Origin of the sequence: Marinobacter sp. MMG032 (assembly GCF_040112695.1) — a bacterium.
Lineage (GTDB): Bacteria > Pseudomonadota > Gammaproteobacteria > Pseudomonadales > Oleiphilaceae > Marinobacter > Marinobacter salsuginis.
In genome coordinates this window covers 921,348-1,036,690 of record NZ_CP157802.1, presented here as the reverse complement: position 1 = coordinate 1,036,690, position 115,343 = coordinate 921,348, and the positions used below count along the sequence as shown (strand labels likewise).

Here is a 115,343-nt window from a genome sequence, read left to right as displayed (position 1 = left end):
ACTACCAGCTTCAGGACGAGGAGGGAGAACCCTACTCGCCGGTTAGCGGAAAGACTGAGAGCTACTAGACTGCGCCGCTTCAGGGTCTAGTCCGGTGATCCGTCGCTGGGCGCTGCCCAGCTGGTATAGCCAAGGTCCATAACGCGGGCGACTTCCTCATCCGGTATGGCCGAAAGGTCGCCAAGCTCCAGTGGGTCGAAGTGGAAGGCATAGAGGCGGGAAGTGAACTCTGCAATAGGCAGGGACGCTTCGCCTCGAAATTCGCCGTTGCCGTGGGTTGAGCAGGTAATGCCCTGGCCCCAGTTCTGGCCGCTGTCGTTGTTTGGGTTGAAGAAATAGACCCGCATTTCGTTTTTTGGGCTCAGGGCAACCCGCAGTATGTTAATGGCGTGGCGGCCGACGAATCGGGCGGCGCTGTCGGTAACAGCAATGCCGGCGGGCTGGGCGTGAATCACCGGGATGTTGCCGTTGTAGAAAGGGTGATAACTGGCGTAAAAATGCCGGATAAAACCTTCATAGTCGTGCACCTCACCGGTTTTTACATCGGTGACCGCGCGGAAACCATGGCTCACCCACCAGCCGTAGAATTCCGGGTTGATCCAGCGGTGGGCATCCTTATCCCGGTTCTCACAGCGGCGCCACATTTCGCCGTAAAGGCGGTCCAGATGGGGGATGAGAACCAGCGAAACCGGGTCGACATCCACGGGCGTTCCTTTGACAAGCCCCGGCTCCAGATCCCGGGATGATACCTCCTGGCCCTCGAATCGACTGAGTACCTCATTGTCCCGCGCCGCCCAGGCCAGAACCTGCAGCAGGTAATCCGCCTCGTTCGATGCCCACATGGAAAGGCCAATGGCAGACTGGCAGGTGGGGTTGTTGCCCTGGCCAACACCCAGTGGCTGTCCCAGAAGATTGATAACACCGGCGAGCAGGAAAACCCGCGGCGGCCGCGCATCGCCGAATGTCTCTGCCAGGGCCTGGTTGGTTTCGGCAGACGGCTGGAGCTTGATTTGCCGCCATAACGCCTGGGCCACGGAGGGGGTAAACAGCGACCCGCGCTCCAGCATCATGGTCAGGCCATACACGGCCTGGCAGGTTTCGGGGTAAATGGCCTCGTCAATCAGTGCATGGACCAGTTCGGTGTAGCAGTAGAGATCGTCCAGGCCGGTCATGGTCAGGCCCAGGGTGTTGGGGATCAGTTCGTCCTGGCCGGTATCGCGGAGAAACCTGAGCATCACCGCATGGTAGGGGGAGGCCAGGCCTGTATCGAACATGCTGCGGGCAAAACTGCTGGCTTCGGAGGACAGCGCCAGGTCATCCATATCTTTCAGGCGTTGCTCGTAAACCGCAAGGCCCGGGTCCTCCGCACTGGCGGGGGTAGGGGCAAACAGTGCTTTCACCAGCCGGGTGGCGTCGGAATTTCCCCGGGTTTTCATCTCGGGGTCATACAGGCACTTGGCAATCTGCCCGATCATCTCGCAGATGCTGTCCACTTGCACTGGCCCCTGGTCCAGCAAGCGCCACACTTCATCCACCAGGCTGTCCAGAAGGCTTTCGTAGCCGAGGTGAGAGACCAGATAGCGATAGAGTTCGAGGACGATGGTGCCGAGTTGCTTCGGACGTTCCCGATCGGCTTCGGTGAGTTGGCCAGACAGCAGATCCAGGTTCAGGGCCATCACCTGGGTGAGGAAGTGCCTCGCCTGCTCCGCAGAGATGCCGGGATGGAAATAGTCGCCCCGGGTAACGGCCAGCATGCGCAGCTCGCTGAGCGCCTCCACGATGGTGGTGACCGCACCGGCCGCCCGAAGCGAATGTTTTGCCAGGGCGGGTTGCAACAGGGCTGGCCGGGCCCAGTCACTGGTTCCGAAAATACCGGCCGATTCCAGTGAGCGAACCCTGCGGTACAGGGCGTCGAACCCGCCGGGCAGGGTCATCAGCAGTCTGGAACGCTCCAGTACGCCAAGACTGGACGCCTTCGGATCGGCGCGGCGGGCGCGGGCAAACTCTGCCAGCGCCATATCAAACTGCATCAGTGCCGGCTTGAGCGCAGGATCTGGGTCTTGGCGCTCCATAGCGTTGGCTCCCTTGCGGTTTTATCCGCCCTGACGAAAGCGTTGGATAAAGGCTTCAGACTCCGCGATTGACTGTTCCATATTGCGAATCAGGGAATCCACATCCTGCCGGATACTCACCAGTTCGTTTTCCAGTGAGCCGATCGCCTGGGCGTTCAGGTTGTGTTTAAGATACAGCACCTGGTCTTCAAATGCCTGTAACACCGGCTCCATACGATCCTCGGCATCGTGCATTCGGCTGATCAGCTGGCTGTACTGAACACGGGTATCCTTCAGTTGTTGCTCACTGCTGCGGCGCAGTGAGGCGCTCTCGTAGAGGCTGAGCTCGTCTTCCCACTCATCAAACAGGTCCTCGGCGACTTCTTCCACCTTGTCGATCCGGTCTCTAACCTCTTCGGCACTCGCCAGGCTGTCTTCGTAGGCATCGCTGATTTCGGCATATTGTTCCTTGAGCTCGGTGTCAGGCGTGTCCACCACACTCTGGAAACGCTCAAGCGAAGAACGGAAGGTTTCCTGGGCGTCGTTCTGGCTGTCCCGGGCATCTTCGACCCGATCTACCAGTATGTCCCGCTTTTCATACCCGAATTTTTCCATGGTTTTGTAGTACACCGTGGAACACCCGCCCAGCAGCACAGTGGCAAACAATAACAACCAGAAACGCTGGATGCTGGTTTGTGTCTTCGGGAAGTCGGTAGCGGGTCTGGGCATAGAGGCGTCTCCGGTTGCATGCTAATCAGAGAAGTGAAGCATGGCGATGGAGCGCTGACAAGCACGGATTCGGCCCGCTTTTGCTGGTGCTGTTAACAACAAACCCCGGCGCGGAGCCGGGGTCTGTGAATTCAACCAGGAAGAAAGGCTGATTATTTCTTCAGTCCCATTTCCTCGATCGAGATCTCGCGCATCTTGAACTTCTGGATCTTCCCGGTGACGGTCATCGGGAATTCGTCCACGAACTTGTAGTTCTTGGGGATCTTGAAGTGGGCAATCTTGCCTTTGCAGAAGGCCTGCAGGTCCTCTGCGGTGACGGGCGCCGCTTCCGGTGCCAGCTTCACCCAGGCAATCAGCTCTTCGCCGTATTTGTCATCGGGAATGCCGGTTACCTGCACTTCTTCGATGGCCGGATGGGTGTAGAGGAACTCTTCGATTTCTTTCGGGTAGATGTTCTCACCACCGCGGATGACCATGTCCTTGATGCGGCCAACGATCTGGATGTAGCCCTCTTCGTCCATGGTGGCCAGGTCGCCGGTGTGCATCCAGCCGGCATCGTCGATGGCTTCGCGGGTTTTCTCTTCGTTGTTCCAGTACTTCAGCATCACGCTGTAGCCACGGGTGCACAGCTCACCGATCTCACCGCGCGGGACCACGTTGCCGGTGCCCGGATCCACAATCTTGGTTTCCAGGTGCGGCTGGGTGCGGCCCACGGTGGTGACCTGCTTCTCGAACGGGTCGAGGGAGCTGGTCTGGGTGGAAACCGGGCTGGTTTCGGTCATGCCGTAGGCAATCTGAACCTCTTTCATGTTCATCTTGCCGTTGACCTTCTTCATCACCTCGGCCGGGCAGATGGAGCCGGCCATGATGCCGGTGCGCAGGGTGGAGAGATCGTAGGTCTCGAACTCGGGCTCGGCCAGTTCGGCGATGAACATGGTGGGTACACCGTACAGCGCGGTAGCCTTTTCCCGGTGCACGGCCTGCAGCACGGACTTGGGCTCGAAGCCTTCGCCCGGATAGATCATGGTGGAGCCGTGGGTGATGCAGCCCAGGTTGCCCATGACCATACCGAAGCAGTGGTACAGGGGCACCGGAATCACCAGGCGATCTTTCTCGGTGAACAGCTGGCTTTCGGCCACGAAATACCCGTTGTTCAGGATGTTGTGATGGGTGAGGGTGGCGCCTTTCGGGTTACCGGTGGTGCCGGAGGTGAACTGGATATTGATGGGATCATCGAATTGCAGTTCGCCCTGGCGCTTCACCAGATCTTCCTGGGAGACTTCGCTTGCGAAGCCGAGGAATTCTTTCCAGGTCCACATGCCATCGTGTTTGTCTTCGTGAACGTTGATCACGGCACGCAGTTCCGGAACGTGGTCGGCTTTGAGTTTGCCCGGGGCGCTACGCTTCAGTTCCGGGGCCAGCTCGTAGATCATTTCACGGTAGTTGGAGGCCTTGAAGCTGTCAGCGGTGACCAGCACGGTGATTCCGGCCAGGTTCAGGGCGTATTGCAGTTCGTGCACGCCGTAAGCCGGGTTGATGTTTACCAGGATGGCGCCGACTTTGGCAGTAGCGAACTGGGTAACGGTCCACTCGTAGCGGTTGGGGGACCAGATGCCCACTCGGTCGCCGCGTTTTACGCCAATGGCCATGAAGGCGCGGGCGGCTTCGTCGACCTTTTCAACAAACTCTTTGTAGGTCCAGCGAATGTTCTGGTGCAGGCACACCAGGGCTTCGTTGTCCGGGTACTTTTCGGCGGTGCGGTCGAGCATTTCACCGATGGTCATGCCCAGCAGGGGCACTTCCGCGGTTCCGCTGGTATAGCTTGGTAGAGTCTTGCTCATATCTCTGCCTCCATTGTTTTTGTATTCGAGGGCGAGCAGGGTGGCGTACCTGCTAGCGACTCTGACTGTGATATTCGGGGTTAGGTTGCATATCGCTGGCAATCGCCACGCGGTTCGACATGTTGTAGAAACCGATCAGGTTACTGAGATCCCAGATGCCGCGGTCGCTTAGACCGGCATCCCGCAGGGCCTGGATGTCGTCCTCGCTAACAGTGGCCGGCGAGCGGGTCAGGTGGGACGCAAAATCCAGCATGGCCCGCTGGCGCTTGTCGAGTTTGGCGCTGCGGTAGTTCATCACCATGTGCTCGCCCAACTGTGGATCACCGCTCAGGACGCGCACAGCGGCGCCGTGAGCTACCAGGCAGTAGAAGCATTTGTTCTCGGAAGAGACCACGACCGCGACCATCTCCCGTTCCAGCTTGGAGAGCTCGCCTTCGCCGAGCATAAGCTCGTTGTACAGGCGGGTGAAGCCCTCAAGCTGTTTGAGGTTCTGGCTGTAGGCGGTGAGTACGTTCGGGATCATGCCCAGCTTTTCTTGGCAGATCTGGAAGTACTTCTGGGTGTCTTCCGGCATGTCGCTGATCTCGGGAATCGGCAGATCCAGTGCGACCACATTCTTGTTGCTCATGACTACTCCTGGTTTTAACAGTTACCGCCCAGTGCCTGGCCGACCTTGGAACCGTTGTGGCGGTTCAGTTGGCCGCAGATCCAGTCGCCGGTGGCGACCAGTTTGTCCAGATCGACACCCGTTTCGATGCCCAGACCGTTCAGCAGGTATAGCACGTCTTCGGTAGCGACGTTGCCCGATGCGCCTTTGGCATAGGGGCAGCCGCCGAGGCCAGCGACGGAGGCATCGATCACTGATACACCTTCTTCGAGCACCGCGTAGAGGTTGGCCAGCGCTTGGCCGTAGGTGTCGTGGAAGTGGGCGGCCAGTTTTTCCATGGGTACGTGGGCGGCGACGGCTTCGAGCATGCGCTTGGCTTTCAGCGGCGTGCCGACGCCGATGGTGTCGCCCAGGGAGATTTCGTGGCAGCCCATGTCGTAAAGGGCTTTGGCCACGGTGGCCACCTGTTCGGGTGCGATGTCGCCTTCGTACGGGCAACCCATCACGGTGGAAACGTAACCGCGCACGGGGATGCCGTGTTTGCGGGCTTCTTCCAGCACCGGGGCGAAGCGCTCAAGGCTTTCGGCGATGGTGCAGTTAATGTTCTTTTTGGTGAAGGATTCGGACGCGGCGCCGAAGACGGCGACCTCGTCAGCCTTCGCCGCCAGTGCGCCTTCGAACCCTTTCAGGTTCGGGGTCAGGGCAGAGTAGCGAACGCCGGCCTTGCGGTTGATGCTGGCCATTACTTCGGCGGCATCGCCCATCTGTGGCACCCATTTCGGGGACACGAAGCTGGCGGCCTCGATGTGGCTCAGGCCGCTGTCTGCCAGGCGGTCGATCAGCCCGGTTTTGATGGCTGTGGCGATCACCGGGCCGGGCTCGTTCTGGAGTCCGTCCCGGGGGCTCATCTCAACCAGGCGAACCTGTTTGGGAAAGGCCATCAGCCTGCCTCCTCTTCATCTACTTCAATGGCAATCAGTTCGGCACCTTCGGACACCTGGTCGCCTTCGGCGAAGAAGATGTCGGTAACCACGCCGTCGGCCGGGGCCTTGATGGCGTGTTCCATCTTCATGGCTTCCATGATCACCAGGCTCTGACCGGCGGTGACCTTGTCACCCACCTTGGCCTGCACGGCCACGATGGCGCCGTTCATGGGTGCGGCCAGGCTGCCTTCGCCGGCCATTTCCTCGAAGCCGTAGCTTTCCTTGTACACGGTGCAGTTGAAGGTGTCGCCTTCGTAGAACAGCACCAGCTGGTCGTTGTGCAGGTTGCCGTGGATGCTGATGCGGTGGCCGTTGATGACGGCCTGCAGGTAGTCATCGTCCAGTCGGGCAGTAAGGTTGTATACGCTGTCGCCCACGAACACCTGATAGCGGTCGTCGCGTTCCAGGACCTTCAGGTCGTGAATCTCTTCACCCACCTGCAGCTGCAATGGCTGGGCGAACTCGGAGTTCATGCGCCAGCTGTTCTGGCGGCCGAACGGCGACCAGGGGTCGGTGCTGACCACTTCCCGGGATTTGCGCTGTTCCAGAACAAAACCGGCGGCCAGTACCAGGGCCTTGTGGGTATCCAGCTTGGATTTCGGGAACAGCAGTTCCCGGTGATCCTCAATGAAGCCGGTGGTCAGGTCGGCTTCCCGGAACGGCTGGGCGTCGGCCAGGGCGTGCAGGAACCGGATATTGGTCTTCACGCCGGCGATGCGGTAGTGCTCCAGGGCCTGGACCATGCGGTTGATTGCCTGGTCGCGGGTTTCGTCCCACACGATCAGTTTGGCGATCATGGGGTCGTAGTGGATGCTGATGTCGTCGCCTTCGGTCACACCGGTATCCACCCGCACATGGGCGCTTTCGTCCGGGGTGCTCAGGTAGCGCAGGTTGCCGGTGGCCGGCAGGAAATCCTGGTCCGGGTCTTCGGCGTAGATCCGTGCTTCCAGGGCATGACCACGGGTTTTCACCTGGGACTGCTCCAGCGGCAGGGGCTCGCCCCAGGCCACTTTCAGCTGCCATTCCACCAGATCCTGGCCGGTGACCATTTCGGTAACCGGGTGCTCGACCTGCAGGCGGGTGTTCATTTCCATGAAGAAGAAGGAACCGTCGACGTCGTACAGGAACTCGACGGTGCCGGCACCCACATAGTTGATGGCCTGGGCAGCGCGCACGGCCGCTTCACCCATGGCCTTGCGGGTGTCTTCGCTCAGGCCGGGAGCCGGAGCTTCTTCCAGGACTTTCTGGTGGCGGCGCTGCACGGAGCAGTCACGCTCGGCCAGATACACGCCCTTGCCATCCTTATCGCAGAAAACCTGAATCTCCACATGCCGGGGCTGGGTCAGGTAGCGTTCGATCAGCATGTCCGGGTTGCCGAAGGCGTTCTGTGCTTCCCGCTTGGCGGCAGCCAGGGCATCGTCGAATTCGGCCATGCTGTTGACTACGCGCATGCCTTTACCACCGCCGCCGGCAACGGCCTTGAGCAGCAGCGGGAAGCCGCATTTCTCGGCTTCGGCCCGCAGGGTTTCCACCGACTGGTCGTCGCCATGGTAACCGGGCACCAGGGGAACACCGGCTTCTTCCATGATGGCCTTGGCTGCAGACTTGGAGCCCATGGCGGCAATGGCTGAAGAGGGCGGGCCGATGAAGACAATGTTGTTGGCTTCGCAGGCTTCGGCGAACGCGGTGTTTTCCGAGAGGAAACCGTAGCCCGGGTGAACGGCCTGGGCACCACTCTTCTTTGCAATCTCGATGATCTTTTCGGCGCGCAGGTAGCTCTCGGAGCTGGGTGCGGGCCCGATGTGGAAGGCTTCGTCGGCCATGGCCACGTGCCGGGCATTGGCGTCGGCGTCGGAATAGACGGCGACGACCCGAATGCCCATGCGGTGGGCGGTTTGTATGATCCGGCAGGCGATTTCGCCCCGGTTGGCGATCAGAATCTTGCTGAACATTGTTATTCTTCCTCCGGAACCCAGTTGGCCTTTCGCTTGTTCAGGAAGGCGCTGAGCCCTTCCTGCCCTTCTTCACCCACCCGGATATCCGCGATGCGGTGTGCGGTGTCATCAATCACTTCGTCTTTGATCGGTTTGTGGCTGACGGCGAATACCAGGTCCTTGGCGGCTTTCATCGCTTCGGGCCCGTTCATGGCCAGTTGCTGGAGCATCTCGTTGCAGCGGGCTTCCATGGCTTCGACATCGTCACAGACGATGTGGACAAGGCCGTATTCCTGAGCCTGCTTTGCGGTAAACACTTCGGCAGAGATGAAATACCGCCGGGCCTGGCGCTCGCCGATGGCGCGCACCACGTAGGGGCTGATCACCGCCGGAATCAGGCCAAGCTTCACTTCGCTGAGACAGAAGCTGGATTTCTCGGTAGCGATCACGATATCGCAGCAGGCGGCAAGGCCCACCGCGCCACCGAAGGCCGCACCCTGTACCAGGCCAATAACCGGCTTGGACAGGTGGTTGAGTACGTTCATCAGCCGCGCCAGTTCCCGCGAATCGTCCAGGTTTTCCTGGCGGGTGTTCTCGGCCATACGGCGCATCCAGCCCAGGTCGGCGCCGGCGGAGAAGTGTTTGCCTTCGGAGCGCAGGATGACCACTTTCACGCTTTCGTCGGCGTTCACCTCGGTGAGGGTGCTGATCAACTGCTGAATGATCACATCGTCAAAGGCGTTGCGCTTGTCAGGGCGGTTGAGAACCACCTCGGCAATGCCTTCGTCGCGACGTTTGAGCAGAACTGCAGATTCGTTGTCTGTCATGTCAGTCTCCCCGATTACATCCGGAACACGCCAAAGCGTGTCGGCTTGGCGGGTCGGTTAAGGGTGGCAGACAGGCTCAGGGCAACCACTTCCCGGGTCTGGGCCGGGTCGATCACGCCGTCGTCCCACAGGCGGGCACTGGCGTAGTAGGGGTGGCCCTGCTCTTCGTATTTGTCGATGACCGGTTTCTTGAACTGGGCTTCTTCCTCGGCGCTCCATTCCTGGCCTTTGCGCTCCATGCCTTCGCGCTTTACCTGGGCCAGTACGCCGGCAGCCTGCTCGCCGCCCATGACCGAGATTCGGGCGTTCGGCCACATCCAGAGGAAATCCGGGCTGTAGGCACGGCCACACATGCCGTAGTTGCCCGCACCAAAGGAACCGCCGATCAGCACGGTAATCTTGGGTACGTTGGCACAAGCCACGGCCATCACCATCTTGGCGCCGTGTTTGGCGATGCCTTCGGATTCGTATTTCTGGCCGACCATGAAGCCGGTAATGTTCTGCAGGAACAGCAGCGGGATGTTGCGCTGACAGCACAATTCAACGAAATGGGCGCCTTTCTGAGCCGCTTCGCTGAACAGGATGCCGTTGTTGGCGATGATGCCCACGGGATAGCCGTGAATGTGGGCGAAGCCGGTGACCAGGGTCTGACCGTAGTAGCGTTTGAATTCGTCAAACTCGGAACCGTCTACGGTGCGGGCGATCACGTCGCGCACGTCGAACTGTTTGCGCAGGTCGGTGCCGACAATGCCGTAGATTTCTTCAGCGTCATACAGCGGCGCCTTCGGCTTGCGGATTTCCACATCCGTTGGCTTGCGACGGTTCAGGTTGGAGACGCTGCGCCGGGCGATTTCCAGGGCGTGGGCGTCGTTCTCCGCGTAGTGGTCTGCCACACCGGAGATTTTACAGTGGACGTCGGCGCCACCGAGGTCTTCGGCGCTGACCACTTCGCCGGTGGCCGCTTTTACCAGCGGCGGCCCGGCCAGGAAGATGGTGCCTTGGTTGCGGACGATAATGGATTCGTCGGCCATGGCGGGCACGTAGGCGCCACCGGCGGTGCACAGGCCCATGACGACGGCGATCTGTGGGATGTCGTCGGCGGACATGCGGGCCTGGTTGTAGAAGATGCGGCCGAAGTGGTCGCGATCCGGGAAAACTTCGTCCTGGCGGGGCAAGTTTGCACCGCCGGAGTCGACCAGGTAGATGCACGGCAGGCGGTTCTGCAGGGCAATTTCCTGGGCGCGCAGGTGTTTCTTGACCGTCAGCGGGTAGTAGCTTCCGCCTTTTACGGTGGCGTCGTTGGCGATAATCATGCATTCGGTGCCGGAGACGCGGCCCACGCCGGCGATGACGCCTGCTGCGGGGACTTCTTCATCGTAGACGTTGTAAGCGGCGAACTGGCCGATTTCCAGGAACGGGGAGCCGTCGTCCAGGAGGCGGTTGATGCGCTCTCTTGGGAGTAGTTTGCCACGGGCGATGTGGCGCTCCTGGTAGGAGGGGCCGCCGCCTTGCTGGATGGTGGCGACTTTGTCGCGCAGGTCGGCGACGGCCTTGGCCATGGATTCCTGGTTGGCCTGGAACTCTTCGGACCGCGGATTGATCTTGCTTTGGAGTATGGTCATTTTCCCTGCCTTCTTATTCGGGGGCATCCGGGTGTGGCGGGTGTTCCTCCCGGGAACCGCTACGAGCACATCCATATGCGCTTGACTGCGGCCATCCTTGGCCGCAGACATTCCCGGGAGGAACACCCACCACACCCTCGGCGTACCGAGGGAGTTATCTTCCGTAAATCGATGTGATCAGCGGCTGTTTACTTGTTCAGGTACAGCTCACGACCGATCAGCATCCGACGAATCTCGGACGTACCGGCACCGATCTCATACAGTTTGGCGTCGCGCAGCAGGCGGCCTGTCGGGTATTCGTTGATGTAGCCGTTACCGCCGAGCAGCTGGATGGCATCCAGGGCGATTTTGGTGGCCATTTCGGCGGAGTAGAGGATCGCGCCGGCGGCGTCTTTCCGGGTGGTTTCAGCGCCGCGGTCGGCGGACATGGCAACCATATAGACGTAGGATTTGGCGGTGTTCATCCAGGTGTACATGTCGGCAACTTTGCCCTGTACCAGTTCGAATTCGCCGATGGCCTGGCCGAACTGTTTGCGCTCGCGGATGTAGGGGACGACAACGTCCATAGCCGCCTGCATGATGCCCAGCGGGCCGCCGGAAAGAACGAGACGCTCGTAGTCGAGGCCACTCATCAGAACCCGTGCGCCGTTGCCTTCGCCGCCCAGTACGTTTTCCTTGGGTACTTTGCAGTCTTCGAACACCAGTTCGCAGGTGTTGGAGCCACGCATGCCGAGCTTGTCGAGTTTCTGGTGGCGGCTGAAGCCCGGGTAGTCTCGCTCTACGATGAAGGCGGTCACGCCGCGTGAGCCGGCCTGAGTGTCGGTCTTGGCGTAGATTACGTAGGTGTGGGCGTCCGGACCGTTGGTGATCCACATTTTGTTGCCGTTGAGAACGTAGTGGTCACCGGCGTCTTTGGCGCTCAGTTTCATGGAGATAACGTCGGAGCCGGCGTTGGGCTCAGACATGGCCAGGGCGCCGATGTGCTCGCCGCTCACCAGTTTTGGCAGGTATTTCTGTTTCTGTTCTTCGGTGCCGTTGCGGTGAATCTGGTTCACACACAGGTTGGAGTGGGCACCGTAGGAGAGGCCAACGGAGGCGGAAGCACGGCTGATTTCTTCCATGGCGATCACGTGGGCCAGGTAGCCCATGTCGGAGCCGCCGTACTCTTCTTTCACGGTGATACCCAGCAGGCCCATGTCGCCCATTTTCCGCCACAGGTCCATGGGGAATTCGTTGTTACGATCGATTTCCTCGGCGCGTGGCGCGATTTCTGCAGCGGCAAAGCCGTTGACCTGCTCGCGGAGCATATCGAGGGTTTCGCCGAGGCCGAAGTTGAGCTCTGAGTACTGTGATTTCATCGTTGGCTACCTTTGATTTCTGTCGATCATTAGTTTTCAGCGGTCTGCCTGGCCTCGTCGTTGGCCGGCGCCTGCTGTTTCTTTTTCTTTTGTAGCTCCGCCAGGGCTTCTCGGCACCGGGCTTCCGCTGTGTCTATTTCCATCTCTGCCTGGGCAATGTCGTTCTTCTGCTGTTCCAGCATGGCTTTGCGACCGTCCAGGATCTCCAGCATTTTCAAGAGCTGTTTTTCGTTACCGGTGAGGGTTTCATCCCACAAGTCAAACAGCTCCCGGGTTTCCGCCAGGGTGAAGCCCATGCGCTTGCCGCGAAGGATCAGTTTCAGACGCACCCGATCCTTGGTGCTGAAAATACGGGTCTGTCCGCGTCGGCGCGGCTTCAGCAGCCCCTGATCCTCATAGAAGCGGATGCTTCGCGTTGTGACATCGAACTCCTGTGAGAGCTCGCTGATGCTGAACGTTCTTTTTTCGACCATTGCGATTTCCTTTTTCGACTTAGGTTAGATAAAGTTTACGTAAACGTAAAGCAGTTTTCTGGTCCGATTTTAAACAAACAGAATTCCGAAAAGGGGAGTGAACGATGGATTTCAAAAATGTACCGGCCATTGTAACAGGCGGCGCTTCCGGGCTGGGCGAGGGTGCAGCCCGCGCGCTGGCAGCTTCCGGATGCAAGGTGGCAATCCTGGATCTGCAGAAAGAGCAGGGCCGCAAAGTGGCCGAGGACATCGGCGGGATTTTCCTCGAGTGTGATGTGAGCTCCCCCGATAGCGCGGAAGCTGCCATCAGTGCTGCCCGCGAGGCCCATGGTCCCTGCGGCATTGCCGTGAATTGTGCCGGTATTGCCACGGCTTCCAAGATTCTGGGCCGCGAAGGTGTGATGCCGCTGGAGAACTTCAGCAAGGTTATTCAGGTCAACCTGATTGGTACCTTTAACATTCTGCGTCTGGCCGCGGCGGATATGGCCCAGCGTGAACCCAATGCCGATGGTGAGCGTGGCGTAATCATCAACACGGCTTCCGTGGCGGCTTATGAAGGTCAGATTGGCCAGGCGGCCTACAGTGCCTCGAAGGGCGGTGTGGTATCGCTTACGCTTCAGTCAGCCCGTGAGCTGGCTCGCGAGGGCATCCGTGTAAATACGATTGCACCTGGCCTGTTCATGACACCCATGATGGCGGGTATGCCTGAGGAAGTTCAGGAAAGCCTGGCAGCCACGCTGCCGTTCCCGAAGCGTCTCGGCAAGCCGGAAGAGTTCGGCATGATGGTTGACCAGATGGTGCGCAACCCGATTCTCAACGGCGAAGTGATTCGCCTGGACTGCGCGCTCCGCATGGCGCCCAAGTGAAGCATTCAATTGCAGGAGACATACATGACCGTGTCTGTTGATAAAGAAGAACTGGCGATGTTCCGGGATTCCGTAATCAAGGTCCTGGAAAAAGAAGTGACGCCGCACTACGAAGCCTGGGAAAAATCCGGTCTGGTGCCCCGCGAACTCTGGAACACCCTGGGCAACGCCGGCATGCTTTGTGTGGATGTGCCTGAAGAGTGGGGCGGCATTGGTGCCCCCTTCCAGTTCTCCGTCGTTGTGGGCGAAGAACTGGCCCGCATGGGATTCGGCGCACTGTCCACCAACGTGATGGTGCATTCCGACATAGTGGCGCCTTACCTGAGCCACATGGGCAATGAAGAACAGCGTCAGCAATGGCTGCCAAAACTGGTCTCCGGCGAAGCCGTGGGTGCCATCGCCATGACCGAACCCGGTGCCGGCAGCGACCTGCAAGCGATTCGCACCAGCGCCGTGAAAGATGGCGACGAGTACATTCTGAACGGCTCCAAGACCTTCATCACTAACGGCCAGCACGCCGATATGGTGATCGTTGCCGCGAAAACCGACCCGAAGGCCGGCGCCCGCGGCATCAGCCTGTTTCTGGTAGACACTTCTTTGCCGGGCTTCAGCAAAGGCCGCAACCTCGACAAGATCGGCCAGCACTCCGGGGATACCTCCGAGCTGTTCTTCTCCGATATGCGCATCCCGGCCTCCGCTCTTCTCGGTGAAGAAGGGCAGGGCTTTGTGTATCTGATGAAGGAACTGCCCCGGGAACGCCTGGTGATCGGTGCTCTCGGCGTAGCCGCCGCCCGTGGTTCCCTGGACCTTACCATCGCCTACGCCCAGGAGCGGGAACTGTTCGGCCAGAAACTGGCCCAACTGCAAAACACCCGCTTTGAAATCGCTCGCATGGAAACCGACTACCGGGTCAACAAGGCCTTCGTGGACCAGTGCATCGACCAGTACGACCTGGGCGAACTGGACGCGCCTACCGCCTCCATGGCCAAGTACAGCGCCACTGAAATGCAGTGCCGCGTGGCCGATGGCTGCCTGCAGCTGTTTGGCGGTTACGGTTACACCACCGAATACCCGATTTCCCGGGCCTTTATCGACGCGCGGGTGCAGCGGATTTATGGCGGCACCTCGGAAGTCATGAAAGAAATTATTGCCCGGTCGGTACTGGGTAAAGCCTGATAAAGGCAGACGAACTCACAATCTGAAGGCCGGGTGCCAGATGCCTTTCAGGGACTGTCTGCAGCATGGATGCTGCAGTCAAGCGTACATGGACGTATTCACAGCGTGTCCCTGAAAGGCGTCTGGCACTTGGCCCAGCAGCAAATTAGAGGGCATTTAACATGAATGGTAACGACGTAGTAATCGCAGGCTCAGCAAGAACCCCGATGGGCGGCATGATGGGCTCCCTCAGCTCCGTGCGCTCTCCAGACCTGGGCGCCATCTCCATCAAGGCCGCCATCGAGCGCTCCGGCCTACAGCCTGCAGATGTGCAGGAAGTGATCATGGGTTGCGTACTGCCCGCAGGCCTCGGCCAGGCCCCGGCCCGCCAGGCCTCACGCGCCTCCGGCATTCCCGACAGCTCCGGCTGCACCACCATCAACAAGATGTGCGGCTCCGGCATGCAGGCCGTGATCATGGCTCACGACCAGATCAAAGCCGGTACCAACAACATCATGATCGCCGGCGGCATGGAAAACATGAGCCAGGCACCGTACCTGCTGCCCAAGGCCCGTGGTGGTATGCGCATGGGCCACGGCCAGGTGATGGACAGCATGTTCCTGGACGGACTTGAAGATGCCTACGAAGGCGGCCTGATGGGCGTCTTCGCCCAGCGCACTGCGGACAAGTACGACATCAGCCGCCAGGCCATGGACGAGTTTGCCATCGGCTCCCTGCAGAAATCCCTGGCCGCCATCGAAAACGGCTGGTTCCGTGACGAGATTGTTCCGGTAACCGTATCCGGCCGTGGCGGTGACACCGAAGTCGACACCGACGAGCAACCGGGCAACGCCAAGCCCGAGAAAATTCCCCACCTGAAGCCGGCCTTCGCCAAAGACGGCTCCGTGACTGCGGCCAACTCCAGCTCCATCAGCGACGGTGCCTCCGCCCTGGTACTGGCCTCCGCCGCCGAAGCTGACGCCCGCGGCCTCGTTCCCCAGGCCCGAATCGTGGCTCACGCCACCCACGCCCGCCTGCCAGCCGAGTTCACCCTGGCGCCCATCGGTTCCATCGAGAAGGTGCTGAAGAAAGCCGGCTGGAGCGTCGACGACGTGGACCTGTTCGAAATCAACGAAGCTTTCGCGGTGGTTACCCTGGCGGCCATGAACGAGCTGAAACTCCCGGCTGAAAAGGTCAACGTCCACGGTGGCGCCTGTGCCCTGGGGCACCCGATTGGCTCTTCCGGTTCGCGGATCATCGTTACACTGATCAATGCTCTGAAGCAGCGTGGGCTGAAGCGTGGTGTGGCTTCGCTGTGTATTGGTGGTGGCGAGGGCACTGCGGTTGCTATCGAGTTGATCTGATTTGGTGGAGTTGTCCTCGTTGTAGCCTGCCTGTTTAGGGGCGGGCTGCGGGGTGGCCGGTGAATTTTTCTTGGAAAAAGAACTCGCTTCGCTCAGACACCTTTTGCCGGCGAAAAATCCACCAGCCACCCCCACTGCCGGCCATCCCCCAAGGCAGAAGTCTCACCATCCCAGAAAGCCTGACTTGATATCAGTCATGCGGCCAATTCAATGATTTGCTAGCCTTCAATGCATTGAAATTCCCCGGCATTGGAGAAGGAAACCCCGTGCGAAAGCGCCACGAGTTTATCGAGGAATCCCGCAAACAGTGGAGTTCCGAGCCCGCGTTTGTGGCTTCCATGGCGGCCGCTGCCGTGGGGCTGGGGAACCTGTGGCGGTTCCCTTATATGGTGGGGGAGAACGGTGGTGGCGCTTTTGTGGTGGCTTACCTGCTGGCGCTGATTGTGGTGGTTCTGCCCATCATGATTCTGGAAGTGTCCGCCGGGCGGCTCTCCAAGGGCAGTACCGTTCAGACCTACCGGCAGGTGAACCGCTTTGGCGTGGTCTATGGCTGGTTTGTGGTTCTGATCACCATGGCCATTACCAGTTACTATCTGGTGATTACCGGCTGGACCCTGGGCTATGCAGTGGATGCCGCAACGGACGATCTCCGGGTGTTCGGGGATTTTACCGCCGGGTATAACTCGCTCTGGTACTTCTTCGCCGTGACCGTGCTGGGCGCCATCATCCTGGCCAAGGATGTGACAGCCATTGAGCTGATGTCGAAGATCCTGATGCCGGTATTGATCATTGTGATGATTGGGCTGGTGGTCTTCGCCAGCCGAACGCCTGGCTGGGAGCAGACCAAGGATTTCTTTTTTCAGGTGGACTGGAGCCGTCTGGCGGATGGGAAGCTTTGGGCATTCGCCTTCGGTCAGGCGTTCTACACGTTGGCGATTGGCCAGGGTTACCTGGTGACCTACGGGAGTTTCATCCCCCGACAGACCCACGTTCCCAGGGCCTGTCTGATTGTCGCAGGTACGGAGACCAGCGTGGCGTTGTTGGCAGGCTGGATGATCTTTCCGTTTGTGTTCAGCCTTGGCATGGAGCCCACGGAAGGCAGCCAACTTGCGTTCGTGACCATGCCCCGGGTGTTCGAGGACATGGTTGGTGGCTACTGTGTGGGCACGCTGTTTTTCAGCCTGTTCTTCATGGCGGCGTTCAGCTCCAGTCTGGCCGGTTTGAAGGTGATGATTGCTGCGGTGGCGGAAGAGTTCCGGCTGAGCAATGGCCGGGCGGTCAGTTTGGTTACCCTGGTCATGCTGGTGCTGGGTACAGCATCGGCGCTGAGTTTCACACCACTGGAGTGGAACATTTCCGGGGAGCCGGTCCTGGATGTGATCGACCGGGTGGCCGGCGGCAATGTGATTATCTTCTCCGGTGTCCTGGGCGCGGCCATGTTCTGCTGGTTTATACCACCGGAGAAGATCCGGACTGTGCTGGGTACGGAAAGCCGTTGGTGGGAATGGCGGATGTACCTGGTTGGCCGCTATCTGCCGCTGGTAATGGTGCTATGGATCGCGGTGACTTACGCTTTGAACCAGATGGGCATTACTCAGGCCTGACCTGAAATTCGCGGGGTTCGATCTTCAGTTTTTTAAGGCGCGAGGTCAGGGTGGTGGGTTTTATGCCCAGCATGGCCGCTGCGCCATCTTCGCCGAAGACCCGGCCACTGCTCATGGTGAGGGCCCGGGTCAGGTTCTGCTTCTCCAACTCCCGTAACTCCTGTTCAGTCATCAATTCGCCGCTGTAATGTCTCGCGGGGGGCGTTGTTGGGTTTATACGGGCGGTGGAATCCGGCCCGGGCAGGTCAAGGTCCAGCCGGCCGTCGGCGGTGATCACCTGGCGCTCGATCACGTTCTCCAGCTCCCGCACATTGCCCGGCCAATGATAGGCCTTCAGGGTTTCCACATCCCTCTCTCGCAGCGCCAGAGTGGGGCGGTTGAACTTCTGGCAGGCCCGGTTCAGAAACTCCTGGGCCAGGATGGGGATGTCTTCCAGACGCCGGCGCAAGGGAACGGACTCGATGGGAAACACGTTCAGACGGAAATACAGGTCCTCCCGGAAGGTTTTCTGCTGCACTTCGGCTTTCAGGTCGCGGTTGGTGGCGGCGATAACGCGCACGTCCACGGCCCGGGTGCGGTTTTCCCCCACCCGCTCGAATTGCTGATCCTGGAGCACCCGAAGTAGTTTGCCCTGCAGCTCCAAAGGGATTTCGCCGACTTCATCCAGGAACAGGGTGCCGCCGTCGGCCAGTTCAAATCGGCCGACGCGATCACTCACAGCGCCGGTGAAGGCTCCTTTGATGTGGCCGAAAAACTCGCTCTCGAACAGATCCTTGGGGATGGCTGCACAGTTCACCCGGATCAGGGGGCGATCCCGCCGGCTGCTGGATTGGTGAATGGCCCGTGCGATCAGTTCTTTGCCCGTGCCGGATTCACCGGTGATCAGCACGTTGGCATCGGTGGGCGCCACCATGCCAATCCGGCGTACGATGGCCTTGATGGCATCGCTTTGGCCGAAGATCTCGTGGAAGTGGTACTCGGCGCTTAATTCTTCCTGCAAATAGGCGTTTTCCATTTCCAGGCGGCGCTTGAGGGTCTCCACCTCTTCCAGTGCCTTGTGCAATTCGTTCTGGGCTTCCTGGCGGGCGGAGATATCCCGGAACACCACCACAGCACCCACCGGATGGCCGTTGTCGAGAATGGGTGTGCTGGTGTATTCCACCGGAAAGCCACTGCCATCCTTACGCCAGAACCAGTCCTCGCCAACGCGCTTCACGCTGGCATCGCGGAAGGCCGCGTATATCGGGCAGTCCTTCAGTGGGTACAGGCTGCCGTCCGCGTGGGAATGATGCACCACGCGGTGCAGGACCCGACCCATCAGTTCGTCAATTCGCCAACCCAGCATGCGCTCTGCTGCGGGGTTCGCGAAGGTGCCTCGACCCTCGGCATCCACCCCGTAGATGCCTTCCCCGACGGCATGCAGGATCAACTGGTTTTCTCTCTCCATGTCCTTGAACAGCTCCTCCACCCGTCGCCACTCGAGCAGGCCGCCCCGGTGGTAGTGGTTGGCATCGTGGCGTTCCCGGAGGGTGCGTAATTGGCGCCGGTCTCGAAGTAAAAGAAGTATGTTCTGGGATTCCGCCTCGCCGACCCGGGACGAGGAGATTTCGAGTTCCACAGTGTGGCCGTCCCGATGCTGCAGGAAGAAATCGCGGCTCCAGCCATGACTGCGAAACAGAGTCTCTTCGGTAAAGGCGATCAGTTGTGGGCGCTGGTCTGTGAACAGATGGGTGCAGGGTGTCCCCGTCAGCGATTGACGGTCCGTGCCGATCATCCGGCCCATGGCGCTGTTGGCAGACAGAATCAGATCCCGCGCAGCGTCCACCAGCAGGGCCGCTTCCGGGAGATGATCGATCCAGTTGCAGGTTATTTCAGAGCTGATGATTGCTTCGTTATTCATGGCGGCTTCCCGAGTCAGTCTGTCGGAGAAGAATCAATCCCCGTGCCAACTACGAATATTCGCAGTCGACGCTACGAAAAGTCGTTAATTACGAAATATCGTAGCTCGATTGTTTGCTGGCTTCTGAATATTGGGCATTTAAAAACAAAGGGTTAAAAAAATTTCTGCACTTGGCACAAACCCTGCGATACCTCCTTCAGAACGCGCAGCCGGCCTGCCCCTGTTTCGACCGTCGGGCCCGAGTCGCATCTTTGTTGCACCACAAGAGTGCAGAAATAACCAGTAAATCACGCTAAACGCAGGAGAGTGCCCCATGACCACGAAAAGCCTCGGAAATCCTTTTGATGGTGACAAATCCCTGATTCACGCAAAGACTTGCGGCTGCCCTGAGTGCAAGCCGGGTGACAGCGCCACGTCTATTTCCCTTGATCTCAAGCCTTCTGCCGGCCAGCAGGCAGTGGCGGACGAGCGTCTGGACTCAGAAGCGATGATGGACCGTGCCATTGAGGGCGCCGTCGTGCGCTCAGTGTTTGGTCACAACGAACACAGCCGGCGCAGCTTCATGAAGATGATGGGAGCGGGCACCGCAGCGGCCGTTCTGGGCAGTGTGTTCCCTATGGAAAAGGCCAAGGCCGCGGTGAAGGAGTCTCTCGGCAAGCTTGAGAAAACCAAGCTGAATGTCGGCTTTGTACCCATTACCTGCGCCACGCCAATCATTATGGCTCACCCCATGGGTTTCTATGAGCGTTACGGCCTGGATGTCACCGTGACCAAAACCGCCGGCTGGGCCGTGGCTCGCGACAAGTCACTGGCGGGCGAATACGACGCTTCCCACATGCTGACTCCCATGCCCCTGGCGATGACCATGGGCGCCGGCTCCACACCGGAGCCATATATCATGCCCGCGGTTGAAAACATCAACGGCCAGGCGATCGTCCTGCACGTGGACCACAAGGACAAGCGCGATCCCAAGCAGTGGAAGGGCTTTAAGTTCGGGGTGCCGTTCGAGTACTCCATGCACAACTTCCTGTTGCGCTACTACCTGGCCGAGAATGGCGTCGACCCGGACAAAGACGTGCAAATCCGTGTGGTACCGCCACCTGAGATGGTTGCTAACCTGCGCGCCGGTAACCTCGATGGTTACCTCTCCCCGGACCCGTTCAACCAGCGTGCCGTTTGGGAGAAGGTCGGCTTTATCCACATGCTGACCAAAGACATCTGGGAAGGTCACCCGTGCTGTGCCTTCGCCTGCAGCCAGCAGTTCGCCACCCAGAACCCGAACACCTACGGCGCCCTGTTGCGGGCAATTATCGATGCCACCCAGTACTCCAACAATCCGGATAACCGTAAGGAAATCTCCGAAGCCATTGCGCCCAAGAACTACCTGAACCAGCCGGTGCCGGTGATTCAGCAGGTGCTGACCGGCTACTACGCCGATGGCCTTGGCGAGGTGAAAGACGTTCCGGACCGCATTGATTTCGATCCGTTCCCCTGGCACTCCATGGGCGTCTGGATTCTCACCCAGATGAAGCGCTGGGGGTATATCGAAGGTGATGTGGACTACAAGGCCATCGCCGAACAGGTGTACCTGGCCAGCGAGACCGGAAAACTGATGGAAGAAATGGGTTACTCCGCACCGGATAAAACCTACAAGACCCACACCATCATGGGCAAGACGTTCGATCCGGATAGCGCCGAAGAGTATACCCGCAGCTTCGCAATCGGGAGGGTGTAATCATGGCTTCTCTGAACGTCCGGGCAGCACTGCTGTCGGTTTCGTTCCTGATTCTGGCCCTGGGGCTCTGGGAAATGGCAACCCAGCCCCCGGAGGCCCAGACAGGACTGACCGAGTACGAAATGCTGATGGGTGGTGTGGAGCAGGAATCCCGCGTGCCGCCACCCTCGGCGGTGATCAAGCTGGCCTGGGCGGAGCTGTCCAACCCGTTCTATGACGCCGGCGCCAACGACAAGGGTATCGGTATTCAGTTGGCCTACTCGGTATACCGGGTACTGACCGGGTATCTGGCGGCCATGGCCATCGCACTGCCTATCGGCTTCCTGATCGGTATGTCGCCGCTGATGTACAAGGCACTGAACCCCTACATTCAGGTGCTGCGACCGATCTCTCCTCTGGCCTGGATGCCGTTGGCTCTGTTCATCATCCAGGACTCCGACGCCTCGGCGATCTTTGTGATCTTTATCTGCTCGATCTGGCCGATGCTGCTGAACACGGCCTTCGGTGTGGCCAACGTACGGCAGGACTGGGTGAACGTGGCCCGTACCCACGAGCTCAGCCCGATCAAGACGGCACTTACGGTCATTCTGCCGGCCGCCGCTCCCACGATCCTGACCGGCATGCGCATCTCCATCGGCATCGCCTGGCTGGTCATTGTCGCCGCTGAAATGCTCGTGGGTGGTACTGGCATTGGTTACTACGTGTGGAACGAATGGAACAACCTGGATCTGGCCAGTGTGATCTTCTCCATCCTGATGATCGGGGTGGTGGGCATGCTGCTGGACCTGGCCCTGGGCAAGGCCCAGAAACTGGTGGAATACAAAGAATGAGCGGTCCGGCACCGGTTACCGGTGTCGGCCTCAACCCTCCGAATGGAGACCTGTTATGAGTAAATCATTCCTGGAAGTAGATGGCCTGTCCAAGGTGTATCCGGACGGCCAGGGCGGTGAGTTGACCGTCTTCGAGGATATCCGCTTCGCCCTGGAGAAAGGTGAGTTTGTTTGCATCATCGGCCACTCCGGCTGCGGCAAATCCACCATCCTGAACGTGCTGGCAGGCCTGGACGAAGCCAGTGCCGGCAACGTGGTAATGAGCGGCAAGGAAATCAAAGGCCCCGGTCTTGAACGCGGCGTGGTGTTCCAGAACTACAGTCTGCTGCCCTGGAAAACCACTCTGAACAACATCGTGTTCGCAGTGAAAGCCCGCTGGCCTGAGTGGTCAAAAGAGAAAGTGAAGGAACACAGCGAGCGCTACCTGAAAATGGTGGGCCTGGACCACGCCCTGAACCGCAAGCCGTCCCAGCTATCTGGCGGCATGCGTCAGCGGGTGAGTATCGCCCGGGCCTTCGCCACCCAGCCGGAACTCCTGCTGCTGGACGAGCCTTTCGGCGCGCTGGATGCGCTCACTCGTGCTGTGATCCAGGACGAACTGGTGAAAATCTGGGAAGAAACCCGCCAGACCGTGTTCATGATCACCCACGACGTGGACGAAGCCATTCTGCTTTCCGACCGCATCTTCCTGATGTCCAACGGCCCCAACGCCTGCATCGCCGAAAGCGTGAAAGTGGACATCCCACACCCACGGGCCCGGGCCACCATCTTCCAGAACCCGGCCTACCACAAGACCCGGGATTACCTGGTGGACTTCCTGGTCAACCGCAGCGGCTCGGCCCTGCCGGAAAAAGACGGCAGCCCGAAAGTTGCCGAGCCTGCCAAGGGCGTCAGTCAATCAACGCCCGAGGTGTCCAAAACCGAATCCGAAACCACCGCCCGCGCGGTAAATGCCTGACGTTACAACCCAAGAGAGGAAAACAGCCATGATGAACAAAGAACTGATGACCGCAAAAATCCTGGAAGCCAAAGTGTCCAAGGGCATGACCTGGGAAGCCATCGCCGAAGCCATCGGCATGTCCCCGGTGTTCACCACCTCGGCCGCCCTGGGCATGAACAGCCTCAGCGAAGACAAGGCTTTTGCCCTGTGCGAAACCCTGGGCCTGGAAAAGCCGGTGGCCGAAGCTCTGCAGGTGTGCCCGAAAAAAGCCTGGGATGGTGCCGTGCCCCAGGATCCGCTGATCTACCGTCTGTATGAAGTGGTGGGCGTTTACGGCGACACCATGAAGGAACTCATTCACGAGAAGTTCGGTGACGGTATCATGAGTGCCATCGATTTCACCATGGACATCGAGAAGGAGGAGAATCCGAAGGGCGACCGTGTTGTCGTGACTATGAACGGGAAGTTCCTGCCTTATAAGGCCTGGTAAACGTTCGAACGGAAGCTTCGGAGTGGGCCCGCCTTTGTAGCCTGTTGGTTGAGGGGCGGGCTTGCGGGGTGGCAGGTGGATTTCTCTTGGAAAAAGCAACTCGCTTCGCTCAGACATCTTTTTCCGGCGAAAAATCCACCTGTCACACCGCGCCGACGTGCAACACGGGTTCACCGGCTTAAAGACGTTGTGCTTTCTTCTTTCTCCAGAAATATCGTTGCTGCCCGTCGGTAGGGGGTGGGGGTATCTTTTCTGACAGGGAAAAGATGTCTGAGCGCAGCGAGTTGCTTTTCCCCGAAGAAAAGATACCCCCACCCCCGTACCTGCCCGCCAGACCTCAGGTTACGAAAAGAATATGCCCCCAGAGCCTTAGGCCGATCGAGACCGGGCCAAAGACCCAGCCGCCAGGGCAACCTCTGCAACCGTATGCAGTTTCTCCAGTTGCGACTGCAACATGGCAATCGGCCGCGTGCCCTCCAACGTCAACGCGATATCCAGATGCTCGCCGGCGGTTTCTACGGCCATGGTGGCGATCCGGAACCCGCGGATGCGGACCACCTGGCAGAGCCGCTCCAGGGCGGCGGCTTCGTGGGTCATTCGGCAGTTGATGGTGTAGCTGGGCGTAGATGGCTTGCTTTGCGGGTTCATGCAACTTGCTCCTTGCTGGCTTTGTCGGTTCGGGCGGTTTCGTCGATCATGTCGGTGTTGCTGGCGCCGGGTTTGACGATGGGCCAGACGTTTTCTTCCCGGCTGATGGCTACGTGCAGCAGCATCGGGCCGTTGTAGGCCAGGATGGTTTCGATGCCACGGCGGATCTGGTCCGTGCGTTCGATGTGCAGGGCCGGGATGTCGAAGGCGCGGGCCATGGCAACGAAGTCAGGATTGTCGTCCAGGTTTATCTGGCTTTCCCGGTTGTTGTAGAACAGCTCCTGCTGCTGGCGGACCATGCCAAGGCACTGGTTGTCCATCACGATCAGTTTTACCGGCAGGTTGTAGCGGCGGATGGTGGCGAGCTCCTGGGCGTTCATCATGAACGAGCCGTCGCCTGTGACGTTGATGACGGTGCTATTCCGATCCGCAAACTGCGCGCCGATGGCTGCGGGCAGGCCGAAGCCCATGGTGCCCAGGCCGCCGCTGGTGAGGTGGTGGCGTGGGTGATCGAAATCGTAGTGCTGGGCCACCCACATCTGGTGTTGGCCAACGTCGCAGGCAATTATGGTGTCGTCTGGAGCGATCCGGGAGAGCTGGCGAATGAAGGCCGGGCCGGTGATCGGGGCCAGGGGCTCTTCGTTGTCGGCGGCGTGGAAGCCACCGGTGGTGTACCAGGTGCGGCACTGTTTTCGCCACTCCTTGATGGCCAGTGGCTCTGCTTGCAATGCCTCAGTCAGTGACGTCAGGATTTCGTTCAGGTCGCCCCGGATGGCCAGATCGGCGTCGCGAAGTTTGTTGATCTCGGCGGCGTCGGCGTCGATGTGGATCAATTTGGCGTTGGGGGCAAAGCCGTCGAGTTTGCCGGTGGCGCGGTCGTCCAGGCGGGCACCGATGACCAGCAGCAGGTCGCACTCGTCGACGGCCTTGTTGGCGGCCCGGGAGCCGTGCATGCCCAGCATGCCGAGGTTGTAGGGGTTGTGTTTGCCGGGGTTGCCAATGCCCTTCAGCGTGACAACCGCCGGCAGGGCTGAGGATTCGGCAAAGGCCCGGAAGGTCTCCTCGGCATGGGCCAGGCTGATACCGCCACCACTGTAGAGCAGGGGCTTATGAGCGGCCCGCAACATCGCCAGGGCTTCCTTCAGGTCTGGCGAAGTTGGCTCACAGGACTGGGCCTGGGGGAAGGGGGCATCGGCAACGTTGCTCAGCAACAGGTCCTTGGGGATATCAATCCAGACCGGTCCGGGGCGGCCGCTCTGGGCCAGCTCGATCGCCTCTTCCATGATGGCGGGCAGGCTGTCGGCATCGTCGATCAGGTAGCTGTGTTTAACGATGCCCAGGGTCATGCCCAGTACGTCGGTTTCCTGGAAGGCGTCGGTGCCGATCAGGCCGGACGGCACCTGGCCGGTGATGACCAGCATGGGAATGGAATCCCGGTGGGCGTTGGCAACGCCGGTGATCAGGTTGGTGGCACCGGGGCCAGAGGTGGCAATGCAGACGCCCAGCTTGCCGCTGGCCCGGGCGTAGCCATCGGCCGCCAGGGCACAGCCCTGTTCGTGGCGGCACAGCACGTGTTCCACGCCCACATCGTCCACCAGCGCGTCGTATAGCGGCATGATGCAGCCGCCCGGATAGCCAAATACCGTGCTGATGTTGTGGCGGTGGAACGCTTCAAGAATGTGCTGTGCGCCGTTCATGGTCGTTTTTCCCTTTTCTTTTGCCGTAAAAAAAGAAACCCCCGGGACCTTTCGGTGCCGGGGGTTTCTGGTGTTTTGTCAGGTTTGTCGCTATCTCACCCGCTTGTCCACGCAGAAGCCCCCGGACGGTACCACGACCACCAGGACAAGCTTCACAAGGACAATCACTGCGTTGAGATTCATAAAATCGACAGTCTGCTCTGAATTCATAAAAAGATTCTGTGTAGAATCTACCCCACGTTTTTAGACGGATGCAACCGTTAATTGCCGGTTTTTTTCTGTCACCCTTCGAATCAGGAACAGTGAGCATTCAATGACGAAAGCAAAATGGGGTTCTCTCGGACTGTCACTTCTGATCGTAATCGCGTTGGTGGTCTGGATGGCGACCGGTGAGGTGAAGGTCGCCAGTGACGAGGCTCCGGAACGTCAGGATGGCGGCGATGGTCAGCTCACGACGGTTCAGGTGGAAACCCTGGCGGCGCGGCTTCATGAGCCGGGACTGATGCTGCAGGGCCAGTTGGAGCCCTGGAATTCGGTCACACTGAGTGCCCAGGTGCCAGGCCGGGTGGAATCCCTGGCGGTGGGTCTCGGTGAGCAGATTCGGCAGGGGCAGACGCTGCTGACGATATCGGATGAAGGGCGAAGTGCTGCAGTTTCGCGCTGGCAGTCGCGGGTTCGGGAGCTTGAAGCGGACCTTCTGGCCGCCCGTCGGCTGCGTGCCAACAACCTTGCTTCGGAGTCGCAGATCCTGAGTCTGGAAAGTGAGCTTGCGGGGGCGGAAGCGGAACTGACCAGTGCCCGTCAGGCGGTCAGTCACCTCACCCCCAAGGCACCATTTGACGGCACGATCAACAGCAAATCGGTGGATATAGGCGATCTGGTGCAGGTGGGGTCTCCGCTGTTTGAGCTGGTGCGCGTGGATCGACTGAAGGCCACCGCGCGGATCCCCCAGCAGTCTGTGGGTGATGTGGCGCCCGGCCAGGCGGTTCGTGTGGATTTGCTGGATGGCAGTCGTCTTTCTGGCGTGGTGACCTTTGTCGCCAGCGCCGCCTCCCCGGAAACCCGGAGTTTTGCTGTTGAAATCGCCGTTGAGAATCCGGATCGCAAGCGGGTTGCGGGTGGCAGTGCCAGCCTGCGGGTGGCGTTGCCGGAGGTGAAGGCCATGTTTATCTCGCCTGCTTACCTGTCCCTCGGTGACGATGGTCGCCCCGGTGTGAAGTACGTGAACGGCGAGAATCGCGTGGAGTTCGGTGAAGTGAAGCTGTTGAGCGTGTCCACCGAAGGCGCCTGGGTTACCGGTTTGCCGGATGAGATCCGGCTGATTACCCGCGGTGGCGGATTTGTCAGCATCGGCGAGCAGGTGGTGCCCGTTGATGCCGCCGAAAACAGGGGGTAGGGCAGATGCGCAGCCTGATCTTCGCCGCCATTGACCGCAGCCGGACCACCCTGCTCACGCTGCTGTTCCTGATTCTGGGCGGTATCGCCGCGTTCCAGACCATTCCCAAGGAAGCCAACCCCGACGTCACCATTCCGATGATCTATGTGTCCATGACCCTGGACGGTATCAGCCCGGAGGACGCTGAGCGTCTGTTGGTGCGCCCGATGGAGCAGGAGCTGCGTTCGCTGGAAGGTATCAAGGAAATGCGGGGAACGGCCTCGGAGGGCCATGCGTCGGTCATGCTGGAGTTCGATGCCGGGTTTGATCCGGACAAGGCGTTGCAGGATGTGCGGGAGAAGGTGGATACCGCCCGTACCAAACTGCCCCAGGAAGCGGATGAGCCCAGGGTGAACGAGATCAACGTGTCCCTGTTTCCGGTCCTGTCCGTGGGTCTCTCCGGCCCATTGTCGGAGCGCGAGCTGATCACCATTGCCCGCCGGTTCCAGGATGCCATCGAGTCCATTCCGGAAGTGCTGGAAGTGGAGATTGGTGGCGATCGCGAGGACCTGTTGGAAATTGTGGTCGATCCCCAGGTGCTGGAGAGCTACGGAATCGACTTCGATCAACTGGCTTCCCTGGTAACGCGCAACAACCAGCTGGTCGCTGCAGGCTCTCTGGATACCGGAAATGGCCGCATGGCGCTGAAGGTGCCCGGAGTGATCGAGACCATTGAGGATGTGATGTCCATGCCGGTCAAGGTGGACGGCGATACGGTAGTCACCTTTGGCGATGTCGCCATGCTCCAGCGCACCTTCAAGGACCCCACCGGCTTTGCCCGTATCAACGGCGAGCCGGCGCTGGTGCTGGAAGTGTCCAAACGCTCCGGTGCCAACATCATCGAGACCATTGCCCAGGTCCGTCAGTTGATCGAAGAAGCCAAACCGCAGTTGCCGGATTCCCTGGAAATTCGCTACATCATGGATCAGTCCGAAGAAGTGCGGGATATCCTCAGTGACCTGCTGAATAACGTGCTCACGGCCATCGTGCTGGTCCTGATCGTGGTTATCGCCGCCATGGGGCCCCGTTCAGCGGTGATGGTGGGACTGACCATCCCGGGCGCGTTCCTCACGGGTATCCTGGTGATCTGGAGTATGGGGCTCACACTCAATATCGTGGTGCTGTTCAGTCTGATCCTGGTGGCGGGCATGCTGGTGGATGGCGCCATCGTGGTGTCCGAGCTGGCGGATCGGAACCTGTCGGAAGGGCAGACGGTCAAGCACGCCTGGGCCGAGGCGGCGAGCCGCATGGCCTGGCCCATTATTGCGTCGACCGCAACCACCTTGGCCGTGTTTGTACCGCTGCTATTTTGGCCGGGCGTGGTGGGAGAATTCATGAAATTCCTGCCGCTGACGGTGATCATCTGCCTGATCGCTTCCCTGGCCATGGCGCTGGTGTTCCTGCCCGTGCTGGGTAGCACCAGTGGAGGCCGGCGCGCGCGCCAGGGAAACTTGCAGGGGCGCCTGATGCAGGGCTACCGGCAGCTGCTGGCACTGCTGCTCAAGTCACCAGGGCTGACGCTGATAGGCGTGCTTTGTGTGATCGCCGTGATCTATGCGGCCTATGCCCGCTTCAACCACGGGGTGGAGTTCTTCCCCAGTGTGGAGCCGGATTCCGCCCAGGTGCAGGTGAGGGCGCGAGGCGATCTCTCGGTGTGGGAGCGGGATGCCATTGTGCGGGAAGTGGAGCAGCGGCTGCGGGGTATGCCTGAGGTAAAGGCCCTTTACGCCCGCTCGATGGTCCAGACCAGCTCACAGTTGGCGCCGGATGTTATCGGCGTTCTGCAGTTCCAGTTTACTGACTGGTTCACCCGGCGACCGGCCAGTGAGATTCTCGAGGACTTCCGGGAATTGACCTCCGATATTCCTGGCATTGAACTGGAATTCCGCAAGCAGGAGGGTGGTCCTGCAGAAGGCAAGCCGATAGAGCTTCAGGTGAGCAGCCGGGAGGCGAACAGCCTCAATGGCTACGTGGACGAAATCAAAGATCGAATGCGCGAACTCGGTGGCTTCGTGGATATTGAAGACGACCGGAGCCTGCCCGGTATCGAGTGGCGACTGCAGGTAGACCGGGAAGCCGCTGCTCGGTTTGGCACCGATGTCCTGGGTATCGGAAGTGCCGTGCGCCTGGTTACCAACGGATTGAAACTGGCGACCTATCGCCCGGAAGACGTGCGGGACGAAGTGGACATTGTGGTGCGCGTGCCCAACAACTGGCGGGAACTGGACCACCTGCAACGCCAGACCATCCATACCTCACGGGGCCAGGTGCCGCTTTCAGAATTCGTGGATCTTCGCCCGGGTGACAAGACCAACAGTATTGTCCGGGTGGATGGCCAGCGGACCGTGACGATCAAATCTGATCTGGCACCGGGCCGTCGTGTGGACGAGCTGCTGCGGGCCCTGCAGGCGGAGATGCCAGAACCACCCGAGGGTGTTTCGGTGAAGTTTGCCGGCGAGAACGAGGATCAGCAACAGGCCTCCAACTTCCTGGCGACGGCCTTCCTGGTGGCTATCGGGTTGATGCTGTTGATACTGGTGACACAGTTCAATTCGATGTACCAGACCTTCCTGATTCTGTCGGCGATCGTACTGTCGACGGCGGGCGTGCTGTTGGGCCTGCTGTTCACGGGCCAGTCGTTTGGCATTGTGATGGTGGGAATGGGCACGATTGCACTGGCGGGCATCGTAGTAAACAACAACATCATTCTGATCGATACCTATAACCAGATGCGCAAGGACGGCATGGAGGCCTATGAGGCCGCCCTGGAAACCGGTTGCCTGCGTCTGCGGCCGGTTCTGCTTACCGCGATCACCACCGTGCTGGGGCTCATGCCCATGGTTCTGGGCGTCAACGTGGATTTGATTACGCCGTCCCTCGGTCTGGGCGCGCCTTCTACCCAGTGGTGGACCCAGCTTTCCAGTGCCATCGCCGGCGGACTGGCATTTGCAACGGTGCTGACGCTGTTGCTCACGCCGTCGTTGCTGGTATTGGGCAACCGGGCTGGCCAGGCCTTTGGTAGTCTCACCAGCCGGTACAGAAGCGTTTGATGCCCATGCAGAATCCGCTGAGTGTTCTTTATCGGGATGAGTATCTTCTGATTGTCCACAAGCCAGCTGGCTTGCTGGTGCATCGAAGCCCCATCGACAGACACGAAACCGAGTTTGCCCTGCAATATGCCAGGGCGCTGAATGATGGCGAGCATGTCTACCCGGTACATCGACTGGACCGGCCCACCTCGGGCATCCTGGTGTTTGCCAGGGACAGCGATACCGCTCGCACGCTCGGTATGGCAATGATGGCCGGGGACGTGGCGAAAACCTATCTGGCCATGGTGCGTGGCTGGCCTCCGGAGCATGGAGAGATCGATTATCCCCTGAGGGAAGAGCCAGAAGACCGGCGCCTGAAAGGGATGGAGCAGCCGGTCCGGAATGCGCTTACCCATTACCGCACGTTGGCGACCACCGAGATACCGGTGGAAATCGAGAAATACCCGACCAGTCGTTACGCGGTGGTAGAACTGTGCCCAAAAACAGGCCGGAAGCATCAGTTGCGAAGGCACATGAAGCATATCAATCACCCGATGATTGGCGACGCAAATCACGGCCGGGGCCGACACAACCGTTATTTTGCCGAGCGTTTCGGTGAGGGGCGTCTGATGCTGGCGGCGACGATGATGGCCTTTCGCCATCCTGTTTATGGTGAACCCCTGACGGTTAGTGCCGCGCCCGAGGCAAGCTTCCTTGAGGTGTTATCAATATTTCCCGGGTTTGATGCGCGCAATCACCTGGAACAATAACGACTGATGAAGTCGGAATAGGGAAGCGGTTTGCTGTAACGGTAGCCCTGGAGGTAGTCGCAGCCTTTCTCGAACAACCAGGCTTCATGAGCTTCGCTTTCTACCCCTTCGGCGACCACCGAAAGCCCGAGCCCCCTGGCCAACCCGATGATCGACAGGGTGATTGCGCAATCGTTGTCGTCATCAGGGAGGTTGTTGATAAACGATCGGTCGATCTTGATGCGGGAGAAGGGCAGGGTTTTTAACCGTGACAGCGATGAATAACCGGTGCCGAAATCATCAATGGCAAGCTCCGCACCCGCCTCTACCAGCTGCTCCAGAATACGACCTATCCCACCGAAATCGCCCTGGATCGAATCCTCGGTCACTTCAAACTGAAGGGCACTGACTGGCATATCCTGGTTCTTGCAGATTTCCCTCACCAAATCCGGTAATTCCGGCACCAGTACCTGCTCGGCGGAGAGATTGACGGATATGGTGGGTAAGGGAGTGTTCTGTTCTTTCGCCTGACGCCAGTGGGCGCAGACGTTCTTGAGTACACAGGCGCCGAGTTCGTACATCAGCCCGGCACTGCGCGCTACGTCGAGAAACTCGATCGGTGACAGCCAGCCCCGCTGTGGATGCTTCCAGCGAACCAGCGCCTCGGCACTTTCCAGCTGTGTTCCCGTGCGGTCCATGATTGGCTGGTAGAATACATCGAGGCCGTTGGTTTTGAGCGTTTCCCGCAATTCGCTTTCCAGCGCAAATCGGGAGCGTGCTGTCATCTGGATTTCCGAGTCGAACAGCGTGGATCGGTCCCGGCCCTGCCTTTTGGCATGATACATGGCCGCTTCGGCGCCGCGGAGAAGCTCCTCGGGTTCACGACAGTCGCCCGGGAAATGACAGATACCCACGCTGGCACTCACGTTCAGGTCCTGGTCGGACACCCGGATTGGCTGGCGGATCCGGGTCTGGATCTCTTGGGTGACTTCATCAAGAAACCCGGGCAGGGTGTAGTTGCGGATGACGAGGGCAAACTCGTCCCCGCCAATTCGGGCCAGGAAGTCCTTGCCTGCCAACTGGATGTCTTTAAGGCGCATACCGATGTCGGCGATCACCTGATCGCCCGCCTGGGGGCCCAGTCCATCGTTGATGGTCTTGAGGCGGTCAACATCGATCCAGAGCAGCGCCAGGCTGCCGGTACCTCGACGTTTGATCTTGCGCACCAGGTGGCTCAACCGGTCGCGCAGCGAATCTATGTTGGCGAGGCCGGTGAGAGAATCGTAACGGCTGACGTAATCGAGGGCACGCTTGGACCTAAGCCACGCTTCGTGGGTGTTCATGAGGCTTATGGTGTCAGCAATGGCCGCTGACAAAGAGATGTCAGGGACCGACCAGTCACGTCGTTCACTTGACTCAAGGCAGATCACCCCGCTGAGGTGCTCGCCGTCGAATATGGGTGCATCCAGCATGGATTGGATGTTCTGGATTGACAGATAATCCTGGTCGAATGACCGAGTGCGGATGTCATTGCGGGCATCCTCCACGGCAATGACCCGTTCTTCGGTGATGGCGCGGAAGTATTCCGGGTGGTCTGAGCGAAACAGGTTGAACTCCGAGCCATTCTGCGCGGTGCAGCTATTGCGGCCGGGCAGCTCTTTGTCATGAAGCCACTCGCAGGTGATACGGTCCCGCTCCGGCGGAAACAGCCATACACTTGCCCGTTTTACACCCAGCAAGCGGGTGCACAGCTCCATGAGGGCTGCCAGCTTCCGGGGCCGGGGCATTTCGATAAACCTGATGTTATGGCTCAGTTCCATCAGTGACCTGTGATGGGTCACCAGGACTTCACTGTCACGCATGGCAGGGCTCAATATGGTGTGCCTTTACTGGAAATACGAACGGTCCTCGGTGTCGGTTCGGCCCAGAGGTCAGGTTGTTTCTGAGCTTCCTAAAGAATATGGCAGCTGTTGTTATGGGTGTCCACTTTTACAGGGTATCGGCCAGAGAGTCCCTGGCGTTACGGTCTTCGTTGGTTAAATCTTGCTGTTTGAGCTCGTAGAGCTGTGGCCAAGGATGGTTAGCCTCCAGCGTGTAGGCGATATCAAGAAGCGTAGATTCGCCCCCATGACGGCCCATAAATTGAACGGATACCGGCAGATGATCGGGGGTTCGCCCCGCGGGTATGGAGATTGCCGGTGCGCCCGTGGCGTTGGCCAGTGGGGTGAAGCTGACAAACTGGCGCAGCCGCTCGAACAGGGTATCGAAAGGTACGTCGGGGCTCAGGTGACCAAGGGTGGGCGTTGTGTGGCCGAGCACCGGCGTGAGCACGGCATCGAAACCTGCCATGGCATGGGCGTAGTCGTGCCAGGAGCGCCTGAGCCGCCAGAGTGCGGCGGGGAGGCGCCAGAACTGTCGTCTGAACATTCTGTCCAGCCCGTTGGTTAGCCCATCCGTTCTGCGTTTGTCGAAGTCCGGGTGAAGTATTTTCCGGCCGTTGGTCCTCACACCGAAAGCAAGCAGGGCCCAGTAGAGAGCAAAATCTTCAGGAAAGGCGCTGTGCACGGGTACGGGGACAGGTTCAATCCGGTGCCCGAGCCTTTCCAGTCTGAGAGCGGTTTCTTCGACGGTCTGGCGAGTGATGTTGTCGGTTTTATGGCCATTGATGGAGTCCAGCACCAGGCCTATCCTCAGGGGCCGACCTGAAGGCCCTTGAATGTTACCCACTGCTGGCAGCTTCGGGTTCCGGTAATAGCTTTGTGCCTGGTCGAGAAAATTGGCCGTATCCCGCACCGAACGGGTCACCACGCCTTCGCTGATTATGTTGATGGGCAGGGAAGCGGCCGCCTCGTTATCGATCAATCGTCCTCGTGTGGGTTTGAGGCCGACCAGGCCGCAGCAAGCGGCCGGAATGCGGATGGAGCCTCCGCCGTCATTGGCATGGGCAACGGGCACCACGCCGGCGGCCACCAGGGCTGCTGAACCGCCGGATGACGCGCCAGATGAATAGGCGAGATTCCAGGGGTTTCTTGTGGCCGGTCCATGGGCAGGCTCGGTGGAGGCGTTGAAGCCGAATTCAGGCAGCGTGCTTTTGCCAAGGCACAGGAAACCCTGGCCAAGCAGTTGTCGGGCAAATGGGCTGGTATCGGAAACCGGTGTTCCAGGCACGGCCAGAGAGCCCTGGCGTGTGGCCAGTCCTGTCACGTTGGTGTTGTCTTTGATAAAGGTCGGAACGCCCCGGAACAAGCTCTGGGCACCCGCCTTGCCCTCTGCGTCGCATCTTGAGGCGGTTTGGAGTGCCTCGTCGTAGTTCGCCAAAGCCACGCCATGGATCAGCGGGTCGGCTGCCTGGGCCCGGGCGATGGCAGCGCGGGTGAGTTCTGTGACCGAAATCTCCCGGTTGCGGATTCTCTCTGCCAGGGCTGTTGCGTCATCGCGCCCCATCACGTCGTTGCAGAATGCATGGCAAGACTCAGGGATTTCGGGGGCACGCATAACAGAATTCTCCGGCAAATGACTGATCCACTCTAATGCATTTAAAAACGTGATGACATGTCATTTTAGGAAGGGTTGGCCCCAGAGTGACCTGACTCCCACCCCAAACCCTTTTCACAGACGCCTACAGATAATAAGCTGTCGGCCTCAACCCGTTGTAAGCGATCCTGATGGAAGTTATTGAACCCCTCGTACGCCACTTTCTTGGCATTTTCTTTCTGATGATCGGTCTGCAGTTTGCTGGCCGGAGCCTCGGCTTGTATCAGCGTATGCACTTTTCGCACATTAACTATGGTGAGCGAGGGACTGCGCCCTGGTGGCATCGACAGATTTTCAATGTCTTTCGTGCGCTCATTCTGGGTGTTTGCGTGGTGCGCATTTTTGTCGATGTTGACGGCTGGCTGGGCGTTTTCGGCCCGCTCTACGGCTCGCCCGTTTTGCTGGCCGGCATGCTGCTGTTGATCGGCTCATATACGGCCGTAAACTATCTGCAGGCCTACATGCACGAAGACTGGCGCTCTGGGATTGATCCGCGCAAGGATCAGCGCAAACTGCTGACAGGCGGTCCGTTTGGTCGCTCGCGGAACCCTCTGTTTATGGCTGTGATGGCGGGACAGCTCGGTTTTTTCCTGGCGCTGCCCAGTGTGTTTTCCCTGGTGTGCCTGGTGGCCGGTGTGCTGGTGATTACCCGCCAGGCCCGCGAGGAGGAGAAGGCGCTGGCGGACAAGTTCGGCGAAGATTACGAGCGTTACCGGGTGCGCGTACCTCGTTGGTTCTGACCCGATAACCGGAAATGGCACTACGCGGATTTTTTCCGCGCTTCCTTGATCACATCGTAGGCATGACTGATTTCGCGGGTGCGTTCCTCCGCCATCTCCCGCATGCTTTCCGGCAATCCCCGGCCCGCGAGTTTATCCGGGTGGTTCTCGCTCATCAGCTTCCGGTAGGCCTTCTTGAGTTCTTCATCACTGGCCGACGAGGACACCCCCAGAACCTTGTAAGCATCGCTGATCTGATCCGCTGACGAAGGCTGGCCGGCGCCGGCCCGGTGGGTGTGGGCGCCCCGAAGCATGGCTTCAAGTTGATCCACCTGGCTCTCTGGCAATCCCAGCCCACGGGCTATCCGCACCAGCATTTCGTGTTCGGCCGGATGTATCTTGCCATCCGCAGCCACCGCCGATACCTGAACCTGCAGAAACATCTGCAGGAAGGCCGGCTGCCGCCCGCTGGCCTGGAGAAAGCGGTTCAGCTCGGCATCCAGATCAAAGTCCGGCTCCTTGCCCCGGTTGAAGGCGGCTTTGGCCTTTTCCTTCTGGTCTTCATTCAGGCGGAAGCGCACGAACATGGCTTCGGCCATCTGGATTTCATCCCTGGATATTACGCCGTCCGCCTTGCACAGGGCGCCCATTACCGCGAAGACGGATTCAATAAAGCCGGACTGGATGCTCTGGAGCTTGCCAATCAGCCGGCGTTTGAGAAGGTTCAAGAGAAAGGCGCCAATCGCCGCACCGATCAGAAAACCGGGGAATTTGCCGAAGGCGTAGCCAATCAGGCCGCCAATTATGATTGCAAACAGCATTAAGATGTCCTTAACAGGGATGAATCAGCCCATAGAATATACGTGTTTTTCAGGCCGGCTTCATGAACAGGCTTTCATCGACTTCATCGATCTGCGCCGGTTTCAGGTGCTGGTTGGCGTAACGCTTGTAGGCGCCTGAACGAATAAAGAGCTGGAATACTGCCCGGTCGATGTGTCCGTCTTCAACCATACGGGCCATAATGGTAAGGGATTCTGTCAGGGTTTTGCCGTCTTTGTAGGGGCGGTCTACGGCGGTCAGTGCTTCGAACACATCGGCGACCGCCATGATCCGTTCGGGTATGCCCATCTCCGCCGCTGTCAGGCCGCAGGGATAGCCCCGGCCATCCATGCGTTCGTGGTGGGTTCCCGCCAGCCGGGGGACATTGGCAAGGCGGTCGGGCAGTGGCAGTGCGTCCAGCATACAAATGGTCTGCACAATGTGTTCGTTGATCTTGAAGCGCTCTTCGTCTGTCAGCGTGCCCTTGACCACCGTCAGGTTGTGCAGCTCCCCGCGGTTGTAGGCGTACGCGGGCAGTTCCATATCGAAACCCCAACGGTTTCTCGGGTCGTCTTTTTGGACCGGAGGAATCTGGTCGCCCCAGGGCCGGAGATGTTCCGGTTTGTCGGCTAACAGCTTTTCCGGGCAGGGCAGTGGTGGTTCCGGACGGTCCTCCAGGGCATTCCTCTCGTCGGGAGACAGGCCGAGGCGGTCACTGAAATGACGCATCCAGGTTTGTTCTCCAATGCTGCGGATTTTTTGGATGTCCTCTTCGGCCATGAACTCACCGCCCTGATTGACTGCTGCAACCAGACGGAACTCTTCCTGCAGTCTGGCCCGGGTAGCCTGGCGTTCCCGGTCGGCGTCTTTCTCCTCATCACCGGACAGCACGCGGTTGAGGTAACGGATCTCGGCATCACGGTGCAGTACTTCGAACCGAGTACGGATCTCGTGGATGCGATTGTGGATGGTCTCCAGCTTGACCGCCTTGTCGACCACATACTCGGGGCTGGTGATCTTGCCGCAGTCGTGGAGCCAGGCGGCCAGTTGGAATTCCTGGAGTTGCTCGTCGGTCATGGTGAACGAGTCAAAGGCCTGCTCGTTGCTGGCGATCGCTTCATCAACCAGCATCTGGGCGAGCTTGGGCACCCGCTCACAGTGGCCGCCGGTGTAGGGTGATTTGGCGTCAATGGCATTGGCCACGAGCCGGATGATGCCCTCAAGCAGCGCCTGCTGGCTTTCTATGAGTTCCCGGGTTTCGATGGCAACGGCGGCAGAGCCGGCAATTTCGTCCACGAAGACGATCAGGTCGTCGCTCAGTTGGGTGTGGTCGCCCAGCTCCATTTCGATCGCCAGGACACCGATCAGCTGCTTGCGACGGTTTCTGAGAACTGCAAACACAGGATGCCCGGAGATCTGCTGTCGCAGCAGACGGATAATCTCGTTATCGTCGAGTTCCGCTCGCACATCCACGATGGTGTCCGGCAGCTGAAGGTCCTGGTTGACCGCCAGTGAGAGTTGGTTCCTCTGGCGCGCAAACAGGTAGATGCCGCCGCGCTTCTGGCCAACAATATGGATAATCTGCTCAAGAATGTCCCGGAGCAGATGATTCAGGTCCTGGCCCCGGTTCAGCACGGTGGCGATGCTCTGGAAGCTTCGGATGGTTTGTGCCATGTCGTCCAGGGCCACACTCAGTTGGCGTGCCTCGCGGATGTGGGAGTCGGACCGGACCGCAGTATCGAAACGGAACCGTGACAGCCGGCTAACCTGGTCGGTCAGGTGCTCCAGGGGACGGCCGACCCGACGACCCAGAAACCAACCGATGACCAGAAGCAGCAGAGCAATGAGCCCCGCGATCATGGTTTGCCGGGCAAGGGCTGCCCAGACGTCAGCCAGCAGCTCGTCTGATGGAATCGCCACGGCAATGCTCAGCCCTTCCTGTTTCAGGGCACTGAGAGGCTCGGTCATTCCATACCAGTCTTTGCCTTCAGCACTGAACCGGGTAACAAAACTGTCCGCCATGAGCTCTCCTCGCCGGTCCAGGGCCCCTGAAATCGCCGGCCCGGGCTCTCTCGCGTTCCCGGAATCCGCCAGAACTTCCCTATCCTGGTTCACGATGGCGATCCGGGTGTTCGCTGTCTGGCGAAGCTCTGCCAGTTGGTTGCTCAGATCGGTCACGGTGACATCGATGCCGAAAATGGTATCCGGGCCGCCGGTTTCCGCGGATGCCCGGCGCGAGAGGGTGATCCCGGTTTCCTGGGTGGTAAAGAACGCGTAGGGAGCGGATAGCTCCGTGGAATCCGATGCCTTGGCGGCATCGAACCAGGGGCGCGTACGTGGATCGTAGTTGTATTCGGGGACTGGTCTCTGTTCAATCAGTTGCATGTTGGTATTGAAGAAACGCCATTGGCCCGGTGTTCCGTCACCTCCGTGGGTGATCGTCTGGAGTAGAAAACGGGTTTCGTTCGGCGCATCGGGAAACTGGAGTGTTCCGGAACTTCGAACCTTGCGCAGGAGAATAAAGTCTCCGTTCTGGTAACCGGCATAGACGGCGCTGACAATGTCACTACTGGTGAGTATGTCAGCCATTACCGGAAGCCGGTCGAGACGTTGCGACAAGGTCTGTGCACCTGCGAGGCTGTCGTGGCTGAGCACGGCAAGGGCGGTCGACGGCGGTGCGGTGATGGCCTGGATACGGTCGTCAACGCTGACAGCCAGTTGCCGGGCGGTGGCGCCGGCGGCAGACACTTTGGCCGATTCCATGCCCCGGAAACTCTGGCCAATAAGAACAATCGTGAGGACCAGCATGCCCAGGGTAATGGCCGATGCAATCAGAAGGGCCAGCGAAACCTGGGCCGACTGGCGTTTTCGATGCATGGATGATCCTTACCGGTGTAGATTGGCGTAAAGTGCCAGAGATGGCTCGTCTTACTGACAGCCTAGACGCTGGCAGGCGTTTTTTCCGTTTTTTTAGGTGGGATAAGTAGTTATGACTCAGGACCTGTTTGGCGAACAGCCTCCGGAACAGACCGTTGAGCCTCTGATGGAGGGGGCGGTGGTGCTGCGCCAATTTGCGCTGACAGACGCTGAAAGGCTCCTGGAAGGTATTGAAAAGGTCACCTCAGAAGCGCCACTCAGGCACATGAAAACCCCGGGCGGCCATTCGATGTCTGCGGCCATGAGCTGCTGCGGGAATCTTGGCTGGGTCACCGATCGCCAAGGTTACCGGTATCAGTCCGAAGATCCCGAATCCGGCAGACCATGGCCTGCCATGCCGGCTGTTTTTCGAGAACTTGCCAGAAGCGCTGCAGACACCGCCGGTTTCGAGGGGTTTGAGCCGGATGCCTGCCTGATTAACCGATATCAGCCCGGGGCAAAAATGGGGCTGCACCAGGACAAGGATGAAGAGGATTTCAGCCAGCCGATTGTGTCGGTTTCCCTGGGTTTGCCCATTGTTTTCCAGTTCGGCGGTCTGAAGCGCAGCGAACGCCCGATGCGGGTGCCCCTTGGTCACGGTGATGTCGTGGTCTGGGGTGGCCCTGCCCGGATGCGCTATCACGGTGTGCTGACACTCAAGGCCGGAGAGCATCCGCTGACAGGCGGTTACCGTTACAACCTCACGTTCCGGCGGGCCAGGTAAAAAAATTATTGCAGCCAGGCGACCAGCAGTCCGGCTGCCAGCGAGAACACCATGGGGATGCCGACCAGGAAACCTGTCTGACGGTTGCCGACAAACCCAGCCAGCCCCGACTTCACCAGGTTGTTGGTGGCTGCGGCGATCACAATACCGATTACGGCTGTGCCTGCTGCCAGACTGTTATTGGACATGCGGGTCAGGGAGAGGGTGATGGCATCGACGTCGGCAATACCGGAGGTGGCCGCGAGAAAATAGATGCCGGCATCACCCAGCCAGGTGCCCAGATACTCGCCCAGCAGGAGGATGCCCGTCAGTAACCCACCAAAAACCAGAGCCGAAGTCAGGTCCAGCGGGTTCTGGTTGAGTGCCGGCTGGCTGACACGAAGCTGTCGTTCGTTTTTTCGCCAGATGAAGAACGCTGGGCCGTACAACAGGGCGGTCATCATAACGACCGGCCAGACAAGGCTGGGTAGTAGATCCGGATTGATCACCAGGCAATACACAAGAATGCGCGGGAACATGGTGCCGCAGGCGATGAGTATGCCGGTGGCGAACTGGGCATTGAGCTGCGGATTTTTCGAGGCCTGGCGGGCAAAGTGCAGGGTGAGGGCGGTGGACGAGCTCAGTCCTGCGAACAGGCTGGTAAACAGGATTCCCTTGCGCGTGCCCGCCACCCGCATGGCGAAATAGCCCACAAAGGAAATGGAAGCGATCATCACCACCATCCACCAGATTTCCCGAGGGTTCAGTACTCCGCCGGGCCCCATCTTTTCATTCGGCAGCAACGGCAGCATGACCACGGAAATCAGCAGCAGTTTCAGTGCGGCATCCAGTTCGTGTTCCTTCAGCTTGTTCACCCAGCCGTGAATTTCTTCCTTGTTATCCAGAATGATTGCAGTCACGACCGCTGCGGCAGTGGCGATCACCGGGTCCACTGCTACTGCAACCGCACCGAAGCAAAACGTCAGCACCATACCGACCATGCCAGTGATGCTGAAGTTGCGGATGTGCTCAAGCCGCTCGCTGTAGGCCACAATGGCCATGGCCACAACGCTGACCAATAGCACCGGAAACGCCCACTCGGTAATTTCTTCGGCCAACACGGCCGAGATGCCACCAAGCAGACCGACCATGGCGAAGGTGCGGATACCGGCAATGCGTTCGCCCGATTTCTGTTCCCGGGCATCCCATCCTCGCTCCAGCCCGATGATGGCACCGAGCAAAAGCGCAACAGCGAGATTCAGCGTGGTCTGGTTTCCGGCCAGAAATTGGGAGGCAACGTCGTCCATGGGTTGGTGCAAACTCTTGTTAATCAATGAATGTTCTGATGATAGCAGTACAGAGGGTCGGTCGTTAGACCTCTAAGAAGATACCGCTAGCGACCTTACTTTCCGGTAAGGGGGCTGATAAGCTTCGCGACCTTTGAATTCCTAGCAAGCTGGAAATCCGAAATCATGGTGAATTCCCTTAAAGCCAACTGGCTTTCGAACATTCGTGGCGATGTACTCGCCGGTATCGTTGTGGCTCTTGCGTTGATACCGGAAGCCATTGCTTTCTCGATCATCGCTGGTGTCGATCCGAAGGTCGGACTGTACGCCTCCTTCTGTATTGCAGTGATCATTGCTTTCGTTGGCGGGCGCCCTGGCATGATTTCCGCCGCCACGGCAGCCATGGCGGTTCTGATGGTAACGCTGGTCAAAGAGCACGGTTTGCAGTATCTGCTGGCCGCTACCCTGCTTACCGGTGTGTTGCAGGTGATTGCAGGTTATCTGAAGCTCGGCAGTCTGATGCGCTTCGTGTCACGCTCGGTGGTCACCGGTTTCGTGAACGCTCTTGCCATCCTGATCTTCATGGCCCAGTTGCCTGAGCTGACGAACGTAACCTGGCACGTTTACGCAATGACCGCTGCCGGCCTGGGTATCATCTACCTGTTCCCACTGGTGCCTGTGGTTGGCAAGGTCCTTCCTTCCCCGCTGGTGTGCATCGTGGTGCTCACCGCGGTGGCCGTGGTGACCGGTCTGGATATTCGGACCGTTGGCGATATGGGTGATCTGCCGGATACGCTCCCCGTTTTCCTGTGGCCGGATGTGCCGCTGAATCTGGAAACCCTGATGATTATCCTGCCGTATTCGATTCCGTTGGCCATCGTAGGGCTGCTGGAATCCATGATGACAGCGACCATTGTGGACGATCTGACAGACACCACCAGTGACCGCAACCGGGAGTGCAAGGGTCAGGGCATCGCCAACATCGGCTCTGGCCTGATCGGTGGTATGGCCGGTTGTGCCATGATCGGCCAGTCCATCATCAACGTGAAGTCCGGTGGCCGGACCCGGCTTTCCACACTCACCGCTGGTGTCTTCCTGCTCATCATGGTGCTGCTGCTCGACAATGTACTGGTCCAGATCCCCATGGCGGCTCTGGTGGCGGTCATGATCATGGTCTCGATTGGTACTTTCTCCTGGGATTCCATCCGCAACCTTCGCAAACATCCTCTCTCCACCAACATCGTTATGCTGGTGACGGTTGTTGTCGTGGTTGCCACCCATAATCTGGCCTTTGGGGTGTTGGCCGGCGTTCTGCTGGCGGCCTTGTTCTTTGCCAACAAAGTGGGTCATTACATGCTGGTGACCTCCGAGCTGGATGAAAGCACCGATACCCGTACTTACCGGGTTGTGGGCCAGGTGTTCTTCAGCTCCTCGGAAAAGTTCATGGAATCCTTTGATTTCAAGGAAGCAGTCGATAATGTGGTGATCGACCTGAGTCGCGCGCATTTCTGGGATATCACCGCCGTGGGTGCCCTGGATAAGGCCGTTATCAAGTTCCGCCGGGAAGGTTCGGAGGTTGAAGTCATCGGGCTGAATGAAGCCAGCGCAACGATAGTTGACCGCTTTGGCGTGCACGACAAGCCGGACGCCGTCGACCAGTTGATGGGGCACTGATATGACACAGACCAGGGAATCCAACACCGATTCCGGCCAGAATAAAAATCACAAGGACCAAGAAGGCGAGGTTGAGATGCTACGAGTAGTTGCCTGTATCGATGGCTCCCAGGCTGCCCCCGCAGTTTGCGATTACGCTGCCTGGGCCAGCAAGCACATGGAAACCCCCATGATGTTGCTGCACGTCCTTGATGAAGAGCGTTACCCGGCAGAGCCGGATCTGGCAGGCAATATTGGTCTGGGCAGTCGTGAACAGCTCCTCGAGGATCTGGCAGAGCTGGACCGCAAACGCGCCAAGCTGGCCCTGGAACATGGCCATCACATGCTGGATGAGGCGCAAAAGCGCGTCACCGAAGCCGGCATCGGTGAGGTGATCCAGCGCCAGCGCCACGGTGATCTTACTGAATCCCTGCTGGCGCTGGAGAACCAGACTCGCCTGCTGGTGATGGGGCTGCACGGCGAGAGCAGCTCCGACCGTGACACCCACGTTGGCAGCCAACTGGAGACGGTGATTCGTAGTATGCATCGCCCGATTCTTCTGGTGCCCGACGAGTACACCGAGCCCCGAAGCGCCATGCTTGCCTTTGATGGCAGCGCCACGGCGTTCAAGGGCGTGGAATTGCTGGCTGGCAGCCCGGTCCTGAAGGGCATGCCGCTGCACCTTGTGATGGTGGGTCCGGATACCAACGACCGCTGGGAGCAGCTCAGGAAAGCCGAGAAAATGCTGGCAGGGCTGGAATCCGAAATTACGTTGGCCATCCGGGCTGGAGACGTAGAACCGGCATTGCACGCCTATCAGGAAGAGCAGGATATCGACATCCTGGTGATGGGCGCCTATGGCCACTCCCGCATCCGTCAATTCCTGGTGGGCAGTACCACCACCCGGATGCTCGAAACTGCCAGAAAGCCGCTGGTAGTGCTTCGCTAGGCGACTTCCCGGGCTATGTCGGCCAGATAGGCCATCGCTGCGCGGTGGCCTTGCTGATAGCCCAGATCCAGCTTGTTAAGGTCTGTGGTTAGTCGACTCACCGGAAAATCCTCTGGCGGTGCGATAATCCGTAGATGGCAGTCGTCCGGCGGATTTTGAATGAACTCCAATGTCTCGTTATATCGTTCGCCGCGCCGGATCAGGGCCTTGGCCAGTCCAGGTTGCTCCCGGAACATCCGTTTGGTGAGTGCCGGAAAGGCCAGAGGTTTTTTCTGGTAGCCCAGAGGTCGGGAAAGAACGACGGTAATATCCCGTGCGCCCCGCCGATAGGCCTCGGCAACCGGAATGGAATCGGCAATGCCGCCATCACTCATGGGCTCATTCTCCACGATCGGGTAATCACGGTAGGCCAGGGGAATCGAGCAGGAGGCTGTGAGCACATCGTGGATGTTCTGATCGTCGACGGAGAAATACCGGGCTTCACCGGTTACCACTGATGTGGTTGCTACCCAGAGCCTGGTGGTGCCAGACAGGTAGCGTTCCAGGTCGAGTGGCACGTCCTCGTAGGAGCGGTGCCAGAGCCAGTGAACATCGCAGAGATGCCCGCCCTGAAAGAAACGGCCCCAGTTGATGAACTCCGGGCGGCACGCGTGGTCGGTAATCACCTGATGGTTGCGGCCGTGATGGCCGCAGAGGTAGCCGATAAGGTTGGTTGAACCGGCGGAGACACCCCAGGCTTCGGTGAACGGCTGATAGCGCTGCTCCAGAAACGCATCAAGCACCCCGGCTGCGAAGATGCCGCGCATGGCGCCACCCTCCACCACAAGGGCATTGCTGGTTGCGGTGTCATCGTGGCTGTGGAGCATCCTTTCCCCCTATCGGTCGTAGTGTCTGGTCATGCCAATACATGGACTCAGGTTACAAGTTCTACGCCAGCTTTGGGCAATCGGATGTCCGTTCAGGCGCTGTTACCGGCTGCCACACCCGAGGCCCAGGCCCATTGGAAGTTATGGCCGCCGAGGTGGCCTGTCACATCCACGACCTCGCCAATGAAATACAGGTTTGGCCGTTCCATTACTGCCATGGTCTTGGAGGAGAGCTGGCGGGTATCAACGCCCCCCAGGGTGACTTCTGCGGTTCGGTAGCCCTCGGTGCCAGCTGGCTTGATCGACCATTGGCCCAGAGTATCGGCAACCTGTTCGATATCGCTGTTCTTGTAGCCCTGCAAAGGGCCGGTCCAGCCCTGCAGTTCGTTGAAGGCCTGGGCAAACCGTTTTGGCAGGTGCTGGGTCAGGTAGTTTGCAATGGTCGATTGCGGGCGGGTTTTCCGCAGGCCCAGAAGGTCGTCCCTGATGTTGCAGGCTGGCAGCAGGTTGATAGCCAGGCTGTCCCCCGGTTCCCAGAAACTTGAGATCTGGAGTATCGCCGGGCCACTGAGCCCCCGATGAGTAACCAGCATGGGTTCCCGGAAGTGCTGGTCATGGCATTGCACGTCCACCGGGCAACTGACACCAGACAAAGGGGCAAGCTGTTCTTTCAACTCCGGCTGCAGGGTAAAGGGCACCAGGCCTGCCCGGGTGGGCAGTACCTTCAGGCCAAACTGCTCGGCCACCCGGTAACCAAATGCCGTGGCGCCCATGGTGGGAATGGACAGGCCGCCGGTGGCTATCACCAGGGATTCGCAGGTGAGATCGCCGGAGCCGACGCGCAGGCGATAGCCATTGTCGGTTTCCGCTATGCGGTCGACCGCAGTCTTCATCCTCACTTCCGCGCCGGCCCACTCACATTCGGTCAGCAGCATGTTGAGGATGTCCTTGGCGCTGTTTTTGCAGAACAGCTGGCCTGGGGCTTTTTCCTCGTGCTCAATGCCGTGTCGATCCACCAGTTCCAGGAAGTCCTGAGGTGTGTAGCGCTTGAGCGCGGAGATGCAGTAGTGCGGGTTATCCGACAGGAAGTTGGAGGGTGTGCTGTTCAGGTTGGTGAAGTTGCAGCGCCCGCCTCCGGACATGAGGATTTTCTTGCCCGGCTTGTTGGCGTGGTCCAATACCAGCACTTTCCGGCCGCGATAGCCGGCGGTTGCCGCACACATCAGGCCCGCCGCGCCGGCGCCGATAATGATTACGTCGTACTGTGAAGCTGAATCTGCCGCCATGTTGCCCGCCACTACAAAGAAAACGGCGGGCAGTATACCAGTCTCAGGGCAGGTAGACGGAGCCTTCCATGTAGAAGGCAGCCTGCCCGGCGATATCGACCCGGTCGCCTTTCAGTTCGCAGCGTAGCACACCGCCACGGGCCGAAATCTGACGGGCGTCCAGCCTTGTTTTGCCCAGTTTCTCAGCCCAGTAGGGTACCAGTATGCTGTGAATGGAACCGGTCACCGGGTCCTCATCAATGCCGGCGCCCGGAGCGAAATATCGGCTGACAAAATCGCAGTCGGTGCCCGGTGCGGTAATGATCAGCCCCTGGTTGCCCAGTTGCTTTAATTTGCGCATGTCGGGCTGGGCAGCACGCACGGCCGCTTCGTCCTTCAGAACCACCATGTAGTTGGTGTCGTTGGGAACAAAAAAAGCGGTATCAGGTGCTCCTTCCAGAGCTTCCCGAATCAGCGTTGGCGTGGTTTGCTCCTCGAAGGCCAGATTCGGGAAATCCAGGACCAGCCAGCCGTCATCGGACTGCCTGACGGACAGCCGGCCGCTTTTGGAGTCAAAGCGGATTCGCTCTTCATCCCAGCCAAGCTTGTTGAAGATCACCCAGGCGCTGGCCAGAGTGGCGTGGCCACACAGCGGCACCTCTGTGCCCGGCGTAAACCAGCGGATATGGAAATCGGCTTCTTCGTCCTCGGGAAGCCGCACGAAAAAAGCCGTCTCGGAGAGATTGTTCTCCATGGCGAGCGAGAGCATGACATTGTCCGGCAGCCATTGCTCCAGGGGCATGACCGCGGCCGGGTTGCCACCGAATACCTTGCTGGTAAAGGCATCCACCTGATAGAGGGGGTGTGTCATGGTCTCATCTCCTTGGGTTGTTTGGCCTCACCTGGAAGCACCTTGGATGTTGAGCTTATTGTAGGAAATGAACTGACTGACATAACAGATTCAGATAATCTCATTTTGAACCGGTACAGAGTGTGGTTTTCGGAATCTGTGCCGGTCATATTCGACAGTATCTGTACTGCATGAAGAGGTGCTGCTTCTGGTGCAATGGAGTGGCAACTCCCGAAAGACAGTCAGACGAGGGGCGTAGGATGGGCATTCTTTACAATCAGGTGGCGGATCAGCTTCAGGAGTTGATCAGGGACGGTGTCTACCGTGACGGTGATCGATTGCCGGGCGTGCGAATGCTGAGCCGGCAGTATGGCGTAAGTATTTCGACTATCCTGCAGGCGCACCAGACCCTGGAAGCACGAGGCTTTCTGCAGGCCAGGGAGCGCAGTGGCTACTTCGTAAGGCTGCCGACGGTGGATGCACCCGAGCCTGTGATGCGAAGGCACCGCAGCCGTCCGGTGCCAGTCAGCGCCCGGGAAATGACCCTGGACCTTTGTGCCGACGAGCAAAAGCGGATGGTGCCTCTGGCGACAGCGATTCCCCATCCTGATTACCTGCCGCTCCGGCAGATACAGCACAGTACGCTCTGGGCTGCACGCCGCGGCCTGGAAACCCTGGACTACGCGTTTCCCGGCAAGGAATCGTTTCGGCGGCAGATTGCCCAGCGGATGGCGACACTCGGAGTACCGGTAACGCCGGATGATGTACTCGCCACCAACGGTGCCCAGGAAGCGATCATCCTGGCGCTTCGTGCCGTGACCCAGCCTGGTGATATTGTGGCCGTGGAATCCCCGTCCTTCCCGGGAATTCTCCAGGCGCTGGAGGTGGTGGGGCTAAAGGTCATTGAAATTCCTACCCATCCTTCTGAGGGGTTGAGCCTGGAGGGCTTGCAGCTGGCGCTTGAGCAGTGGCCCCTGAAAGCCTGTGTGGTGGTGACCAATCACAGCAATCCCATGGGTGCGCAAATGTCAGACGATCGTAAGAAACAGCTGGTCTCCATGCTGGCGGCCGCTGCCGTACCGCTTATCGAGGACGATATCTATGGCGATCTCCATCACTCCGGGGACCGGCCAAAACCGGCCAAGGCCTTCGATCGTGCGGATAATGTGATTTACTGCAGTTCGTTCTCCAAGACTATCTCGCCGGGCCTGCGGCTTGGCTGGATGGTACCGGGGCGGCATATGGCCAGCGCCCGGCAGCACAAGTACTTTGTCAACCTGGCAACCTCATCGATTCCCCAGATGGCGGTGGCGCATTTTCTGGAGCAGGGCGGTTACGATCGCTATCTGCGCTCAGCGCGTCAGCACTATCGTGAATCCACTGAGCGTATGCGCACAGCCGTGGCCCGGGCATTTCCGGAGGGCACGGCTGTGAGTCGGCCTCAGGGAGGGTTTGTACTCTGGGTGCAGTTGCCGGATGGCGTTTCCGGCACCGAGGTGTATCACAGGGCCAGGGCTGAGGATATTAACGTGGCGCCGGGGTTGATGTTCTCCACCGCGGACAAATACGAAAATTGCCTGAGGCTGAACAGCGCTAACCCCTGGAGTGAACGTATAGAGCAGGCCGTGGCCAGGCTGGGAGTGCTGGCTCACGAGGTGCAGGCGGCCTCGGGGTAGGAGCTGCTCAGCTTTTTTCGCTACGCAGGTCCAGCGGGTCAAGCAGACCGGCGGCGATGGCTTTGCCGGTGACATCTGGCAGGCGATCGGCGCCCAGGCGTTTCATCACCCGGGCCCGGTACAGATCGATCGTTTTAACACTGACATCCAACTGCTCGGCGATTTCCCGGCTGGTGTAGCCCTGGGCCAATGGCAGAAACACATCCCGTTCGCGCCGGGTGAGGGTGGTCAGCAGGGCTTCGGTTGACTCATCGCCCTGTAGCTGTGGGGCCGAGTGTTGATGTTCCTGCAGGGCCTGCTGAACGCTGTCCAGCAGGAGCTGTTCGTTGAACGGCTTTTCGATGAAATCGAAAGCGCCGGATTTGAACGCCCTGACCACAATGGGCACATCCGCATGGCCAGAGACAAAGATGATGGGCAGGTCCAGCCCGCGCTTCTGAAGCTCCTCCTGAACGTTCAGGCCGCCGAGCCCCGGCATTCTCACATCCAGAACCACGCAGCCGGCTTTCTTGTTGCCTACCGCGTCCAGAAATTTCCGGCCGTCGCTGTAGGCTTCCACGTTCAGGCCCACCGATTCCAGCAACCATTGGGTGGACTCCAGCATGCCGGCGTCGTCGTCAACAACGTAGACGGTGGTGGCTTCCGGGGCAGAATGGTCAGTCATCAGGCTGGTTCTCCGTGATTGCGGTTTTGTGCTTCTGGTTCTGGCTGGCTGGGAATCGACAGATTAGCGACAGGCCACCGGTGGCGGCGGGGCGGGCGTCGAGGAAGCCACCGAAACCCTCGATAATGGAACGGCTCATGGACAGCCCCAGGCCAAGGCCCTGGGGCTTACTGGTGTAGAACGGCTGGAACATCTGGCGGATGCCCTGTTCATCCAGGCCTGGGCCTTCATCGGTGACTTCAATCAGGGTTTCGTTCTGATCGTTGATGCAGGTGGTTACGACGATCTGCGCGGGTGCGTCCTGAGTTTCTTGGCCACGGGCATCGATCGTGGCTTCAATGCCGTTGCGGATCAGGTTGATCAACACCTGTTCCAGCAGCACCGGGTCGGCAGTGATGACCGGCGCGCAGCACGCCAGTCTCTCAAGAATCTGCACATTGTTTTTTTCCGCTTCCCACTGACACAGGCGGGCGACGTTGCTCACGACGTCGTTCAGGGCGATTGGCGCGGTCCGCTTCTGCCCTTTGCGTAAGAAAGCCCGGAGGCGTTTGATCACTTCCGATGCGCGGTTGGCGTGGTGAACGATTTTCTGCAGGCCATCATCCACGCGATCCAGGCATTCAGGGTGGGTTCGGGCACTTTTCAGATAGCGCTGGCTGGCGCTGGCGAAGTTCACAATGGTGGCCAGCGGTTGGTTCATTTCGTGGGCAATGCTGGAGGCAAGCTCCCCGAGAGTCGCGAGCCTGGCGGTATGGGCCAGTTCGTCGGCCAGCCTGCGGTTGTTCTCCTCGGATTCCACCCGGGCGGTGATATCCCGGGACACGCTGATGACCTCAATCACGGCGCCGGTATAGGTTTCCCGGATGGCCCGGCTGGCAATCTCGAACCAGCGACGGGAGCCGTCTCGGTGGATGATCTCCAGGGTCATGGTGGCGTAGCCGTCATCCCTGAGCAGGTTACGGGTCTCCGCCAGTTTCTGGGTCACATGGTTTCCGCGAAAGACCTCTTCGAGGGGTTTGCCACGCAATTCCTCCGGCCAGTAGCCCAACAGTCGCCATGATGCGGGAGTGGCATCAATAAAACGCCCATCCGGAGCGTGTCGGGAGATCAGGTCGGTGGTGTTTTCGGTGATCAACCGGTACAGGCGGTTGGAGCGGGTGGCCTCTTCCTGGGTCCGGACGTCTTGCGTGGCGTTCCTTGCCCGTGCCAGAACCTGGGCCGTCTTGACGTCCGGGATGAACGTCCACATCAAGATCGTCCCGGTTTGGCCCGGTTGCGTCCGGGATTCGACGTTTTCAATGGCCCGGATTTGTTCCAGGGATGATTTCACCAATGCCCGGGCGTTGATTGGCAGAAGGTCCTCGGGCGAGGCCAGGCCGGCTGTTTGACGCAGTTCCCTGGCTGCACGGTTCTCCCCCAGGACAGCGCCCGCGCCATCCAGGATTAATCCGGGTTGCGGGTCGGCGTCGTGCAAACTAAATACACTTGAAGGGGAGTTATCGTTCATGGCTCTTCGATATAGTAACTAAACTATAATACGTTGGTATAATTTCTAGTATTTATTCTATTCAATACTATTTTGGCCAGCCCGAAGTATAGCTAGTTTAGCGATATTCCTGAATACGCCATAAGAACAACAGCACTCAAGAGGACCACGCAATGACCTCGATATTTGACCAGGGCCTGGCGCCCGTTGACGCCAATTACGCCGTCCAATCTCCCGTCGATTTTATTGAACGCACCGCCACCGTTTACCCGGAGTACCCCGCGGTAATCCATGGTGCGATCCGTTACACCTGGGCGCAGACCTATGAGCGCTGTCGCCGTCTGGCCTCGGCCTTGAAAGGGCGCGGCATCGGACGAGGTGACACCGTTGCCGTCATGCTGCCGAACATTCCGGCCATGGTGGAGTCCCATTTCGGCGTGCCCATGATTGGTGCGGTGTTGAACACCCTGAATGTTCGCCTGGATGCCGAAGCCATTGCTTTCATGCTGGAGCATGGTGAGGCCAAGGTTGTGATTGCCGACCGTGAATTCGGGGAAGTGATCAAGGACGCCGTCAGCCGCCTGGACACCAAGCCGCTGGTAATTGATGTGGACGATCCCGAGTACGGTGAGGGCGTTCAGGTCAGCGATCTGGACTACGAGGCATTCCTGCAGGAAGGCGATCCGGCGTTCCAGTGGAGCTTCCCGGACAACGAGTGGGACGCCATCTCCCTGAACTACACATCCGGCACTACCGGTAATCCCAAGGGTGTGGTCTATCACCACCGTGGCGCCTACATCAATGCTATCGGCAACCAGGCGGTCTGGTCCATGGACATGCACCCGGTGTACCTGTGGACCTTGCCGATGTTCCACTGTAACGGCTGGTGTTTCCCCTGGACCATCACCGCCATGGCTGGAACCCACGTCTGCCTGCGTCGGGTTGACCCGGAGAAGATCCTGCAGCTGATCCGTGACCATCAGGTGACCCACATGTGCGGTGCGCCGATTGTTCTTAACGCACTGCTGAACGTGCCGGAATCCGCCAAAGCGGGTATCGACCACGAAGTGAAGTCCATGACAGCCGGTGCGGCGCCCCCCGCCCAGGTGATTGGTGCCATCGAAGAGATGGGTATCCAGGTAACCCACGTTTATGGCCTGACCGAAGTGTATGGGCCGGTGACGGTTTGCGCGTGGAAGTCCGAGTGGGATGCGCTGCCGCTGCACGACCGGGCCCGCAAGAAGGCTCGCCAGGGCGTTCGCTATCACACCCTGGCTGGCACCATGGTTGGCGACCCGAACACCATGGAGCCGGTGCCCAAAGACGGCAAGACCATCGGTGAAATTTTTCTGCGCGGTAATACCGTGATGAAGGGCTACCTGAAGAACCCCAAGGCTACCGAAGAGGCTTTCCGGGGCGGCTGGTTCCACACTGGCGACCTGGCCGTTTGGCACGAAGACGGCTACATGGAGATCAAGGACCGGCTGAAAGACATCATTATCTCCGGTGGTGAGAATATCTCTACCATTGAGGTTGAGGATACCCTGTACCGTCATCCCGCTGTCCTTGAGGCGGCTGTGGTAGCAAGGCCTGACGAGAAGTGGGGTGAGACTCCCTGCGCCTTCGTTACCCTCAAGCCGGAGGCGGGGCAGGTCAGCGAGGAAGACATCATCAATTTCTGCCGTGAGCACCTGGCCCGGTTTAAAGTGCCCAAGACAATTGTATTCTCGGAGCTGCCCAAAACCTCCACGGGCAAGATCCAGAAGTTCGTGCTGAGAGATCAGGCCAAAGATCTGAACTGACCCTGTGATCGGCTGCGCCGCCCTGGCGCAGCCGACTTTAACCAGAAAAACAACGCTGTCAGGCACACGCACCGCGTGAGCCCGGAGACCTTTTTATGCAAATGTTTCACCGAAAGAACGGGGAAGAGCAGCCATACTGGCCGGCTGGTCCCTTCAAGGTTCGTCTGCCGTTTGTTCATTACCGCTGGGAATTCGCGGAGATGGTGCAGGCCCTGATTATGTTCGTGGTCAGCCTGGCCATGATCCCCCTTCTTGAGAAATACCTGGGAGTGCCTTACGACGTGGCTCTGGCATACGTGGTGATCTGCGGTATCGGCTTCATGCTGCCGGCCCTGCTGGGTGTGCCTCTGGTGCCTGGCTGGATTACCCCGGGTATTCCGGTTGTCCTGTTGTTCCTGAGTGACTACGAGCCAGGCCCCGAAGCCATCCAGGCTCTGTTCGCCCTGCAGTTCCTGGTGTTCATTATTTTCCTGGTTCTGGGTATTACCCGCCTGGGCAGCAAGCTGGTGGAGCTGATTCCCCGTTCCATGAAAGGCGGAATTATCATTGGCGCCGGCATCGCGGCCCTGATGGGGGAAATCGAAGCGGGCGGCCGCCTGGCCAATACGCCGATTTCCCTGATCATCGGTGGCCTGGTGTGCCTGTACCTGATGTTCTCCGTATCGTTCAAAGGCTTTGTGGAAAGCAGCTCCATCGCCCGCAAGATTGCCAACTACGGCATGGTGCCGGGTATGGTCGTCGCGATTCTGGTCGGCTTTGCCACTGGCGAATACGAGGTGCCCAATGTCGAGTGGGGCATTACCAAGCCAGCGTTCGACGAGCTCTGGAACTACCTGCCGTTCGCTGTCGGTTTCCCGGACGCTAACGTCTTCCTGTATGCCATTCCCACGGCGGTGATCGCCTACGTGATTGCCTTCGGCGACATCGTGGTGGGCCAGTCTCTGATGAACCGGGTTGACCACCTGCGTAAAGATGAAGACATCGACAACAGCATCGACCGGGTGCACCTGGTAACCGCGATCCGCAATGGTGGCCACGCTTTCTTTGCGCCATACCCGGGCCTGGCCGGGCCGATCTGGACGGCCGTCACAGCCACCATGGCCGAGCGTTACAAGTATGGCCGTAATGCCATGGACTCCATCTACAGTGGTGGCGGTACGTTCTGGATTACCGGCTTTATTGCCCTGTTCGTGCTGCCCCTGGTCAGTTTCTTCCAGCCAGTGCTGCCGATTGCCCTGTCACTGACCCTGCTTCTGACCGGCTATATCTGCCTGATGGTAGGGCTGGAGCAGCTGGAGAATAACACCGAGCGTGGCATCGCCGGCACCATGGGTGTGGTCCTGGCTGTCTACGGAGCGGGCTGGGGCCTGGCAACCGGCGCCATCCTCTATTTCCTGATTGAACGTACCAAATTGCTTGGCTTTACCGCCGACCCGGAAGCGCCGGGCGTGAGAGCCGCAGAAGAGCACTAAACCTGCGCTTTCCGGCTCTGCACCGGAAAGTGCTGACCCCCTGTGTGTCCTTGGGAGGCTTCGTGCCTCCCTTTTTTTGTGTCTGCCTTTTCTCTTGATACTCGATCGTTGACAGAATGTCATTTCGTGACAATTTGTCCAAATTTCCCTCTTGAAGTATTCCTTCCGTGTGGTTTTCGGGTTTAAACTGCTTTGACTGATGAATTTTTGTCCGCTGTTCATTACTGATAACAACACTACAAAAACAGGAGGCAGTCATGACCATCAGCTCCACGCCCGAGGGCGTGTCCGTTGAGCCGAGGCATCTACGGTTCGATGTCAGCGAAGACCTCAAAACGCTCTGGCACGGTAACGACGCTTTCCGGACGGCATTCTTTAACGCGCTTTCCCTGCAATTCCCTGATGGAGAACAGCAGTTCATAAATGCTGTTCGACTCTATCGGGACAAAATTGAGGATCCCAAGCTGAAAGCAGAGATTCGCGGCTTTATTGGTCAGGAAGCCCTGCACAGCCGTGAGCCCAAGGACTACAACGAAGCCTTGAAGGCCAGGGGTTATGACATTGATGCCCTGGACCGGCGGTTCCAGAAACACATGGCATGGGTGGGCAAGTTACCGCCAAGCCGCCAACTGGCAGGCACCTGTGGCGCCGAGCATTACACCGCGGTTCTGGCCAATGCCATTTTGAGCCACCCGGAATGGATGGAGGGCGCTACGCCGGCCATGGCGAAACTCTGGCGCTGGCATGCAATCGAGGAAACCGAACACAAATCCGTGGCCTTTGATGTCTACCGGGAATGTGTCGGCAACGAGCGGCTCCGCCGGATTGTCTTCCTGTTCGTGACCTGGAATTTCTTCAAGTACACCTTTCTCAATACCTGCAGCCTGCTGAAGGCCGATGGCAAGCTCTGGAGCCTTCGCACCTGGCTTGGTGGCGTGAATTTCCTGTGGGGAAAGCCCGGCGTGCTTCGCAAGTGCCTGCCGGAATTCCTGGCCTATTTCCGCAAGGGATTTCATCCCTGGCAGCAGGATAACCGGGAACTGCTCGAACGGAATCTTCGGGAGCTGGACATGACATCCAGTGCGGGTTAGACCAGGGTTGCTGAAATTCTGATCGGGGTGTGTAAAACTGTGCGGCATAAAAAATAACGACAAAAAAGGGGGCTTCCGGTCAAGAAGCTTCCCGGAGCTGGAGGCCCACCATGCGAGTTGGTTTGATCGTCGATTCTGCGTGCGACTTACCTTATGAATTCAGCCGCAAGCACGACCTGTTCATCCTTCCGGTAACCGCTGTAATTGACGGCCAGACCTACATAGACGAGCACGATCCTGTGCGGACCCAGGAGTTCTACCAGAGTGGTCTGCTACAGAAGGGGCATCAGGCGGAAACCCGCGCCTTCACCGCCGAACAGATCCACGATCTGTTCATGGAAAAGATCGTTACCCAGTTTGATGTCGCTATCTGCGAGACGGTGACCAAAACCCGAAGCCTGATTTTCCAGAACGCCACCGAAGCCATGAACAGTGTTCTGGCCAATTATGAAGGGGCGCGGCAGGCAGCCGGTCGCGATGGCCGCTTCTTTATGCGGGTGATCGACAGCAAGCAGATCTTCGCCGGTCAGGGCCTGCTCGCGGCACATACCCTCAAGCTGATCGACCAGAAGGTTTCCAAGAATGCCCTGCGGCATGAGGTTGAATCCTTCAGCGACAAGATCTACACCTGTGTGATTCCCCGGGACCTGCATTACATCCGTGAGCGGGCAAGGCGTCGTGGTGACAAGAGTGTGTCGGCGTTGGTGGCCTTTCTTGGTAAGGCACTGAACATTACTCCGGTTATCTTCGGGCAGGGGGCCGAAGGCCAGCCGGTGGCCAAAACCCGCAGTTTCGATGTGGCGGTGGAGAAGGTGATGAACTATGCCGCAGCACGGGTGGAAGCCGGTCTCCTGACCCCGTACGTGAGTCTTTCCTGTGGCCTGACCTGGACTGAAATCGAGGATTTGCCCGGGCTTAACCGCCTGCGGGATGCCTGTGAGCGTAACGGTGTGGAACTTCTACTATCCCAAATGGGCATCACCAGCAGCATCTATGTCGGCCCCGGCAGTCTTTGCCTGGCCCTGGCGGCAGAGCCCCACACGTTCAACGATTTTCAGTGAATCGGCCACGCAGTCCGCGGGTGTGCGGGACTGGCCGGGCCGCACCCTCCCACCTGTAGTTTTGGCAAACCTGCCAACCTGAACTTCATGTTAGCCTCTGGTCAGTGTCTTTCATTTTAACGACAGGAAGAATTGCGCCATGACCAAAGGCAAAACGGATCTCGCCAACCAGCTGCTGGAACAGCACGTAAAGCATGAACTGGCCTCGCTCAAGGGCACGAAGCTGCGTAAATTTCTGGAGCAGGAGCTGGATGAGCTTTGGGGCTATGCCAATGAGATAACCCTGAACCGGATTACGTCGGAAGACCAGGTGATGGGCGTTATTCAGCGTATCGTTATGGATATGGAGCTGGATGCAGGTATCCCTGAACTGGCCGCCGAAATGGCAACCGAAGTGCTCAATGCCGACGTGCAATCGCAAACCACATTGGGCGAGATCATCACCCGCGAACAGGCTACCGGTTTTCTTGAGGAGGCTCTGGAATTGCGGCAGCAGCGGGAGCGGGTGATCAGTGAAATCATGGCTCACCCGGTCTATCAAGAGTTGGTCTCCAACGTGGTTTACCACGGTCTGGTGAACTACCTCTACGAGGACAATCTGATCACCAAGTCCGTGCCGGGCGTCGGTTCAATGATGAAGTTTGGCAAGCGCATGGCCAACAGGGCGGTGCCTGGGCTGGATGAAACCTTTGAGCGGCGCCTCAAGGCCTGGCTGTCTGACAGCCTGCCCGGTCTGATTAGCCGGAGCGAGCAGTTTCTGCACAGGGCTCTGTCTGACGACGAACTGCGGGACAGCGTGATGGCGGCCTGGGTGTCACTGGAAGATCGCACCATTGCCGAGCTGCACGAGGGCCTGGGAGACGTCGAACTGCAAGAGTTTGTCGTGCTGGGCTATGAGTTCTGGCTGCAGTTTCGCAAGACCGGCTACTTCGAGAACTGTGCCCGTGCGGTGGTTTCTCACCTGTTAGTAAAATATGGCGAAAGACCGCTCACAGAACTGCTGGGCGATTTGGGTGTCAGCCGTGAGGTGGTCATGGCAGAGATCGATGCCTACGCAATTCCGGTTATAGACGTATTGCGTGAAGAGGGCTATGTTGAGGCCCTGGTTCGCCGGCGGCTTGCACCGTTTTATAAGTCCGCCACGGCGCGTAAGATTCTCCACCAGGAGGCCTGACTTACCGGTTGCGGGTCCGGCCCCTGAAGCGTTCTGTACAAGAGTTTGATAGGGGACGGTTTTGATATCGGATTTGTTCTGGGCCTATCTCGTTGCCATTACCCTGCTCACCATCACACCGGGTGTTGATACCCTGCTGGTGATGAGGAACACCGGCCGGGGTGGTTTGCGGGATGGCTGTGTCACCAGTGTTGGCATTTGCAGCGGACTGTTCATTCACGCCACGCTCTCGGCTTTGGGTATTTCACTTCTGTTGGTGGAAACCGCCTGGGCGTTTTCCGCCCTGAAGTGGGCGGGTGCCTGCTACCTGGTATGGCTGGGCATCGGTTCGTTGCGCCAGGCCCTTCGCCGGGGAGACGCGCCCGAGGTAAAAAAAGAAGAGGCCGTTCGCCGGAAGGTTGCCATGGTGGCCTCATTCCGCGAAGGACTCCTGTCCAATGTTCTGAATCCGAAAACCGCGCTCTTCTACATGGCCCTGCTGCCACAGTTTGTGGACCCCGCCGGTAACGCTTTCCAGCAGTCTCTGATGTTGGCGGGCGTGCATTTTCTGCTGGCCATGCTCTGGCAGTGTGGTCTGGCCTGGGTGGTGGTCACCTTCCGCAGCCTTGGCGTGAATGTGAAGATGAAACGGATGCTGAACGGTCTGACGGGCGGCTTTTTCGTGGCCATGGGCGCCAAGCTGGCCAGTACCTGAGGCCACCCGATTACCTTCAGACAAAGAAAAAGGGAAGCCGCGGCTTCCCTTTTTTGATCCCCAGCTCTGGAGGCTTACTTTTCCAGATACTGCAGCTTGTTCGGCTTGCCATCCCACTCTTCGGCGTCCGGCAGCGGATCTTTCTTTTCGGGGATGTTTGGCCATTTCGCGGCCAGGTCGGCGTTCAGCTCCACAAACTGGACCTGATCGGCCGGCAGTTCGTCTTCAGAAAAGATGGCTTCGGCCGGGCACTCGGGCTCGCACAGGGCGCAGTCGATACATTCGTCCGGGTCGATTACCAGGAAGTTCGGTCCCTCGTAGAAGCAGTCTACCGGGCAGACTTCCACGCAGTCTGTGTATTTGCACTTGATGCAGTTATCAGTAACGATAAACGCCATAGTCAGATCCCTGGTCCAGTGGTCGGTCAGTCTCATCAGGAGCGCCTTCGGGCGCCGCCGTTATATTTTAGTGCGCGATATTGTAGGGAGCGACCCGCACAGCCGCAAGCGTTCGACTGCTATAACCTTATTACACAGATCAATTTTCCGCTATTTCTTCATCAGCGCTTTCAGTTCATAAAGCTGATTCATGGCATCCCGTGGGGAGAGTCCATCCAGGTCCATCTCTTTAAGGGCCTCTTCCACCGCGCTGGGTTCCAGGCTCGCGAACATGTCACCCTGGTAGACGGATTCATTAACCTGGGGCGCAGGTTTGGTCCGGACCGTGTCTTCCTTCTGCTCACCAGCCGAAGCCGCCGGCGCGGCCGGTGAGGCACTGCCTTCCAGATGGGAAAGCTGGGTCTTGGCGTTGCGGATCACATCCTGGGGTACGCCTGCCAGCTTGGCCACCTGAAGCCCGTAGCTCTGGCTCGCCGGGCCATCGTGGACATTGTGCAGGAACACAATGCTGTCGTCGTGCTCGGTGGCGGTCAGATGCACGTTAACGGCATGCTGCAGCTCATCGGCCAGTTGGGTGAGCTCAAAATAGTGGGTGGCAAACAGGGTGTAGCAGCGGATCTCACGGGCCAGGTGCTCGGCGGTGGCCCAGGCCAGTGACAGGCCATCAAAGGTGCTGGTGCCGCGACCGACCTCATCCATCAATACCAGGCTGTGTTCGGTGGCGTTGTGCAGGATGTTGGCGGTTTCGGTCATTTCCACCATGAAGGTGGATCGGCCGCCGGCGATGTCGTCCGAGGAGCCCATGCGGGTGAAAATGCGGTCGACGGGGCCGATGACTGCCCGGTTGGCGGGCACAAAGCTGCCGGTGTAGGCCAGCAGGGCAATCAGCGCTGCCTGGCGCATGTAAGTGGATTTACCGCCCATGTTCGGGCCGGTGATCACCAGCATGCGGCGTTGGGTATCCATCAACAGATCATTGGGTACGAAAGGCTCATCCAGCAACTGTTCAACCACCGGATGGCGGCCTTCCTCAATGTCGAACCCGGGAGATTCGCTGAATTCCGGCGCGGAAAAGCGTAGAGAAGTGGCCCGCTCTGCAAAGTTGCTGAGCACGTCCAGCTCGGCCAGTGCCTGGGCGGCATCTTGCAGGGGCGCCAACTGTCCGGCCACGGTTTCCAGCACTTCGTCATACAGGCCTTTTTCCCGGGCCAGAGCCCGGCTCTTGGCACTGAGGGCCTTATCCTCGAATTCCTTGAGTTCTGGGGTGATAAAGCGCTCGGCGTTTTTCAGGGTCTGGCGGCGAATGTAGTCCACCGGCGCCTGGTCGGACTGGGCGCGGCTGATTTCTATGTAGTAACCGTGCACCCGGTTGTAGCCGACCTTGAGGGTGCTGATGCCGGTGCGGTCCCGTTCACGTGTTTCCACGTCGAGTAGGTACTGGCCGGCGTTCTCGCTGATGTTGCGCAACTCGTCCAGCTCTTCGTCAAAGCCTTCCCGGATGACCCCACCATCGCGAATCACGACCGGAGGGTTGTCGATGATGGAGCGTTCCAGAAGGTCCGCCAGTTCCGGGTATTCACCAATGGTGGTCGCCAGCTTGACGACATGGTGGGAATTCACCGGTTTCAGTGTTTCCTGCAGGTCCGGCAGGGCCTGGAAGGCATCCCGGAGTCGTGCGAGGTCCCGAGGTCGCGCTGAGCGCAGGGCAACTCGCGCCAATACCCGCTCAATGTCGCCCACGGCTTTCAGCAGGTCGTGTACCGGTTCGTAATGAAACCCGTCCAGCAGTGCCGAAACCGCCTGTTGGCGCTGACGGACAGTCTCCACGTCCCGCAACGGGCGGTTCAGCCAGCGGCGAAGCTCCCGGCCACCCATGGCCGTGGCTGTGCGGTCCATCACCCAGGCCAGGGTGTATTGATGGCCGCCCATCAGGTTAGTGTCGATTTCCAGATTGCGACGGCTGGCGGCATCCAGAATCACTGCTTCATCCCTGCGTTCGCGGGTCAGCTTGCGGATATGGGGCAGGGCGGTTCGCTGGGTTTCCCTGGCGTACTGCAGCAGACAACCGGCGGCACAGACGGCCAGATTGAGGTCCTCACAGCCAAAACCGGTCAGATCTCTCACCTGCAGTTGCTGGGTAATCACCCGGCGGGCCGTGTCGGATTCGAACAGCCAGGGGCCCTGACGGCGGATACCGGTGAAGCCCTCCAGTATTTCCTCGTAGGGAAAATCCTCGCTGATCAGAATTTCCGCCGGACGCAGGCGCTGGAGTTCGCCCTGCAGGGCTTCCAGGTTCTCCAGCTCTGATACCGCAAAGCGGCCGCTGGAGATGTCGAGCGAGGCAAAACCGAACTGTTCCCGGTGGTTATATATGGCGACCAGAAGGTTGTCACGGCGATCCTCAAGATAGGCGTCGTCACTCAGGGTCCCCGGTGTGACGATCCGAACCACCTGGCGCTCAACCGGTCCCTTGCTGGTGGCAGGGTCACCGATCTGCTCGCAGATGGCGATGGATTGACCTGCCCGAACCAGGCGGGCAATGTAACCCTCAGAAGAGTGATAGGGGATGCCGGCCATGGGGATCGGGTTGCCCCCGGACTGGCCCCTGGCCGTGAGGGTGATGTCCATTAGCTCGGCCGCTTTCTTGGCGTCTTCGTAAAACAGCTCGTAGAAATCCCCCATGCGGTAGAACACCAGTTCATTGGGGTGTTGGCCCTTGATCTTCAGGTATTGCTGCATCATTGGGGTGTGCTTGGATAACTCGCTGGAGGGCGCTTCGTTACTGACTTTCGGCATACTTCCTCATTCGCTTGGGGCAATCGTGGGGCAAAACGCACCGCTTTTCTGGAGCTCTTGCCAGATGAACTCCGCCTCGTTTTCAGACTCTGAATCCATCCAGCGGCCGTAGACTTTCACCAACATGGAATAGTCCTTGTGGCCCATCTGCTTTGCAATGAACGCAATGTTACCATGGGCAGTCAGAGACCAGCAGGCGTAAGTGTGTCTGGTTTGATAGGCCACCCGACGTCGGACACCCGCCCTTGACAACAGCTTCGCCCATTTTCTGGCCCATGATCCAACTTGCATCCGAGGAGTGACGACAGATTTATTTCGGGCCTGCAATGGTGTGACCAGTGGTGTGAGCGTTTCCTGGCGCGTCTGGTGGCGGCTGATCTCAACGGTCTCCTGTTTTGGTTTTGCATTCTCGGTCATTTTCAGCAAAGCGTTTACGGCCTCCATGGCGGGAGGAACCAACCAGATTTTCCGAGCCATGCCAGTTTTCGGGACTTTAAGAACCTTGGAAGCAGTCACTGACCGGCGAACGTGCAGCAGGTTGCCCTTCACGTCCTCTCTAGCCAACGCACAGAGCTCCCCGGGACGTAGGCCTGCGTAGACCGCTAACGTCACCAGGGCTTTATCCTGGGCGTGCAGGCAGCCTTTCTCGATGATCTGCTTGTATTCATCCAGGGAGAGCGGGTCCGGATCTTCTGCCCGATTTTTGAAGAAGACTGCTTCCAGTGACCTGGTGACGTACTCGTTAGACCGTCCCCATTCCACCATTCCGTTCCATGTGGCTAGGTAATGGTTCACTGTGGTGGGTTTTCGGCTCGCGATCAGGCGAGTTCTGAGTTGGTCAACATCCTCGGGCATCAACGTGTTGACCGGCACAGACCAGCCAACGATCTCGCCACAGACTTTGAGAGCTACCTTGTATCTCCGTTCGGTTTCTTCGGTGATATCCGTGGTCTTAACCAACAAATACCGGTCATACAACTCCTTCAGTGTGATCTTTCGACTTGCCGGAGTGTTCCGAGACTTTGCCGATTCAGGGAAATGCACTGCGTAATCGAATGTGCCTTGGCGGATCTCCAACTGAATGCTCTTTCGTTTGTTGACCGCATATTCAACATTGGAAAAGGTTAACGGTATCTTCAGTGTTTCCCGGCATCGTTTGCCTTCATACATGAAATCAATTCGGAGCGCTTCACCCCGCAGTTCAATGCCTGGTGACTGTTGAACCAACTGTTCAATCGCTTTGCGTTCCTCCTCAGGGCTTAAGCTGCCCTTCCTAGTTCTACCCATTTGTCTATCTCTTCAAGGTTGTACCAAAAGGATTTGTCTGGCCCGACTTTCCACTGTCGACTCTCAATCCATTGGGATCTTCGGAGTCTTACCTGTTCTTTGGTGAGGCCAGTGAGTTCGGTTAGTCTTCGTTCAAGTACCCAGCGGGGTTGATTCATCATCTATCCCCCGCGTTGGCGTATTGGTTTGGGTTGTTGGGGCTGTAAAGTCTGCTGGTGGCAAAGTATTGCGGTGTGTTTTGTTTGTTCATAAGTTCAGTGGTTTGGTTGATTGAGCTTCAACACGTCAGCAACGAAGTTGCTCGTGCGGTTAAAGCGGTTGATTAGAGGTAATGCTTGGAATTGCTGGACTAAGTTCATCAGCGAGTGAGCTGGGCTCTGCTGATCTCAATAAAGAGCTCCGGATACGCGAGGAATCGCTTATTACTTGCGGTCAAATTAGCTCAGGGCGGGCTGTTTCATGGTGTTGGAGGCTGAGCTCCAGTTGTGATCCTTGTGGATCGAGCGTTTGGGGGTTAAATGAACGTCCCGCTAAAGTCAGAAGATAAGAGTTGCTGCCAAAGGTCGGCTTCTGTTTCTTGGTTGGGGCCAGATATAATCAACTATATCCAACCCCTCTCCGATGCCCCCTGAAACCAAGGGGCAGCAGTGTTCAGTTTTCCAAACAGATACTCATAATGCGATTACGTATATCTGTGTTGATGTTGTTCTTTGCCTGTTCACTGACCTGAATGGGCTCCGCGTAGGCCATATTCACCATTGCCAGAAAATAGGCATGAGCAAGTTCTGGAGTTGATGACAACACCATATCCGTGATGACCTGACGGGGCGTGCCTTCCTGTCGCTTCATAGAAATGACTTCGGCAATGTCGGCATCCTTGAGGCAGGCCTGTAGCTTTTCTGAACTGGTTTCAGCCAGTACGGGCGAGCAAATGGTCAGTGCCAGCATGGCAGACAACAACTTTTTCATGGGTACGTCCTTGGTTCTTTGGATATGAAGGTGCCAGACAGTCCCGAACAAACTCTTCGTGCATGAGCCGGTGATGCTCCCAGGCGTAGTCCTGGTGCTCGGAGGATCCTTTCGGGTAGGGGTTTTCGTCTGACGACAGGCCATTACGCCAGTCTTCCCTCAAGTGCTTCCCGCTATGCTGACATTGCGGGAAGCATGAAGGCTTTCATCAACTTGAGTCAGTCTCAAAAGTTCCCCAGCGAGCCATTGATATAGCCTGAGTGCTTGCGCAAGTCCATATATGTATGAGGTTTTCAGGTATTTGGAGCTCTTTGGAGGGCTCTTAGTGATTTAAGACTCATTTCCGGCGTCTTGGTAGCTTTCAGTCGGCATCGAGTCTGCTATCAGAGCCTCGCTATAGGCATAAATGTCAGACAAGCGAAAATACACTCGAGCCAACCTTTCAGGATCTCTTTTGTGCCCTTTGGGACACCGGGGATCTGACTTTCTGAGCCTATCTAACTCGGAAACGCTAATCCCAAGTATGATTGCGGCCTGCTTCTTGGGGATTTGAACGTGATATGGGTTTATATGTTTGTAGTCTAGTTGGTGCATGACTGCTCCTTTATCATTGAACGCTTGTTCTAATCGACAATGGGGTCTGTGGGGGCTTCTTGTGCTCTGTTCATTATGTTTTCACTGTACTCGTAGATGTCAGAGAGTCGGAAGCGGGTGGTTGGCGGAAAGCGTTCCCAGTCTCTGAATCCTTTTGGGCAATGCTTGTCGCGTGCTCTTCGGTGATCCAGCTCTTCAGTAGTGATGCCCAGAATTTCTGCGGCTTCATGTTTGGCGACCTGAACGTAGTTGGGATCAAAGCGTGCCTTATACATGTGCTTTCCTCCTTTCATTTCGGGGTTTAATGGGAGTGACTTGGGTAGCAGCACCTGAGAGGTGCTCTGTGTGTTGGTTTTGTTGTATTTAATCGGTGGTGATCCTTGTATGTATGCCATCAAATGTCCTTGGTAGTTAGTTGATTGGAGGTTTTAGTAAGTCCAGTTGTGTAGAAGTGAATTCCAGGGGGTGCTTCTTCGATAAAAGGGTTGTTTATGTGTACCACTGGACCTCATGAGTGGAGTTCTGAGGCTTGTTTATCTGGTTGTTGGAAAGTTCGGTGTAATAGTGATCAGTGTTTTATGGGTTGAATGAAGTGGTCGGACTCCTCTATGGAGTTAAAGTGTGCTTCCAGATACGGAAGGATGAACTTGACTGCTCTCATATACTTCTGAGCCTGCCGTTTATTAAGTCCAGTCATTGTTTTGATCTCTCGAGTGTTGATAACCTGCATACATTGCAGGATGTTGAAGATCCGATTGATGTTCAGTGGCTTTGATTGGTTGGTATCCAGGATTGCAGCTCCTTCAATGAGTTCATTCACCCTACAACCGGGTGTATTTGGTCTTACCGTCTGCATCTGTATAAGAACGATGTTCTCTATGTTGGTTGAGCGAGGTTGTTTCGTTGGATTGGCTTTACCTGCATAACGAATTCGGTCCATTCCTGACTGACCTAGCCTCGCTGCCAGGTGTGTCATTTCTTCAATGGGTCTGATGTCCAATTGGTTCTCCTATAAAACGACTCTTATATATAGGGGGAAATTTCCCCCAGGTCTTCCGGTCTGTCAGACCTGGGAGAAATTCCCCCGTTGTTCTCTTTCTCTACTTTCTTCTTTCTTCTCGAACACCTTTTGGTGGTGCACTGAACGCCCGGAGGGCGTCTAAAACGTTCTCTTAACAGCCTTTCTGTGACTGTTTCATGGAGCGTCCGGAGGACGCCGTCCAAGTCTCAGGATCGACTGAGATGGCTCTCTTCCGTGGTTTGAACTATCCACCTTTGCCGCTGAGTGCCCAAGTCACGCAGCGGAGCGTAGTGGCGTCAGGGCACGGAGGCGGCAAAGGTGGGGAGGGTGGGAAAACCATTCAGGATGAGTGGTGACGGTTTGTGGCTATTCGCAATGCATGCGTGCAGACATGTGCCAGTTCGAGTCTCTTTTGCGGAACCGAACTCAGTGGGCAAGCCGGTCAGTAGACTGACTGGCCAGGTGTGTAGGTGTGTAGGTCTGTGTAGGTTGAGTAAAGGCTGCTGAAGCCATGGGTCTGAGCGAAGTAAAACGAGGGTGGGGGTAGTTCCCCCGAAAGGCTGTAAGGCCATACCGGGGGGGGGGTACTTTGGTTTTTTCTGTTCAGTCAGTCTTTACTGTGACCGTAGGCATTTCAGGTATTTTCATCGTATGCGACAGGGGATCTGGAAGGCTGCTTGAGCAATAGTTCCATTGGCTTCTCCTCTTCAGGAGTTGCCTCAGCTACGTCCGGTTCAGCCGAGACTGAGGGTGTTCTCACTTTTCTACTTTGGTTCCAGTTGTGTGCAATGGACTGGTTCCAAACGTTCTGGATCTCCTTTTCATAAAGATGGTTTGGGTAAATGTAATAGGGCGACAGCATGAATGTGCCTGGGCGGAATCCTTGCTCCACTCCTGCAACGCTGGTTACACCCTTGGTTGGAACCCTACACGCTAGCCCGTTGCCGGCCCGGCGCAGTTCGTCGATTGCCCTGCTGCGTCTGTTGATCTCGCTCCGGGGCAAGTTCTTGTTCGGCAGAGTTGCCGTGTAGGTCCGGTAATCCATGTTGAGTTTGATCTCGAGGAACAGATCTCTGGCGCCCTTGGAAAGACCTCCCAGCAGGTCCAGCAGGTCGGGATCAGGGTCTCTGCTGTTTCGGATACGGATGAGCGAGATGCTCGTATATCGCCCCTGTCGTCTGGGGTAATAGGGGCGGAACTCCATACCGGCTGGAGCTCCCACAATTTCAATGGTTTGGCTGTTTCGTTTTTTTCCGGACATAGGTTGGGTGATTCTCTAATAACTAAAAAGTGTTGGTTATTTGGAGCTAGATATCCAAAAATACGTGAATTTAAGGTATTTAAATGTCTGATTAATAGCATTTTTTTGGCCAACTATATTTAAAGGCGTTCAAAGGCTGGTCAGTTCATCTGGTTCTAGACACGTCTACAAAGGACAATGCTTACCCTCAATACCCTTTTCGACCTTCACCGAATGGCCGGAGGCCATCTACAGTTCTACTAGTAAGCTTCGTTCACTCTGATCACGCAAGCCACTTATAAATTAAGTAAATAAGGTTGCTCAAACCTGGTTTCTGCCACGAATGATACCCGAGATGGTGTATCGGTTGTGTATGGTCACCATCCGGGCTGTCAGCCCAGTTAGTATGCCGGGCGTAGACGTCTGTGGAACTTCTTGGCTTCCTCTAGACATCATCCATGACGGGCCTGTCACTTTGTATGTTGTCGCAGTTAGTCTATCGGGTGTGTATCGGTTTTGTAGTGGTAGTGGGTAGCGTATCGGTCAGGGACTTTTGGAAATGGCAGGATCGATTGGTAGACAAAGTCGATGCCACGCAACTCTTGGAACTCGCCCAGATAGTGTTCTGGGTGCCCGCTCTTGAAGGAGAGTGTAGTTGCCCCCGCTAAACCGGACACCACCTCATTCGTTTGATGCCAGTTCCGCCCGGTACTCCCAGGGCGATTTCATTTTCAGCCCCTTGTGCGGGTGGCTGCGGTTATAGTCTTCGACCCATTCCGGCAACCTGGCCATCACCGTGGCGGCATCAGGGAGATCGTTCAAGTACACATAGTCGCGCTTAAACGTCTTCACGAAGGCCTCAGCCATGCCGTTGCTCTGAGGGCTTCTCACCGGTGTGGTACACACGACAAAGCCCAGAGAGGACGCGAAGGCTCGCGTTTCTTTGGCAATGTAGCAACTGCCATTGTCCGTCAGCCATTCCAGCGGATGAGGCACTCGCTCTGACTGGCCGAACCGGTATTCCAAGCTTTCCAGCAGCAGGTCTTGAACCATCTCACCGGTGATGCCACCAGTAGTCGCTACATAGCGCATCAGCTCGCGATCACAGCAGTCCAGGCTGAAGGCTACGCGGACAACCTCCTTGTTCCAGCAGCGGATCTCAAAGCCATCTGAGCACCAACGAAGGTCCGGCTTCAACGTAATAACCTGGCCATTGTGGCAGCGCTCTTGAGGTCGCCCTGTATACCGGGGTAACAGCAGCCCATCCTGCTTCATCAGTCGGTACACGCGCTTGTGGTTTACTCGCTCATCGTTGGCTGCGAGCAACCGATTCAGTCGAGCCGTGATCCTTCGATAGCCATTGGCAGCACGGGCCTCGCACAGCTCACGGATAAACGGCAAATGCCGGTCATCGTCTTGTTTGCTGTATCTCGGGCTTCGGCCTTTCTGGCGACCATGAAGGCGATCCAGAAGATTGGAGCGCGATACCTTCAGCACTTCCGCAACCCGCTTCAGAGGGTATCGTCCGGTGGCAGCAACGGCATGCGCGAGATCAACTTTTTTGACTGAGCCACCTCCAGGGCTTCCCGGAGTATTTCAGCTTCCATCGTCTTGCGGCCCAACATCCGCTCCAGCTCCCGAACCTTCTTTTTCAGGGCTTTGACCTCGGATGCGCTTACAACCTCATCACCGGATTCAATCGCGGACATGCCACCGTCTTTCATCAGCTTCTTCCAACGGAACAACAGACTTGCTGATATACCATGACGCCGGGCTACAAGCGATACCGACATGCCTGGCTGCTCACACTCTGCAACCATGAATGCTTTCTCCTGCGCGGAATACCGGCGACGGCGCTGCACTCCGGTTATGACTTCGATTCTCTCCACCTTGGACACTCCTTTGCACTAGGTCTATGCCTAGGCCTTTGCTTCTACCAAGGTGTCCGGTTTAATTGGGGGCTACTACAGAGAGTAAGTAAGTTTATGAACACGCCACGAGCTAACTATATCTTCTGCCAAGGTAGACGGTTGAGGTCAGGAAGTTGCCAACTGGATAAGGCGATGGGCCACGTGGTTGCTGTGGATGAAATGGTCTAGGATACTGCCAACTTCAGGACTCAGCTCCAGTAATAAACAAACCAAGATGTTTTACTGGGGGTAGTTTCAGCTACGTGCAGAGTCAGATTGTGGTCTCTGCCAGACACGCCATACGGGTGTATAGGATCAATGGGTTTGTTTAAAAAATCACCAGAACAAAAGGCCGCACTTGAAAAAGAGCGGAGTGAAAGAAAAGCCGAGGAAGAACGCAAAAAAGCTGAATATTTACGGAAGCGTGAAGAAAAAGCCTTTGCTGAGTCACCCGCCGGTAAGGCTCGTGCTGCCAAAGCATCGGGTGCGTCTATTTTTCAGATTGACTTACCACTCAGTAAAACCGCAGCAACGGTAATTCCATTGGGGGATGCTTATGGGCAAAGCTCAAAAACCAATGATTATGCCGCAACGATTGAGGCGATTGAGCAGGAAGGGTGGCGACTCGACCATGCTGGATATGTCTACCGAGTAACTGGCAGCGAATCCCGGGAGAAAGCATTAGGTAGCGGACAGCGCGAAGCCGTTACTGGTGAAATCATAGGTATATACATTTTCCGAGCAGAATCCTCCTAAACAGAACGTTAATCGCCTACCCCAGTCTCACTGGTTTCGTTCTCACTGTTGAAGCGCGGACTTGGAAGGAAATCTGGAACGTCTTTTGGTTGGGCAGAGGTCAGGTAACTGAGCCAGCAAGGGGAAACGCCATTGCGTGGTCACACTTGGTGGAATGAGCTACGCTTTTGCCATTTATAAATCCGAGCACTTTGTGAAAATGAGCTGATGAACAGGAATCCAGATTTCGTCTTTATATTCCATCCAGAAAGGCGGGAACAGTTCAGGGCGGGAGAGCTGCGTATTCCGGCGAACGTGACCGGTCATTCCGGGGATCGTGACCGATTTGCACACGGCCATCACGCTGGAGTCGATTTTGTACTCTGAGCGGTCACGATGGGTCAACCGGTTCCGTCTTTTGTGTTTTCGCTTTTCGCAGTGATTCCCCCTTCAGATTGAGTCGATGAGCGCCGTGCAGGAGCCGATCCAGGATGGCGTCGGCGAGCGTGGCGGAGCCGATGTAGTCGTGCCAGTGTTCGGTTGGTAACTGGCTGGCGATGAGCGTTGAGCCTCGCCCGTGCCGGTCTTCGATCACCTCCATCAGGTCTTGCCGTTGTTGCGCCGTGACCTTCTGCATACCCCAGTCGTCCAGGATCAGCAGGTCGGTCTTCAGCAACTGGTTCATCAGCCGTGCGTAGCTGCCATCGCCGTGGGCGATGCGCAGTTGTTCGAACAGGCGCGGTACTCGCAGGTAGCGAACCGAGAGCCCCTGCCGGCAGGCCTGGTTGCCCAGGGCGCACGCCAGCCAGGTCTTGCCGCAACCGGTCGGGCCGGTGATGCACAGGTTCAGGGATTGGCGGATCCAGTCACAGCTGGCCAGGCCCGCCATGCGGGAGCGTTCCAGCCCCCGTGGATGTCGGTAATCGATGTCTTCCACGCAGGCCGGCACCCGCAGCCGGGCCGCCTTCAGCAGCCGCTCTAATCGGCGATTTTCCCGATGCAGCACCTCCCGGTCGATGAGCAAGGCCAGGCGTTCCTCAAACGCCAGGTCGTGGGTGTCGGGCTGTGCCCGTTGTTGTTCCAGGGCATCGCACATGCCGGTCAACTTGAGCTGGCGCAGGGTATCGAGGGTGTTTTGAGTCAACATCAGTTTCTCCGGGATCAGTGGTAGTAGCGGGGGCCGCGAACGTTGGTGTGAACGGGCAGATCGGCCAGTTCCGGTTCTTCCTCGGTCAGTGGTAGGGGAAGCTGATCCAGGCCCTGCTTCAGGATCGAGGTGATGCTCTGGTAGCTGGCCGAGTTGATGGACAGCGCCCGGGCACAGGCTTGCTCCAGCCGGTCACGGCTGTACCGTCGACTCAGGTTCAACAGCCCCAGGCAGGCCCGGTAGCCATGTTCGGGATGGGGGCGATCCTTAAGCTGTTGCTGCACCACATCGAGCGTGGCGGGGCCGATGTCCGCGGCCCAGTTCAGGAACCGGCCCGGTGACCAGTTTTGATGGGCCTGGTGGGATTTGGGCATGTGCTCGGTCAGGGTGACGAAGCGGTTCTTGCCGTGGCGGGGATGCAACGCCACCCGCTGGCCCTTGTGCATGACTTCCACGGCGGTGTCGGTCACCCGTACTTCCAGCTTCACGCCCACGAGAGCGTGAGGCACGCTGTACAGCCGTTTGTCGATCTCGATGTGGTAGTCGATGCCCGGCCGTGCCTTACGCCACTCGGCATAGACGTAGGGCGTTGCCGGCAGTGGCTTCAGCGCGTGTCGGTCCAGCGCTTCGAACAGGCTCTGGCGGCTCTCGGAGCGTCCCTGGAACGGGCGCTGGTTCAGTGCCGGTAGCAGGTCTGCAATCGCCGAGTTCAGTTCGGCCAATGAGAAGAACGTTCGGTGCCGCAACCGCGCCAGGATCCAGCGTTCAACCAGCAGCACAGCGGCTTCAGCCTTTGCCTTGTCCTTGGGCTTGTAGGGACGTGCCGGCAACACCGCCGTCTGGTAATGGGCCGCCAGTTCCGCGTAGGTCTCGTTGATCTGGGGCGTGTATCGGTCTGTCCTGGTGACCGCTGCCTTGAGATTGTCCGGAACCAGCAGTTCCGGCACCCCACCGTAGAACGCCAGCATCCGCTGGTGGGAGGCGATCCAGTCCGGCAGGCTTTGGCTCCAGGTGGCCTCGGCGAAGGTGTAGCTGGACGCGCCCAGCACGGCCACAAAGACCTGGGCTTTACGCATCTCACCGGTGCTGCGGTCCACCACCGGCACGGTGGGGCCGCAGTAGTCGATAAAAATCTTTTCCCCGGCCCGATGAACCTGACGCATGCTGCGCCTCTGCCGGCCGCGCCAGAGCCGGTAGTGATGGCAGAACTGACTGTACCGGCGGGCCTTGTCGCCGTGGCGCTCCACGTACTCGGCCCACAACAGTTGCAGGGTGACGCCCTTGGTCTTCAGCTCCTGATGGACCTGGAAGTAGTCGGGCTCGGCAAAGCGTGCAGGCGGCGTCTTGGCCGGGAACAGCAGGGCTTCCAGCCGTGCTTCGTCCGTGCCTTCCGGCAACGGCCAGGTGATGCCCTGAGCGGTGGCCAGGCTGACGTATTTACCGACCACACCCTTGGAAAGGCCACAGGCGCGTGCAATGCGCTCATGGCTCAGGCCCGCTTCGTACTTGAGGCGCAAGACCTCGATGATTTGTCGCATGGAAATCCTCGCTGCCGGCATCCACCCTTCCTCGTGATAGAAAAAGGAAGGGGTATGCCGGATAAAGTGGAAGAATTCCAGCGTGTTGGCAGTGATTCCGGAGGAACGTGACCGATGATTCCGGCATCGTGACCGGCGATTCCGGAAAAATGTCCAAAATCGGTCACGATAAAACGGAATGAGCGGTCACGATCACCCGGAACAGGCGGTCACGTTCAAACGGAATGGCCGGTCACGATGGGCCGGAATATGCAAGAGCTGAGTGAAAAGTGGGTAAAGCGTTATCCAGATCTGTTTGACTCTGATGATGTCAGAATTCTCACAACAGACCACCAGCGGAATTACCATTTTTTTGAACGGTTGAGTTCGGTCCTGCTCTACGAATCGACGGGTTACTTCAGTTTGATCGAGAAGTATTGCGCCAAAAGTCACCCACGGAAGATCAGTCTTTTCTCAAAGCTGGTTCCCCAAGAAGTGTTTGATTTCCTTATGGGGGCACCCTCCGGTCATCCGGACCTGTTTTCGTTTCATAATCAAACTGGAGACTGGTTCTTTTGTGAGGTAAAAGGCGCGAAGGATAGGTTGACTGATAACCAAATCGCCATGCACGCAGAGCTCGAGTCTATGACTGGTCGCAAGGTCCGTGTCATCCAACTTGATGAGATGAGACTTTGAAGAGGTACGGAATTCAGTGCTAGTTTGCGGACCGTCCATTAAGTTTCGTCAGGAAGGACAAGATTATGTCGAACTACAAATACTTCATAATCCAAACTTATGAGAACCGTGGAGAGGCTTCGAACAAACCAGTCAGGGCGAAAGCTGTTGATGGTCAAGGAGTCGCGACAGACAGAAAGGTTTCGTGCTCTGAAGGCATGCGGCTTTCCCATCCCGTGGGTACCTTCTTCAAAGTAAAATGTAAGGTGACCGACCGAGAGGGTGGTGTCCCGTTTCTCTATCGACACCCCTCCTGGGACTATGAGGTCGTCTCTCCGGAAGAAGCGAAGCAATTCATTAACACGAGCTTCGGCAGTTAATAAATTACCTGATAACTTGCGCCCTCGTCCGCCACAAGGCCGCCCGATAGCCAGCTTGGGCGCTTAATTGATATACATTAGAGTTCAGCATGAACCAACCTCCTTTACACATTGGTCCAAAAACGCTCGCTGAGTTTGGGTGAAGCCCACCGGTTGAAGGTTGGTGAAGATGAGAGCGCCAGACCCGAATGTTGCTGGCGAAAGAGATTAGGGGTAGGTCATCTCCGACCTATTTCAATCTGGTGCGAGGTAATGGGTTGAATACGTATCGAGTGTCCGATAAAAATAAAACCCACCAATTGGCGGGTTTTATTTCAAATCAATTCGCTTTTCGGCGCCTGGTGGTCAAACCAATCAGGCCTATACCGAGGAGAGCCAATGTCGAGGGCTCAGGAACCTCCACAACGGGCGCATCGCGAACAAGAGCTAGTCCGTAACTAGAACCAATAAAAGAGTTAGGGAAAAACAACTGCGATGACCACTCAACAAAACCGGTCGCAGTAGACCCCTGAACTGGAGAATCGCCAATAATAGTCGCTGAAAGCAAGTCGAATGAGACACCGTCGCTAGAAGTAAATTCTCCGAATAACGCGCTAGAGTAGTACCTGACATCGTTATTTGATCCCCCAGACAAGCTGCCCGTGGAACCAAAAAAGTTGAGAAAGGCGGACGTGGACTCTAGTTCACCTGGATCCTCATAACCCAAATTAACTGAGCCGCCCGTGTCGACTAAGTTTTCCTCCAGCAGCCCCCAATCTGTCATAAGCATTGACATTTCGGAAACAGAGGCCAGTCTCCAGTTATCATCTCGAAATAAGTCTAAGGGGGTGCTTAGAGAACCCAGGTATGAATTTCTCGTGGCATCCCACCTTAACCACTCAAGCCCACCACCGGTCACGATTTCCGTACCGGTTTCATGAATGTACCCGTTGTAACTGATCAAACTCGCCTGAGCCCCGCCTCCCAAGGCCAGAGCGAACAGAAGTGCAACCATCCTTTTCACAAGAGCTCTCCTCAGAACTTTTGGTTGTTGATTACCCATCTGATTTAGCAAAATATGTTCCGGAATCGTTAGCTTTCTGAACGATAAAGAAAAGTCTGAGCTTTAGTTACAGCCTTACTCAACATCTGTTAAAAAACTCGACACATTTGGTCAGAGCCCGAGCCAATGAATTTTGGGCAAAAGTCCCTGCGCAAGACCAAGACTTGTTAGATTCAGAGATACGAGTGTCTCCACACGCTACCGTACTCCTACAAAAGGTTCGAAATATATTGATATAAATGAGTGGTTCAGTGATTGTGGGTAAGTCATATTGGCCTCAGCCAGCTCCGTATCCGAGGAGATCCAAGAAAACAGGCGAAGCCTGTAAATGACTTAAATGGTTAGCAAAAGGAAAGGTTGCAAACCTCTCATTTTCTTGCCGTAAACCAGGTTGCCGCCTACGCTATTCGGTAGCTCGGTACGGACTCTTCTCGGGGTTAGTTGACATTTGGCGAGCTAAACCTGAAATACATGGAAGTACGTTCGTGGCGAGATTTTCCCAACGAGTCAAAGGTTGACCTGCCCCCAATCACTAAACCACTCACCGCTTAGTAACGTCGGTTAATTTTGAACCTTTTTCCGTAGTCCGGTAGCCAGCTGCAAACTCCAATGGTGTTTGGTAGCGCAAGGCGGAATGAGGTCGGTTTTCGTTATAGTCTCGCCGCCAGTTCCCGATTATTTCTCTGGCATGGGCCAGATCTCGAAACCAGTGTTCATTCAAGCACTCGTCTCGGAACCGCCCATTGAAGCTTTCGATAAAGCCGTTCTGGGTCGGTTTGCCAGGCTGTATCAGCTTCAGCTCCACCCCGTTGTCATAGGCCCACTGATCCAGAGCCTTGCTGGTGAATTCCGGCCCCTGGTCTGTCCTGACAGCCTGAGGATAGCCTCTGAAGGCCGCTATGGTATCCAGGGTTCGGGCGACCTGGTTACCAGAGATGCCGTTGGCTACCGGAATGTCGAGACACTCCTTGGTGAAGTCATCGACAATAGTCAGGCACTTTATTCGACGGCCACACGCCAATGAGTCCATGACGAAATCCATGGACCACGTCTGGTTCGGAGCTTCCGGCAACACCAGGGGGTGACGCTCCATGGCGATACCTTTGCGGCGCTTGCGTTTCGGGACGGCCAGACCGGCTTCCCGATACAGCCGGTAAACCTTTTTATGATTCACGTCGATTCCTTCCCGTCGCAACAGTTGGTGAACCCGTCGATAACCAAACCGACGGCGTTCATGAGCCAGTTCCGTAATGCGCTCGCTGAGCGCACTGTCGCCAGCTGCAACGGTAGATCGATAATGAAACGAAGCGCGAGATAACCCGACGAGAAAACAGGCCCTGCGTTGTGAAATCGGCGTTTGCTCTTGCATCGCCCGCACAGCCTCGCGCTTGTTCTCGACGGTCAGTACTTTCGGTTGAGAGCGGCCTTCAGCGCTTCATTGTCCAGAAGAGACTCAGCCAGCAGTTTCTTGAGCTTGGCGTTCTCATCCTCGACAGCCTTCAACCGGCGGGCTTCTGACACCTCCATGCCACCGAACTTCTTGCGCCAGGTGTAGAAGGTGGCGTCAGAAATATTGTACTTGCGGCACAGCTCCTTCACTGCCAGACCTGCCTCGGCTTCCTTCAAAATATTGATGATCTGCTCGTCTGAAAATCGCTTTTTCATGTCCATCGTCCTCTGCTGTGATGAACATTACTAAGCTGAAAACGGTTAAGCTAGAGGGGAGCAGGTCAAGGTAATTCTGGTGACCTAGCGTCACTGCCCTATCAACGTTGTCCGGCCAAGACCTTCATCCAGGATTCCGGCCATGTCACTGCTGGACGCTCCGTTTTCAACCATTGCCAGATTGTTGGTGAGACCGCCAAAGAGCTGATCGCCCGGATGCCTTCAGCAATCCGATGTGCTCTGTTTCCGAAAGGTTCGGAGCTGATTGCCGCTTCACACGATATTGGCAAGGTCAGCCCCTACTTTGTCGAAAAGATCCGGCGTAACTGCACAAACGGAATAGACGGAATCCCACCCAATGAGTCCATTGATCCGGTCACGGAAAAACAGTGGGGTGGACATGCAGGTGTTAGCCAAATAACGGCGAACAAGCTCAATGCACCCCTGTACGTCCCTGAGATTTTAGGACAGCACCATGGTTTCTCTCCGGCTCTGGGAGGACTCCGCTTCGACGATGAGATCTTTGGCGGCGCTCTCTGGCATCAAGAGCGTGAGGCACTGGTTTCAGCACTGAAACAGCACTTCAGTGTGGAATGGCCGCCAGTTGATTCGGTTCCCCAAGCCAGGGTTTTGGCAGGTTTAACGTCGGTTGCCGACTGGGTTGGGTCTGGTGAATTCTTCGAAGACCCAAACCGCCCCTGGGAAGAAAACATCAGTCCTGCGTTGGACTCTGCCGGCTTTACCAAGCCCAGTTATCGTTCTGATCTGTCTTTTCAGGATGTGTTTGGCTTTGCTCCCCGTCCTGCCCAACAAGCGTTTATTGACCAGGTTCAGTCACCGGGCGTTTATCTGCTGGAGGCCCCAATGGGCTTGGGCAAGACAGAGGCGGCGCTGTATGCCGCCTACCGCATGCTCGATCAGGGGAGAGCAACGGGTATTTACTTCGCACTTCCAACCCAGTTGACCTCCAACAAGATATACGAACGCTTCAACAGATTTCTTGAAGGCATCCTCGCGGAGAACTGTCCCCACCGCTCCCTGCTACTGCATGGACAGGCCTGGCTTCTGGAGACGGAAATGGGCGAGGAAGGGCAGCCAGGAGGTGCTTGGTTCAATCATGCAAAGCGTGGCCTGCTGGCACCATTCGCCGTGGGCACCGTCGACCAAGCCTTGATGGCGGCCATGAACGTGAAGCACGGTTTTGTTCGTGCTTTTGGTTTGGCGGGTAAAGTGGTGATCTTGGATGAAGTGCACACTTACGATGCCTACACGGGAACTCTGCTTGATGCCTTGGTTGATTTGTTACGCTCACTGCACTGTACGGTCATTATTCTCACTGCGACCCTGAGTCGGGAGCGTCGACAGGTGCTTCTGGCTTGCTTTCCCCAACGCGATGACTACCCGCTTGTAACAGCGGTTCCTCAGGATCAATCCTTCACCGAAGTGCCTGTGTCCAGTCCTACAGGCCAACCCGTTGCCATTCAAGTTGTTGAAGATGGACAGGTTGCCGTAGAAGAGGCATTGCGGCGGGCAATGCAGGGGCAGCAGGTCCTTTGGATTGAGAATACAGTCAACGAAGCCCAACAACGTTTTCTGGACGTTGCGGCTCGTGCGACCGAACTCGGTATTCACTGCGGGCTGCTACATTCTCGTTTTACGCCGGATCACCGTCAGGAAATCGAGGATCATTGGGTGAGCCTGTTCGGTCGCGATGGCTGGCCTGATCGCCGTAATACGGGCCGGATTCTTATCGGTACCCAAGTGTTAGAGCAATCACTGGATATTGACGCCGACTTTATGTTGAGCCGGTTTGCGCCGACGGACATGTTGCTCCAACGACTCGGCCGATTGTGGCGACATCCCGATACGCCGAGACCGGACACTGCCGTTTGTGAGGCTTGGATGCTGGCTCCTGGAGTAGACGAGGCAGTCGCAGACCCTTCGAAAAGCTTTGGCGGTACAGCCTTTGTTTACAGTCCTTACGTCCTGTGTCGGAGCCTGGAGGTATGGCAAGAACGCTCCTCGGTTTTGCTTCCCGACGATATCCGTACATTAATTGGACAAACGTATATCGAACGGGCAGAGAGTGGACATATGGCAACGTGGCTTCATGAGCTGGACCACGGTACCCGATGGCGCAAAGGGCGTAAGGCACTTGGTCAGTTAGCCAGAGTCACGTTATCCGACGCGGGGAACACGCTCCCTGAGCAAAAAGCTCAGACACGGTACAGTGACGCGGAGAGCTGTGACGTTCTTCTCCTGCGTGGGCTGGAGATAAGCTCTGACAGCCAGAAAAGTAAGGTCACTCTATTGGACGGACAGTTGGTTCACCTGCCTTGGAGGCGCAACAGCCTGACCAAGCGTTCTTGGCGCACCCTCAGTGCAACACTAATGAAGCAGGTCGTCTCAGTTCGTATTCAGGATGCTCCCAGCGCCTTGCCACTCACAGTGCTTGAGCGGTTCGGCCTACAGAACTGTTTCTACCTTGGTAACCCAGATCATGATGAAGCCCTGTTGCGTATCGGTATTGTTGATGAAAATGGGCGTGTGACTGATGTCGGAGGCCTTCCCGCGCACGACAAACACGCGTTGAACTACCGTAAAGATTTGGGCTACCGGTTAATCAAACAATAGGAAATCTAGACATGGAGAATCGGTTCAATCTGGTAGATGAACCATGGATACCTGTTGCCGATGTGGGTAATGTCAGCCTGCGTCAGGTCTTTGAGAACACAAAGCTGCGTATGCTGGGTGGAACACCGGTGCAAAAGGTAGCGGTGACCAAACTCCTGCTCGCCATCGCCCAAGCCGCAGCTACGCCTGATAATGAGGACGGTTGGCGTTCCCTGGGTTCAGATGGACTTGCAAAGCGATGTTGTGACTACCTTGATCGTTGGTATGACCGATTCTATTTGTACGGTGATCAACCGTTCCTGCAAATGCCTGAGGTTTCCCGAGCCGCCGTGCAGAGCTTTGGGGCGACACTCCCGGAGATCTCTACGGGCAATACTACCGTTCTTAGCCAATCCCAGGTCGATCGTGAGCTCACGGATTCGGAGAAGGCGGTATTGATCGTTTCTCTCATGGGGTTTGCTTTGGCTGGCAAAAAGACGGACAACAAAGTAACCCTGACGCCGGGTTACCGAGGCAAGCTGAATAACAACAATAAACCGTCGTCCAGTAAACCAGGCCCCTCTCTGGGCTTCATGGGGTTCCTGCATAGTCTGCTCTTGGGCTCCACGCTACACGAAACGCTCTGGCTGAATATGCTGACCCATGCCCAAGTTCAACAGACCAATATGTTTCCCGAAGGCGTCGGAACTGCTCCTTGGGAAGCTATGCCAGAGGGAGAAGATTGCGCAACTGCCCGAGCCTTAGCCCAATCATTGCAGGGGCGCCTGGTTCCCTTATGCAGGTTTTGCTTGTTGACGGACTCAGGACTTCACTACTCAGAAGGGGTTCCACATCCTGGTTACAAGGAGGGTGTTGTGGACCCTACTGTTGCCATCAATTATTCCGGCAAAGAGCCCAAGGCGCTTTGGGTAAACCCGGAAAAAAGACCCTGGCGGGAGCTGACCTCTCTGTTGAGCTTCATCGGCCAAGAAAAATCCCAAGGATTCCACAGTCATCAGATTGCTCTTGGCTTGGGGCGAGTCCGTGATGTGATGGACTCGTTCGCTATTTGGTCCGGTGGTTTAAGGGTAAGCAGTAACGCTGGGGAGCAGTACGTCTCAGGGAGCGATGACTTCGTGGAGTCCATTGTCTGGTTGGACAGCGACCTGCTGGGCGCCATTTGGTTTTCAAACCTCAAGGCCGAGATGGATGCCCTCGATACTTTGGCAAAAGGACTGTACGGGCGAGTGTCCATGTTCTTCAAAGAGCAGAAGATGGATGGCTCAAAGTTGGCCGCACAGGCTTCTCATCTCTTTTGGCAATTGTGTGAGCGTCGTTTTCAAGACCTCGTCGATTCTTGCGGTACCGACCCAGAAAGCCAGGATCGGCGAACCCAACTGCGTCGGCAATTTGCAGGCTATGTGCACCAGGCCTACGACCAGATCTGTCCGCGAGAAACTGCACGTCAACTTGATGCTTGGGCAAAGTGCCGACCCAATACCAGACAATTTCTTCAACAGGAGACCGTGAACCATGGAAGCTAACGGTACAGCGCCCCCAACGGCCGATTCCAGTCCAAGCAGCTGGGAGCATCGGTTTGTTGAAGGGGTCATTAGAAGGTGCGGACAAGATAAAGGGCTGGCAGCCAAGCTCAGGCGCGCAGACAACCCAGCCATGGAATACCAGAGTTGGGAACTGCTTGCGTCGTTTGGTGTTGATCTTGAGTGGGAGAACCAACGCCTGCCGTTTGTCACTGTGGCCAGTGCCATTGCTAAATCCAAGGCAGAACGGGATGGGAAGTTGACGCTGGGACAGGCCATTGCCCGGTGCTACGAAGACGGTAAGGAAAGTAATCAGGCAAAAGCACGACTCCGAAGGCTGCTGGCCTGTAATGATCTGCCTGAAGTGTGCCGAATACTCCGTTCAACACTGTCTTTAATCGATAGCAAAGTGGCCCGGCCATTAAACTTTACTCGCCTTCTCAAAGAGCTACGGCTGTTCCCGTTTGATGATAAACGGGTAAAAGCGCAGTGGGCTCAGGACTTTTATTCGCATTCAGCCCACGCAGACTCAGAGGAGGCACCGTCATGACAATGATCGCCAGTGTGCTTCACCTGGATCGCAAAGCGGTAAAGGAACTCAGAATCACGGACCCTTACTCGTTGCATCGGGTGGTTTACAGCCTTTATGACGACGTCCGTTCTGATAAAGAAAAGCAAGGCAGCACAGCCAGCGGCATCCTGTTTGCTGACCAAGGCGGTGACGTTCTGAACCGGAAGGTGCTACTGCTTGCAGATCGTCCACCCGCCAACTGTCTAGAGGGCGGCTATGGTGAAGTCCAGAGTAAAGCCGTTCCTGACGACTTTCTGGATTATGAGCGCTACCGGTTCCAGGTCGTTGTCAATCCGACCCGACGTGATAGCGCCACCCGAAAACTCCTTCCGGTGAAAGGTCGGGACGCCATCAAGGCCTGGTTCTGTGAGCGAGCCGAGAAAAGCTGGGGCTTCCAAGTGAGCCCAGATCATCTCCAAGTTGATCAAGTGAACATTCAGCGCTTCAAGGACAAAGCCAAAAACCCTGTCACTATTGCCCAGGCAAGCCTTCAGGGTGAACTTCAGGTTATCGACCCAGAACAATTCAAGACCAGCTTCAGGCTTGGAATAGGGCGTGCCCGTGCCTTCGGGTGCGGCCTACTGCAAATCGTTCCGATCACCGACACATTGTATTCTTGAAAGGATCTCCAGAATGACCAACACAAAGACCAATACCCGCATTGAGTACCATATCCTTCAGTCATTTCCTGTTACATGTCTGAACCGTGACGATGTCGGTGCGCCCAAGACGGCTATCGTCGGCGGCACTACGCGAGCCAGGGTCAGTTCCCAATGCTGGAAGCGTCAGGTGCGCCTGGCTCTTCATGACTTCGGCGTAAAGTTGGCTACCCGGACTAAACAGTCAGAAACGATGTTTACACAAGCCTGCGTCGCAGCCGGTGCCGATGAAGAGGCCGCGCAAGCCTGCGGTAAGAAACTCGCGGACTTATTGATTGATGATACGTTGCTGTTCGTGAGTGACAGTGAAGCAGCCGCCTTTGCGGAGTACGCCAAGGAAAAAGGGTTTGACCCAGCTGGCTTCAAGGACAAAGAGCTCACGAAGATTGCTAAAAAGGCGCTTAACCCGGCAGTTGATGCCTTCGACATTGCTTTGTTCGGTCGGATGGTCGCAAAAGCCCCAGACATGAACGTTGAGGCGGCTGCTTCGTTTGCACACGCGATCTCGACCCACAAAGTCAGTAATGAGGTTGAGTTCTTTACGGCACTGGACGACCTCAGAACCGATCAGGGGTCGGCGCACATGGGAAGCCTGGAGTTTAACTCCGCCACTTATTATCGGTATGTCAGCCTCGATCTGGGCCAGTTGTCTCAGGTCTTGGACGATGAAGCATTGGAAAAGGCGATCGAAGCCTTCACACAAGCCCTGTTTGTCGCAGTGCCTAACGCTCGTCAGAGCACTCAATCTGGCGCAAGTCCCTGGGAGTTTGCTCGGGTCATGGTTCGCAAGGGGCAGCGGTTGCAGGTGCCCTTTGAAACAGCCGTAAAGTCCAAAGAAGGTGGTTACCTGCAACCCAGTGTTGATGCGTTAAAAACCTACCTTGATAAAAAAGAGAAGTTGTCTGGTTCATTGTTTGGTAAGCAGGCCAGCTATGACTGGGGTGAAGACGAGAACTTCTCGGTCGACGACCTGGTGTCTGCGCTAAAAAGCTATGCCTACTGAGGTGTCCATGAGCGATCCTTATCTACTGTTGTGGTTGGAAGCGCCACTGCAATCCTGGGGGCATGACTCCAAGTTCGGTCGTCGTGACAGTCTGGATTTTCCGACTAAATCTGGCGTCCTGGGGCTTATCTGTAGTGCTCGGGGAGCCGGCGGAGAGGAATCCGAGTGGCTGAAAGCTTGGGCCGACCTCGATATGCAAGTGGTCGCTTATGTCCCACAGGACCGCCAAGGGCGAGCCATGACTCGGCAGCCACTTCTGATGGATTTCCACATGGTTGGGAGTGGCTATGACGACAAAGATCCTTGGGGCAGTCTCATGATCCCGAAGACCGGTGAAGGGAAAAAAGCTGTTGGTGGTGGGACGAAAATGACGTATCGCTACTACCTGCAGGACATGGCGTATGCCGTGGCGTTACAGGGGCCGGAGTCACTGATCGAAGACGCAGTCCAAGCCTTGATCAATCCAGTGTGGGATGTGTACCTGGGAAGAAAGAACTGCGTACCGACGGAGTTCATCTACCAAGGCACTTTTCCTGGCGCTGAGGCGGCTTTGCAAGCAGGAGAAGTATTGGCAGAACAGAAAAGTCGGAGTGCCGCCTTTCAGGTGGTTCAGGGTGAGGCCGATGGGGAAGTTCTGACCATCAATGATATCCCGGTGACGTTCGGGCAAAGGAAAAAATATCGGGATCGTCAGATTACGGTCCAGTCGATTTCTCGGTAGAGCGTTATTAATAGCTTCATGTTGCTGGCTTTAGTTCTGCGTGTTTTCCGGCAGGAAAACATCCAGTTCTGAGCTCGTAAGTCTGTTGTGTCACGCTCTTTAAAATACCTCCCTACTATCCCCATTCATTGGGGGTGTTTCCCACTGCATCGGTGCTTTGGTGGTTGAGACAGAAGTCTTCCCCACGTGAGTGGGGGTGTTTCCTTGCCTTTGACCACCCAGCCGGCACCGAAGGCGTCTTCCCTACGCAAGTGGGGGTGTTTCTAAGTGGAGGGCGCTAGTCCGCAAGAAGGGGTAGGTTTCCCCACACACGTGGGGGTGTTTCTTGCCCGCTGGGCCTGACTTACGATCCGATCACTGTTTCCCCATCAAGGTGGGGGTGTTTCCTCCTCCCAGTCATCCACACCCATGGACTCGGCGTCTTCCCCACGTGTGTGGGGGTGTTTCATGCATTGCCTTGCCCAGCAGATTGATATCAACTTATTCCTCACATACGTGGGGGTGTTTCCGTCACGCCAGGGGGGCGAGCAACGCTGAATCTGTCTTCCCCACGCAGGTGGGGGTGTTTCTCAGGCATACGGGCCTATGCTGAAGTTTGTTCCATGTTCTCCAACTAGGTGGAGGTGTTTCTAACGGAACGGGAGCGGGAAAAGTCGCGGACTGGTCTTCCCCACGCCTGTGGGGGTGCTTCCGTGAAAGTGTGCAACGCGGAACGCATCTACTGGTCTTCCCCATGCACGTGGGGGTGTTTCTTTCACCGTGTCGGCCTTGTTCTTGGGCAGCGGGTCTTCCCGACACACGTGGGGGTGTTTCCAAAGACGCTTATACCGCGTGTTCATGGATCGGGTCTTCCCCACGGGAGTGGGGGTGTTTCTTTTGGGCGATCTGACTCCAAGGCATTCTCTCGAGTCTTCCCCACGTGAGTGGGGGTGTTTCTATCGAGGGTATGGAACTTGAAGGGGTGTTCCCGTCTTCCCCACGTGAGCGGGGGTGTTTCCACCCAGCACAATCCGAATCCGCCTTGCCCTCGGTCTTCCCCACGTGAGTGGGGGTGTTTCCACCTACAGAATCGAACACGGCTGCTTTTTCCAGTCTTCCCCACATGCGTGGGGGTGTTTCCGTCCACGACTCTGAGGAGTGGATGGGGTCCGAGTATTCCCCATGCCTATGGGGGTGCTTCCAGCAGGGCGGGCGCCGGCTTTTCCTTGCCGTGTTCCTCCCCACGTGCGTGGGGGTGTTTCCGACACCAAAATTGGTAACGACTATTTGGTCATATATTCTCCATGTAAGTGGAGGTGTTTCTTTTACAGTCTTGCCATCGGTCAGGAAACCAATGGTGTTCCTCACAAACGTGGGGGTGTTTCGTGGTCTACCTTAGTTTCCTTAGTGGTGGTCTCTTTTCTCCAGCATGCCTGGAGGAGATTGTCTATAAGAGAAAACAGCGTGTAGCGGTTTGGAATTTCGCAGTACATGCCTAAATACTTGGAGTCGGATGCATCTGAAGATCAGAGTGATATCCAAAACTACAGCGTAGGAGGGCGCCTTAACGTTTGCATTACGCACAGACGGTTGAGAGATGTCTCACATTCACAGCGTATTTACTGCGTAGACTAATAGTTGAGCCAGCTGGTCAGGAAGATCAGCGCCTAAGAGCCGGCATGGATGCCAGGCGAACGCGACACCTGCCCAGTGGTGTGACTTGTCAGGGAGAGGTCTGGCACCATATTCATTCTGGTAGTTAAACGAACTGAATCAACCGAGCGTTGACTTCCCCCTTCTTGCTCAACAAAATGCTGGTTATATATACAGTATTTTAGATTGGGCAGCGTGTTCATGCGGTTTTTCACAAGTAGAGCGTTTCAATCCGTTCCATACGGCATTCCGTTGATGCGCCACTATACAGATCGGGCCTGCTGATAGTGGAGTTTCGGCGTCGTCAAAACATGGCCTACGCAACACTTCAGGCCTTTGCCTCTATGGAGCCAGTGGGGATCGTCACTGCAGATGGTATTGTGCGTTCTCGTTGGCTCGGTGTGGCAGATCGTCGAATTCTCAGCATGGTGCCGGAGTTGAAGTCAGTTCTGCTTGACATCGAGGCTTGGCGAACCATGATGCTCGAACCCTACAAACGCCTTGGTCCCTGTGTCTACATGGTAGGGGCGTCCGTCGGGGATGTCGGTGTTGTTGGAGTGATGGAAGGCCGGAAGCCGATGATCCGGGTGTTGTCGTCTAAGCCGGATGTCCTGGGCCGAAAGCCTTAACCAGCGTTGAACCATCTGAAACCTTCTCGTGACTGAAACCTGCTTCAAGTGAGTGAATGACCTGAATGACTCGGATCCCGTACCTTCTGCACTGTGTTGTCATCCTCTGGTTCGGACTAATCAGTAGTGCAGCGGCTGCAGATGTAGTGAAGAAGGCCAACAGTGGTTTATGTCATCCGCCGGAGAGTCGGTGGTATGAACGAACGAAGACCTACCTGCCGTTTTCAACGCTCGAGGCGTGTCTGGGCTCCGGAGGTGAGCTACTACAGCTACCAGCCGGGATATCACTGAGTTTGCTGAATAATCCTCAGAAGTCATCAGGTGAGCAATCGGGCTACGATCGCTCAGCTTTTGGCCATGGCTGGGATGATGCCGATGGAGATTGCCAGGACAGCCGTGCTGAGGCATTGATTGCCCAATCCACTACCAAAGTCCGGTTTGCCGATAAGAGCCGCTGTAGGGTGGTCTCAGGCCGCTGGGTCAGTCCGTTCACGGGCAAGGTTATCCAGAACGCCTCGGACATCGACATTGACCATGTGGTTCCGTTGAAGTGGGCATGGGATCATGGCGCCAGTTCCTGGCCCCAGGGAAAGCGGGAGGCGTTCGCCAACGACCCTGTGAATCTTTGGAGTGTGGAGCTGTCTCTCAACAGTCAGAAAGGCGCCAGAGGACCCGAAGAGTGGCTGCCGCCAACGGGGCGATGCCAGTATATTAGTAGGTTCATCCGGATCGTGAAGATCTATGGCCTAGACGCACACAACAGGCGGCGGTCCCATTTCGAAAGACAGCTTGAGAATTACTGCTGATGCGCATGTCAGTCGGTATTAGGCAGTTAAACGCTGGCTAAACAGTCGGCGCAACGCCGTCTGAGCGATTCGTTGCGGAAAACCTGGCACCGAGTGTTGGCAGGCGAGCTTGTGAGGACCCATACCTGCCATTTTCGAGTTATCCAGCGCCCAGTGTGAACGATCTATTCAGTTTTCAGCTGCAGGTCGTCTTGCAATAACAGGATTTCGATATCGTCAGTATTGTCCGCTGCTGTGAGCCCAAAGAGAATTACATCGATATGACCATCTTGGTTTACATCACTTATCGTGCTCTGCAGGCCACCTTGTCCGCCGGATGAATGTCCTGGCAGCGTGGATACGTCGAGGTTTACTAAGTTGCCTTGTTGATTGTTGATGTAAAAGATCGGTTTCCCAGCTTCCTCCATTCGCAAATCATTCCATGATTGGGTGAACGGAAACACGGTGAGGTCTGCATGCCCATCATTATTGATGTCCCGACAGTCAAAGAAGTTGAAGTTATTATTAGGCTCTTCTCCTATGATCGGAGATGGGATCTCCGTGAGTTTGCCCTGATCCAATTCAAAGAAAGCCATGACGTTGACTGTGCGAGTGTTCACAGATTCCTCGTATACAACATCCTCATAAATAACATTGCCGTCGGTGTATTCTGCGGCACTGATTTTTGCGACCACTAGGGGAGTTCCATCACCACCATCCAAAGGTTGCATGAGGCAGATATCATCAACAGCACCCGAGAAGTATTGCTGGCCGTTCAAGCGTATTACTTGCGTTGTACCCTCTGTTCTCTGCCAAGTGATCCAGTTGACGGTGAACTCTACATCGATGAACCAGTCTCCGGTTACCTCCCACAATCCGTCCGTTGATCGGGTGAACGCTTCAAGACCAGAACCATCTGTTTTACTGGCGGCGGCGACAATGGTCTTCGACTCTTGACCGGAATCGCCGGGTAATGACCGGAATGACGTTGCCCAGGAATTGTTCGGTGAGTTGTCCTGATATTCGTCGCTAGCATCGATCCATTGGCCATCTACGTTTCGGTAGGCCTGTGAGCCGATGCCGTAGACAAAGCCCTCAAACACCACATCTTTACCGCCGAGCGAATTATCGACCATCTCAACGGCGTGGCCCCAATCTGCTACCCCGAGACGCTTCACGCTGAAGCGACCGTTGGGCTCTGAGAGAATGACCGAGGGCCTGGTGGCATTGGTGGTGGGATCCTGGCCGCTTCGGCCATCCTCCCAGTTCATGGCAAACGCAAAATCGTCTTTGCCGTCACCGTTTAAGTCGCCTCTCACGTATTTCCGGCTGGCGCCACCGAGCTGCGGGTAGTCCTCGCCGAACACGGCCAAATTGTCCGGTTCATAGGAGCTATCCGGTTGGCTTACAAGCGCGACTAGTGCATCGGGTGTTGGGTCTGCACGCACAACACCGAATTCCTCTGCTTCGCACCAGTAATGGACGATGAAATCCTCTTGGTTGTCGCCATTAATCTGTGTCGGAATTACAAACTGGATCGCAGGCGTTTCGCATGGAAGGTTGTAAGAGCTGGCTGGATCTTCGATGACCAAGGTCTTACTCAATAGTGAAGTGGTTTCTCCTGCTGATTCTGTTCCATCACCTCCACCAGATCCCCCACCACAGGCGCTCAGTCCGAGCGTTAAAAATATCAAACTGATAATTCGTTGCGGTTTCATCAAGTGTCCTACCTGAGATTGGTTTAAGCGCTACCGTCTCAACACGTTGAAAGTGGAAAAGAGCTTGGATAGATCACAGTTCAAGAATCCCGAGTCGTCAAGATTCTAAAGGGGCCTGCCTCGCCTCCTGGCGCTTGCGGACCCAATCACTGCACGATGACACGGTCTGAACGATAAACCAGATCATCAACGGCAGCAGGATCCACGTCAGGGGCTCCATGAGCCCCGCGTACAGTGGATTCCAGTGGATCGGGTAGAACGGCTGCATCTCACTGTGAACCAGTGCATCCAGCACCACATGCGACACCGTGCCCAGAAACGCCCCGCACACCCATTTACCAATCCACTTCAAAGGCAGTACTGAAAGAATCGTGGCGAAGATGACGGCAGCCAACAGGCTGTGCGTGAATGGACTGTGTAGCTCCAGAGGTGGCTCCAGGCCAAATAGGTAATACTGGATCGCATTCCAGTCCATTGCCAGATTGGCCAATGTAAACGACACCAGCGACACTTTCCCCGGGAACCAATGGTTCACCGGGGCCAGTGCGCCGAAGTGCAGGGGTGTGATGGGCATCGTTCTCTCGGTCCTTGAGTGTGAATTCACCTAGCCCCGGTCAAACGGGGCTTTTTTCTACTCACTCCCAGCATCTGAGAATACCGTCAGTGGCTCGGTGACATTTGATGTTTCGTTTGGGCTGGTTGCCCCAAGTAGGTGTTTGTTGTGTGTTTGGAGTTTGGTAAAGCTGTTGTGGGGTAATAATGTATTGATGGGCGTTTGATTGCGGGATCTGGTAAGAACCCGTCTGCGGATTTTTGGGTGGCCCCCAATAAAACTTATCGGAACTACAGCCTGTCAAAAAGACAGACACAACGCATACAACAAAAAGACGCACGTTATTCCCCTCGTTAGTAAAAAGCCCCCAGGTCTCCTCCGGGGGCTTTTCAGACCTCCGTCAATCCCTAAAAGCTCTAGCAATTAGGAGGTTGGCAGTCCTCGCTGGAATTATCCACCTGCAATTGTGAAACAACGAAAAAGGTTAGCTTGCGATGTCGAGACTTGAAGTGGTCAACGACTCCCGGGGTCAAGTCAGCACCGAAGCTTTAAACTCCGGCTGGCGCCGGCTTGCGGTTCCGTCCTTGAGGGCGTCCAGGTAATCGGCATGCCACTGCATCATCTGCCGACGCTGACGTAGATACTCCGCTTTGTTGTACACCCCGGCGGTCCCGCCTTCAACGTGTGCCAGTTGCTTTTCCACGAAATTCCGGTGCCAGCCGTGATCCCTGAGCCGGGTAAATGCTGTTCCTGGATAGATCGAGATGCAAGCCGTAACAGTCTTGGTATTAAATAAGCTTCAGCGCTGTCTCAGGTCTTCGGGGACACTGCCAGCTTTAGTATCAGTTGGAAGAGTTGCAGGGAATAATTTCTTGCAGCCGGTATAAAGCTGGACGACGCAAGGTCCTTGTTTGACCTCAGTGGTGGCTTCTCATAATTTGAAAATTTTGAAGCTTGGACCACACACTTGGGACAAATTTGGGGCAAAAGGGGGCGTGTTTATCCGTGTTTTACCGTGTTTTGAGTGTTCCGGCGTTTCGCGGAATTCTTTAAAACATCAATTAAAACAATGTGGTTGGCTCCTTTTTTACTTAAGTCCCCGCATCATTGGGGTGTGCTTGGAAAGATCGGTCTGAGCTGCTGACATGAACGGGTCCGTTAGCCTTGCTTTGGATGAAGGCGTGAATTGTAAGAAAATAACCGCCGCGATGAAATGAAGGAGGTCATTATGCTGGCCAGCGATCAGGAATTGGAGGACGCAGGCAATCGCCTCGGTGAGCGGTTGCTGCGCACCGGCCGTACAGTGGCTACGGCAGAAAGTTGTACCGGCGGCTGGGTTGCCAAGGTGCTGACCGACCGGGCGGGGTCTTCGGCCTATGTGCTCGGCGGTCTGGTAACCTACAGCAATGAGGCCAAGCAGGGGCTCCTGGGCGTGACCCGGAAGTCGCTGGATGAGCATGGTGCGGTCAGCGAGCCGGTGGTGCGGGAAATGGTGGTCGGCGCCCTGGTGGCAACAGATGCCGACGTTGCCGTGGCCATCAGTGGCGTTGCCGGGCCTGGCGGTGGCAGCGAGGATAAGCCTGTCGGTACCGTCTGGTTCGCCTGGGGCAGCAGTCCGGCCACCACCGTGGCGCTGGTAAAGCACTTCGAGGGCGACCGTGATCAGGTCCGCCGCCAGGCCGTTCTGTTTGCTCTTCAAGGGGTTAGCGATTTTGTGGGCGAACTCTGACGGCTTTCACATCCGCAGGGGTTGGTCTCCTCTCCGGGTTATGTTTTAATACTGTTCAAATATACAGGGAATTGACTGGTCAAGCTGTAGAGATTCCCGATCCACTATTTCGCTGCCGGCCTTGATTGGGGCCCGGCGGCCCCGGCGACAGAGGGTTTGCACTGATGGAAGACAACCGCAAGAAAGCATTGAGCGCAGCACTTGGGCAGATTGAGCGCCAGTTCGGCAAGGGCGCCGTGATGAAAATGGGTGACCAGCCCCGCGAAGCCATTCCTGCGGTCTCCACCGGTTCTCTGGGCCTGGACGTTGCCCTGGGTATTGGCGGTCTGCCTTACGGTCGAATCTGTGAAATCTACGGCCCTGAGAGTTCCGGTAAAACCACGCTTACCCTGCAGGTGATTGCCGAGGCACAGAAGGCGGGTAAAACCTGTGCGTTTGTCGACGCCGAACACGCCCTCGACCCGGTCTACGCCGAGAAGCTGGGCGTGAATGTGGACGATCTTCTGGTGTCCCAGCCGGATACCGGTGAGCAGGCCCTGGAAATCGCCGACATGCTGGTGCGTTCCAATGCGGTTGACGTGATCATCGTTGACTCGGTCGCCGCCCTGACGCCAAAAGCGGAAATTGAGGGCGAGATGGGCGACAGCCACGTTGGCCTGCAGGCGCGACTGATGTCCCAGGCGCTGCGGAAACTGACGGGTAACGTCAAGCATGCCAACTGCCTGATGATCTTCATCAACCAGATCCGTATGAAAATCGGCGTCATGTTCGGCAGCCCGGAAACCACCACCGGTGGTAACGCCCTGAAATTCTATTCCTCTGTGCGCCTGGATATCCGCCGTATCGGTTCCGTTAAAGACGGCGACGAGGTGGTGGGTAACGAGACCCGCGTGAAAGTGGTCAAGAACAAGGTGTCCCCGCCGTTCAAACAGGCCGAGTTCCAGATCATGTACGGCAAGGGCATTTACCACATGGCGGAAGTCCTGGATATGGGGGTCAAGGAAGGCTTTGTGGATAAATCCGGCGCCTGGTACGCCTACAACGGCGACAAGATCGGCCAGGGCAAGGCGAATGCCTGCAAGTTCCTGGAGGAAAACATGGACATTGCTAACGAGATTGAAGCCAAGGTTCGTGACAAGCTGATGCCCAAGCCGGTCTCGAAGAAAGACGCTGAAGAGGCGCCCGCAGAAGCGAACGGCGAGCTTCTCTAAACCTTCCTCAGCGATGTCAGGGGCGGCAGGTGTAGATCCAGACCTGCCGCACCACCGTTACCTTCGGCTTTCCTTTCAGGTATCAGTCTTCTTTCCAGCTCTCTCCTGAAGTGACCCGGTTCAGCACCGATGTCGACTTCCAGGCGCCTGAGGTAATCTGCCCCTCCAGCCTGTTGCAGCTGGATTCTGATCCACCTTCTGTATTTCATTTGACGATAGAGAGTCTGCAGTTTTTTGCTGTTGGGAAAATGCATTGATTTTTCCTCCTTTGACTGTTCAGTCCATAGTAAGCAGGAGTCTTTGCAGGGTATCCGTTCAGATGGTTTAAATGTTCTCGTAACAGATCTCTTAATTTCGTCTCTGTGCTGCTCAAATAATGATCATCTGTGCTTGCTGTCCGTTCCTCTGGTTTGAGCTGGTATCACAATGAATTCATACTCGGTGAGTATTGGGTTTCTTTGCTCTTCAGATACAGATCAGAGTCGGTATGGAAGCAAAAAAGAGATTATTGATCGTCGCTCATGCGCCTTCCCCGAATACTCTCAAGCTCAGGGAGGCGGCTGAGCAGGGCGCACGCCATGAAGACATCGAAAGCGTCGAAGTCAAGGTAATGGCACCTCTGGATGCGGGGCCTGAAGACATTCTGGCCTGCGACGCTATCATTCTGGGCACCACTGAGAATCTCGGGTATATGAGTGGGGCCCTGAAGGACTTCTTCGACCGCAGCTACTATCCCTGCCTCGAGAAAACCCAGGGGTTGCCCTTTGCCTATTACATTCGGGCGGGCCATGACGGAACGGGCACCAATCGGGCAATTGAAAGCATTACGACGGGTCTGCGCTGGAAGCTGATACAGGAGCCTCTGATCTGCAGGGGGGAGTACCGCGATGAGTTTGAAGATCAGTGTCGCGAGTTAGGGATGTACGTCGCTGCCAGCCTTGACGCGGGGCTGGTGTGAGCCCGCAACCGGATCAGCTGGCAAACCGGTTGTAGAAGCCTTCGATGCGGGAGAGAGCATTGTCGACGGTGCGCGAATAGCCTTTTTTGTCCAGGCAATAGCTGAACTGGACGCTGACGCGATAACCCGCCTGGTAAGGTTGACACTCCACCACCCGGGCGCAAACCCGCGATTCGCTGATGTATTTGCCGTCGAAATCCATGAACAGGCGGGCCCCGGGTTCCACCGGCCTGGGGCAGAGAACGGCCATACCGTAGCGGTTCAGGTCCAGGCAGGTAACCGGCGTTGGTTGCTTGCCCCGACCAAAGAAGCCACGCTCCCGGAGCTGAACCTTCAGGCAGGAGGCGGGGTAACGATCCTTGATTCTGCGTTCGGCGGAATCACTGGTCATACGCTGGCGTCCGTTGCGTGCATTGTATTTATGGTTGGGAGATGAAGTGTAGTTCCGGAACGGCTGGTTGAAAAATGAACGGCTACGGATTTGTGAACTGCCTAACAAATTCCTGCGCGCTGTGCGCAACTCCAGAAATCTTCGTGCCGAACGCGACAGAGCCGACCGCAGAATCTACAATGACCGGCCAATGTGTTAACCGTTACAGGACCAAACCTTGAAGTCACTGTCTCTGCACCAGCTTTACAAAGCCTGTGTTCTGAAAGATCTGCCGTTCAAAACCACCAAGCAACTTGAGCCTCTGGCTGAAATCGTCGGCCAGAACCGCGCCCAGGAAGCTGTGCGTTTTGCCCTGGCGATGCCTCATGGCGGCTACAACGTCTATGCCGTTGGCCGAAATGGCCTGGGTAAGCGCACCATGATGTTGCGTTACCTTGAGCACCATGTGGATACGGATCAGCAGAGCCATGACTGGTGCTATGTGGCCAACTTCGAGGAGCCGCGTATTCCGAAGCTGTTGCAGTTACCTGCAGGAAAAGGCACCCAGCTCAAGCAGGACATGGAAAAGCTGATGAGTCGCCTGGTGAAGGTGATTCCCCAGACGTTTGACAGTGACAGTTTTCTGGAACGCTCGGAGCAGCTAAAGAACGAATACGGCAAAAAGCAGGAAGACGAGCTGGAGAAGGTGGCGGCCCAGGCGCGACGCAAAAAGGTCAGCCTGACGGTCACCACGCCAGGTGGTTACCGGCTGGTGGCCATGAACGGTGACGAACCCCATACCGCAGAATCGTTTCAGGCTCTTACCGAGGAGCAACGGGACAAGTTTGAAGACGCGATAAACAAGCTTGAGAAAAAGCTTCGCCAGGCCCTGCGCAAACTGGCGGACTGGGAGCAAGAGTACGCCGATAAGCAACAGGCGCTGAACCAGGAAACTCTGGAAAGTATCTCGGGCCACCAGATTGATGAGTTGAACGAAAAGTACAAGGATCTGCCGGATGTGGTCGCCTACTTTGAGGCGGTTCGCGCCGACCTGGTGGAGAACCTGGAGATATTCCTCGACGACAATGAAGAACAGGCTGCCATTGCTTACGCCTCACTCGACAAAAAAATGCCGCGCCGTTATCTGGTTAACGTACTTGTGCACCAGAAGACGAACGAGGTGCCCGTGGTGGTGGAAGATAACCCCACCTACCACAACCTGTTCGGCTACGTCGAAAATGTTACCTACAAGGGCACGGTGTTCACGGATTTCTCCCTGATTCGCCCCGGCAGCCTGCACCGGGCCAACGGCGGCTATTTGCTGATGGATGCCATCAAGGTTCTGGAACAGTCCTTCGTGTGGGACGGCCTCAAGCGCGCCCTGCGTTCGAAGTCCATACAGATAAATTCCCTGGAGCGGGAACTGACTTTATCCGGAACCATCTCTATTGAACCGGAATCGGTCCCCCTGGACGTGAAGATCGTTCTGTTTGGTGATCGTGAAACCTGGATGTTGCTGCAGGAATACGATTCCGAGTTTGCCGAACTGTTCAGGGTCACGGCGGATTTCGAGAACGAGATGTACCGCACCGATGACAGCCAGTTGCTCTATGCCAAGTTCATCGCCAGTCTGGTGAGTGAGAAAAAGCTTCTGCATTGTTCTAACAAGGCCGTTGCGCGGGTAATCGAGCATAGTGCCCGGATGGCAGAACATCAGGATCGACTCTCCCTGCACGCCGCGGATATTGCCAACCTGCTGCGGGAATCGGATTTCTGGGCCAGGCAGGCCGGTGCGAGGCTGATCCAGGATCTGCATGTTGAGCGCGCGCTGGAAAGTGCGAAATATCGGAGCAGCCGTATCCGGGATCAGTTCTACGATTCCATCCGTGATGGCACGACGCTCGTAACTACCAGTGGCAAGTGTGTTGGCCAGGTCAATGCGCTGTCGGTGCTGTCCACGGGCGGATTTGAATTCGGCCTTTCCAACCGTGTCACGGCTACCTGCTATTATGGAGATGGCGCGGTGATGGATATAGAGCGTGATGTAAAGCTCGGTGGCAATCTTCATTCCAAGGGCGTGATGATCCTGAGTTCCTGGCTTGCCTCCCATTTTGCGGTCAACGACCCGATGCACCTTTCGGCAAGCCTGACCTTTGAGCAGAATTACGGTGAAGTGGATGGTGACAGTGCATCGTTGGCGGAGCTGTGCGCGCTGATCTCGTCCCTCTCCGGTATTCCGGTGCGACAGGATCTGGCAATCACCGGGTCGGTCAACCAGTTTGGCGAAGTTCAGCCTATCGGCGGCGTGAATGAGAAGGTTGAAGGCTTTTTCACAACCTGCCAGCTTAAGGGCGGGCTGTCTGGCACCCAGGGTGTCATTGTACCAACCACCAATGTGCAGAATCTGATGCTGGACAGCGAGGTGGTAAAGGCAGTGCGCGGAGGCCAGTTTGCTGTATACGCGGTTGCCCGTGTCGAGGAAGCGATAACCCTGCTGCTCGGCAAGCCTGCCGGCAAGGCCGATGAAAAAGGCAGGTACCCGAAGCAGAGCGTTTTTGGCATTATCCAGCAACGACTTGAGAAAATGCGGGAACACGAGCGCCAGGAACATGCTCGTGACGACCATAAAGACCCGTCAATTCACTGACCGGCGATGATAAGAAAACGGACAGGAGAGAACACACCCATGACTGATATCCAGCAAACCGTGTACGTTGTAGAGGACGATGAAGCAGTCCGCGATTCCCTGGAGCTGCTGCTGAAATCCGACGGCAAGCCGGTCAAGACCTATGAGAGTGCAACCGCTTTCCTGAAGGACTATTCCGACAAGATGGCAGGTTGCATCGTGCTGGATATTCGCATGCCCGGCATGGACGGTATGGAACTCCAGAAAAAACTGAATGAAAAACACTCCATCCTGCCGATCATTTTTGTAACCGGGCACGGTGACGTGCCCATGGCCGTGGACGCCATGAAAGAGGGCGCTGTTGACTTTATCCAGAAGCCATACCGTGAGGAGGCGCTGCTGGAGAAAATCGAAGCGGCACTCAAGCAGGATCTGGAGCAGCGCAAGTCTCTGGATGAGAAGCAGGAGATCATCCGTCGTGTTAAAAGCCTGACCCCCCGCGAACACGAAATCATGGACCGGATGATTGCCGGGCAGGCCAACAAGGTCATCGCCATTGAACTGGAGATAAGCCAGCGCACGGTTGAGATTCACCGTTCTCGCGTCATGCACAAGATGGGTACCCACTCCCTCGCACATCTCGTTCGTATGGTCCTGTCCGTAAAGGACCTTATCGACGCAGGGTGATCCCGGCGGCATCATACGGTTACTATTTTAACCGGTCCGACATTTATGACTGAAGCTGTCAGCGAGAACTCGGAGGTGACGGTTCTGCTTGTGGACGATAACCCGCAGAACCTCAAAGTCCTCTATGAGACCCTGAAAGACAAAGGTTACCGGCTGCTCATTGCCAACGAAGGCGAAAAGGCCCTCGACCTTGCCCACCGCCATCAGCCCGAAGTGATTCTCCTTGATATCATGATGCCGGAGATGGACGGCTATGAAGTCTGCGAGCGCCTCAAGGCGGATCCCCAGACGGCGGACTGCGCCGTTGTTTTCCTGTCCGCGCTGGATGATCTTCAGGCGAAGGTGAAAGGCTTCTCCCTGGGAGGCGCCGACTACATCTCCAAGCCCTTCCAGTCCCAGGAAGTGATCGCCCGGGTGAAAACCCACGCCAGCGTGATTCGCCTCGAGAGAGAACTGCAGGCCCGCAATCGCGAGCTACAGAGTGATCAGGCCCGGATTCTCAATTCCATCAGCGAAGGCATCTATGGACTTGATGAGAACGGTATTATCGAATTTGCCAATCCTGCGGCGGCGTCCATTGTCGGCTGTCCGGTGGAGGAGCTGATAGGCCGTAATTTTTTTGAAACCCACTTTGCAACAGCCGGCGACAACCCGGACAGTCTCCCGGTAAAGGCCACCTGTCAGCAGGGCGTCGCCGAGAGCCAGAGGGATATCCGGATGCTGCGGGCCGATGGAACCGGCTTTCCGGCAGAATACCGTTCGACCCCCAAGCTGGACTCTGACGAGCTCCATGGCGCCGTTGTGGTGTTCCGGGATATCAGCGCCGAGTTGGACAACGAAAAGGCGCTGGAAGAGGCCCGGCAACTGGTCCAGGAACAGCGTGATCAGTTGGCCCATACCTCGCGTTTGACCACCATGGGTGAAATGGCTGCCGGCGTGGCCCATGAGGTAAACCAGCCGCTGACCGCCATTACCAACTATGCACGCGTCGCCAAACGGATGATGGCAAAGGACAATGCAGACATGAGTCTGCTTCAGGAGACCCTGGACAAGATCGAGGCACAATCCCACCGGGCCAGTGAAATCATTCGTCGCATCCGTCGATTCATGAAAAAGCCGGCCACGGGCAAGGAAGTGCTGTCCGTGCCTGCGTTGCTGGAAGATACCCGGCAGTTTGCCGAAGTGGATATGCGCAACAACAAGGGCGCTATTGAGCTTTCGGTGCCTGAGGACATGCCAGATGTCCTGGCCGACCCGGTCCAGGTGCAGCAGGTGGCGCTCAACCTGATCCGCAATGCCCTGGAGGCCACCAGCAGTATTGACTCCAGCGCGCCGGTCGAGGTGAGCGCGAGTGTGAAGGGTGATACCTGTGTGCGGATCCAGGTGCGCGACCATGGCATTGGTCTTTCGGAAGATGCGGAAGAGAAGTTGTTCCTGCCGTTCTTTACCACCAAGGACGAGGGGATGGGGATTGGCCTGTCAACGTGCCGCTCCCTCATACAGGCCCAGGGTGGCGACATCGGTTTTGAGCGACCAGAAGATGGCGGCGCCTGCTTCTACTTTACGCTGCCCGTTGCCGGCGCCCAGGGTTCTCCCTGCGCACCGGAAACTGATTCCTCCCACGCCTAGAGCCAGTCGATGCGCCCGGTCAAATGGGGCGCATCGCCTTTGGCGTTCAATACTTGATAGTCCCAGCCTTTTTCTCCAGTTTGCCAGTTCAGTTGGGCCGTGCCTGGCAGAAGCAGGGGTTTCTTGAACTGACAACTGACGCTCAGAGCGCCACCTTTCCAGCCTTCCTGTCGTTCCAGTAGTGCCAGTGCGTGGGCCTTGGTCCACATCCCATGGGCGATTGCCCTCGGAAAACCGAATGCCCTGGCACTCAGGGCGTGCATATGGATCGGATTGGTGTCACCGGATACACGGGCGTATTGCCGGCCAATGGACTCCGGGGCCTTCAGGTTCTCTGTGTTCGGATAACGCTCGAGTTGCGGCGGCGCCTTTTTCCCGGAAGGTTTACTCTCACTATCCGGTTGCCGGAATAGCGTCGTACTAGCTTCCTCCCACACCAGTCTGCCCGCCGAGCGTGCCTCGGTAATCAGATCGAACTCCACTCCCCGGTTACTTTTTACGGTATTGCCGAGGCTCACCTTGAGATCCAGGTTTTCTCCGGTGCCGATCGGTCGGTGCTGGGTGATGGTATTGCGCAGGTGTACCAGGCCAAGCAGCGGGAGGGGAAAGTTTTTCTCTGTCAGCAACTTCAGGTGCAGGGGAAAAGCCAGCACGTGCGGCCAGGTAACCGGCAAGTGACTGCGAGCCTCGAAACCGCACACCCGCTGGTAGCGCTTCAGGTTGTTTCCGGCGGTACTGATACCCAGGAGGCTTGCCGAGAGATCCGGGATACTTATATCCCCATCCGTTTGCTTCTGCCGTGGGAGCAGTGTTCGGCCATACATCGGTAACAAGGCGGGCGGTTTGTTGTGATAAACGAGGGTCTCCGGCATTGGTATTCTCCTTTACAGTCAGGACCATGGATCCCGGCATTGCCTGATCAGAGCTCTTTGTAGCAAAGGGTATGCTTTTTTTTACATTTTGGTACAACTCGGCGTCTGTGGCCTGATATGCTCTAATATAAGACGATTGTCTAACAGGGAGTGGTTCATAGGCCCCTTGAGTCTGACAAACCTCTGGAGTCTGGCAAACCTCGCCAGATCAGGCATTGACCCGGCGTGCCCCGGCGTCTGTCGGGAGGGTCACAGTAGTAAACCAATAAAAAGCGGAATCTTATGCAGGAACTTCGTGACGCGGGAGTGATGTTGCGCCTGATTTATGAGGCGATGAAAAAGAAAGGAATCGATACCGATGCCATCTTCACTCGCCTGGGTGTGGATGAGAATTACGTTTATACCGAGCAGCTTCGAACCCCCCACAGCGCCCAGATGTACTTCTGGCAGGCTGTTGAGGACGTTTCCGGCGATCCTGATGTTGGCCTGCACCTTGGGCAACTGCTGCCAGCATACAAGGGGCAGGTGCTGGAGTATCTTTTTCTGAGCAGCCCAACCTTTGGCGAGGGCCTGCGTCGGGCCCAGAACTATCAGCGTCTGCTGAGTGACGCCGCCAACACCGATTTCTTCATTGAGGGTGATGATGCCTGCATGGTGCTGGATGCGGCGTCTGATGACGTTCGCCGCTTGCGACATTTCAATGAATGTTTCGTGCTGGGGTTGATTACCTTTTTCCGTTCGATCACCGATGGCAACTTCTACCCTTCGCGCATTGAGTTCGAGCATGAACGGGCCGAGGGTCAGGACCATGTGCGCGAGGTGCTTGGATGTGACGTCACCTTTGGTGCGCCGCAGAACCGGCTGTACTTGCCTGCAAAACTGCTGTCCCACGCCTCACCTCATGCTGAGCCGGAGCTGCTGGATCTGCACGAGCGGTTTGCCAGCGAACAGGTGGCCCGGCTTGAGAAAAAGGATATCGTTGGCCAGGTGGAGAGGATCGTGGCCGAGCTTCTGGATAGTGGAGAAGTCACCCTGGACGCCGTGGCAGAACGTCTTGGCATCAAGCCGAGAACCCTGCGCACGCGCCTGACAGAGGCTGAGACCAGCTTCAATCAGGTACTCGCGGATTTCCGCTATCGTCTGGCCCGTCAGCTTCTGGCAACGACCGATGAATCCATTGATGAGATTGTTTACCTTACCGGCTTTTCCGAGCCCAGCACCTTCTATCGGGCCTTCAAACGTTGGTCGGGCATGACGCCGATTGAATACCGCAAAACCGCCCAAGGCAAGGACGCCATGGTCGACGCAATGTAACGGAACGCTTTTTCAGAATATTTTTCAGAAAAAGCGTTGACATAACAGGGCGCCTCTTTATAATGCGCCCTCGTTGTCACAGAGCATCCACACCAGTGATTGCAGGGCCTCCAAGAGGTCAGTCGTGACAAGCCGCACGGAGCGGTAGTTCAGTTGGTTAGAATACCGGCCTGTCACGCCGGGGGTCGCGGGTTCGAGTCCCGTCCGCTCCGCCATTTTTACCCTTCTTTTGCATTTCCCTGCGCTCTCACGCTTGCCGAGTCACTCTTTGTTTTCCAAAACACGTCTGTGTCATCCTGCTGTCATTCAGGCAATCTATCCTGTCCTTGAAAGTTCAAGAACAGGTCGACCGCTATGCTGGATTACGAAGAAGAATTGATTGAAAGCCAGTTTGAGGAATATGAGGACGATGACGGCTGGGATGACGCCATGGAGCTCTGATTTCAGGAATGCCGGATTCGCTTTCGGTGTTCTCCCGGGCTCAGGTTGAACCATCGCCGATAAGCCTTGTGAAAGGCTGCAGGATTGGCAAAACCAAGAAGCCAGGCAATTTCCGCCAGTGATGTCTCTGTTTCCCGAATATAGTCCCGCGCCAGCTGTTTCCGCGTTTCATCCATAAGTTCCCGGAAGCCGGTTCCCTCGGCAGCCAGTTGTCTCTGAAGTGTCCAGGGTGCCACCCCAAGTTTCATGGCGATGGTTTCCAGGCTGGGCGTCTCGCCCCGGAACAGCGGTGTGAGAAGGTTTTTCACCCGGTCTCCCGTCGTCCACCCCCGTTGGATCTGCTGCAGTTCCCGTGCGCACAGCTCTGTGAGCTTTTCATGCATGGCCGGTTGAGCCTGTTGGCTCGCGCTTTCCCAGATGTCCTGCCGCACGGTGAGGCTGTTCTTTGTTGCTCCGAATTGCACCGGGCAGCGGAACCAGCCTTCGAACAGGTCATCCTGCCCGATGGACCGGTATTCGATGGTAACTCTCTCCAGAACATCGTAGCGGCCGGTCACGGTTCGCAGGAACTGGGTCCAGGCGGCGAGAACGGAATCCACTACGAAATAGTTAAAGCCATTGTACGGGCGAATCGAATAAAACTGCGCCTGCCGAAGGTCTGGTCGAACCGTTGGCACGCCGCGGCTGTTGCGGCTGGTCAGTAGGGCGTAGCGAATCAACGTGCTGATCGCTGCCCCGGCAGTGCTAGCGGTTTCTCCGGCGAGCCCGGCAATGCCGGCGTCGACGGGGCGGGATAATGCACCCATTCTCAACCCCAGGGCCGGGTTGCCAGTCTCATGGATGGCAGCGTGCCCCAGGCGCATGAATCTTGGAATGCTGATCCGTGCTTCAGGCGATGTCAGTGTCTGTTGGTCAAGCTGGAAACGGGATGCCAGTTCGGTACTGTTGGCGCCTTCTGCCTCGGCTGCCCTCATCAGCGCAGATACATAGAGGACACTGATGTCTCCCAGTGAGTTACGGCGTTTGGGTGGGGCGTGCGTGGAGTTGCTCATTAAAGTCTTTGTCAGACATGTTGTGCAAGGATAATAAAATGTTATCCTGGGATATTGTCGATGGCAAGGAGCGCGAGTAGTTTAAGGCTCAACAATGAACGGGGCCCTGGCTTTGGGGGAGCCCCGACAAAGATCACGATGAGGAGACCGACTATGACCGCGACCACGACGCCAGGCGTTGCCAAATACCCGAACCTGCTCGAGCCGCTGGATCTTGGTTTTACCAAGCTGCGCAATCGCACCCTGATGGGATCCATGCATACGGGGCTGGAGGAGGCCAAAAATGGCTTCGAACGTCTTGCTGCATTCTATGCCGAGCGTGCCCGCGGTGGCGCTGGTCTGATCGTGACTGGCGGTATTGCCCCGAATGTGGAAGGAGGGGTGTTCCAGCACGCCGCCAAGATGACCACCGAAGAGGAGTCCGACAAGCACCGGATTATCACCGACGCCGTCCATGCAGCCGATGGCAAGATCTGCATGCAGATTCTCCATGCTGGCCGTTATGCCTACTCTCCGGAGCTGGTAGCGCCTTCCGCCATCCAGGCACCGATCAACCCATTCAAGCCCAGGGAGCTGGATGAAGCAGGTATTGAAAAGCAGATCCAGGACTACGCGGATTGCGCCGCACTGGCGCAGCGAGCCGGTTATGATGGCGTTGAGGTCATGGGTTCGGAAGGCTATTTCATCAACCAGTTCATTGTTTCCCACACCAACCACCGCACCGACCGTTGGGGTGGCAGCTACGAAAACCGGATTCGCCTGCCGATCGAAATCGTCCGTCGGGTTCGTGAAAGGGTGGGAGAGAACTTCATCCTGATCTACCGTCTGTCCATGCTGGATCTGATTGAGGACGGCAGCACCTGGGAAGAGGTTGTGCACCTGGCCAAGGAAATCGAGAAGGCGGGTGCGACCATTATCAACACCGGCATCGGCTGGCACGAGGCCCGGGTGCCCACCATTGCCACGTCGGTTCCCCGCGGGGCCTTTACCAAGGTGACGGCGCGCCTGAAAGGGGAGGTGAGCATTCCATTGGTCACCACCAACCGGATCAACATGCCGGACGTGGCCGAAAAGATTCTGGCCGAGGGTGATGCCGATATGGTGTCCATGGCCCGGCCGTTCCTCGCAGATGCCGACCTGGTTCTGAAGGCAGCCGAGGACCGCGCTGATGAGATCAACACCTGTATCGGCTGCAACCAGGCCTGTCTTGATCACACCTTCAGCGGCAAGCTGACATCGTGTCTGGTCAATCCCCGCGCCTGTCACGAAACCGAACTGACCTATGTGAAGACCGCTGCGCCCAAGTCTATCGCGGTCGTGGGTGCCGGCCCTGCCGGGTTGGCGTTTGCCACGGTGGCTGCAGAACGCGGCCATAAGGTGACACTGTTCGATGCCGGCAGTGAGATTGGCGGCCAGTTCAATGTTGCCAAGCTGATACCCGGCAAAGAAGAGTTTTACGAGACCTTGCGTTATTTCCGGGTGATGCTCGACAAGCACCAGGTGGATGTCCGGCTGAACACCCGTGTCAGCGCCGAGGATCTCAAGGCCGGCGGCTTTGATGAGGTGATCCTGGCGACCGGCGTCAAGCCGCGTACTCCTGAAATTGAAGGCATCGATCATCCGAAAGTGATCGGTTATCTGGATGCGCTGCTGGAGCGCAAGCCGGTTGGGCAGAAAGTGGCGGTGATTGGTGCCGGTGGTATCGGCTTCGACGTCTCCGAGTTTATCGTCCACAAGGGTACATCGGCCGCTGTCGACACTGATCACTTCATGCGTGAGTGGGGCGTGGATCTGAGTGTGGAGCACCGGGGCGGTATTCAGGGTGTTGAGCCCGAGGTGCCGGAGCCTGCCCGTGAGGTCTACCTGCTGCAGCGTAAAGCATCGAAGGTGGGCAAGAATCTGGGCAAGACCACCGGATGGATTCACCGTACCTCCCTGAAAAACCGCCAGGTACAGATGGTGCCGGGTGTGACCTACCGCAAGATAGACGATGAGGGATTGCACATAACGGTCACGCCGAAAGGCGCAGAGCAGGGCGAAGACCGTGTGCTGCCTGTGGACACCATCATCGTGTGCGCGGGTCAGGAGCCGCTGCGTGAGCTGCAGAGCGATCTGGAGGCTGCTGGCCTGCCGGTACACCTGATTGGTGGTTCGGATGTGGCTGCAGAACTGGATGCCAAGCGGGCGATCAATCAGGGTAGTCGTCTGGCTGCAGAGCTCTGAGCGTAAACACGATCACAAATCGTTGCAGTTTTTCCCTGTGCAGACACGATTGTCTGGCTAGACTAATAGCTTTGGGTCTGACTGCTTGTCCCTTCTATGCTGCCTCAGGATTGTCGGCATAGCAGGGGCGGCATCACGACAAGATGGAACACCCTTCGGGGTTCTGTCGTGTGGTGTCGAATCGACGATTTGTGGAGAGCGTGCAATGGTGTCTGCCGACCAGGCAACCGATGGGTATTCGGCGGTATTTTTTGTGGAAGGGAACCAGGTGGCCCGCGAGATGCGGGCTACCGAATTCGGGGCCTTCCTGGATGGCTATGTAGGGCTGTCCGATCTCGCCGAAACCGAGGTCAGGGCTGTATTGGTTGAGCTGAGTCCTGACCTAAAGGTGCAGGCCCTGGTTTTCTTCAAAATCTGGTTTGATGAGGAAGGTCGGGCAGACAGTCACTGGAACCTGCCTATCGAAGAGTTGGCCAGAACAGGCGCCAAAGGGCCTGACATGGGTGGCGGTGCAATCCGGCTGGTTTGCCGGAGCCAATGCCCTGACCCCAAGTTCAAGGAGGATCTCTGGGACCCGGACATGACGCCCGGGAACAACCATTTCCAGGCGATCCGTAAAGCGGTTGAAGCCAACAGCCTGAAATTCCGGAAAGTGGAGCCTGTTCAGGAAGAGAATATTCCGGTTCTGAGCGAACAGGCGGAAGATTCCTCTGAGCGGGAGGAGTCGGCTGCGGCGGCGGATCGCTCCCGTCTGGCGCAACTCATCCGGGAACAGCGTCTACGGATCAAGACCCTGCAGAGTGTTCACCGCGATGCCCTCTCGGACATCCAGCGCGAACATCGGCTGGAAATCCAGGGTTTACGCAGTGATATTGCCGATCTCGAGCAGAAGTACGAGCGTCAGCGCCTGAGCAACGAGCAGCTCAAAAAGCGCTTGTCGGAGCGAAACGAACAGTACCTCGCCATGCAGGAGCAGATGGCTGCCGTTGGTGAGGAAAAACAGCGCGAGGATTCAAACGCGAGCGCAGAACTCCTGCTGCTCCGGGAACAGCTGGAGCGGCGCCAGCGGGAGCTGGAACTGAGGGACGAGAAAATCGTTGCCCTCGAGGAGGAGAACCACGAGCTGCGCAATCGGGAGCCGCCGGAAGACTCCATCATGGACCACCTCAAACGCCAGTCCGTGTTTCTGGTGGCCTACCAGCCCGGCGTCGGCCATGTGACGCTGCCTTTCAAAGATATTGATACCTACTTCAGCAATCCTACCGCTTACGCAGCGGAACGCTGCGGTATGAACGAACCTGCCTATCGGGAGTGGCTCGAGCATTACGAGAACCCCGTCTGTGGCCATGAAAACGAGGACGGCAAGCCGTGTGGCGAGCCCATTCTTCGAATCAGCCAGCCGTCGGAGTTCCGTCCGGGTATTGATGACCGGTGCGAGAAACACCAGGCCTGAGGCCGGAACTTTTTCAGTATCGGGGTGACTTTCGTTAAACTGTACGCCAGATTGTCCCCGGGGTAACGGTTTCGTTCGTCCCCACCGCATTCCGACACCACAGGAAACTTCATGGATCAGTTCAGGAACATTGGTGTGATTGGTCGTATGGGCAGCGTGAAAGTGGTCGAGTCACTGCGCCAGCTCAAACAGTACCTGATTACCAACAACTACCACGTCATTCTTGAGGAAGACACCGCCAGCATGTTGCCCGGGCATGGCCTGCAGGTGGCGAGCAAAAAACTGCTGGGCGAGATCTGTGATCTGGTGATCGTGGTCGGCGGTGATGGCAGTCTTCTGGGCGCCGCCCGTGAGCTGGCCAAGTCCAAGATTCCCCTGCTTGGGGTCAATCGTGGCCGTCTGGGCTTTCTGACTGACATATCGCCCTCCGATCTTGAGGAGCGCCTCGGTAAGGTTCTGGAAGGCGAGTACATGGAGGAGACCCGGTTCCTGCTGGATGGCAACGTCGAGCGTAATGGCCAGCCTCTGGGGTTCGGTACCGCCCTGAATGATGTGGTGCTGCATCCGGGTAAATCCACCCGGATGATTGGCTTCGATCTGTTTATTGACGGTCATTTTGTTTACAGCCAGCGTTCGGATGGCCTGATCGTGTCCACGCCGACCGGGTCTACCGCCTACTCGCTCTCCGCTGGCGGCCCTATCATGCATCCCAAGCTCGATGCCATTGTCCTGGTGCCCATGTTTCCCCACACTCTCAGTAGCCGGCCGATCGTTGTCGATGGCAAGAGTGAGATCAAACTGGTGATCGGGGAGACCAATGAAACCTATCCGCAAATCAGCTTTGACGGCCAGATGAACATTGCCTGTGCGCCGGGCGATATCATTCGCATCACCAAAAAGCCGTTCAAGATCCGGTTGATTCACCCCACTGACCACAATTTCTACGCCACCTGCCGTGACAAGCTTGGCTGGGCTAGTGAGATATCAGCGAGTTGATCATGGCTGCAACAAAATCGACCGCAAGTCGCGGTTACGACATCATTGGTGATATTCACGGCTGCGCCCATACCCTGGCCAGATTGCTGGACCAGATGGGCTACCGCAAAGTTAACGGGGTTTATCAGCACCCGCGTCGTCAGGCCATCTTTATCGGCGACATCATTGACCGTGGCCCGCGGATCCGCGAGGCGCTGCACCTTGTGCGGGACATGGTGGAGCATGGTTCGGCGCGCATTGTCATGGGCAATCATGAGTACAATGCCTTGGGCTACTGCACGCGGGCGCGGCCGGGCAGCGGCAAAACCTTCCTGCGTGAGCACAACGCCCGACATAACCGTCTGATCCGGGAAACTCTGGAACAGTTCGAGGCCCATCCATACGAGTGGAATGAGTTTCTCGAGTGGTTCTACACCATACCACTGTTCATCGACGATGAGGATTTCCGTGTTGTACACGCCTGCTGGGACGGCGATCTGATCGAAAAATTCAAACAGGTGCAGGGTGGTGCCTGCATTGATGAGGATTTCCTGCACGCTTCTGCTGCTATTGAGTCCTTTGCCGGGCAGGTTATGGATACCCTTCTGCGCGGAACGGATCTCAGGCTCCCCGAGGGTATGGCCATCACCGGTCGGGACGGCTATGTGCGTGAGTTTTTCCGAACCAAGTTCTGGGCTGACGATCCACACACCTATTCCGATGTTGTCTTTCAGCCAGACCCGCTGCCTCCGGAAGTGGCAAGCCGGGTATTGACCGATGCGGAGCGTAGGCAGCTGATCAGTTATCCCCTGGATGCGCCGCCGGTGTTTGTTGGTCACTACTGGATGGAAGGTGAGCCGGCGCCGCTCAAGCCCAACGTTGCCTGCATTGACTACAGTGCCGTGAAGTATGGCCGGCTGGTGGCCTACCGGATGGATGGCGAGCGGGCACTTTCCCGTGACAAGTTTGTCTGGGTAGATGTGGAAAGGCCGGAACAACCGGACTATCCCACCAGCGAAGACAGTGTCGCGCGCTAAACCATGCGTTTCGGCTGAACCAATCCCGGAGGCGGAGTAAGCGGTGTACCGAGTCAAGCAGTTGGATACCACGGTGAACCTGGCTGGCTTCAGTCGTTGGCTGAGCGGCCAGGGTGTGGCGCACCGGATCACGGAAGAGGGAGGATTCCAGGTGCTCTGGCTGGAAGACCCTGCCCACGCTGAACCCGTGCTTTCCGCCCTGGACCGCTTCATGGCGGAGCCCGAAATCAGGCAAGCTGTGGACCGCCAGAATCGGTCGCCGGTGTTTGTTGGCGGGCGCTGGCAGCCTTCACCGAGGCACGCGCCGCTGGTCCTCGGGATCATTGTCTTTGCCGTGGCCATGGTCTGGCTCACTGCCATGGGTCAGAATGAACTGGCGGCCAGCCTGATGATGATTGACCCCCGGGATTATGATTGGAGTACGTTGGCCGGTCGCATCGACGCGTTAACCGCGACCCTGGCCAGTGGCCAGATCTGGCGACTGCTCACGCCGGATTTTCTGCACTTTAGTTGGACCCATATCATTTTCAACTCCGTGATGCTCTGGTTTCTTGGCAGCCAGATTGAATGGTTCGACGGTCGGGCCAGATTGATCACCCTGTTTGTGATCACGAGCCTGATCTCCAACGGCTTGCAGTATTTCGTGTCCGGACCTCTTTTCGGTGGGCTATCGGGGGTTGTTTATGGGATTCTGGGCTACTGCTGGCTCAGCCAGCGAACGGCACCGCGGTTCCAGTTTCCGCCGGCGCTGGTTACCTTTGCGGTTGCATGGATGGTGATCGGGTTTACGCCGCTCCCGGAAATCATCGGGCTCGGGCGTATGGCAAATGAAGCGCACCTGGGGGGATTTATTGCCGGACTGGCCCTTGCGGTGGTTTTGCCCGTAAGAAGCAGAAGGGGCGCATAAAAAAGCCCCGCCAGAGGCGGGGCGTTAAAAGAGCTTTTAGCTCCTGATGAGAGAGACCAAATGATACGACCGTCGTCATTTGGTGAGGAAATGATAATCGTTATCGTTTGATTCTGTCAAACGATTCCGCCACATTTTTAATGAACGTTTTTTCAGGAGAGCGGGATGACTTACGAAGAACTGATCGAGCGACTGGATCCGAATGTTTACCGGAGTCTCCGGCAGTCCATTGAGCTCGGAAAATGGCCCGATGGCCGCAAGCTGACGCCCGAGCAGCGTGAAATCAGCCTGGAAGCAGTGATTTACTACGAGAATCTGCACAACATCCCGGAAGAGGAACGCACCGGCTATCTCGACCGGGGCAGCAAGGCGGGAACTGCCTGTGATCCATCGGTTCGGCGGACCCAGGGCAACGGCGACGTTGATCCCGACCAGTTTGTTGAGGTCAAGTCTTGAGCGAGCTGATTGATGTTACGGGCCGGCTGCGCAAAATGCCGGTGGAGGCGGGGGAACCAGTGGCGTACTCCATTGCCGTGGGCGACACTCGCATTCCCCTGAATGATCTGATCGGGCGGCCGTTGCGCCTGGATTTCGATGGCGTGATCCGGTGCATTCACTGCGACCGGAAGACCAACAAAAGCTTCAATCAGGGCTTTTGTTACCCCTGCTTCCGCAAACTGGCGGCTTGTGACAGTTGCATCATGAGTCCGGAGAAGTGCCACTATCACCTTGGCACCTGCCGAGAGCCGGAGTGGGGCGAAACCCACTGCATGGTGGAGCATGTGGTGTATCTGGCCAATTCGTCCGGCCTGAAGGTAGGCATTACCCGGGCGTCCCAGGTGCCAACCCGATGGATTGATCAGGGCGCGGTGGACGCCATACCGATGGTTCGTGTTGCATCGCGGTACATTGCCGGTCTGGTCGAGGTTGCCTGCAAAGCACACGTGGCCGACCGGACGAACTGGCGGGCCATGCTCAAGGGCGATGTTCCCGAGCTGGATCTGGCGCAGGAGCGCCAACGAATGCTTGGACTGATCGCCGCCGATCTTGATGCGCTCCGGCAGACCCACGGTGAGGATTCTATCCGGGAAGTAGACGAAGAGGGCCTTGGTCTGAGCTATCCCGTCCAGATCTGGCCAGAAAAGATCAAAACCCATAACCTCGACAAAACGCCGGAGGTAGAGGGCGTTCTTGAGGGCATCAAAGGGCAGTACCTTATTCTGGATACCGGTGTGATTAACATTCGAAAATTCACCGGTTATGAAGTCCGGTTCCGGGTTTTGGAACGCTGACAGCGCCTCGCCCGGCCAATCTTTTCACGTCTGTGGGCTATGAATGCTGCGTCCGCAGGCCGCGAACTCTGGAGAAATGCAATGCGTACCAGCCAGCCACAGACCATTTATTTGAGCGATTACAAGGTACCTGCGTATCTGGTCGACACTGTCGACCTGAGGTTCGAGCTGTTTGAGGACGGGGCGCGAGTGCACAGTACGCTTGAGCTTCGCCGTAACCCTGATTCTGATGAGGTGTCGGCACCCCTGGAGCTTGATGGCGACAGCCTGACGCTGGAATCCGTCGCCCTGGATGGTGCCCAGCTCGCAGCGGGTGATTATGAAGACCGCGGAGATCAGCTTGTGGTTCGTTCGGTACCGGAACAGTTCACGCTGACTGTGGTGACCTGGATAGAGCCCCAGAACAACACTCGTCTGGAAGGCCTGTATAAATCATCGGGTATGTTCTGCACCCAGTGCGAGGCTGAAGGATTTCGCTGCATTACGTTTTTCCCGGACCGTCCGGACGTGATGGCACGTTTCCGTACCCGCATCGAAGCCAACAAGGACGCCTACCCGGTGCTCCTCTCCAATGGCAACGATGTGGAAAGAGGCGAGCTGGAAAACGGCCGGCATTATGTCACCTGGGAAGACCCGTTCCCGAAACCTTGCTATCTCTTTGCCCTGGTGGCCGGAGACCTGGTCGAGAAGCAGGATACCTTCACGACGTGTTCAGGTCGTGGCATTGACCTGCGCATGTACGTGGAGCCTCGCAACGCCGAGAAGTGCGATCACGCCATGGATTCCCTGAAGCGTTCCATGCGCTGGGATGAAGAAGTCTATGGCCGCGAGTACGACCTCGATATCTTCATGATCGTGGCGGTGGACGACTTCAACATGGGCGCCATGGAGAACAAGGGGCTCAACATCTTCAACTCCTCCTGCGTGCTGGCCAGCCAGGAAACCGCCACGGACCTGGCGTTCCAGCGTATTGAGGCGATCGTTGCCCACGAGTATTTCCACAACTGGTCGGGGAACCGCGTTACCTGCCGCGATTGGTTCCAGCTCAGCCTGAAAGAAGGTTTCACGGTATTCCGGGACTCCCAGTTCTCGGCGGATATGGGTTCCCCAACCGTGAAGCGGATTGAAGATGTGACCCTGCTGCGTACGGCCCAGTTTGCGGAAGACGGTGGCCCCATGGCGCACCCGGTGCGGCCTGCGTCTTATATGGAAATCTCCAACTTCTACACCCTGACCATTTATGAGAAAGGTGCAGAAGTGGTGCGCATGATTCACACCCTTCTGGGGCCGGACCTGTTCCGCAAGGGCAGCGATCTGTATTTTGAGCGCCATGACGGCCAGGCGGTCACTACCGATGATTTTGTCAAAGCGATGGAGGACGCCTCGGGTCGTGATCTGCGCCAGTTCCGGCTCTGGTACGAGCAGGCCGGCACGCCGGTTCTGAATGTCTCGGACGACTATGACGCCGATAAAGGGGTGTATCGCCTTAACATCGAACAGAGTATTCCGGATACTCCGGGACAGACCAACAAAAAGCCGCAACACATACCGTTTGCGTTGGGCCTGCTGGGGCAGGACGGACAGCCTCTGCCGTCACAGCTTGAGGCGGATGAGGGAGATGCCCCGACGGAGCGGGTACTCGAGTTGACCGAAGCGACCCATTCGTTTGAATTTCATGGCATCGAATCCAGGCCTGTCCCGTCACTGTTGCGGCATTTCTCCGCACCGGTTCGGGTTCGCTATTCCTGGAGTCGCGAACAGTTGCTCTTCCTGATGAGCTACGATCCGGATGGATTCAATCGCTGGGATGCGGGCCAGAGACTGGCTGTGGATGTCATCCAGTCGCTGGTTGGCGCGCCTGACGATGCGGAAATTGAACCCAGACTGGTCGAAGCCTATCGCAAGCTGATTTCCGACACTGAGTTGGATCAGGCCCTGGTGGCCAAGATGCTGCAACTTCCCTCCGAGGCCTACCTGATTGAACTGGCCGATAACGCCGACGTGCCAGCCATTCACCGCGCCCGCGACGCGGTACTTCGCCATCTGGCGGGCGCCCTGAAAGCCGAACTCATCGCGTGCTACCAGCGCCATCAGGACGGCGGTCCTTACGAGGTGACACCGGAAGCCATTGCCCGTCGTAGCCTGCGCAACACTGCGCTGGCCTGGTTGCTGATGATTGACGACCAGGAGGGCCGGGAGCTGGCGGTGAGTCAGTTGAACGCCGCCGACAATATGACCGATCGGATGGGCGCTTTGCGGGCGCTTGTGAATTCAGGCTTCGAGTCTGACCGCCAGCAGGCGCTGGATGAATTCTACGATCGCTTCAAGGATGATCCCCAGGTTGTTGAACAGTGGTTCTCTGTGCAGGCGGCCAGCGACCAGGCCGGTCAGCTTCCGGACATCCAGAGACTTCTGGAGCACCCGGCCTTCGACTGGAAAAATCCCAACAAGATTCGCTCTGTGGTGGGCGCGTTTGCCGGTCAGAACCTGGCTGCTTTCCACAATCCTGACGGTTCTGGTTACGAGTTCCTGGCGGATCAGGTCTGTCGCCTGGACGACAGTAACCCCCAGATTGCCGCGCGTCTGGTGACGCCGCTGACCCGGTGGAGAAAGTTTGCGCCGTCGTACAGTGCCCGGATGAAGTCCGCCCTTGAGCGGATTCGTGACAAGTCGGGATTGTCCAGGGATGTCTATGAGGTGGTGCACAAGAGCCTTGCCGATTGAAGTCAGATACAAAATCGCACTTTCGGTCGATAGACTTTAGTCTGGGATCGGGTAATCTGGAGTAAGGTCTGTAATTCCATCAGACGACAATAAAAAAGCCTCCGCAGAGGCTTCCAGACGCACTTAAGGTTTCACAATGATGTATAACAAAAATGCGATTCTCGGCAGCCTGCTGGCTCTCTCCGTGGCATCAGCGCCTGCGTGGGCGGCGGTTTCCGCCAGTGAAGCGGCCCGTCTGGGCCAGGAGTTGACACCCTTTGGCTCACCCAAGGCCGGCAACAGTGCCGGTACTATCCCGGCCTGGACCGGTGGGCTGACAGAACCGCCTCCCGGCTATGAGGGCAGCGGACAGCACCACATCAATCCGTTCCCGGATGATGAAGTCCTGTTTACCATCACGCCCGCCAACATGGATCAGTATGAGGAATACCTTACTGACGGTGTGAAGGCGATGCTGGAAACCTACCCCACCACATTCCGGGTACCCGTTTATCAGACTCGTCGTACCCATGCCGTTCCCGACTGGGTGGCTGAGAATACCCGTGAAAACGCGGTAAACGCAGAGATTGTGGGTCAGGGCGAAGGCCTGGATGGCGCATTTGGGGGCTACCCTTTCCCAATCCTGCACGGAAATGACGAGCAGAAGGCCTGGCAGGCGGTCTGGAACCATCTGACCCGCTGGCGCGGGGTTAATGTAACCCGTCGTTCCAGTGAGGTGGCGGTTCAGACCAACGGCGACTACTCGCTGGTGACCTCTCAGCAGGAAGCCTTCTTCAACTACTACAATCCGGAAGGCGGTGAAGAAGATCTGGACAACGTGATCTTCTACTACCTGTCGTTTACCCAGTCACCACCCCGACTGGCCGGTGGTGCGATTCTGATTCACGAGACCCTGAACCAGATTATCAATCCCCGGAACGGCTGGGGTTACAACGCCGGCCAGCGTCGAGTGCGCAGGGCACCGAACCTGGGTTACGATTCCCCGATTGCAGCGGCCGATAACCTGCGTACGGCAGACGACACCGATATCTTTAACGGGGCTCTGGACCGCTACAACTGGAATTACGAAGGCAAGCGGGAAATCTACATCCCCTACAACAATTACCGCATCGGTGAAAAAGGTCTTCCGTACGAGGAAATTCTGGGAATCTCCCACTTGAATCCGGACCTCACCCGCTGGGAACTCCATCGCGTTCACGTGGTTGAAGCCACGCTGAAAGATGGTGAACGCCATATTTACGGCAAGCGCCGGTTCTACATTGACGAGGACAGCTGGAATACGGTTCTGCTTGACCAGTACGACGGCCGTGGCGAACTCTGGCGTGTAACCATGGGGCTGCCTAAAAATTATTATGAACTTCCGGGTGTGTGGACGGTTCTTGACGTCTATCATGACCTTCAGGCCCGTCGTTATCATGTGCTCGGTCTGGACACAGAAGAGGCTAACACCCGCGTGTTCACCGACGAGGTCCCCAATACGCGCTACTTCTCGCCGGCGTCACTGCGCCGCAGGAGTGTTCGCTAGCGCACTGTTGGTCGAGGGATGCGTCCCCGCCCACAGGAAGTGGCGACCCGACATACCGGCAACCGCAGGGTTGCCGGTATGTTTACAGTTATTCCCGGCTTTGCCGGTCAGAGACACAGTTCAATACAACATAATAGGCAATCTGAATGGCTAAAAGGTTGATGTGCAAGACTCTGGGCGCTGCCTGCCTTGGACTTTCCATGGTCTGGTCTGCCCCTGCAGCGTTTGCGCTTGCAGATATCATCGAAACCCCGGCCCGGCTAACGGATCTGGCCCCGGAGAATCTTCTAACCGATGCGACCCGGGTTGGTGATCGTATTGTGGCCGTCGGAGAACGCGGGCATATCATCTACTCGGATGACGAGGGGAAAACCTGGGTTCAGGGTGAAGTTCCTGTTTCTGTGACCCTTACAGCGATTGATTTCGGTACCGACACCCATGGCTGGGCAGTGGGGCACAGTGGCGTGGTTCTCAAAACCACTGACGCCGGAGCCACCTGGAGCCTTCAGATCGACGGGATCCGGGCCATGGAGCTGGCCATCGAGAGCCGCGAAGAACAGATTGTTGCCATGCAGGAGCGCATCGAAGAAGCGCCTGAGGAAGAAAAAGAAGACCTCGAGTGGGCACTGGACGATCTTTACTTTGCCCTTGAGAACATTCAGGCGGACATGGATATCGGTCCGGTCAACCCGCTGCTGGACGTCTGGTTCGAAAACGAGAACCGCGGTTTTGTGGTGGGAGCCTACGGCATGTTCCTGCGTACGATGGACGGCGGTGAAACCTGGAAAGACTGGGCGCCAAGAATTGATAACCGGCAGAACTTCCACCTGAATGGCATTACCCGGATTACGGGTGGAGCCCTTGTGGTTGTGGGTGAGGCCGGTCAGATACACGTCTCTGTGGACGGTGGTGAGACCTTTGAGCGCCGCGAGGCACCCTATGAAGGCTCCCTGTTCGGTGTTATTGGCACAGGTCAGGTGAACGAGATTCTCGCGTTTGGCCTCCGGGGCAACATGCTGTTCTCTTCCGATCTGGGCAAGAGCTGGCGGATGGTCCCGAATTCTGCCGGGGCGACCCTCAACAGCGGCGTCGTTGCTGAAGATGGCCGCATTACCCTCGTGGGTAACGGTGGCGCGGTGCTGATGAGTACCAATGGCGCAGAAACCTTTCGAGAGCATTTCCGCAGTGATCGGGAGGGCGTCATGAGTGCCGTGCCTATTTCAGGAACAGACCTGCTGATTGTCGGCGAAGGTGGCGCGAAAATTACAGACGCCCGTGGAAGAAACCTTCAATAACGCCCTGATGTGGCAACAACCGAACGAACAATAGAGGGGCTTTTGAATGTCCAACCCTAAGCATGACAAGGGCGAGCACTACCTGACCACGCCCAAGGCGGAACCCTTTCTCGAAAGGCTGCTCTTCAATAACCGGCCGATCATTCTTATCTTTTTTGCCGTATTGACGCTGTTTCTTGGTTACAACGCCGTCAAGATCCAGCCTGATGCCAGTTTCGAGAGGATGATTCCTCTTGAGCATCCCTATATCGTGAACATGCTCGAGCACCGGGATGACCTGGAAAACCTGGGTAACTTTGTCCGTATCGCCGTCGAGGCAAAAGAGGGCGATATTTTCACCCAGGAGTACATGGAGACCCTGAAGCAGATTACTGACGAGGTCTTCTACCTCAATGGTGTGGATCGTTCCGGTCTCAAATCCCTGTGGACGTCGAACGTGCGCTGGGTGGAGGTTACTGAACAGGGTTTCCAGGGCGGTACGGTTATACCGGACGGTTACGACGGCTCCCGGGACAGCCTTGAGCAGCTCCGTCAGAATGTTCTGCGTTCAAACGAAGTTGGTCGCCTGATTTCCGACAACTTCAAGTCAACGATCGTTTACGCGCCACTGTACGAGAAAAATCCGGAAACCGGTGAGGCCCTGGATTACGGCGAATTTTCCCGTCAGCTCGAGGAAAAAATCCGGGAAAAGTACGAAGAGCAGAACCCGAACATCCAGATTCACATTGTCGGTTTCGCCAAGAAGGTTGGTGATCTGATTGAAGGCATCGGATCCATTGCATGGTTCGCCGGCATTACCATCCTGCTGACCACGCTTTTGTTGTTCTGGTACTCCCGGGCCATTGCCGGGACCCTGGTTCCGGTCTTTACCTCGATTATTGCCGTTTTCCTGCAGTTGGGGACCCTTCGGTTGCTGGGGTATGGTCTTGACCCTTACTCCGTTCTGGTGCCCTTCCTCGTGTTCGCGATCGGTATCAGTCACGGTGTTCAGATTGTCAACGCCATGGCCGTTGAAGCTGCCAAGGGCTTCGATGCGGTGACTGCCGCGCGTCTTGCTTTCCGGGCCCTTTACATACCTGGCATGTTGGCACTGATCTCAGACGCCTTTGGCTTCCTGACCCTGTTCTTTATTGAGATCGACGTTATCCGGGACCTTGCGATTGCCGCGGGTATTGGTGTGGCGTATGTCATCCTCACCAACCTGGTTCTGCATGTGTTGATCATGTCCTACGTTGGTATCTCCAAGGGCGGTATCCGCCACGTACAGAACCACGGTGAAAAGCAGGATCGAAAGTGGCGCGCGATGTCTTACTTCTCGCATCCGGGCGTGGCGCCCATCTCCCTGCTGATTGCTGTCATTGGTCTTGGCCTGGGTCTCTACTACAAGCAGGATCTCAAAATCGGTGACCTTGACCAGGGCGCGCCGGAGCTCCGCGCGGATTCCCGGTACAACAAGGATAACGCCTACATCATCGATAACTATTCCACCAGTGCGGATGTCTTGGTTGTGATGGTTAAAACGCCGGAAGAGCAGTGCACCCAGTATAATGTGCTGCGGGCCATGGACACCCTGCAATGGGAGCTTCAGAACACGCCGGGCGTGCAGTCCTCGGCATCCCTTGCAGATGTCTCCAAGATGGTCACCAAGGCTCTGAACGAAGGTAACTGGAAGTGG

Annotated in this window: 92 protein-coding genes, 1 tRNA gene and 1 pseudogene (2 of these 94 cut by a window edge); 52 read left to right on the top strand and 42 right to left on the bottom strand. The window is 57.1% G+C overall.

The window, feature by feature from the left end:
- Positions 1-68, top strand: the end of a protein-coding gene (locus tag ABNF92_RS04700; RefSeq protein WP_349343589.1) for an MFS transporter. Its footprint begins 1,204 nt before the window's first position; only the last 68 of its 1,272 coding nucleotides appear in the window; its start codon lies off the left edge, out of view; it ends in the stop codon at positions 66-68.
- A gap of 18 nt (positions 69-86) precedes the next feature.
- Here the strand turns inward: ABNF92_RS04700 and ABNF92_RS04695 are convergent, their stop codons facing one another.
- The 10 genes from ABNF92_RS04695 to ABNF92_RS04650 all read right to left on the bottom strand — a co-directional run bounded on the left by ABNF92_RS04695 (position 87) and on the right by ABNF92_RS04650 (position 12,425).
- A complete protein-coding gene (locus ABNF92_RS04695) occupies positions 87-2,072 on the bottom strand; it encodes a hypothetical protein (RefSeq protein WP_349343588.1) in 1,986 nt (661 codons plus the stop codon).
- A 21-nt stretch (positions 2,073-2,093) separates the two neighbouring features.
- Positions 2,094-2,780, bottom strand: coding sequence for a DUF2959 domain-containing protein (locus ABNF92_RS04690; RefSeq protein WP_069183915.1), 687 nt, complete (start codon positions 2,778-2,780; stop codon positions 2,094-2,096).
- A 152-nt stretch (positions 2,781-2,932) separates the two neighbouring features.
- On the bottom strand, positions 2,933-4,621 hold the full coding sequence (locus ABNF92_RS04685; RefSeq protein ID WP_349343587.1) for an AMP-binding protein: 1,689 nt from the start codon (positions 4,619-4,621) through the stop codon (positions 2,933-2,935).
- Between the two features lie 52 nt (positions 4,622-4,673).
- Positions 4,674-5,249: a peroxidase-related enzyme gene (locus ABNF92_RS04680; RefSeq protein WP_222466395.1), complete on the bottom strand. Its 576-nt coding sequence runs from the start codon at positions 5,247-5,249 to the stop codon at positions 4,674-4,676.
- Between the two features lie 14 nt (positions 5,250-5,263).
- Complete coding sequence (locus tag ABNF92_RS04675; RefSeq protein WP_349343586.1) at positions 5,264-6,169, bottom strand: hydroxymethylglutaryl-CoA lyase; 906 nt, start codon at positions 6,167-6,169, stop codon at positions 5,264-5,266.
- On the bottom strand, positions 6,169-8,163 hold the full coding sequence (locus tag ABNF92_RS04670; RefSeq protein WP_291908175.1) for an acetyl/propionyl/methylcrotonyl-CoA carboxylase subunit alpha: 1,995 nt from the start codon (positions 8,161-8,163) through the stop codon (positions 6,169-6,171). Before ABNF92_RS04670 ends, ABNF92_RS04675 begins: the two co-directional genes overlap by 1 nt.
- A 2-nt stretch (positions 8,164-8,165) precedes the next feature.
- The gene (locus tag ABNF92_RS04665; protein ID WP_349343585.1) at positions 8,166-8,972 is read right to left on the bottom strand and encodes an enoyl-CoA hydratase-related protein; all 807 of its coding nucleotides are present in this window, start codon (positions 8,970-8,972) and stop codon (positions 8,166-8,168) included.
- A gap of 14 nt (positions 8,973-8,986) precedes the next feature.
- Positions 8,987-10,594 carry a carboxyl transferase domain-containing protein gene (locus tag ABNF92_RS04660; RefSeq protein ID WP_069183910.1) on the bottom strand — a complete coding sequence of 536 codons (1,608 nt, stop codon included), beginning with the start codon at positions 10,592-10,594 and terminating at the stop codon, positions 8,987-8,989.
- 188 nt (positions 10,595-10,782) lie between these two features.
- Positions 10,783-11,952: an isovaleryl-CoA dehydrogenase gene (locus ABNF92_RS04655; protein WP_069183909.1), complete on the bottom strand. Its 1,170-nt coding sequence runs from the start codon at positions 11,950-11,952 to the stop codon at positions 10,783-10,785.
- Between the two features lie 29 nt (positions 11,953-11,981).
- Complete coding sequence (locus tag ABNF92_RS04650; protein WP_069183908.1) at positions 11,982-12,425, bottom strand: MerR family DNA-binding transcriptional regulator; 444 nt, start codon at positions 12,423-12,425, stop codon at positions 11,982-11,984.
- A gap of 104 nt (positions 12,426-12,529) precedes the next feature.
- Between ABNF92_RS04650 and ABNF92_RS04645 the strand changes: the two genes are divergently transcribed.
- From ABNF92_RS04645 to ABNF92_RS04630, 4 genes are all read left to right on the top strand, one after another.
- Entirely contained in the window at positions 12,530-13,291 is a 762-nt protein-coding gene (locus ABNF92_RS04645) for a 3-hydroxyacyl-CoA dehydrogenase (RefSeq protein WP_069183907.1), read from the top strand.
- Between the two features lie 24 nt (positions 13,292-13,315).
- A complete protein-coding gene (locus tag ABNF92_RS04640; protein ID WP_014576486.1) occupies positions 13,316-14,467 on the top strand; it encodes an acyl-CoA dehydrogenase family protein in 1,152 nt (383 codons plus the stop codon).
- Positions 14,468-14,628: 161 nt separating this feature from the next.
- The gene (locus ABNF92_RS04635) at positions 14,629-15,810 is read left to right on the top strand and encodes an acetyl-CoA C-acyltransferase (RefSeq protein WP_069183906.1); all 1,182 of its coding nucleotides are present in this window, start codon (positions 14,629-14,631) and stop codon (positions 15,808-15,810) included.
- Between the two features lie 266 nt (positions 15,811-16,076).
- Positions 16,077-17,414 (top strand): sodium-dependent transporter, encoded by a 1,338-nt coding sequence (locus ABNF92_RS04630; RefSeq protein ID WP_349343584.1) that lies wholly within the window; start codon positions 16,077-16,079, stop codon positions 17,412-17,414.
- On the opposite strand, the gene ABNF92_RS04625 is transcribed toward ABNF92_RS04630, so the two are convergent.
- Complete coding sequence (locus ABNF92_RS04625; protein ID WP_349343583.1) at positions 17,401-19,314, bottom strand: sigma 54-interacting transcriptional regulator; 1,914 nt, start codon at positions 19,312-19,314, stop codon at positions 17,401-17,403. The two genes, ABNF92_RS04630 and ABNF92_RS04625, sit on opposite strands and share 14 nt — an antisense overlap.
- A 313-nt stretch (positions 19,315-19,627) precedes the next feature.
- Between ABNF92_RS04625 and ABNF92_RS04620 the strand changes: the two genes are divergently transcribed.
- The 4 genes from ABNF92_RS04620 to cynS are packed head-to-tail and all read left to right on the top strand — an operon-like array spanning position 19,628 to position 23,309.
- Positions 19,628-21,049 (top strand): ABC transporter substrate-binding protein, encoded by a 1,422-nt coding sequence (locus ABNF92_RS04620; protein ID WP_349343582.1) that lies wholly within the window; start codon positions 19,628-19,630, stop codon positions 21,047-21,049.
- A gap of 2 nt (positions 21,050-21,051) precedes the next feature.
- Positions 21,052-21,879 (top strand): nitrate ABC transporter permease, encoded by an 828-nt coding sequence (gene ntrB, locus ABNF92_RS04615; protein ID WP_349343581.1) that lies wholly within the window; start codon positions 21,052-21,054, stop codon positions 21,877-21,879.
- A gap of 55 nt (positions 21,880-21,934) precedes the next feature.
- The gene (locus ABNF92_RS04610) at positions 21,935-22,837 is read left to right on the top strand and encodes an ABC transporter ATP-binding protein (RefSeq protein WP_349343580.1); all 903 of its coding nucleotides are present in this window, start codon (positions 21,935-21,937) and stop codon (positions 22,835-22,837) included.
- Between the two features lie 28 nt (positions 22,838-22,865).
- Entirely contained in the window at positions 22,866-23,309 is a 444-nt protein-coding gene (cynS, locus tag ABNF92_RS04605; protein ID WP_069183900.1) for a cyanase, read from the top strand.
- A 369-nt stretch (positions 23,310-23,678) separates the two neighbouring features.
- Here the strand turns inward: cynS and ABNF92_RS04600 are convergent, their stop codons facing one another.
- On the bottom strand, positions 23,679-23,957 hold the full coding sequence (locus ABNF92_RS04600; protein WP_349343579.1) for an ACT domain-containing protein: 279 nt from the start codon (positions 23,955-23,957) through the stop codon (positions 23,679-23,681).
- Positions 23,954-25,654 carry an acetolactate synthase 2 catalytic subunit gene (gene ilvG / locus ABNF92_RS04595; protein ID WP_349343578.1) on the bottom strand — a complete coding sequence of 567 codons (1,701 nt, stop codon included), beginning with the start codon at positions 25,652-25,654 and terminating at the stop codon, positions 23,954-23,956. Before ilvG ends, ABNF92_RS04600 begins: the two co-directional genes overlap by 4 nt.
- A 313-nt stretch (positions 25,655-25,967) precedes the next feature.
- On the opposite strand from ilvG, the gene ABNF92_RS04590 reads away from it, so the two are divergent.
- The 3 genes from ABNF92_RS04590 to ABNF92_RS04580 are packed head-to-tail and all read left to right on the top strand — an operon-like array spanning position 25,968 to position 30,888.
- Positions 25,968-27,050, top strand: coding sequence for an efflux RND transporter periplasmic adaptor subunit (locus ABNF92_RS04590; protein ID WP_349343577.1), 1,083 nt, complete (start codon positions 25,968-25,970; stop codon positions 27,048-27,050).
- A gap of 5 nt (positions 27,051-27,055) precedes the next feature.
- Positions 27,056-30,139: an efflux RND transporter permease subunit gene (locus ABNF92_RS04585; RefSeq protein ID WP_349343576.1), complete on the top strand. Its 3,084-nt coding sequence runs from the start codon at positions 27,056-27,058 to the stop codon at positions 30,137-30,139.
- Between the two features lie 5 nt (positions 30,140-30,144).
- Complete coding sequence (locus ABNF92_RS04580) at positions 30,145-30,888, top strand: pseudouridine synthase (protein WP_349344059.1); 744 nt, start codon at positions 30,145-30,147, stop codon at positions 30,886-30,888.
- On the opposite strand, the gene ABNF92_RS04575 is transcribed toward ABNF92_RS04580, so the two are convergent.
- Positions 30,873-32,729, bottom strand: a complete 1,857-nt coding sequence (locus ABNF92_RS04575) for a sensor domain-containing phosphodiesterase (RefSeq protein ID WP_349343575.1) — start codon at positions 32,727-32,729, stop codon at positions 30,873-30,875. The genes ABNF92_RS04580 and ABNF92_RS04575 overlap by 16 nt on opposite strands.
- A 127-nt stretch (positions 32,730-32,856) precedes the next feature.
- Positions 32,857-34,362 carry an amidase gene (locus ABNF92_RS04570; RefSeq protein WP_349343574.1) on the bottom strand — a complete coding sequence of 502 codons (1,506 nt, stop codon included), beginning with the start codon at positions 34,360-34,362 and terminating at the stop codon, positions 32,857-32,859.
- A 170-nt stretch (positions 34,363-34,532) separates the two neighbouring features.
- Between ABNF92_RS04570 and ABNF92_RS04565 the strand changes: the two genes are divergently transcribed.
- On the top strand, positions 34,533-35,141 hold the full coding sequence (locus ABNF92_RS04565; protein ID WP_349343573.1) for an isoprenylcysteine carboxylmethyltransferase family protein: 609 nt from the start codon (positions 34,533-34,535) through the stop codon (positions 35,139-35,141).
- Positions 35,142-35,161: 20 nt separating this feature from the next.
- Here ABNF92_RS04565 and djlA read toward each other — a convergent pair whose 3' ends face one another.
- Positions 35,162-35,941, bottom strand: coding sequence for a co-chaperone DjlA (gene djlA, locus ABNF92_RS04560; protein WP_069183890.1), 780 nt, complete (start codon positions 35,939-35,941; stop codon positions 35,162-35,164).
- A 49-nt stretch (positions 35,942-35,990) separates the two neighbouring features.
- Positions 35,991-38,816 carry an HD domain-containing phosphohydrolase gene (locus tag ABNF92_RS04555; RefSeq protein WP_349343572.1) on the bottom strand — a complete coding sequence of 942 codons (2,826 nt, stop codon included), beginning with the start codon at positions 38,814-38,816 and terminating at the stop codon, positions 35,991-35,993.
- 112 nt (positions 38,817-38,928) lie between these two features.
- On the opposite strand from ABNF92_RS04555, the gene alkB reads away from it, so the two are divergent.
- Entirely contained in the window at positions 38,929-39,579 is a 651-nt protein-coding gene (gene alkB, locus ABNF92_RS04550; protein ID WP_349343571.1) for a DNA oxidative demethylase AlkB, read from the top strand.
- A 5-nt stretch (positions 39,580-39,584) separates the two neighbouring features.
- On the opposite strand, the gene ABNF92_RS04545 is transcribed toward alkB, so the two are convergent.
- Positions 39,585-40,865 carry an MgtC/SapB family protein gene (locus ABNF92_RS04545; RefSeq protein WP_349343570.1) on the bottom strand — a complete coding sequence of 427 codons (1,281 nt, stop codon included), beginning with the start codon at positions 40,863-40,865 and terminating at the stop codon, positions 39,585-39,587.
- Positions 40,866-41,030: 165 nt separating this feature from the next.
- Here ABNF92_RS04545 and ABNF92_RS04540 point away from each other — a divergent pair, with 165 nt between their 5' ends.
- Both ABNF92_RS04540 and ABNF92_RS04535 read left to right on the top strand, forming a co-directional pair.
- Complete coding sequence (locus ABNF92_RS04540) at positions 41,031-42,518, top strand: SulP family inorganic anion transporter (protein WP_291908151.1); 1,488 nt, start codon at positions 41,031-41,033, stop codon at positions 42,516-42,518.
- A gap of 1 nt (position 42,519) precedes the next feature.
- Positions 42,520-43,446, top strand: coding sequence for a universal stress protein (locus ABNF92_RS04535; RefSeq protein ID WP_291908150.1), 927 nt, complete (start codon positions 42,520-42,522; stop codon positions 43,444-43,446).
- Here ABNF92_RS04535 and ABNF92_RS04530 read toward each other — a convergent pair.
- From ABNF92_RS04530 to ABNF92_RS04520, 3 genes are all read right to left on the bottom strand, one after another.
- Positions 43,443-44,312, bottom strand: a complete 870-nt coding sequence (locus tag ABNF92_RS04530) for a patatin family protein (RefSeq protein WP_349343569.1) — start codon at positions 44,310-44,312, stop codon at positions 43,443-43,445. The genes ABNF92_RS04535 and ABNF92_RS04530 overlap by 4 nt on opposite strands.
- 92 nt (positions 44,313-44,404) lie before the next feature.
- Positions 44,405-45,598, bottom strand: coding sequence for an NAD(P)/FAD-dependent oxidoreductase (locus ABNF92_RS04525; protein ID WP_349343568.1), 1,194 nt, complete (start codon positions 45,596-45,598; stop codon positions 44,405-44,407).
- Between the two features lie 43 nt (positions 45,599-45,641).
- The gene (locus ABNF92_RS04520) at positions 45,642-46,448 is read right to left on the bottom strand and encodes a PhzF family phenazine biosynthesis protein (RefSeq protein ID WP_349343567.1); all 807 of its coding nucleotides are present in this window, start codon (positions 46,446-46,448) and stop codon (positions 45,642-45,644) included.
- A gap of 239 nt (positions 46,449-46,687) precedes the next feature.
- Here ABNF92_RS04520 and ABNF92_RS04515 point away from each other — a divergent pair, with 239 nt between their 5' ends.
- On the top strand, positions 46,688-48,103 hold the full coding sequence (locus ABNF92_RS04515; protein ID WP_136631699.1) for a PLP-dependent aminotransferase family protein: 1,416 nt from the start codon (positions 46,688-46,690) through the stop codon (positions 48,101-48,103).
- Between the two features lie 7 nt (positions 48,104-48,110).
- Here ABNF92_RS04515 and ABNF92_RS04510 read toward each other — a convergent pair whose 3' ends face one another.
- Both ABNF92_RS04510 and ABNF92_RS04505 read right to left on the bottom strand, forming a co-directional pair.
- Entirely contained in the window at positions 48,111-48,767 is a 657-nt protein-coding gene (locus tag ABNF92_RS04510) for a response regulator (protein WP_349343566.1), read from the bottom strand.
- Positions 48,760-50,274 carry a PAS domain S-box protein gene (locus tag ABNF92_RS04505; RefSeq protein WP_349343565.1) on the bottom strand — a complete coding sequence of 505 codons (1,515 nt, stop codon included), beginning with the start codon at positions 50,272-50,274 and terminating at the stop codon, positions 48,760-48,762. Before ABNF92_RS04505 ends, ABNF92_RS04510 begins: the two co-directional genes overlap by 8 nt.
- A gap of 152 nt (positions 50,275-50,426) precedes the next feature.
- On the opposite strand from ABNF92_RS04505, the gene ABNF92_RS04500 reads away from it, so the two are divergent.
- From ABNF92_RS04500 to ABNF92_RS04475, 6 genes are all read left to right on the top strand, one after another.
- Positions 50,427-52,055 (top strand): acyl-CoA synthetase, encoded by a 1,629-nt coding sequence (locus ABNF92_RS04500; RefSeq protein WP_222466415.1) that lies wholly within the window; start codon positions 50,427-50,429, stop codon positions 52,053-52,055.
- Positions 52,056-52,150: 95 nt separating this feature from the next.
- Complete coding sequence (locus ABNF92_RS04495) at positions 52,151-53,527, top strand: solute carrier family 23 protein (RefSeq protein WP_209398339.1); 1,377 nt, start codon at positions 52,151-52,153, stop codon at positions 53,525-53,527.
- A gap of 257 nt (positions 53,528-53,784) precedes the next feature.
- A complete protein-coding gene (locus tag ABNF92_RS04490) occupies positions 53,785-54,618 on the top strand; it encodes a metal-dependent hydrolase (RefSeq protein ID WP_349343564.1) in 834 nt (277 codons plus the stop codon).
- Between the two features lie 110 nt (positions 54,619-54,728).
- The gene (locus tag ABNF92_RS04485; protein WP_069183876.1) at positions 54,729-55,679 is read left to right on the top strand and encodes a DegV family protein; all 951 of its coding nucleotides are present in this window, start codon (positions 54,729-54,731) and stop codon (positions 55,677-55,679) included.
- A 139-nt stretch (positions 55,680-55,818) separates the two neighbouring features.
- Positions 55,819-56,853 (top strand): hypothetical protein, encoded by a 1,035-nt coding sequence (locus tag ABNF92_RS04480; RefSeq protein ID WP_349343563.1) that lies wholly within the window; start codon positions 55,819-55,821, stop codon positions 56,851-56,853.
- A gap of 61 nt (positions 56,854-56,914) precedes the next feature.
- Complete coding sequence (locus tag ABNF92_RS04475; protein WP_349343562.1) at positions 56,915-57,547, top strand: LysE family translocator; 633 nt, start codon at positions 56,915-56,917, stop codon at positions 57,545-57,547.
- 74 nt (positions 57,548-57,621) lie between these two features.
- On the opposite strand, the gene fdxA is transcribed toward ABNF92_RS04475, so the two are convergent.
- The 8 genes from fdxA to ABNF92_RS04435 all read right to left on the bottom strand — a co-directional run bounded on the left by fdxA (position 57,622) and on the right by ABNF92_RS04435 (position 67,741).
- Positions 57,622-57,945: a ferredoxin FdxA gene (gene fdxA, locus ABNF92_RS04470; protein ID WP_349344058.1), complete on the bottom strand. Its 324-nt coding sequence runs from the start codon at positions 57,943-57,945 to the stop codon at positions 57,622-57,624.
- A gap of 150 nt (positions 57,946-58,095) precedes the next feature.
- Complete coding sequence (mutS, locus tag ABNF92_RS04465) at positions 58,096-60,741, bottom strand: DNA mismatch repair protein MutS (protein ID WP_349343561.1); 2,646 nt, start codon at positions 60,739-60,741, stop codon at positions 58,096-58,098.
- A gap of 6 nt (positions 60,742-60,747) precedes the next feature.
- Positions 60,748-62,028, bottom strand: coding sequence for a site-specific integrase (locus ABNF92_RS04460; RefSeq protein ID WP_349343560.1), 1,281 nt, complete (start codon positions 62,026-62,028; stop codon positions 60,748-60,750).
- 651 nt (positions 62,029-62,679) lie between these two features.
- Positions 62,680-62,997 carry a hypothetical protein gene (locus tag ABNF92_RS04455; protein WP_349343559.1) on the bottom strand — a complete coding sequence of 106 codons (318 nt, stop codon included), beginning with the start codon at positions 62,995-62,997 and terminating at the stop codon, positions 62,680-62,682.
- A 623-nt stretch (positions 62,998-63,620) separates the two neighbouring features.
- Positions 63,621-63,866: a hypothetical protein gene (locus ABNF92_RS04450; protein WP_108019309.1), complete on the bottom strand. Its 246-nt coding sequence runs from the start codon at positions 63,864-63,866 to the stop codon at positions 63,621-63,623.
- A gap of 293 nt (positions 63,867-64,159) precedes the next feature.
- Complete coding sequence (locus tag ABNF92_RS04445; RefSeq protein ID WP_349343558.1) at positions 64,160-64,591, bottom strand: hypothetical protein; 432 nt, start codon at positions 64,589-64,591, stop codon at positions 64,160-64,162.
- Between the two features lie 655 nt (positions 64,592-65,246).
- Positions 65,247-65,816, bottom strand: coding sequence for a hypothetical protein (locus ABNF92_RS04440; RefSeq protein ID WP_349343557.1), 570 nt, complete (start codon positions 65,814-65,816; stop codon positions 65,247-65,249).
- Between the two features lie 717 nt (positions 65,817-66,533).
- Positions 66,534-67,741, bottom strand: a protein-coding gene (locus tag ABNF92_RS04435; protein WP_349342663.1) for an IS3-like element ISMaq2 family transposase whose coding sequence is annotated in 2 segments (ribosomal slippage) — positions 66,534-67,414 and positions 67,414-67,741 — 1,209 coding nt in all. Because the reading frame shifts where the segments join, the coding sequence is not laid out codon by codon here.
- Between the two features lie 339 nt (positions 67,742-68,080).
- Between ABNF92_RS04435 and ABNF92_RS04430 the strand changes: the two genes are divergently transcribed.
- Positions 68,081-68,518 (top strand): hypothetical protein, encoded by a 438-nt coding sequence (locus ABNF92_RS04430; protein ID WP_349343556.1) that lies wholly within the window; start codon positions 68,081-68,083, stop codon positions 68,516-68,518.
- Between the two features lie 370 nt (positions 68,519-68,888).
- Here the strand turns inward: ABNF92_RS04430 and istB are convergent, their stop codons facing one another.
- Complete coding sequence (istB, locus tag ABNF92_RS04425) at positions 68,889-69,644, bottom strand: IS21-like element helper ATPase IstB (protein ID WP_349343555.1); 756 nt, start codon at positions 69,642-69,644, stop codon at positions 68,889-68,891.
- Between the two features lie 14 nt (positions 69,645-69,658).
- Positions 69,659-71,203 carry an IS21 family transposase gene (gene istA / locus ABNF92_RS04420; protein WP_349343554.1) on the bottom strand — a complete coding sequence of 515 codons (1,545 nt, stop codon included), beginning with the start codon at positions 71,201-71,203 and terminating at the stop codon, positions 69,659-69,661.
- A 228-nt stretch (positions 71,204-71,431) separates the two neighbouring features.
- Between istA and ABNF92_RS04415 the strand changes: the two genes are divergently transcribed.
- A complete protein-coding gene (locus ABNF92_RS04415; RefSeq protein ID WP_349343553.1) occupies positions 71,432-71,857 on the top strand; it encodes a VRR-NUC domain-containing protein in 426 nt (141 codons plus the stop codon).
- 678 nt (positions 71,858-72,535) lie between these two features.
- On the opposite strand, the gene ABNF92_RS04410 is transcribed toward ABNF92_RS04415, so the two are convergent.
- Together ABNF92_RS04410 and ABNF92_RS04405 are read right to left on the bottom strand one after the other, a co-directional pair.
- Positions 72,536-73,210 carry a PEP-CTERM sorting domain-containing protein gene (locus tag ABNF92_RS04410; protein WP_349344057.1) on the bottom strand — a complete coding sequence of 225 codons (675 nt, stop codon included), beginning with the start codon at positions 73,208-73,210 and terminating at the stop codon, positions 72,536-72,538.
- A 589-nt stretch (positions 73,211-73,799) separates the two neighbouring features.
- Positions 73,800-74,923 (bottom strand): IS3 family transposase gene (locus ABNF92_RS04405; protein ID WP_349343552.1). Its coding sequence is split into 2 segments (ribosomal slippage): positions 73,800-74,665 and positions 74,665-74,923, totalling 1,125 coding nucleotides; the frame shifts between segments, so codons are not numbered across the junction.
- A gap of 93 nt (positions 74,924-75,016) precedes the next feature.
- On the opposite strand from ABNF92_RS04405, the gene cas3 reads away from it, so the two are divergent.
- The 8 genes from cas3 (at position 75,017) to ABNF92_RS04365 (ending at position 85,098) form a co-directional block, all read left to right on the top strand.
- The gene (gene cas3 / locus ABNF92_RS04400) at positions 75,017-77,557 is read left to right on the top strand and encodes a CRISPR-associated helicase Cas3' (protein ID WP_349344056.1); all 2,541 of its coding nucleotides are present in this window, start codon (positions 75,017-75,019) and stop codon (positions 77,555-77,557) included.
- 11 nt (positions 77,558-77,568) lie between these two features.
- Positions 77,569-79,080, top strand: coding sequence for a type I-E CRISPR-associated protein Cse1/CasA (gene casA, locus ABNF92_RS04395; protein WP_349343551.1), 1,512 nt, complete (start codon positions 77,569-77,571; stop codon positions 79,078-79,080).
- Complete coding sequence (gene casB / locus ABNF92_RS04390; RefSeq protein WP_349343550.1) at positions 79,070-79,627, top strand: type I-E CRISPR-associated protein Cse2/CasB; 558 nt, start codon at positions 79,070-79,072, stop codon at positions 79,625-79,627. Before casA ends, casB begins: the two co-directional genes overlap by 11 nt.
- Positions 79,624-80,268, top strand: coding sequence for a type I-E CRISPR-associated protein Cas6/Cse3/CasE (gene cas6e / locus ABNF92_RS04385; RefSeq protein WP_349343549.1), 645 nt, complete (start codon positions 79,624-79,626; stop codon positions 80,266-80,268). Before casB ends, cas6e begins: the two co-directional genes overlap by 4 nt.
- A 13-nt stretch (positions 80,269-80,281) precedes the next feature.
- Positions 80,282-81,310, top strand: coding sequence for a type I-E CRISPR-associated protein Cas7/Cse4/CasC (gene cas7e / locus ABNF92_RS04380; RefSeq protein WP_349343548.1), 1,029 nt, complete (start codon positions 80,282-80,284; stop codon positions 81,308-81,310).
- A gap of 7 nt (positions 81,311-81,317) precedes the next feature.
- Positions 81,318-82,031, top strand: coding sequence for a type I-E CRISPR-associated protein Cas5/CasD (gene cas5e, locus ABNF92_RS04375; RefSeq protein ID WP_349343547.1), 714 nt, complete (start codon positions 81,318-81,320; stop codon positions 82,029-82,031).
- Between the two features lie 1,943 nt (positions 82,032-83,974).
- On the top strand, positions 83,975-84,292 hold the full coding sequence (locus ABNF92_RS04370; RefSeq protein WP_349343546.1) for a hypothetical protein: 318 nt from the start codon (positions 83,975-83,977) through the stop codon (positions 84,290-84,292).
- 65 nt (positions 84,293-84,357) lie between these two features.
- Entirely contained in the window at positions 84,358-85,098 is a 741-nt protein-coding gene (locus tag ABNF92_RS04365) for an HNH endonuclease family protein (RefSeq protein WP_349343545.1), read from the top strand.
- Positions 85,099-85,262: 164 nt separating this feature from the next.
- Here ABNF92_RS04365 and ABNF92_RS04360 read toward each other — a convergent pair whose 3' ends face one another.
- From ABNF92_RS04360 to ABNF92_RS04350, 3 genes and pseudogenes are all read right to left on the bottom strand, one after another.
- Complete coding sequence (locus ABNF92_RS04360; protein ID WP_349343544.1) at positions 85,263-86,795, bottom strand: hypothetical protein; 1,533 nt, start codon at positions 86,793-86,795, stop codon at positions 85,263-85,265.
- Between the two features lie 97 nt (positions 86,796-86,892).
- A complete protein-coding gene (locus tag ABNF92_RS04355; protein ID WP_349343543.1) occupies positions 86,893-87,369 on the bottom strand; it encodes a metal-dependent hydrolase in 477 nt (158 codons plus the stop codon).
- A gap of 508 nt (positions 87,370-87,877) precedes the next feature.
- Positions 87,878-88,096: pseudogene (locus ABNF92_RS04350) on the bottom strand (integrase); the annotation flags it as partial.
- A 480-nt stretch (positions 88,097-88,576) separates the two neighbouring features.
- Here ABNF92_RS04350 and pncC point away from each other — a divergent pair.
- Both pncC and recA read left to right on the top strand, forming a co-directional pair.
- Complete coding sequence (gene pncC / locus ABNF92_RS04345) at positions 88,577-89,077, top strand: nicotinamide-nucleotide amidase (RefSeq protein ID WP_349343542.1); 501 nt, start codon at positions 88,577-88,579, stop codon at positions 89,075-89,077.
- Between the two features lie 164 nt (positions 89,078-89,241).
- Complete coding sequence (gene recA, locus ABNF92_RS04340) at positions 89,242-90,288, top strand: recombinase RecA (RefSeq protein ID WP_069183871.1); 1,047 nt, start codon at positions 89,242-89,244, stop codon at positions 90,286-90,288.
- Here recA and ABNF92_RS04335 read toward each other — a convergent pair.
- Positions 90,285-90,542, bottom strand: coding sequence for a hypothetical protein (locus ABNF92_RS04335; RefSeq protein ID WP_336119294.1), 258 nt, complete (start codon positions 90,540-90,542; stop codon positions 90,285-90,287). The genes recA and ABNF92_RS04335 overlap by 4 nt on opposite strands.
- Before the next feature lie 233 nt (positions 90,543-90,775).
- Between ABNF92_RS04335 and ABNF92_RS04330 the strand changes: the two genes are divergently transcribed.
- Complete coding sequence (locus ABNF92_RS04330; RefSeq protein ID WP_222466420.1) at positions 90,776-91,246, top strand: flavodoxin family protein; 471 nt, start codon at positions 90,776-90,778, stop codon at positions 91,244-91,246.
- Between the two features lie 13 nt (positions 91,247-91,259).
- Here the strand turns inward: ABNF92_RS04330 and ABNF92_RS04325 are convergent, their stop codons facing one another.
- The gene (locus tag ABNF92_RS04325) at positions 91,260-91,637 is read right to left on the bottom strand and encodes a PilZ domain-containing protein (protein ID WP_069183868.1); all 378 of its coding nucleotides are present in this window, start codon (positions 91,635-91,637) and stop codon (positions 91,260-91,262) included.
- 217 nt (positions 91,638-91,854) lie between these two features.
- On the opposite strand from ABNF92_RS04325, the gene ABNF92_RS04320 reads away from it, so the two are divergent.
- The 3 genes from ABNF92_RS04320 to ABNF92_RS04310 are packed head-to-tail and all read left to right on the top strand — an operon-like array spanning position 91,855 to position 96,558.
- A complete protein-coding gene (locus ABNF92_RS04320; protein ID WP_349343541.1) occupies positions 91,855-94,263 on the top strand; it encodes an ATP-binding protein in 2,409 nt (802 codons plus the stop codon).
- Positions 94,264-94,302: 39 nt separating this feature from the next.
- On the top strand, positions 94,303-94,929 hold the full coding sequence (gene fixJ / locus ABNF92_RS04315) for a response regulator FixJ (protein WP_069183866.1): 627 nt from the start codon (positions 94,303-94,305) through the stop codon (positions 94,927-94,929).
- Positions 94,930-94,974: 45 nt separating this feature from the next.
- Positions 94,975-96,558: a response regulator gene (locus tag ABNF92_RS04310; RefSeq protein ID WP_222466422.1), complete on the top strand. Its 1,584-nt coding sequence runs from the start codon at positions 94,975-94,977 to the stop codon at positions 96,556-96,558.
- Here ABNF92_RS04310 and ABNF92_RS04305 read toward each other — a convergent pair.
- Positions 96,555-97,430, bottom strand: a complete 876-nt coding sequence (locus ABNF92_RS04305; RefSeq protein ID WP_349343540.1) for a MaoC/PaaZ C-terminal domain-containing protein — start codon at positions 97,428-97,430, stop codon at positions 96,555-96,557. The genes ABNF92_RS04310 and ABNF92_RS04305 overlap by 4 nt on opposite strands.
- A 282-nt stretch (positions 97,431-97,712) precedes the next feature.
- On the opposite strand from ABNF92_RS04305, the gene ABNF92_RS04300 reads away from it, so the two are divergent.
- Positions 97,713-98,744, top strand: a complete 1,032-nt coding sequence (locus tag ABNF92_RS04300) for an AraC family transcriptional regulator (RefSeq protein ID WP_349343539.1) — start codon at positions 97,713-97,715, stop codon at positions 98,742-98,744.
- Positions 98,745-98,882: 138 nt separating this feature from the next.
- Positions 98,883-98,959 (top strand) — tRNA-Asp (locus ABNF92_RS04295).
- A gap of 228 nt (positions 98,960-99,187) precedes the next feature.
- On the opposite strand, the gene ABNF92_RS04290 is transcribed toward ABNF92_RS04295, so the two are convergent.
- Complete coding sequence (locus tag ABNF92_RS04290; protein ID WP_291908132.1) at positions 99,188-100,237, bottom strand: AraC family transcriptional regulator; 1,050 nt, start codon at positions 100,235-100,237, stop codon at positions 99,188-99,190.
- 153 nt (positions 100,238-100,390) lie between these two features.
- On the opposite strand from ABNF92_RS04290, the gene ABNF92_RS04285 reads away from it, so the two are divergent.
- The 11 genes from ABNF92_RS04285 to ABNF92_RS04235 form a co-directional block, all read left to right on the top strand.
- Entirely contained in the window at positions 100,391-102,460 is a 2,070-nt protein-coding gene (locus ABNF92_RS04285) for an NADPH-dependent 2,4-dienoyl-CoA reductase (RefSeq protein ID WP_136631666.1), read from the top strand.
- A gap of 205 nt (positions 102,461-102,665) precedes the next feature.
- A complete protein-coding gene (locus tag ABNF92_RS04280; RefSeq protein WP_069183860.1) occupies positions 102,666-103,913 on the top strand; it encodes a DNA repair protein in 1,248 nt (415 codons plus the stop codon).
- A gap of 111 nt (positions 103,914-104,024) precedes the next feature.
- The gene (locus tag ABNF92_RS04275) at positions 104,025-104,909 is read left to right on the top strand and encodes an NAD(+) kinase (RefSeq protein ID WP_008170512.1); all 885 of its coding nucleotides are present in this window, start codon (positions 104,025-104,027) and stop codon (positions 104,907-104,909) included.
- A gap of 2 nt (positions 104,910-104,911) precedes the next feature.
- The gene (locus tag ABNF92_RS04270; RefSeq protein ID WP_069183859.1) at positions 104,912-105,925 is read left to right on the top strand and encodes a metallophosphoesterase; all 1,014 of its coding nucleotides are present in this window, start codon (positions 104,912-104,914) and stop codon (positions 105,923-105,925) included.
- A gap of 43 nt (positions 105,926-105,968) precedes the next feature.
- Positions 105,969-106,832: a rhomboid family intramembrane serine protease gene (locus ABNF92_RS04265; RefSeq protein ID WP_349343538.1), complete on the top strand. Its 864-nt coding sequence runs from the start codon at positions 105,969-105,971 to the stop codon at positions 106,830-106,832.
- Positions 106,833-106,997: 165 nt separating this feature from the next.
- Positions 106,998-107,288, top strand: a complete 291-nt coding sequence (locus tag ABNF92_RS04260) for a DUF1315 family protein (RefSeq protein WP_069183857.1) — start codon at positions 106,998-107,000, stop codon at positions 107,286-107,288.
- On the top strand, positions 107,285-108,124 hold the full coding sequence (locus ABNF92_RS04255) for a DUF2797 domain-containing protein (RefSeq protein WP_349343537.1): 840 nt from the start codon (positions 107,285-107,287) through the stop codon (positions 108,122-108,124). The genes ABNF92_RS04260 and ABNF92_RS04255 overlap by 4 nt, the downstream gene beginning before the upstream one ends.
- An 81-nt stretch (positions 108,125-108,205) precedes the next feature.
- On the top strand, positions 108,206-110,848 hold the full coding sequence (gene pepN / locus ABNF92_RS04250; RefSeq protein ID WP_349343536.1) for an aminopeptidase N: 2,643 nt from the start codon (positions 108,206-108,208) through the stop codon (positions 110,846-110,848).
- A gap of 136 nt (positions 110,849-110,984) precedes the next feature.
- Positions 110,985-112,373 (top strand): DUF1329 domain-containing protein, encoded by a 1,389-nt coding sequence (locus ABNF92_RS04245; protein WP_153634473.1) that lies wholly within the window; start codon positions 110,985-110,987, stop codon positions 112,371-112,373.
- A gap of 146 nt (positions 112,374-112,519) precedes the next feature.
- Positions 112,520-113,668, top strand: coding sequence for a YCF48-related protein (locus ABNF92_RS04240; protein ID WP_227514533.1), 1,149 nt, complete (start codon positions 112,520-112,522; stop codon positions 113,666-113,668).
- A 46-nt stretch (positions 113,669-113,714) separates the two neighbouring features.
- Positions 113,715-115,343 carry the 5' portion of an MMPL family transporter gene (locus ABNF92_RS04235; RefSeq protein WP_136631671.1) on the top strand. Its footprint extends 756 nt past the window's final position, so the window shows 1,629 of its 2,385 coding nt (coding positions 1-1,629); the start codon lies at positions 113,715-113,717; its stop codon lies off the right edge, out of view.

What these genes read in the sequence shown, in the direction of transcription:
- fdxA (WP_349344058.1), bottom strand. Translation starts at nt 57,945, where the DNA reads ATGGCGTTTATCGTTACTGATAACTGCATCAAGTGCAAATACACAGAC.
- ABNF92_RS04275 (WP_008170512.1), top strand. Translation starts at nt 104,025, where the DNA reads ATGGATCAGTTCAGGAACATTGGTGTGATTGGTCGTATGGGCAGCGTG.
- ABNF92_RS04625 (WP_349343583.1), bottom strand. Translation starts at nt 19,314, where the DNA reads ATGAATAACGAAGCAATCATCAGCTCTGAAATAACCTGCAACTGGATC.
- istA (WP_349343554.1), bottom strand. Translation starts at nt 71,203, where the DNA reads ATGCCGGCAGCGAGGATTTCCATGCGACAAATCATCGAGGTCTTGCGC.
- ABNF92_RS04330 (WP_222466420.1), top strand. Translation starts at nt 90,776, where the DNA reads ATGGAAGCAAAAAAGAGATTATTGATCGTCGCTCATGCGCCTTCCCCG.
- alkB (WP_349343571.1), top strand. Translation starts at nt 38,929, where the DNA reads ATGACTCAGGACCTGTTTGGCGAACAGCCTCCGGAACAGACCGTTGAG.
- ABNF92_RS04300 (WP_349343539.1), top strand. Translation starts at nt 97,713, where the DNA reads ATGCAGGAACTTCGTGACGCGGGAGTGATGTTGCGCCTGATTTATGAG.
- ABNF92_RS04500 (WP_222466415.1), top strand. Translation starts at nt 50,427, where the DNA reads ATGACCTCGATATTTGACCAGGGCCTGGCGCCCGTTGACGCCAATTAC.
- ABNF92_RS04525 (WP_349343568.1), bottom strand. Translation starts at nt 45,598, where the DNA reads ATGGCGGCAGATTCAGCTTCACAGTACGACGTAATCATTATCGGCGCC.
- ABNF92_RS04355 (WP_349343543.1), bottom strand. Translation starts at nt 87,369, where the DNA reads ATGCCCATCACACCCCTGCACTTCGGCGCACTGGCCCCGGTGAACCAT.
- ntrB (WP_349343581.1), top strand. Translation starts at nt 21,052, where the DNA reads ATGGCTTCTCTGAACGTCCGGGCAGCACTGCTGTCGGTTTCGTTCCTG.
- ABNF92_RS04590 (WP_349343577.1), top strand. Translation starts at nt 25,968, where the DNA reads ATGACGAAAGCAAAATGGGGTTCTCTCGGACTGTCACTTCTGATCGTA.
- ABNF92_RS04690 (WP_069183915.1), bottom strand. Translation starts at nt 2,780, where the DNA reads ATGCCCAGACCCGCTACCGACTTCCCGAAGACACAAACCAGCATCCAG.
- ABNF92_RS04670 (WP_291908175.1), bottom strand. Translation starts at nt 8,163, where the DNA reads ATGTTCAGCAAGATTCTGATCGCCAACCGGGGCGAAATCGCCTGCCGG.
- ABNF92_RS04455 (WP_349343559.1), bottom strand. Translation starts at nt 62,997, where the DNA reads ATGAAAAAGTTGTTGTCTGCCATGCTGGCACTGACCATTTGCTCGCCC.
- ABNF92_RS04285 (WP_136631666.1), top strand. Translation starts at nt 100,391, where the DNA reads ATGACCGCGACCACGACGCCAGGCGTTGCCAAATACCCGAACCTGCTC.
- pepN (WP_349343536.1), top strand. Translation starts at nt 108,206, where the DNA reads ATGCGTACCAGCCAGCCACAGACCATTTATTTGAGCGATTACAAGGTA.
- casA (WP_349343551.1), top strand. Translation starts at nt 77,569, where the DNA reads ATGGAGAATCGGTTCAATCTGGTAGATGAACCATGGATACCTGTTGCC.
- ABNF92_RS04665 (WP_349343585.1), bottom strand. Translation starts at nt 8,972, where the DNA reads ATGACAGACAACGAATCTGCAGTTCTGCTCAAACGTCGCGACGAAGGC.
- ABNF92_RS04520 (WP_349343567.1), bottom strand. Translation starts at nt 46,448, where the DNA reads ATGACACACCCCCTCTATCAGGTGGATGCCTTTACCAGCAAGGTATTC.
- cynS (WP_069183900.1), top strand. Translation starts at nt 22,866, where the DNA reads ATGATGAACAAAGAACTGATGACCGCAAAAATCCTGGAAGCCAAAGTG.
- ABNF92_RS04535 (WP_291908150.1), top strand. Translation starts at nt 42,520, where the DNA reads ATGACACAGACCAGGGAATCCAACACCGATTCCGGCCAGAATAAAAAT.
- pncC (WP_349343542.1), top strand. Translation starts at nt 88,577, where the DNA reads ATGCTGGCCAGCGATCAGGAATTGGAGGACGCAGGCAATCGCCTCGGT.
- ABNF92_RS04290 (WP_291908132.1), bottom strand. Translation starts at nt 100,237, where the DNA reads ATGAGCAACTCCACGCACGCCCCACCCAAACGCCGTAACTCACTGGGA.
- ABNF92_RS04505 (WP_349343565.1), bottom strand. Translation starts at nt 50,274, where the DNA reads ATGAACGATAACTCCCCTTCAAGTGTATTTAGTTTGCACGACGCCGAC.
- ABNF92_RS04430 (WP_349343556.1), top strand. Translation starts at nt 68,081, where the DNA reads ATGGGTTTGTTTAAAAAATCACCAGAACAAAAGGCCGCACTTGAAAAA.
- mutS (WP_349343561.1), bottom strand. Translation starts at nt 60,741, where the DNA reads ATGCCGAAAGTCAGTAACGAAGCGCCCTCCAGCGAGTTATCCAAGCAC.
- ABNF92_RS04545 (WP_349343570.1), bottom strand. Translation starts at nt 40,865, where the DNA reads ATGGACGACGTTGCCTCCCAATTTCTGGCCGGAAACCAGACCACGCTG.
- ABNF92_RS04645 (WP_069183907.1), top strand. Translation starts at nt 12,530, where the DNA reads ATGGATTTCAAAAATGTACCGGCCATTGTAACAGGCGGCGCTTCCGGG.
- ABNF92_RS04280 (WP_069183860.1), top strand. Translation starts at nt 102,666, where the DNA reads ATGGTGTCTGCCGACCAGGCAACCGATGGGTATTCGGCGGTATTTTTT.
- ABNF92_RS04260 (WP_069183857.1), top strand. Translation starts at nt 106,998, where the DNA reads ATGACTTACGAAGAACTGATCGAGCGACTGGATCCGAATGTTTACCGG.
- ABNF92_RS04570 (WP_349343574.1), bottom strand. Translation starts at nt 34,362, where the DNA reads ATGCGTGCCCCCGAAATCCCTGAGTCTTGCCATGCATTCTGCAACGAC.
- ABNF92_RS04565 (WP_349343573.1), top strand. Translation starts at nt 34,533, where the DNA reads ATGGAAGTTATTGAACCCCTCGTACGCCACTTTCTTGGCATTTTCTTT.
- ABNF92_RS04495 (WP_209398339.1), top strand. Translation starts at nt 52,151, where the DNA reads ATGCAAATGTTTCACCGAAAGAACGGGGAAGAGCAGCCATACTGGCCG.
- ABNF92_RS04310 (WP_222466422.1), top strand. Translation starts at nt 94,975, where the DNA reads ATGACTGAAGCTGTCAGCGAGAACTCGGAGGTGACGGTTCTGCTTGTG.
- ABNF92_RS04490 (WP_349343564.1), top strand. Translation starts at nt 53,785, where the DNA reads ATGACCATCAGCTCCACGCCCGAGGGCGTGTCCGTTGAGCCGAGGCAT.
- ABNF92_RS04245 (WP_153634473.1), top strand. Translation starts at nt 110,985, where the DNA reads ATGATGTATAACAAAAATGCGATTCTCGGCAGCCTGCTGGCTCTCTCC.
- ABNF92_RS04540 (WP_291908151.1), top strand. Translation starts at nt 41,031, where the DNA reads ATGGTGAATTCCCTTAAAGCCAACTGGCTTTCGAACATTCGTGGCGAT.
- casB (WP_349343550.1), top strand. Translation starts at nt 79,070, where the DNA reads ATGGAAGCTAACGGTACAGCGCCCCCAACGGCCGATTCCAGTCCAAGC.
- ABNF92_RS04685 (WP_349343587.1), bottom strand. Translation starts at nt 4,621, where the DNA reads ATGAGCAAGACTCTACCAAGCTATACCAGCGGAACCGCGGAAGTGCCC.
- ABNF92_RS04610 (WP_349343580.1), top strand. Translation starts at nt 21,935, where the DNA reads ATGAGTAAATCATTCCTGGAAGTAGATGGCCTGTCCAAGGTGTATCCG.
- ABNF92_RS04640 (WP_014576486.1), top strand. Translation starts at nt 13,316, where the DNA reads ATGACCGTGTCTGTTGATAAAGAAGAACTGGCGATGTTCCGGGATTCC.
- istB (WP_349343555.1), bottom strand. Translation starts at nt 69,644, where the DNA reads ATGTTGACTCAAAACACCCTCGATACCCTGCGCCAGCTCAAGTTGACC.
- cas7e (WP_349343548.1), top strand. Translation starts at nt 80,282, where the DNA reads ATGACCAACACAAAGACCAATACCCGCATTGAGTACCATATCCTTCAG.
- ABNF92_RS04440 (WP_349343557.1), bottom strand. Translation starts at nt 65,816, where the DNA reads ATGGAGTTCCGCCCCTATTACCCCAGACGACAGGGGCGATATACGAGC.
- ABNF92_RS04650 (WP_069183908.1), bottom strand. Translation starts at nt 12,425, where the DNA reads ATGGTCGAAAAAAGAACGTTCAGCATCAGCGAGCTCTCACAGGAGTTC.
- ABNF92_RS04480 (WP_349343563.1), top strand. Translation starts at nt 55,819, where the DNA reads ATGACCAAAGGCAAAACGGATCTCGCCAACCAGCTGCTGGAACAGCAC.
- cas6e (WP_349343549.1), top strand. Translation starts at nt 79,624, where the DNA reads ATGACAATGATCGCCAGTGTGCTTCACCTGGATCGCAAAGCGGTAAAG.
- ABNF92_RS04515 (WP_136631699.1), top strand. Translation starts at nt 46,688, where the DNA reads ATGGGCATTCTTTACAATCAGGTGGCGGATCAGCTTCAGGAGTTGATC.
- fixJ (WP_069183866.1), top strand. Translation starts at nt 94,303, where the DNA reads ATGACTGATATCCAGCAAACCGTGTACGTTGTAGAGGACGATGAAGCA.
- djlA (WP_069183890.1), bottom strand. Translation starts at nt 35,941, where the DNA reads ATGCTGTTTGCAATCATAATTGGCGGCCTGATTGGCTACGCCTTCGGC.
- ABNF92_RS04600 (WP_349343579.1), bottom strand. Translation starts at nt 23,957, where the DNA reads ATGAACCCGCAAAGCAAGCCATCTACGCCCAGCTACACCATCAACTGC.
- ABNF92_RS04585 (WP_349343576.1), top strand. Translation starts at nt 27,056, where the DNA reads ATGCGCAGCCTGATCTTCGCCGCCATTGACCGCAGCCGGACCACCCTG.
- ABNF92_RS04335 (WP_336119294.1), bottom strand. Translation starts at nt 90,542, where the DNA reads ATGCATTTTCCCAACAGCAAAAAACTGCAGACTCTCTATCGTCAAATG.
- ABNF92_RS04635 (WP_069183906.1), top strand. Translation starts at nt 14,629, where the DNA reads ATGAATGGTAACGACGTAGTAATCGCAGGCTCAGCAAGAACCCCGATG.
- ABNF92_RS04240 (WP_227514533.1), top strand. Translation starts at nt 112,520, where the DNA reads ATGGCTAAAAGGTTGATGTGCAAGACTCTGGGCGCTGCCTGCCTTGGA.
- ABNF92_RS04325 (WP_069183868.1), bottom strand. Translation starts at nt 91,637, where the DNA reads ATGACCAGTGATTCCGCCGAACGCAGAATCAAGGATCGTTACCCCGCC.
- ABNF92_RS04370 (WP_349343546.1), top strand. Translation starts at nt 83,975, where the DNA reads ATGGCCTACGCAACACTTCAGGCCTTTGCCTCTATGGAGCCAGTGGGG.
- ABNF92_RS04530 (WP_349343569.1), bottom strand. Translation starts at nt 44,312, where the DNA reads ATGCTCCACAGCCACGATGACACCGCAACCAGCAATGCCCTTGTGGTG.
- ABNF92_RS04415 (WP_349343553.1), top strand. Translation starts at nt 71,432, where the DNA reads ATGCAAGAGCTGAGTGAAAAGTGGGTAAAGCGTTATCCAGATCTGTTT.
- ABNF92_RS04675 (WP_349343586.1), bottom strand. Translation starts at nt 6,169, where the DNA reads ATGGCCTTTCCCAAACAGGTTCGCCTGGTTGAGATGAGCCCCCGGGAC.
- ABNF92_RS04695 (WP_349343588.1), bottom strand. Translation starts at nt 2,072, where the DNA reads ATGGAGCGCCAAGACCCAGATCCTGCGCTCAAGCCGGCACTGATGCAG.
- ABNF92_RS04365 (WP_349343545.1), top strand. Translation starts at nt 84,358, where the DNA reads ATGACTCGGATCCCGTACCTTCTGCACTGTGTTGTCATCCTCTGGTTC.
- ABNF92_RS04360 (WP_349343544.1), bottom strand. Translation starts at nt 86,795, where the DNA reads ATGAAACCGCAACGAATTATCAGTTTGATATTTTTAACGCTCGGACTG.
- cas5e (WP_349343547.1), top strand. Translation starts at nt 81,318, where the DNA reads ATGAGCGATCCTTATCTACTGTTGTGGTTGGAAGCGCCACTGCAATCC.
- ABNF92_RS04660 (WP_069183910.1), bottom strand. Translation starts at nt 10,594, where the DNA reads ATGACCATACTCCAAAGCAAGATCAATCCGCGGTCCGAAGAGTTCCAG.
- ilvG (WP_349343578.1), bottom strand. Translation starts at nt 25,654, where the DNA reads ATGAACGGCGCACAGCACATTCTTGAAGCGTTCCACCGCCACAACATC.
- ABNF92_RS04620 (WP_349343582.1), top strand. Translation starts at nt 19,628, where the DNA reads ATGACCACGAAAAGCCTCGGAAATCCTTTTGATGGTGACAAATCCCTG.
- ABNF92_RS04510 (WP_349343566.1), bottom strand. Translation starts at nt 48,767, where the DNA reads ATGACTGACCATTCTGCCCCGGAAGCCACCACCGTCTACGTTGTTGAC.
- ABNF92_RS04460 (WP_349343560.1), bottom strand. Translation starts at nt 62,028, where the DNA reads ATGGGTAGAACTAGGAAGGGCAGCTTAAGCCCTGAGGAGGAACGCAAA.
- ABNF92_RS04270 (WP_069183859.1), top strand. Translation starts at nt 104,912, where the DNA reads ATGGCTGCAACAAAATCGACCGCAAGTCGCGGTTACGACATCATTGGT.
- ABNF92_RS04580 (WP_349344059.1), top strand. Translation starts at nt 30,145, where the DNA reads ATGCAGAATCCGCTGAGTGTTCTTTATCGGGATGAGTATCTTCTGATT.
- ABNF92_RS04485 (WP_069183876.1), top strand. Translation starts at nt 54,729, where the DNA reads ATGCGAGTTGGTTTGATCGTCGATTCTGCGTGCGACTTACCTTATGAA.
- ABNF92_RS04655 (WP_069183909.1), bottom strand. Translation starts at nt 11,952, where the DNA reads ATGAAATCACAGTACTCAGAGCTCAACTTCGGCCTCGGCGAAACCCTC.
- ABNF92_RS04575 (WP_349343575.1), bottom strand. Translation starts at nt 32,729, where the DNA reads ATGCGTGACAGTGAAGTCCTGGTGACCCATCACAGGTCACTGATGGAA.
- ABNF92_RS04410 (WP_349344057.1), bottom strand. Translation starts at nt 73,210, where the DNA reads ATGGTTGCACTTCTGTTCGCTCTGGCCTTGGGAGGCGGGGCTCAGGCG.
- recA (WP_069183871.1), top strand. Translation starts at nt 89,242, where the DNA reads ATGGAAGACAACCGCAAGAAAGCATTGAGCGCAGCACTTGGGCAGATT.
- ABNF92_RS04450 (WP_108019309.1), bottom strand. Translation starts at nt 63,866, where the DNA reads ATGTATAAGGCACGCTTTGATCCCAACTACGTTCAGGTCGCCAAACAT.
- ABNF92_RS04555 (WP_349343572.1), bottom strand. Translation starts at nt 38,816, where the DNA reads ATGCATCGAAAACGCCAGTCGGCCCAGGTTTCGCTGGCCCTTCTGATT.
- ABNF92_RS04305 (WP_349343540.1), bottom strand. Translation starts at nt 97,430, where the DNA reads ATGCCGGAGACCCTCGTTTATCACAACAAACCGCCCGCCTTGTTACCG.
- ABNF92_RS04680 (WP_222466395.1), bottom strand. Translation starts at nt 5,249, where the DNA reads ATGAGCAACAAGAATGTGGTCGCACTGGATCTGCCGATTCCCGAGATC.